The sequence below is a fragment of the Paenibacillus sp. FSL H8-0048 genome (assembly GCF_038002825.1).
Classification (GTDB): domain Bacteria; phylum Bacillota; class Bacilli; order Paenibacillales; family Paenibacillaceae; genus Paenibacillus_AQ.
Genome location: NZ_JBBODF010000001.1, coordinates 3,170,202 through 3,283,277, shown reverse-complemented (window position 1 = coordinate 3,283,277; position 113,076 = coordinate 3,170,202). Strand labels below are relative to the sequence as shown.

Here is a 113,076-nt window from a genome sequence, read left to right as displayed (position 1 = left end):
GATCCGGCGGGAAGCCGATTATAGCGGCGGGCAGGTGCGGACCGTGCTGCGCAGCAGGCTGAGCGGAGCTTATCTGGGATATCTGACCTTTGACGGACCGGAGCCGGCGAAGCAGCATTATCATATCTATTCTGCCGCACTTCAGTTCGTCCCGAAGGCAGAGCTTGAAGACCGGGGGCTGGGACGGTATACGAGACTCTGAAGCTTGGGTCTATTTATAGCTGCCTTGAGCATATGCTTAATCTATAGTCCTGTCCACAAAAGGGGTTGAAGATTTGGCGGGTGCACTTTTAGGCAGCTTTTTGTCTGCAATGGCAACAGTTCTGGGCGTTATTCCTATTCTGTTCGTAAGGAGGCTGTCCGAGCTGTGGAAGGATGTGCTGGTGGCCTTCACCGCCGGGATCATGGTCTCTGCAAGCACGTTCGGGCTGATGCCGCAGGCGATCAAGGAATCAGGTATTATCGCCCTGACGCTGGGGCTGATTACCGGCGTATTGCTGCTCGATCTGATCGAGAGCCATATTCCGCATATCGATGTGGAGAATAAGCCCGGCCTCAGTACACTGGATTCCAAAGCGCTGCTCGTGATGATTGCGCTGTTCATTCATAACATCCCCGAAGGGCTCAGCACAGGCTTCAGCTATGCCAGCGAGCAGACAAGCCTCGGCCCGATGGTGGCGATTGCGATCGGCGCGCAGAATATGCCGGAAGGGCTGATTCTGGCGATCTTCCTGATGAATGCCCGCGCCAGCCGGCGCAAGGCGTTAATTATAGCCGCATTGACCGGGCTGATGGAGATGGTGTCGGCCGTGATCGGTTATTTTACAGCCAGCTATGTACAGAATGTGGTTGGATACGGGCTGGCATTCGCTGCCGGAGCGATGCTCTTCATCGTGTATAAGGAGCTGATCCCGGAGAGCCACGGCCACGGATTTGAACGGCCCTCGACGTATTCGTTTATTTTCGGGCTGCTGGCGATGGTCTATATTACGCAGTTTTTTGGCTAGGCTGCTTCAGCGGCAGTGTCGTTTGCATCTGCCTGCCGCAGCCGCTATACTATAACGCAATCCCCGGTTCCTATGGAGAAGGAGTGATGACACGATGGTTAGACTGGAATGGGAAGCTGTATTATCCTTCGTAGTATTGATTGCTTCATACCTGTGCTTATACGCGGCTATTCAGAAGCGGACGAATTTCGCCCGCTACAGCATGACCGTTCTCCTGATAGCCAGCGGAGCGCCGCTTGCCGTGATGCTGATTCTGGAGAGCAGAAGGGAAGCGCTGGATGCCAATATCGGGCTGGGCATGGCGTTCCTGCTGACCTGGCTCATTACCGCAGTGGTATTTGTGGCTGCACTACTTACGTGGATAGTTAAGGCAAGGAAACGCGTTCGCAGGTAGACAATAAGAAGCTAAGCAAAAATAAGAAGCTGTCCAGAGACTGTAATGCCTACAGTTTCCGGACAGCTTCTTCTGTTAGGCGTAGGCTGCTCTATACGTGCAGGGTATACCGTCCTGCCTTGCTGGCATCCCGTACAGCTTCAAGCTCAAGTGCAGAGAGCGGCTGCGAGCGTGCAGCCGCCATATTCTGCCGCAGCTGCTCCAGGCTGCTGGCCCCCGGGATAATGGCCGCAACCGCCGGATCAGCCAGCGGATATTGCAGCGCCGTCTGTGTCAGCGTCCGCGTCAGGGTGGTCTGGCTCATCAGCTGCTCATGCAGCGCCGTGAGCTCGGCCTCCGTATAGTCCAGATACGCCCGCTGCGCCTTGCTGCGGCCATGATCGGTCAGAATGCCGCTCGCCAGCGGCCCCCGGGCAATCATACTGATGCCCGTGCGGCCCAGCAGCGGAAGAATGTTCTCCTCCGGGCGTCTGTCGAGAATGCTATATTGGCTCATCACGCTGACGATGCCGGAGCGCTGCACATATTCACGGATCACATTCGGCCGGATGGAGGAGATGCCATAATGGCGGATAACCCCTTCCCGCTTCAGCTCCTCGAAGGCTTCAACCGTCTCATCGATATCATCCTCCAGCGTTCCTCCGTGCAGCTGATACAGATCAATATAATCGGTCTGCAGCCTGTGCAGGCTCTCCTTCACAGCGGAGCGGATATAGGCCTTGGAGGCATCCCAGCTCCAGCCTTCCTTGCCGGGAATTCTGCGGTTGCCCACCTTGGTCGCCAGGATCACGTCAGCACGGCGGTGCCGGATGGCCTGACCGACAAGCTCCTCATTGCGGCCCTCATCATAGAGGTCGGCGGTGTCCAGGAAGTTAATTCCGCGGTCGAGCGCTTCGTGGATAATGGCGGTGGCCTGCGCTTCCTCTGTCCCCAGCGACATGCAGCCAAGCCCCATGGCACTTACATGTAAATCGGATTGCCCCAATCGGTTAGTCTTCATCGGATGTCCTTTCGTTACGCAGTGATGGGTATTAATGGTTATGAATAATTTCATTATAGCATTCAGGCATAGCGTAAGCACCCGGGCGGGAAGGCTTCAAGGTTCAACTGGTAGAGCAGCAGTCTTTAAACTGTTGTTGGGCAGGATGAGAACTGGAGTTTTAAAAGTGTGAAAGCGTTGGGAGGGAAGTGTATGCGGATAACCGAATACAATGTGCTTACGCGAAGGTGGCGGGCCTAATGTATGCGGAAAACCGAACATAATAGTTTTGGTTCGTCTTACTGATCCAATTCATATATTTCAATATGATGCTGTATCAGATTAAATAGGATGGATAAGCTTGTTAAACCCAATCCACCCCAAATCTAACGGACCGGAGAGATCTTATCCCCGCGAAAACGCCACTTTTTGCAGCGTAACGGACTCAGGCGACCTTATAGTCTCTCTATGAGTCGTTTCGGAGCTGAAGTGCAAAGGATAAGGTCTGTGGAGTCCATTACTCACCCAATTGGCGACTTTCTTCCCGGATAAGAGCCCCTGTGTCCGTTACGCGAAGCCAAACGCCCCTGAAGAACAACGCCCGCTTGGAAAAAAAGATGTAATTTGAAGGGGATTGCGTCTGCTCCACTATTTTAAAGCTGATAAGCTACTAGTTAGGGATATCCGCACAAAAAAGAATCCTGCACCACCGCGAGCGGGTGGGCAGGATTTCCGTCATGTCTGTGATCTGGTATCTGTATTCTATAATCTGTAATCTGTAATCTGTAATCTGGTATCAGTGATCTGCAGGCTCGGCAGGTGCAGTATCTGTCCCAGCCCCGGTTTATCCGCGCAGAATGCTCTCAATCTGCTCCAGCTCTTCCGCGCTTAGCTCAGGCGCATTCAGTGAAGCTACGGCATCCTCGATCTGGCTGGTCTTGCTTGCCCCGATCAGTGCAGAGGTCACCTTGCCGCCGCGCAGTACCCACGATAAGGCAAGCTGCGACATCTTCTGTCCGCGTGCCGCCGCGATTTCGTTCAGCTTGCCAACCTTGGCCAGCACCTCAGGCGTGAGCTCCTTCTCGGAGAGGAACACGCTGGGTCCGGCTGCGCGGGAATCGGCTGCGATGCCGTTCAGGTAGCGGTCGGTCAGAATCCCCTTTTGCAGCGGGGAGAAGGCGATGGTGCCGATGCCCTCTTCCTCCAGCACATCCTGCAGGCCGTCCTCGATCCAGCGCGACATCATCGAATAGTTCGGCTGATGGATCAGGCAAGGCGTGCCCAGGCGGCGGAGAATCTGCGCGGCTTCCCGCGCTTCCTCCGGCTTGTAGTTCGAGAGGCCGACATACAGCGCTTTGCCCTGACGAACCAGGAAATCGAGGGCGGACATGGTCTCTTCCAGCGGCGTATTCGGGTCTGGACGATGGTGGTAGTAGATGTCTACATAATCAAGTCCCATCCGCTTCAGGCTCTGATCCAGACTGGAGACCAGATACTTCCTGGAGCCCCATTCACCGTAAGGGCCGGGCCACATATAGTATCCGGCTTTGCTGGAGATGATCAGCTCATCGCGGTAAGGCGCGAGATCCGTCTTCAGCATCCGGCCGAAGCTCTCTTCCGCAGAGCCGGCAGGCGGGCCGTAGTTATTGGCAAGGTCGAAGTGGGTGATCCCTAAGTCAAAGGCCCGGCGGACCATCGCACGGCCGTTCTCATATACATCATTGCCGCCGAAATTATGCCACAGCCCGAGGGAGATGGCCGGGAGCAACAGTCCGCTGCGTCCGGTGCGGTTATATTTCATCGTGCCATAGCGTTCAGGATTGGCGATATACATATTGGATTCCTCCTAAGTGTAAGTTGTGCGGGACTTCATACCTCCCTAATTGTAGCGGATAAACGCTTTCAATCGTATGTCAGCAAGGATGATTTTTATAGCACAATGTCCGTATCTGCATGGCGGAGCCGGTATTCTTTGGGCGAGCAGCCCTTCACCTTCTTGAACATCCGGGAGAACAGCAAGGCATCCTGATACCCCACCGATTGCGAGATCTCCCCGATAGTGCAGCCAGTCTCCGTCAGCAGCTCGCAAGCCTTAGACATGCGGAATTGGAGCAGATATTGCTGCGGAGGCAAGCCGACCGTCCGCTTGAACAGCGCCGACATATATTTGCGGTCCAGCTTCAGGGAAGCGGACAGGCTCTCCATCGTCACATTCTCGGCGTAGTGGGCTTGAAGGTAATGCAGGCATTGCTCGACATAGACACTTCTGCTGCGCGGAGCCGGGCTGCCTGCAGCCGGAACCGTGCGCAGCAGCAGCGAGAAGAACTCATAGAGCATCACCTTCAGCGGCAGGTCCAGCAGCTCCCCGCTGCTCCCCGTCTCCGATAACCTGGCGGACAGCGAGGGCATCAGCACCTGGTCCATCGGGAACACCGGCTGCTCCGGGGTAAGCGAAGTCCGTGACAGCAGATAACTTGCCTCTTCCCCCGTAAAAGCAATCCAGGAATACAGCCACGGGTCAGCCTGATCTGCGGCATAATGCGTGACCACATGCGGATAAGTGAGGAAGGCCTGCCCTGCGTTCAATGTATGGGTGGCTTCACCGACGGTTACCTTGCCGGTTCCGGCGTGTATGAAGTGAATTTTGTACAGGCTTCGCACCCCGGGTCCGAACGAATGACCGGGTGCGCACTGCTCCTGGCCCCAGTAATGCAGATATAAGTCAGGATTGGCCCGGTGGGGGCGATGGGCGTTATATTTGAATACTGTCATGCTTGCAGCCTCATTTCCTAAAAGGATGTTGGCACTCCTATTGAACATATACCTCTAGTATACCTCAGAAGGAGGAGGGCCGGACAACCGCAAATAGTCCCAGCCCGGGAGGGAAGGGACCAGGAGTATGAGGCTGAAGGCGGGCAGGCTGGGGACGCTGGGACTCAGGCTTCCATTTTGAGCATAACCAGCTCTTCTACGGGCTGACCGTTCACTAAATGCTCCTCCACGATACGGGCCACATCCTCCGTCGTTACATTGTAATACCAGACCCCGTCCGGATACACGATGACAAAAGGTCCATTGCCGCATAGGCCGAGACAGCTGGTTTTGTTGATTTTGACCGTCTTGTTGATCCCTTGCTCCACCAGTTGCTCCTTGAATTCCTGCATGACATCCTCTACATCCTGGTTATTGCAGTGCTCACTGCAGCAGAAGAGCAGATGCTTCTTAAGTACCTTCAGACGCATATTCATCGCGGTTTCCCCCTGAATTCTATAAGAGTAGCTTACCTGTTATACGAGGAGTATAGTCTCTTTTGGCCGCGCTGTAAGGAGATTGGAGCATTGTTCCCAAAGGCTTAATAACTGCCATGAACCGGAGAATTCAGTGTAATCTAAGTTGACTTCAAATCACTGAATTTGTGGAAAATGTGTCCGGCGGGCAATTTCCTGTTTCATAAATTTTTTTGCGGAACCGGCTCAAGATCGAAAGTTACCAGTTTCGCGGAGAAGGGTTTGGTTAAGTAATTAACAACCTAAAACAGCTACCAGGAGGGAATCGTTATGAATAAGAAAATTGTAGGTGTGTTCCATACAGAGCATGAAGCTTCACGGGCCATTGAAGATTTGAAGGCGCAAGGCTTTCTGACAGAGGATATCTCAGTGATAGCGAGAAATAAACGTGATGTGGAAGCGATTAATGATGAGACCGGGACGAAGGTGCCGGAGGGGATGGCTTCCGGGGCGGCGACCGGCGGTATCCTCGGCGGTGTAACCGGACTGCTGGCAGGCATCGGCGCTCTGGCGATTCCGGGCATCGGGCCGATTATCGCAGCGGGGCCGATAGCAGCCACCCTGACCGGAGTAGCCGTAGGCGCAGGAACGGGCGGTCTGGTCGGCGGGCTGATCGGACTGGGCATCCCTGAGGATGAAGCTGCGAGCTATGACAACTATGTGGACGAAGGACGCATTTTGGTCATGGTGGATGCAGATATCTCCCGCGAACAGGACGTATACACTGTATTCCGCAACCATAATTCGGCGAATGCTGACCGCTATATGAGCGATACCGGCACTGCGGGGGCGGCTGCGGATGTGAATGCTCCACGGGACTCCGTAACAGACGCGGTGGATGCGGCGTTCAATGGCTCAGGTCTGGAAGGCAGACATGATACCGGGCTGGACACGATGAATTCAGCCACGGAGCATGATCTCCCGGAGCGCAGCGCAGTGGAGGATATGAAGCGGCCGGGAATGACAGGGGATCTGTATTCCGGCACGCGTAACGGCATCGACAAGATGCCGGATCATACAGCCGACCGCAGGCTCCAAGACCTGGAGGAACGGCAGGCACAGGAAGCAGCCAGACAAGAAGGTGCACGGCCTGGCAGCCTTGTTGATGAGAAGGCGAAGGTTGACAGCGAGTTGCTCAGAAACCAGGGGCGCATCCGTTAAGCGGCGAATGAACAGCGGATGACGCATAAGCATAAGATGATCACAGACAAGGGTTTCCCGAAGTCCCGCCGGACTTTAGGGAGGCCCTTGTTTTTGTGTGTCCAGTGGTCAAGGGAGAGTGTTTGATTTTTAGAGTAGTCTGCTATATTTTTCACAGGATGAAAGGAATGCCGCGAAAATGTATTTTGCTCCACCAGTTAGCAATTCATAGACAAGCTTTCTTTAACTGAAGATTTATGTAATAAGAAACTTTTATGAAAAAGCGATTGCTAAAAGGATTATGAATTCTTATTTTCTAAATATGTCGGTTAATAGTATTAATTGTCGAATATATACATAACGTTTAGGAGTTAACTACTATTTTCTAATATATGGATTAAATAACGTTTATTTATATCACATATATGGTAAGGTTTAGTGGGTGGCCATCCTAGATGAAAAAATTTTCAAAAAAACGCAGGGGAGAGTAAATTATGAAAAGACTAGTTTCGATCATGGTTGTTGCTATACTGATCTTCATACCTTTAAATGCCTTTGCAATGGAAAATAATCTGGAAAATAAAGAATTTAGAACTGTTGTTGATAGTATGTCTGCCGCTGAGACGGCGATCATGAGCATTAATGAACTGCCTGAAGTGACTATAAACTGGTTGCGTGAGCAGGGTGCAACTCTTGATCAGGACAGTGCAGTACAGTATGTACCTGCAACTCAAAATATTGAAACAATGCGTGGTGGAGAGATTCATGGTGAAGCCATTAGAATTTGGAATGAATTGGACAGTGGAGATATAAGTGTTACTACGGTATTGCCAATCTCAAAAGCAAATGCAATAAGTGCTATAGGTGAGGCGGGTAAACCAACTGGGACACCAGGGACAATCGGTTACGGATTAAGTTCCGTTAGTATATTTACTGCACATTATGATCAGTTTAACAATCTTACGTACATGCGCCCTCTACGTCAAGATGTTACAGCGTATGCTAACAGCGGATATAACATAGGTAATTTTAAAGCAACATGGGTTACTTTTGGAACACTCCTTACTTATCCTGGGTATACTGCTGCTCCTGAAGCAAACAATTTTCCTTTTCGACATGAAGTAACCACAAGTGTCAGTTCGCCCATACTGGGAACAAAATATACTGGATATAATGCATTAAGCAGCAATAGGGTTTATCTTGTAGGAGGAGGTATAGCTTGGGTATGCGGAGTATCATATGATATAAATGTAAATGGTACTAATCATCATTTTGAAGTTACTGGCATCTTGTAAACCAAGTTGGACATATAATATAAAATAACTTTCCTAGTGTTTGATTTCTAGGTAAGTGAAAGACAAGGAGGTGTATTCAATTGAGACGATCATACTTTTTGCTCATCTGTGGAATAGTGGTTCTTTCCTTATTGACGGCGGGCTGCAGCAAGGATACACCCCAATATAACGAGCTGTTCACACAGGTAGAGAAGCACCGGGCCGTATTCAAGCAGCCGCTTGAAGAAGGGCTTACTACTCTGGGAATGAAGGCTGCTGCTCAAGCGTACGATACAACCTTGGGTACACTGATGCTGGACGAGAAACTGACCGTCAATCAAAAAGAATTCATCCAGCAGATGACGGCAGATGTCACAAACGGTAAGATTACCGGTTACCGGATCGGGACGGTTTTTCCCAGATCGGACAGCGGGTATGAGGATGCGAGAGAGCTGGTACGTGCTTTCCTGAACCAATACAAACCAGGAGATGAGGCAGAGGCTGACAAAGTAGAGGAATCACTCCAGTCGATTGACGGGATGACCTTCCCATTGAAGCCGCTGACTGGAGCAGTAGAAGAATCCTGGACGCACGGCGAGGGTGATGACAAGTTGTTCATCACCTATAGAATGGCAAATAGCCTGGATAGCGATAAAGAATTGCCGCTGAATTTGTATTTCAGCTCAGAAGAGCAGCCATAGACGCCCATCGGCGCGAATCCTGTTAAGATAAAAGAACAGCCTGCATCCCTTTAAGTCAGGGTGCAGGCTGTTTGTGTTAGGGGGAAGCGCAGATAGTTACTCCTGAACCAGGGGTTCAACGCTTGCTTTTGGCAAAACGGGGATTACCGGTTTAGGCTTGGTGAACAGCTGCTTCAGAGCGCCAGCATTCACAAGGATGGTTCCGGATATAATTGTGAACACGCCAAGCAGCGTTACCCAGGTGACCGCTTCGTTATAGAACAGGAAGCCTACGCCGACGGCAATCGGCGGTGAGACATACAGCCAGGTGGACGGAAAGACCGGATTCGTCTTGGAAACGAGCCAGTAGAACAGGGTATGTCCAACCATGGAGCCGACAACGGTCAGGTAGAGCAGGGAACCGGCGGTCTCGAACGATAACAGGAAGGACGGGTGCAGCGGCTCAGTGAACAAGGAGACGATGAACAGCAGCGCCCCGCCGTACATCATCTGGGCTGCGTTAAGGGCCACGGGTGACTCGGAGGAGAAGGCGGTGATTACTTTTTTGGAATAGATCGCCCCCGCCGCGTAGCAGAGTTCCCCAATCAGCACCACCACACAGCCGATTAACCAGAGCGGAGTGACGTCATCCGCCAGACTGGGCAGCACCAGCAACAGGACTCCGGTGAACCCGATGATACAGCCGAGCAGGGAGTAGGCGGGAGCTTTTTGGCGCAGGAAGGCCGTCTGCATCAGCAGAATCATCATCGGTCCGGTAGCTGACAATACGGCAGCAAGCCCGGAGGATACATATTGTTCCGCCCAATAGAGCGCGGCGAAGGTACCGAAGGTCAGGGCTGCTCCCGTGAGCAGCATTTCCTTGCGCAGCAGCAGGGAGAAGCGGGCTTTTCCCTTCAGAACCATGAACAGGAACAGCACCGCACCCGCCACGAAAAAACGCAGTCCCGCAGAGAAGAAGGGCGGCGCTCCGGCGTCTACGCCGATTTTGATGGCCAGGAAGGTAGTGCCGAAGATCAGACAGACAAGTGAATAAGCTAACAGAATCATGGTTCAGTTCCCCTTTGCGGTGGCAGTGTGCCACCCTCTTACAAGATTTCAATTAATCATATCCTCATAGGCACAGAACAGATTGGAGATAGTAGAACAGTTGCGGAGGGGAATGCTGTACAATAGGACAAAGAGAAGTTAGCGGCGGAGCGTGCGATGATGTGCAGGAGCCGGCAGGCGTCAGCAGGAGCCGTGTTGAGTGAATATGGAGCGATGGAGCGGGGGGAGCCCCGGTATATGTTGCAGAAAGGCGGTAGTTTTTTGATGAAAAAAATAGCAGAAGCCGGGCAGAATAGTCCCTTATTCCGCCAAGTCTATGAGTTCATGCTGAACCGGATGGAGCGCGGGGAGTGGAGGGCTGATGATAAGCTGCCGTCGATCCGGCTGCTGGCGGAGGAGCTGGGAGTTCACCGGCTGACAGTGTTCAAGGCCTACCGGGCGCTTACCGAGAGCGGCAAGCTGTATGTCAAAGACAAATCCGGTTATTATGTGGCGCCGGGCAGCAGGTTTAACCCTCCGGCGGACGAAGGGACGGCAGTGCCCGGATATATGGTCAGGAGCCCGATGTCCGATATTCAGCGGCTGCCGGTCACGTACCGGTTCTCTCAGGCGTTGATTGATCCGGGGCTGCTGCCGAACCTGTTCCTGTCCGATTATGTCAAAAAAGTATTCGACCTCTACCCGAAGGTCATGGGCACCTACTCATCCGTGGAAGGGGATGAAGAGCTGCGTGTTACGCTGAGCAGCCATTTCGGGGAGCGGTATAAGCTCCAGCTGTCGGCCCGCGAGCTGCTGATTACCTCGGGCGCACAACAGGCCATCAATCTGATTGCCGGGATCATGCTCGGTCCGATGGATGCTGTGCTGGTGGAGCGGCCTACGTATAGTGTGGCGCTGGATATTTTCAAGCGGGCAGGGGCGCGGCTGATAGCCGTGGAGGTCTCACCGCAGGGCTATGATCTGGCGGCAGTGGAGGAGCTGATGCGCAAGGCTAAGCCGCGGATGTTCTACATCAACCCGACCCATCATAACCCGACGGGGTATACGGTTCCGGCGAAGCAGCGTAAGCTCCTGGTGGAGCTTGCGGAGCGCTACCGCTGCCTGATCGTGGAGGATGATCCGTTCCGTGATATGTACTTCGGGGAAGAGCCGCCCCCACCATTCTTCGCCTATGATACGGAGGGCTGGGTCATGTATATCAGCAGCTTCAGCAAATATGTGGCTCCCGGCCTGCGGATCTGTGCGGTGGCCTGCCGTTACCCGTTCATGGAACGGCTGATCGCGGCCAAGTCCTTGGCGGACAACGGGACGCCGCTGCTGAATCAGAAGATTTTCCTGCATTATTACACCTCGCCGCGCTTACAGCAGCATCTCGGCAAGCTGCGGATTGCCCTTCAAGTGCACAAGGAGATTATGGAGGAGGAGCTTGCGGCCACCGGCTGGGAATGGACTACTCCGCCGGGCGGACTCAATCTGTGGGTCAAGCTGCCGGACAGTATTCCGGTAACTAAACTGCTGGCCCGTTGCCTGGAGCAGTCCATCTCCTTCGTTCCCGGTGAGCTCTGCGATCCGCTGGGGGAGATGAAGTCCTGGCTGCGTCTTAGCTACTCATTCGCAAGTGAAGCCATGCTGCGCGAGGGAATGCAGCGGCTCACCGCCATTGCGCGGGAGATTGAGGCAGGGGAGTAGAGGGCGGGCGTGTGTAACCTTTCTCTGGAAGCTTCCGTCTGAGGGCTATGAGGAGCGTGATGATGATGGTAACGAGAAGGAAAATACGGAGCGCCTGGCTGATGGCTCTCTGTGCGCTAATTGTCTTCATGACACTGCTGACTGTGCGCCCGCAGGTTACCTATGCCTGTTCTTGTGTAGTGTCTCCGCCGCCGATGGAAGCAATGGAGAAGAGTGCCGCTGTTTTTGAGGGAACGGTAGTCTCCATTAAAGAGAAATTTAAACTGATGCAGTCCAGCGCTGATCCGGTACAGGTAACCTTTCAAGTGGGAGTCCGGTGGAAGGGTGAAGTAGGGGAACAAGTGACGGTAACTACCGCACAGGCGGAGGAAAGCTGCGGCTTCCAGTTCACCAAGGGAGAACGCTACATCGTGTATGCAGGCGGAGAGGAAGCGGCAGGTGAGGAAGGAACAGCTAAGCTTACAGTCAGCTTCTGCAGCCGGACCGCATTATCCTCTGTTGCCCAGGAGGATCTGAATGAGCTTGGCGCCGGCATGTCAGGGGTTTCGCCCACGGAGCCGCCCGGGATCGCTGATGATCCAGGGGCGGTCTCTGGTAACAATTCAACCTCAGCTAATAATTCAACATCTGAAAATAACGCAACAACTGAAAAAAATAAAACAAATGAAAATAATCCAACGGCTGTGCCTGAAACAAACTCTGCACCTTGGCTGCTATACGCCGGAGCGGGTGCCGGAATCATAGTCCTTGGAGGCGCTGTACTGATTCTCCTGCGACGTCAATCTAACTCGCGCAAATAATCTGGAGTGGATTAATAAGACGGACCTACCTACACTATTGTATTCGGTTTTTCATATACATTGGGCCCGTTTACCCTCGGAGCAGCAATTGTGTTCGGTATTTCGCATAGAATTGGTTTCAATGACTTCACTCTTTTAATCCATCCTCCTCATCGGGCTCCCGAATTCAGCGATACGCGTCAAATGAGTAAATGAGGGGCACTAGTGCCCCTGAATTCAGCGGGTATGCGCCAAATGAGCAAATGAGGAGCACTAGTGCTGTTAGTGTTAACCGTGGACACCCGTTAAGAGAATAGAGATAATGAGTTTAACGAGGAGGTGTCCGCATGAGTGGAACACGGAGAAGCTACAATGAAGAATACAAAAGACAGGCCGTAAAGTACATCCAGGAGCAGACGAAAACGGTGGCGGAATTGGCCCTGGAGCTGGATGTCCCCGCCAAAACGTTGCATAAATGGCTAGGTCAGTACCGGCAGTTTGAGAATGAGCCCATCATTACTCCAGACAAATACAGAGAGCTGGAACGTCAACTGAAGGAGCGGGAGCAAGAACTCGCAGACCTGACAGAGGAGATGGCCATCCTAAAAAAAGCCGTGCACATCTTCAGCAATCCAAAGAACTGAGATTTCGGTTTATTGAAGATCATCGCTCCGAGTTCCGCGTGGAGAAGATGTGCAGTGTCTTTCAGGTGTCCCGGAGCGGGTATTACAAATGGAGAACAGCGAAGCCCAGCCCTCAAGCCACTCGTAAAGCCTTGTTGCTAAAGCGGATTGCCTATCATTTTCACGACTCTAAGGGTCGCTATGGCAGCCCCAAAATCAAGGTTCTCCTAGTGCGTGAAGGGCACCAGGTCAGTGAACGCACGGTAGGCAAGTACATGAAAGAACTGGGGCTGCGCTCTTGTGTCGCAAAGAGATTTCGCGTATGCACCACCGACTCCAACCATCCGCTACCCATTGCCCCCAACTTGTTAAACCAGCAATTTCACACGGAAAAGCCGAACCAGACGTGGGTAGCGGATATCACCTACATTCCCTGCCGGGAAGGACGAATGTACTTGGCGAGCGTGCTGGACCTGTGTACCCGGGAGATTGTCGGCTGGCGGCTTAGCGACCGGATGACCACTGACCTCGTACAGGGCGCTCTGGACGCTGCCTACCAGGCCAAACGCCCCGGAAAGGGCTTGATTCACCATTCGGATCGAGGCTCCCAGTACGCCTCTGCAGACTACCGGGAACGCCTAAAGACGTACCAGATGACCGCAAGCATGAGCCGCAAAGGAAACTGTTATGATAACGCCTGTATCGAATCTTTTCACAGCCTCTTAAAAAAAGAGTTGGTGTACTGGAATCGATTTAAAACGAAGCAACAGGCGTATGATGCCATTTTCCAGTACATTGAATTTTTCTACAACCGTAAACGAATCCATGGGGCACTGGGGTACGTTTCTCCGGTTCAGTTTGCAGCCACATTTAAGCGAAAAACGTTGTAGGTTTTGTCTACTTTCTTGACAGGAGTCCACTAGTGCCCCTTAATTCCACGGATGCGGGCTAAACGAGCGAATGAGGAGCATTAGTGCACCTGAATTCAGCAGATGCGGGCTAAACGAGCAAATGAGGAGCATTAGTGCCCCCGAATTCCCCGGACACGCGCCAAATAAACAAAGGAGGGGCATTAATGCCCCTCCTTATTTCGTCTGCTCTATTCCATCAGAGCCGATAAAGCCGATGCTCCGTGAGCCAGCTGATCAGCTCTTCCATGCATTGCTCCGGTGTACGCTCCGCTGTGTGCAGCGTCAGCTCCGGGTCAGCCGGAGCTTCATAGGGATCGGAGATCCCGGTGAAGGCCGGGAGCTCACCGGAGCGGGCCTTGGCGTACAGCCCTTTGACATCCCGCGCTTCGCAGACGGGGAGCGGGCAGTCCACATAGACCTCGACGAAGCCCGGCAATTCCTGCCGGGCATAGCTGCGCATCCCGGCATAAGGGCTGATTACCGAGACCACGGTAATCACGCCATGCCGGTTCAGCATCCCGGCGAGGTACACCGCTCTGCGGATGTTCTCGAACCGGTCCTCGCGGCTGAAGCCGAGTCCCCGCCCCAGGCTGCGCCGCAGCTCATCGCCGTCCAGCCATTCCACCGCCTGGCCCTGCTCCCGGAGCCGGTCTGTGAGCAGCGCGGCAAGCGTAGACTTGCCCGCTCCCGACAGACCGGTAAGCCATATTGTTAACCCGGCAGAGGTCTTGTGTGCCTGTAACTTACCAGTAGTCATTACTCTGTCCTCCCTGCGCCGTAAGGAATCCGCTCCAGCAGGCCGGAGCCGTAAATCTGCTCCAGGCCCAGCTCGGGCATATGAATATAACCGATGTAACAGTCGCAGACCTTCATCCGGCAGCTCCGCCGGGCAGCCAGTCCTTCCAGCCCGTCACGGTAGAGGTTGCCGATCACCGCGCGGTCCTTGTAGCAGCGCTTCACTAGCCCCGGCCCTTGCACGTAGAATACGCTGCTGCCGGCATTACAGCTCGCGCCGAGGCTGTCGTAGTCCACCGCATTAATCTGGAAATGCGGGTCTATCCCGCTAAGGAAGCTTATGTCCTCTGCGGTATAATAATCCCGCTTGTCCTTGTAGGCGTTCACCCACAGATAGACGTCCTCCGGCAAGGCCGCACGGAGCGAGGCGATAGCCGGGAAGGCACTATGCACCCCCACACTGCCCACGCTAAAAGGAATCCCCTGGCGGTATACGCTCATACACTGCGCCAGGAACCGTTCCTCACTGACCTGACCCGGATGATAGGTTGCCCAGAAGGCTGCCTTGGCCGGATTCAGCTCAGCGGTGAAATCAAGCCGGGCGGACAGATTAGTCTGAATGGCGACCTTGTCCACATGCTCCATATGGGACAGCGTAATCAGCGCCTCCCGGTACCAGCGGTGCGTTAAGCCCTCGCCATATGGATTGAAAAAGATAGACAGGCGGTGGCCTGCGGCCCCCTGCTCCGCTACCCAGCGGACGAAGGTTTCAAGACCTGCGCGGTCTTTGGCGAGGGTGGCGGCGCTGTCTTTGGTTTTGCCGAAGGGGCAGTACGGGCAGTCATAGTTACAGGAGGAGAGGGAGCCCCGGTAGTAGAGGACGGCCTTCATGGCAGGACGAACTCTTTCATCTGCTCGCGGATCTCTCCGGAGATGAACCAGTCACCGATGGAGTCGGAGTACCCCAGCCCATCTGGAGTCAGCCGCAGAATGCCCTCATCCTCCGTGGCGAACCCGCTCTGTACCAACAGGCCAAGCTCAGGATGATCCTCCCATAGCGTAGTCCCGAACCGCTGGTTATAATCCGCAATCGTCAGGCCTTCGCTGTGCAGGATTGCTTTTAGAATGAACCGGCGTTTCTGCTCGTCCAGGCTCAGTACGATGCCATAATCGGCTGTATCATAACGCTCTGCAGCAACATAATCCGCGATGATGCTCTCCGTGGCCTTGCGGCTGACGCCGTAGCGGGAGGCATAATGCACATTCCGGGTATAGGACCGCGCGCCGCAGCCGAGGCCGACCATCCCTTCCTCCTGGCAGCTGTAGTCGAGAATATCCTTACCGGTCCCGGCATCCTCCTTGGCGAATCTGCGCATCGAATATTGGCGGTAGCCGCGCTCTGCCAGCACTGCACGTGCTGCTTCATAGCATTCATGACGGATATCCAGCTGGTTCACCAGGTCGCCCGGCTTCACAATCGTATGCTCACGGGTGTAGAGCGGATAGAGGAAGATTTCCTCCGGTTCATGCAATAGCGCCTGGTTCAGCGAATAGAGCCAGGAGTCCACCGTCTGCCCCGGGAGTCCGTAGATCAAGTCTAGATTGAGGATGGGAAAATCAAACTGTCCCAGCAGCTCCAGCGCACGGTACACCACCTCCGGGTCCTGCGGGCGGTAGATCGCAGCCGACTCGGCGGCCACGAAGCTCTGGATGCCCATGCTGACGCGGTCCACGGTATGCTCCTTCAGAATCGTCAGCTTCTCCTCCGTCAACGTCTCGGGGGAGGTCTCCACGGAGATGGAGGTGGTTCCCAGATCCACTCCCATAATATCCGTAGCAATCCTGAACAGCCGGTTCAGCTGGGCAGGAGCCAGAAGACTGGGCGTACCGCCGCCGATGGCGAAGCGTGCGTAAGGCTTGTGACGGGTGAAGGCTGCCCACTGCCGGGCTTGCCGTTCCAGCGCATCCACGTATTCGGCATGCACATTCGCTCTTTTATCAGGCAGCGTGAACAGATTGCAGAAGCCGCAGCGCGCGCCGCAGAACGGAATATGCATATATAAGAAAAAACTCTCCGCAGGCTCATCCCGCCACAGCTCCTCTAAGGGAAGGGGGGACGCGAACTCGCGGTAAGCGGTTTTGTGCGGATAGGAATAGAGATAATTGCGGTAAGGATGGGCCGTGATCTGCTCCGTCCATTGCTGAAGCTCCCCGGCGGAGAAGGGAGGGTGTCCGTCTTGGTTCAGGTGATGCAGAGATTGCCGGATGGACGTCATACGTTCTCCTTCCTTGTGCGGGATCGAAATTTCAGTTCATGCCTATAAAATAAATTCCCGGTACGGAACATTCCATACCGTATCATGCGCCAGCCGGTGGCCCTGATAGCCGTCCTCGCCGTACGCCGTACCGTGATCGGAAAAAGCCAGACAGAACACCGGATTGCCGCGCTTCCGGAACGCATCGAACAGACGCCCAAGCTCTCCGTCGGCATAACGCAGCGCTGCGCGCTGGCTGTCCACTGAATCCTTGCGCGCGCCCGGCAGGAACATATGGTTCGGGCCATGGATCGCCGAGACATTCATGAACAGGAACAGCCGCTGGTCCAGCGGGGTATTGCCGAGCAGCTTGAGCGCGTGATTCACCTGGTGCTCCGTCGAGCGCGGGTTCGTGACCCCGAAGGTCATCCGCCAGTAGCTCTGCTGGAAATAACCGGGGAGGACGCGGGCGAGGGGCACTTTTTTACTGAAAAAGATGACGCCCCCGATACACACCGTCTGATAACCCGCCGCTGCCAGCCCCGACACCATATCCGGCGTATCGAACAGCCAGGTATGGGGATGGGTCTTCATCCCGGTATTGCTGGAGTGGAACAGCCGCACATGCTCAGCCTTATTCGTGTCCGCCGGAGTGGGCAGGAATCCGCCGAAGAAGGCATGATGGGCCGCATACGTGAAGCTGCCGGGGGTATGCCGCTTCTCCCAGGGACCGCTGCCGCACAGATTGGGGCAATTGGCCTCCTCCAGCACAGCCGCATCGTAGCGCAGAGTATCGAGTGTAATCATTAAGATATCGTGGGTGCCGACAATGGCATTCATATCGGTCATGGGGCCGGATTCCTCCTAAGACAGCTGCTTCATTTCCCACTCGTAGGTGCTGCAGCCTTGGTATTCAACATCGTACAACAAGTCGCCAAAAGGATTCACATCCGCCGTATACGTCTGCCCGGTGCTTCCAACCAGCACATCGATGCCCGCGACGGAACAGTTCGGAAAAGCGGCCAGCGAAGCCTCCGCTATCCGGCGTACCTCCGCCTGCTGCGCCTCGCTCAGCCCGGCCTCCGCCGGAGTCATCCGCCGGCTGCGCAGATGCAGATTCGTAATGGGTGTGGTGCTGACCCTGGCGACAGCGTGGCAGGCTTCTCCGGCGACAACCAGCTGGCGGATGTCGAAGGAATGCCCGTCCCTGCCGGGCTTCGGAATCCACTGCTCGGCATAGGCGCCGTGGCGGTAGAGCCAGTTAATGATGCCGGCAAGGCGGGCAGAATCGGTATAACGCTGCAGCTTGCCGGAATTATAATACACCGGGGGCCGGGTAATATAGCTCTCGACCCCGATGGTGGTAACCGCCGACTCAGCTCCCGTGGCCGGGTTCAGCTGATAAGCAATCACGCCGGAAGCGGCGGAGCCGCTGGCCAGCTTGATGAACACGCGGTGCATCCGCTCCGACAGCATCAGCTCGCGCAGGGAGGCGTAGTCCACGGGGACTTGTCCGCCGCTGCCGCGGAGCGGCCGGGGAACAGACACGCCGGACTCAGCCAGAATCTGCTGGGTCCGGCGCTTGTCCGTCATGGCTGCGATCTCCGCCGGGTCGTTGGTCCAGCGGGAGGCGGGCAGGAGCTGCCCGGCCTCCTGCCGGAGCCGCGCCAGCAGGCGGCAGTAGCCGCGGAACCACTGGGCCGGGTGATGCAGCACGCCGGGCAGATCCTTCAGGGCGGAGGCCGCTTTGAAGCTTAGCGGCCGCAGGTCCGGCTGCTGCCCGAACGGGTGCAGCGAGTCGTCCGCGTCCGGCGCATCCGGTGCGCCCAGCGCGATAAGCGCCCGCTCCAGCGCGAAGCTGCCGCCGGGGGACTCCAGGCGCAGCAGCGGAGCGCACGCTGCGGGCCCCGGCGCAGCGGGCACGCTGAAGCTGCCGCCGGGAGAATCCGGCAGCAGGCGCTGGGCTTCCGCTGCGGGCCCCGGCGCGGAGTGCCCGGAGCTCCGGCGGCCCGGGGACTCCATCGCTAGCTGCTGTGGCCCCGCTGCGGAATCCAACACGGAATAGCCGCTGCTGTCCGGTGTAGCTGGCGGTACTGCCCCTGGCCATCCGTTCAGCGCTGGCGAACTCAGCCCCGGCGGTTCCGGCATTGTGCCCCGGAGCTGCCGGCTCAACTGTTCCGGCAGCCCGGCAGCCTGCTGCTGCACGGCCTGCTCCAGCAGATCAGCCAGCGGCTGGTTCTCCAGCAGCCCAGCATAGGGAATCAGCAGCGCCGGTGGCATCCCGAGGCGCGAGCGCGCCTGCTGGATACCGGCCGAGCGCCGGTCGCCGGGCTGGCAGAAGACAATCAGCGGTGCTGCGGGCTGCATTATTCTGTGATCGACGGATAACGCCAGTCATCATCGTCATCGGCTTGCTGCTGGTCGCTCACATCGACCGGCAGGCCGCTGTCCTTCAGACGCTGCATCATCTCGTCAGACAAGAAGTGATGGCTCAGATTGAGCAGCTTCAGTCCCTTGACCCGCTCGCTGGCGAGCAGTGCTTCTGCGCCGGTGTCGCTAAGCGTTCCCAGTGACATATCCAGGGTATGGAGCTGGTCCAGAATCGGCGCGTCCGCCAGGGCTGCGGCAATTTCGTCCTGGATCTCACTGTTTTTGAGTCCAAGATAGGTTAGCTTAGGGAATTTCCCAGGCTCGATCAGCGGCAGAAGGTCTTCCAGCCCGCCGTCGAAGCCGTAATTGTCCACCCCAAGATAGAGTTCGAGCTTCTGCAGGTTAGGCAGCGTGGAAGCGGCGATATCCGCCAGCACATCCTTGCCGAGTCCGCCTGTAATAATAATGAGTTCTTCGAGCTTGTCGTGCTGCAGCTGGCTAAGCCGCAGACTGGTACCGCCCTGGATCGTCAATGACTGAAGCTCCGGATAGGCAGGGAGCAGCGGGGAGAGGTCACTCTGGGTAATCCACGAAATTTCACATTCCTCGTAGCTCATATCTCCAATGAAAAGCTTACGCAATGCCGGGAAGCTTACGCTATGCTTCACCAGCGCCTGGACAACTTCCTCCGAGCTGTTCTCGTAGGCTTGTCCCCAGTCGCCAATCGTAAGACTGGTCAGGCCGGCGGCTTCAGGGCTTCCGCTTAAGCGTTCAATCTCCGTTACCATCCGCTTGCCTTCTTCATATCCATCATAATCAATACTGAGCTTCACTGCTGTCATGAACAATCCCTCCCGGAAAATAGTACCTTCCAAATCACCCTAACATGTAGGGTGAGGGGGAGTCAAATAGCAGCGGAACAAGTGTCCCTATTTGCCCGTTAACTCCTGTAACCACGGGGGGACTGGACCAAATGTAATCGAAAAACCGACCACATTCGGCGCTGCTTGGGTGCGTGGACCCAATGTAATCGAAAAACCGATCACATTGGGCCTGGCGGCGGCGAGTGGTCTCAATGTAATCGAAAAACCGATCACATTGGGCGCAGTGGTGGCATGTGGTCTCAATGCAGAATGTAATCGAAAAACCGATTACATTGGGCCTGGCGGCGGCGTGTGGTCCAAATGTAATCGAAAAACCGATCACATTGAGCTTGGCGGCGGCATATGGTCTCAATGTAATCGAAAAACCGATCACATTGGGCGTGGCGGCGGCGTGTGGTCCAAATGTAATCGAAAAACCGATCACATTGGGCGCAGTGGTGGCATGTGGTCTCAATGTAATCGAAAAACCGATCACATTGGGCGTGGCGGCGGCATATGGTCTCAATGTAATCGAAAAACCGATCACATTGGGCATGGCGGCGGGGGTTGCCGTGAAGGACGCCCCAGAGCGCATAAAAGCACTATCCGCCCGTCCGGGGGAATAGTGCTCTGCATGATTTACACCCAGCCGAACAACCGCGCCGCCGAAGCCACTGCGAAGGTCACGCCGATAGCGATAGCAAGTGGGATGACAGCGGAGAGCACGGCCCATTTCAGGCTTTTGGTCTCCTTGTAGATGTTCACGAGTGTGGTGCCGCAAGGATAGTGGAGCAAGGAGAACAGCATCATATTCAGCGCCGTCAGCCAGGTCCAGCCGTGGCTCAGGAAGATGTCCTTAATACTGCCGAGACCTTCGATATCGACCATGGCCCCGGAGGACATGTAGCCCATCAGCAGGATAGGCAGCACAATCTCGTTAGCGGGCAGGCCGAGGATGAAGGCCATAATAATGAAGCCGTCCATGCCGAGCAGCTGCGCGAACGGATCGAAGAACGCGGCCATATGATTCAGCACACTCTCCCCGCCGACAAACACATTGCCGAGAATCCATGTGATGATCCCTGCCGGAGCGGCCACGATGATGGCGCGGGTCAGCACATTCAGGGACTTTTCCTTGGAGGAGCGGACAATGGTCTTCCAGATCTGCGGGCGGCGGTAAGGCGGCAGCTCCAGGGTGTAGTGGGTAGGCACACCGCGCAGCGCGGTTTTGGACATGATCCATGATACGCTCAAGGTGACAACAATTCCGACCAGCACGATCCCCATCAGCACCAGCGCAGTGGAGAAGGTACGCAGTGCCCCGGTGGTTGCCGCCCCGACCATGAACATGGAGGAGAGCAGAATAAGTGTAGGCCAGCGGCCGTTGCACGGGACGAAGTTGTTGGTCAGAATGGCCAGCATCCGTTCGCGGGGCGATTCAATAATGCGGGTGGACAGAATAGCAGCAGCATTACAGCCGAAGCCCATCGACATCGTCAGGGCCTGCTTGCCATGCCCTCCGGATTTCTTGAACAAGCGGTCCATATTAAAAGCCACCCGGGGCAGATAGCCGAAATTCTCCAGCAGCGCGAACACCGGGAAGAAAATCATCATCGGCGGCAGCATGACGCTGATGACCCATGAGGTTCCGCGGTATAGTCCCAGCACAAGGACACCGTGCAGCCAGGCCGGGGCATGAACAGCCTCGAAGCCGGCAGTCAGATAGCCTTCGGTCCAGCTGAAGAGGGAGGCAATCCAGCCGGAAGGATAGTTGGCTCCGGCAATGGTAATCCAGAACACCAGACCAAGACCGGCGAGCATAATAGGAAAGCCCCAGATCTTCGAGGTGACGATATTATCCAGCTTGTAGGTGCTGCCCAGCTTCTTTTTGTCATGATAAGTAACGGCATCGCTGCAGATTCCGGCCGATACGCCGTAGATTCCGCTGACGATCTCGTCGCGGACCGACCCTTTGTCTGCCAGCTTCTTCGCCGTTGCGAGCAGGGAATCCAGCGGGTCCTGGCTGTTAATGGCACGCGGTGACTCCATGGCGGGCTACCTCCTTCGCTACAGATATACCCTTGCGTCCCATATGGGCTCTTAGGGAAGCCAGCAGGCTGTGGTCACCGTCCAGCAGGCGCAGGGCAATCCAGCGTGCCGGATATCTGGCACCGACCGTCTGCTCCACCATCGGAATCAGTTCGGCAATGCCTTGCTCGATCTCCTCATTGTAGGTGATCTTGAGCGGCTCTGCCCTGAACTCACCGGTAGCTACGCGTGCGATCTGATCCAGCAGCGCTTCAATACCGATCCCGTTGCGTGCCGAAATGGCTGTGACAGGCACACCGAGGCGCTCCGCAATCCGCTTCAAATTAATATCAATCCCCAGCCGCTTGGCTTCGTCGATCAGATTGATGCAGACCACGGCGCGTCCTGTAATCTCCAGCACCTGCAGGGCCAGATTGAGGTTGCGCTCCAGCGACGTGGCATCCAGAACCACCAGCGTTACATCCGGCTCTTCAAAAATAATATAGTCCCGGGCCGCCTCTTCATCGGCGGAATTGGAGTAGAGCGAATAGGTGCCGGGAAGGTCAACAGCCCGGTAGGTATGCTCCTTGTGAGTGAACCGCCCTTCGGCGGTGACTACGGTTTTGCCGGCCCAGTTGCCGGTGTGCTGGCGCATCCCGGTCAACAGGTTGAACAGCGTGCTTTTGCCTGTATTGGGGTTGCCCGCAAAAGCTACAGTATACTCGCTCATCCTTCTCCGCCTCCAATCAGTTCGCCATAAATGAGGGAACTCTCTTCCCGCCGCAGGGCAATGGTAGTATTGCTGATGCGGTAAGCCGTAGGATCTCCGAGCGGGCTGCGCCGCAGCACTTCTACGCGGTTCCCGGCGACAAATCCGAGATCAAGCAGTCTTCTCCGCAGCACACCCTGGACCTCGATGCCGCTGATCCGCAGCGTGCTGCCGTTCGTAGCTTCAGACAATGGAATTACGGCTCCAGCCATTAGCTCTCCCACTTTCGTATGAATTTCGTATGAATAATGAATGAATAGTTATAGTTATCCTTAAGTATGAAATATGCACTTGTATAGTATATTGTGCACGGCACAGAATATTGCATCCTGCCACAAGATTAGTATACGTAAATAAATTTGTCCTTGCAACAATAATGTTTCCCTAGGGAAAGAATTATCAGGCGCAGAATCAGAAGCTCCGGCCGGCAGCCGGAGCCATCTGCTTCAAGCCGAGCGCTGTAACCGGCCCCGCACCCAGATCGACAGGGCCAGCAGCAGCGGAATGGCAACCTGGAAGAGCGGGTCAAGCTTCAGGCTCGGCCCCAGACCGATGGCGATATGCTGGGTGTAATCCCGTTCGAGGAAGGAGGAACCGTAGATGACAGCCCCCACAGGGAAGACCCACCATTTGGCCGGTTTGCCGGTCAGCTCGGCAAGAGCTTTTACGGAACAGAAGTAGAAGAGCATCATCTTGATCAGCAGCCCCAGGAAGAGCTGGATAGTGACAAGAATATCAAGCCTTTCTACGAATTTGAGGTTGGACAGCACCCGGACGGTTTTGAGAAAAGGCAGCTGGCTGACTCCCGCGATCGACGGGCCGAGGACGGCCACATTCAGCGCATTCATGAAGATCAGGAACGCGCTGATGAGCAGGTAGGCGTTCACTGTGTATTTTACAGGCATACCTGGCTTCTCCCATAACGTCCACAGCATCAGAAACACAATCATCTGCCCGAAGGGAAACGAGACGATCTCCGGCAGCGCCGCTTGCAGCACCGGCATCAACCCGCCCTCCATCACCGGCGCCAGACGGCTGAAATCGATCACTCCCATGATGCCCAGCATCAGAACAAGCAGAAAATAGAAGAACAGCATGACCGGCAGCAGTACCTCAGGCAGCCTGAAGACGACCTCCGCCCCCTTCCAGATGGCATATAAGGCCAGCAACACGAACACCAGCATCGTAATGGCCATCGGGGTTCTCGGCAGCATGGTCATCGCCGTCAGCTCACCGAGATCGCGGACATTGCGCATGGACTGATAAGCGAAGTACAGGCTGTACACCGTGCCGATGAACGCCCCGGGAGCTGTGCCGAAATGAGCTTTGAGCATTCCAATCAGGTCCGTGCCCGGAGACCGTTGCTGAATCCACATCAGCACAAGGAGAAGGGCGAAGCCCGCCGCAGAGCCTGCACACATCGCCAGCCAGGAATCCTGCTTGGCGGTGCCCCCCAGCAGGAACAGCGGCGTGCTACCGATTTCAAACAGCATAATCATGAACGCAATCTGCAGGGAAGAGACCTGTTCTTTGACCTGTTTGCTGTTCACCATAAGGTTCTCAGCCTCCTAACCAATAGATGATGGCTCTGCCGACAGGCTGGAAGTACGCCGTATACAGGATGCCCAGTGACAGGTGAGGGGTATCGGTAATGCCGCATATATTAAGATAAGCCCCGTACCCTATAATGCAGCCAAGTAAGAGCCGACGCCGGCGGTGCCCTTCTCCGTGCAGCATTCTCCATCCCCACCCGTAGGCCAGCGCATAGAGTAGAAGAGTAATAGCTATTTTCATAGTTATGCTCCTTTACTTCTGCTGGACAGATTTGAACGATTTGTTGCTGAGTCCGGTCTGTTCCATCTCAATGGAGACCTGCGGGCGGAGCTCGATCGCCTGAAAGACGCTGTCCCAGCTCTTCTCCTGCTCAATCTGCTTCCAGCGCTTCGGATCGCTCCGGTGTATTCTTACGGCAAACCCGGTGACGTCAGCCTTCAGCCGCTTGACCTCTGTCCAGGCGTTATTCATCAGCTCCAGCACCCGCTGCTCCAGCGATTCCTCCATTTCACTGATTGCCTTGCGTTCATTCAGATCCATGACACTGCCAAGCTCTGTCAGAACACCGCTACCCTTAACGTTAACCTCCATCACATAATGATCCTTGGCCCAGACCGGCCTGACGGTAGTGGCTGAATTCTGCAGGACGAAGGAGGCATCCAGCTTGTCGCTTGTTGCCGGCCGGGAGGGGAAGGCGATGGTGGCAGAATCAACATTATCGGTTAGAAAAGAAAGCCCGAAGGCCTGCTTCTGGCTGAGCCAGCCAGCGAACGTATCTCCTTTAATAACGCCCAGCCTTCCCAGAGCCAGCCGCGAGGGCAGGTCGGTAACTGCGGTCTCACTGGTCTCATCCATCGTCTGGGAGCCAGTCAGCAGAATCTCCGGCAACACCGCGCTTTTGGACTCGGAGGACAGTGACATTGCCAGCTCATACAGTCGGGTTCCGGGATAGTAGGACAAGAGCCGGGATTCTTGTTCAATCATAAGCTGGATGCCTGCCCCTTGATTCTTGGTCATCTGCATCAGCTGATCCAGAATGACACCGGCCTCCCCCTCAGATATGAAGACATATACTGTTTCTCTGGCATCCTGCTTGCGCAGGAAGATATCAATTAGCTGATGAATCCCGTGGCGGGCGAGGCTCTCCCCGATCACGGCAATCCGGGAGTGGGAGAAGAACATCTCCCGCGTACTGGTCAGATTCGTCCGTTCGATGGCCTCCATGATCGTCCGGCCCTTGACGGTGAACGTGAGAAAGGGAGGCGAACTGGTGCTGCCCCCTCCGCTGCCGCCCATACCGCTGGCCCCTGAAGAGGGATTGATGACCTGATAGGTCGCCTTCCATTGATTGTTCTCCCAGTCATAGGCGGAGCCGGAGGTAATGCCCAGCTCGTTAAGCTCCCGGTCATCCCAGCAGCCGGAGAGCAGGAGGGAGAGAAGCGGGAGACAGAGAATCAGGCACAACAGGGTTCTTTGTTTGTTCATGTGTCCCATCCTTTCCGCCTGGATCTTGATTTCTGCACCTTGTTCAGCAAGACTGCGCCCAGCGGTATCAGAACGTTGAACAGGAAGAAGACCACGAACCGCCCTTCCTCGTTATAGACATTCAGCTTAGCGGAGCTTTCCCAGGAGAACAGGCACTCCAGAGCAATGATCAGACCCAGCGCGCCGATGAAGGGCCGGCTGCTGCTGACCCGGAATGTCTGCTTGAAGCATTCCACCGTCACGAACAGGAAGATGGCGAATTTGAGATAGATCGACAGCACCCAATACGAGATGAAGAGAATATCGAGCTTCTCTATGAACCGGCCGATCCGGAGGATGCTGATGGTAGCGAAGCCAGGGTAGCTGCTGAGCTTAATGAATTCCGGACCGAAGACCATCAGGGCTGTGATCAGGGAGAACATCATCAGTACCGCCACGAACAGCAAGCCTGTCCAGCCGATAATCTTGGCCCGCTGTGGGTATTGCAGGTAAGGGGCCAGGAACAGCAGCACCGCCACTTCAGACATCCATGCAGTCGGAGTCAGGCTCGCCAGGGTGATCTCAGCCAGATTATGATCGAACATAGGCAACAGATGATGCACATTCAGGTCGTTGTACAGCCCAAACAGATAAAGCGGTACGAAGAACAGATAGAGCAGAATGACCAGACTGTTCACCCTGGCGATCGCTTCAAGGCCCTGCCTAACCATATAGATGGTGATGAAGAGAATGAGTATGACCAGCACCGTGACCGGGGTGTTGATCAGGACGTTGTCTTTCAAGAAATTGACGAACTCCCGCAGAATGGTTGCGGTGGTGTCCAGGTAGAACTGGAGCATCAGCAGACCCAGGATGACTGCAACCACCGGGGAGCTTTTCTCCCCCACCCACTCCAGAAAAGGAGCGCCGTTGCTGTTCTGAATCACCGCCCCGACGATCCACGCAATGAGCAGTCCCGCCACAGTAGACATGATAATTGCCAACGGAGCGTCCTGCTCTGCATAGGTGCTGATAATGATAGGCAGCACGACAGTAGCTGTCGGTAGGATGGTATTGACCACAAGCATGGCAGCTTGGGTGGTGCCGATTTTTCCATTCATGCTGGACCCTCTCCCTGCGGCTTAGGCTGTGCCGGTGATGGATTAGCTGCATTTTCAACGGGCTGCGGCTTCTGGTTAGGGACTTGTCTGCGGGTCTCCTTGCCCAGATTGGTCTTCGGACGCATATTCATGTTCCATAGCGGAACACGGATGAAGATATCCTTCAGATAACGCGGAATCATCGGCGCTACGGGAGACAGATAAGGCACGCCGAAGGAGCGCAGGCCCGCCATGTGAATCAGCAGCACCATCAGGAAGGACATAATGCCGAACAGGCCGAGCGAGGCGGCGATGAACATCATCACGAAGCGGATCAGCCGGATAGAGTTGGCGATGGCGAGTGAGGGAATCACGAAGTTCGAGATGGCGGTAAAAGAAACCACAATGACCATCGCCGCCGAGACCAGCCCGGCCTGAACGGCAGCCTGCCCCAGCACCAGTGCACCGACGATGGAGATGGCCGGCCCGATGGTCCGCGGCATACGTACCCCTGCTTCACGAAGCACGTCGAAGGTCAGCTCCATCAGCAGCGCCTCTGCGAAGGCGGGGAGCGGAACGCCTTCCCGCTGGGCAGCCAGACTGATTAGCAGCGTGGTCGGCAGCATCTCCTGGTGAAAGGTAGTAACGGCAATATAAAGTGCAGGCAGCAGCATAGAGACGAAGAAGGCACCATAGCGGATCAGCCGCAGGAAGGAGGAAATATCATACCGCTGGTAGTAATCCTCGCTGGATTGAAAAAAGTTGAAGAAGGTGGACGGGGCCAGCAGCGCAAAGGGAGTGCCGTCAATGATAATCCCGACCTGGCCTTCCAGAATGCCTCCGGCCATAGCGTCAGGACGTTCGGTATTCTGAATGGTGGGAAAGGGTGTCAGACCGCCGTCCTGTATGAATTCTTCAATATAATTGCTCTCCAGAATGGCGTCGGTATTGATGGCGTTCAGCCGGCGGCGGATTTCGGTCAGCACCTGTTCACTGGCGAGGCCCTTCAGATAAACGAGGGCAATTCCGGTCCCGGTATGCTGGCCGATGGTATATTCCTCAATCCTCAGATCGGCGGTTTTCAGGCGGCGGCGCAGCATGGCGGTCCCGGTGCGCAGGCTCTCGGTGAAGCCTTCCTTGGGCCCGCGGATAACTCCCTGGGAGGTTGGCTCATTAATGCTTCTTTTCTCCCAGCCGGAGGTGTCGGCGGCCAGTGCGGCCTGAAGCCCCTCGAACAGTATCAGGGTATAGCCGTCAAAAAGCAGGGGCAGCAGCACCTCCAGGGTCCGCGCCTCCTTAACTCCTCCAATTGGCAGGATGTGCTCCTTTATCAGGTTGAAGGCAGCTTCTGTGGTAATGCTATCTCCGTTCAGGGTGCTGTTCTCCATCAAGGACTGGAGGACGGCCTGGTTGACGGTGTCGGCGTTGACCAGACCGTCAATAAAGATGAAGGCAAGGGTAAGCGGATGCTGGGCATCACTCTTATAATGGCGGATGACAATATCCGAGCTGCTGCCGACCCTGCGGTTCAATTCGTGCAAATTATCCTCAAGGGAGAGCTTCAGCGGAAGCGGTGCAGGTACGGAGGTTTCTACAGGATCTTGGGTAGTCTTGCGGCTCTTCTTCGGCTCTTGTGGCATCTTGGGGGCTCCCTTCTGCTGAAATCTGGATGTACTCCCTGTATTATCCCCATAGGCGTATTCCTTATTCTGCCTGATTGCAGACTGAACTGAGCGCGTATAGCAGCAACTGGAATCAAAAAAGAAACCGCCTCTTGGGAATGGCAGCTTCGCCGTATTCCATAAAGGCAGTTTCATATAATACAGTTTAATAAACACAACTTAAGATTTGAACTCTAAGCTGGGTACATTATTTAGTCTGAACGACCAAAGCGTTGCTGATCAGGCGTCCCGGAGTCGTCAGGTACTTGCCGTTGTAATATAGGCCGCTGGAGGCGCCGCCATCAAGGTTCATCGCCTGGTAGGCTCCGGCCTGCTTCATAATTTCCGCCAGCTGGGGAATTGTTGCCCCGCCGGAGGTCAGCAGAATCAGCTTATGATCGCGGGTAATGCCCAGCGCGCTGCGGGAACCTCCGCCGGTCAGGATTTTAGGGTCCCGGAAGCCTTCCCCCGCCACATTCAGCGCGACCTTTCCGTTAACCAGCAGCCGAGGTCCAGCTTGGAGTGCACCGAGAATGGAACCGGAATCGAAGCGTGCCTTAAATTCACTGCCCGGAATGAGCTCAGCAAGCATGTTGCGGTCGTAAGCGAAGACTGCCCGTTTGTCTCCAGAGCTGTTCTTCAGCATCTTGCCGCCGCTGATGATGTAGCCGTAAGGAGCCTTGAAGGCATCATTAGTGTATGCAGCGAAGAACGTGCCGTTGATGGCGGCGACAGCATTGCTTCGCTTGGCGATGCTGGCAAGAGCTTCAGTCTTGCCGACGGTATTCCCGGCCAGAACGGCATCCAGCTTCACCGATGGATGCAGCAGGGAGACTGTGACCGTCTGGACGCTGAAGGAGCGGCTGCCGACCTTGTAGGTATGATGTCCGCTGATTACAGCAGGCGAGCCGCTTTTGATCAGGCTGCCGTTCTGTACAGGCAGCGTGGCTGTCTCTGCAGTCCCAGCATCGGCTCTGCTTGTCAGCGTAAGCGATCCGGCCTCTGTATTCCACTGGAGCTGTATGCCAAGTGTCTGGCTTACCAGAGACAAGGGGACGTAGGTGGTCCCGTTCTCACTGAAAGACCGCACACTTACGGTAACGGGCTTGCCGTTGACGGAAGCCCCGGGCTTGCCTGGAGTGAAGGTAATGGAATTCTCACCGCGTGATATCTGGATCTGGCCGCCGGAAGCGGTAAGCACAGACTGGATACCGGCGAAGCCGTTCAGGAAGCGGAGCGGGATGAAGGAGTGATTCTCCTTGTCCACATACACGGCAAGCTTAGGCTGCGGTGCTGCAGCGGCACCGGATTGCATGGCTGGAAGAAGGATTGCCAGCAGACAGAAGGCGGTAAAGAGGGTGAACAGTTTTTTCATGATACACAAAATCTCCTTTGGATTGTAGCAGGTTCATCTGCAGGTTAGGATGATTCTGGAACAGACCCCAGAATGCAGCACTTGAGCTACCATCATATAATCGTCTCCCGTTACCGTCAATGGAGCATGCATGAATTTCATTACAATAAAGCGCCGTTCCTGCCGATAATAGACTTAGCGCTAATCCGTGCCAGGGGGATTCATTTACAGCGTCTCTTGCCGGAGTTGTTCAGAATTTGTTCAGTCTGTTCCTGTACAGTAGCGCTTGAAAGCGATAAATTCATAAATTCATTTGATAGGCTGAAGGAGGGCGTAAGACTAGTGGAAGAGGCCCGCAATTATATGCTGACGATTCTATCCATACTTATAGGAGTCCTGACCGTATATAGCACGCTCAGACTGACAAGGGATTTCTTCAGACAACCGCAAAGAACCCGGGCGGTCCGCTCGAGCCTTGTGGTACTGGTAATTAGTGCAGGGCTTGGTTGCATGCATCTGCTGGGCAGAAGAGCCTTAACCGGCTTCGATACAGAAGGCAGAAGCCTGCTTATTCCTTTGTTCCTGTACGTGCTGACACTTGCGGGTATTCTGTATCTGTTCCTGCGGTTGCGCATGATCCTTGGGGAGCGTGAGCAGCTCAAGGAATTGGCCTACCGCGATACGCTGACCGGCCTGCTGAATAAGAACGGAATGGATCATTTCTGGGATCATTGCAAAGTGAGCGAGCAGCTTGCGGTATTATATCTGGACCTGAACCGGTTCAAATCGATTAACGATACCCTCGGCCATCATACAGGGGATCTGTTATTGGAGGCCGTTGGAACCAGCCTGCAGCAATTCACCTGCAAGGGCAAGCGGCATATTTTCCGGGTGGGCGGAGATGAATTCGTCATTATCGCCAAACGCTACAGCCGCAAGGAGGCGGAACAGCTTGCCCTTAAGGTTCTGGAGCGCATCACCCGTACCTATAAGCTGGAGAGCCATGAATTATTTGTGTCCGCGAGTGTCGGCATCACGATAAGCCAGGGCCGGATCGATCCGAAGCGGCTGCTTCAGGAGGCGGATTCGGCTATGTACAATGCCAAGCAGCTGGGAAGCGGGCGTTATGCCGTATACAAGCAGGAGGGCCGTATTCCTTCCGTGAAGCTGGTCAGCAGCTCAAGAGCACAATGAGGTTTATGTTGGAGAAAAGGCACTTATTCAGCCGCAACGTAAGTCTTATAAGGAAGCAGTTGGTAAATGTACACTTAATCTGCCGAATCCGCCGGATTTAGAAGAAATCGGGCCGGTTAAGTGTTGTTTCTCCAACTGTTTTTAGTGTTAGCTCCTGTTACACCAAATTAGGTGTACAAATTCCACTTTGTTCACCCGCCGGACGGCGCCATCCTATGGACAGCGCAGCCGTGTTACATAAGTCAGACGCCTCTGGCAGCCAGAAGCCCGGCCAGCATATCCGGATGATCGGTAATGATTCCCGCCACCTCAGCATCGATTAATGCCTGCATCCGCTCGGGATCATTAACCGTCCACGGATGATAGACAATCCCTTTCTCCGCAGCGGCATTCACGAACTCCGGCAGTACTGAGGAATGATGGGCATGCAGCGCATCCGCCTGCAGGGTAGCCGCGTAATTCCAGGGACGGTACAGTCCCTCACCGTAGAGAATACCCGTACGGATCTCTGGTGCCAGTGATTTGCAGTAGGCCAGGGAATAGTGATTGAAGCTGGAGATTACCACCCGCTCACTCATGCCTTGCTCCCTTACAGCGGCGATTACCTTCTCTTCCATGCCGGGATAGAGGAAGGTCCCGTTCTTCAGCTCTATATTCAGAATCGTCTCCCGGCCCTGCAGCAGATCCAGCAGCTCGTCCAGTGTCGGAATCCGTTCTCCTGCGAACTCAGGGCTGAACCAGGAGCCTGCGTCCACCTCCAGCACCTCACGAAGCGTCTTATCCTTCACATAACCGCTGCCTGAAGTGGTGCGGTTAAGACTCTCATCATGGATCACTACTACTGCTCCGTCACTGGTCATTTGTACGTCGGTCTCAATGCCGGTTGCACCAAGCTCCAGACCCTTGCGGAAGGCCGCCATTGTGTTCTCCGGGGCGGCTGCGGATGCGCCGCGATGCGCGAAATTAATGATGTTCATGTCGAGTAGTTCCCTCCATCTCTATGATGTAATGCAGCCCGTAGTGTCCGGGCCCCTTATAGTATATTCCACATCACGTCAAGAAACCCTGTCCCCTGCTCTATAAAGGACGGGTTTCTTGAATTATATCGTGGTGCGTCTGGAAGCAATCGCTTAGAATAGACAACAACAATACTACCTACAGAAAGAAGCGATAGAATTGAAGTTTTGTCTGGAATGCGGAAAGCCTTTGGTCATGAAGGAATGCAATGGAGAAGGAGAGGTACCCTACTGTGAAGCCTGCGCCGTCTTCAGATTCCCTGTGTTCAGCACAGCGGTGAGTACAGCCGTACTGAACCGGGAGCTCGATAGAATCCTGCTCATCCAGCAGTATAAGCGTAAGGATTACATTCTGCTCGCCGGGTATGTGAATAAGGGTGAGAACGCCGAAGCGGCCCTGATCCGAGAAGTGAAGGAAGAAGCGGGGCTTGAGGTGGTTGCTTATGAATATATGCGCAGCCAGTATTTCGCCCCGTCTAATACATTAATGCTCAATTACATCAGCGTGGCTGACACGGAGGACCTGAGTGCCATGAGCGACGAACTGGACCACGCAGCCTGGTTCACCCTGGATGAAGCTGCGGACGCCATATTACCAGGCAGCCTCGCAGAGAGCTTCCTGCTTACCATTATTGATAAGCTGAGGCAGGGGCGGGCTCTGGAGGATTTCACAGCGGTTGTCCGGTAATTGCGAATTCTGAGGGTTAGGAATCCTTATGCAGAGACGATGTCGCGGATTCTCTCATGTACCTGCTGCGCCTCCAGGAAGGCTGCGGAATATTGCAGATCTGTTTTGCGGGCCGGCAGGCGTGGCGGGAGAAAAGGAATGGATACCACAGGCGTATCTGCGCTGCTGAAATAGATTCTGAGCGTCAGCTCGCGGATCTCTTCGGCAGGATTGCCGCCCTGGACAGGCTCTGTGAATTCATAGCCTGCGGCGGCACCTGCCCGTATTCTCGGTGCACTGGTGGTAATCCGGCTGGTCTTGCTGACCTTGCTGAGCGTCAGGGCATTCTCGACAATCTCTGCCCCAAGGATGGCATCGAATGTATACAGGGTGGCTGTCGCCGGCTCCGGCTTCCCCGGATGCAGCAGCCCGATGGCGAGTGCCTGGCCCTCTTCGTCCAGGGCAATCAGATGGGATTCGTCCGGAGTAATGAACCGTTGGGGGAATTTCAGGCTGAAGGCAGACAGGGCATGGGTAGCCCCGCTGTGGCCCGCTGCCTTGGGGCGGGAGAGTCTGTACTGAAGAACCGCAGCCAACAGCAGGAGAGACACGCCAAGCACAGCAAACAGATACACCAGGATCATGAGCACTGAACCGCCTCCTCACAAGGTTGTGCGGGCCGCCCGTCCTTCAATCAATACGGGCACAACCCGCTTGGTAAGCTTTGGCAAGTGAACTATTAATAGATATGCGGGAAGAGATCAGGTATGTATGACTTCAAGCGGGGTACTGCCGGAATTCACAGAGGTTCCTGACACTGCACTGATCCAGGCCGCGTACAGACGTCCAAGACCCACAAGCAGCAGCGGCAGAAGCAGCAGCAGTACAAATCCGGTTCCGCATAGCATCCACGAGCGTTCATCTGAGGTTGTGCCGGACAGGAAGAAGAAGACCTCCGGGTCCAGCATATTAAGATCATAGGAGAATACCGATGAACTGATTCGCTGAGCCACAGGTGACAGAAGAGCGCTGAAGGCCACCGCAGGCAGGACCAGCGCAAGTGTGAAGCCCAGAATCCCTGCGGGCAGCTGGAGGAGACTGTACAGGATTCCCCGGTACGATTCCCTGTCACGGAGCTGGTGTCCTAATGTCCGCAGCCCCTCCCAGCGGAAGGCGGGGGCAGGATCCGCTATAACAGCGGGCTTCCCGGTTCCCCGTCGGCTGTTGCTGCCGGACCAGGCTTCAACTGTTCTGTGTTCACTGGACATCATGCTGCGGCACCAGGCCAAGGTCAGGGCCAGCAGCGGCAGCCCCACCCATATAATAATCAGGGGCAGGCTTGCACACAGACCTGTAACAGCAATTATGAAGGCGATGATTCCTTTGGGCAGGGAGAGCATTAATATTTTCCACGCGTCTATACTTTGTCTTATCATTCAGGGCACTCCATTCCGGATTTCCAAATTTCAACTTCTTCAGTATAGAGGCTTCATCCCGAGAACACACTCTCCAAAAGGCGGGAAAAATACTGGTCGCAGGTCCAGTACTGACATAGTCAGGAATCTACCTGCTATTTACTATGTTTATCATTATACTAAGGTAAAGCGGCTTACAAGGATTACGACTAAGAAGGGGAGTGTAGCAATTTATGCTGTTAGAGGTTATAGCAACTACAGTAAGTGATGCGGTCACAGCGGAGCGTTATGGTGCTGACCGGATTGAACTGGTCACGGGCATCCGGGAGGGCGGATTAACGCCCAGTCTGGGCTTGATTGAAGCGGTCCGGGAGCAGGTCAGCATTCCGGTGAGAGTAATGGTGAGGCCGCATGCACGCTCCTTCGTGTATGATGCATCCGATGTGGAGACCATGCTGCGCGATATCCGCCATATAGCCCGGGTAGGCGGGCTGTCCGTGGTGATGGGAATGCTCCGGGAGGACCGGACGATAGACGAAGAGCTGCTGAGCCGGCTGCTGGAGCGGGCAGCAGGGATGGAGGTTACCTTCCATCGTGCGTTTGACGAGGTGCCGGACCAGCTTGAAGCTCTAGAGGTTCTGAAGCGGTATCCGCAGATTACCGATATCCTGACCTCCGGCGGGACTGCTGCTGCAGGTACGCCGGGCGGTATGGTGAGACTTGCTGTACTGGAACGGCTGTCTGCCGGTTCTTCGCTCTCCATCCTGGCAGGCAGCGGCTTGAATGCCGCAGACCTGAAGGATTTCGTTACACGAACTGGCGTGCGCCGGGTACATTTTGGTTCGGCAGTCCGGGAGGACGGTGACCCGCTGAAGCCGGTAGACCCGGAGCGGCTCGCAGCCATCCGTACGCTTCTCAAGCTCTAGAGCGGAAAAACAATCCTGAAGGTAAGGATAGAATTGAACACAGATGCTGCCATCTATATGGCGGCTACTTTTTTTGCAATTTTGTTAATAACATATTGATAATATCAAGAAGGTCTGCTATGATGTTGTTAATAACATATTAATAATAACAATTAATTAATAACTGAGTTCCCCTCTGCTCAAGAGATGACTCAGAATACAACCCCTAGGAGGTAATGACCATGTTCGGATTCCGGTTCGTGAAATTTCAGCCCAGTGATTATGTGCTTAAGGTGAAGAATGGCAAGGTAGTGCGTGAGGGGGTCGGGCTTTCTTTTCATTATTATGCGCCGACGACTTCGGTGGTGGTGGTGCCTGTGTCCTCGATAGATGTTCCATTCATGTTCGAGGAAATTACTGCGGACTATCAGACGGTAACCGTCCAGGGACAGCTGACCTACCGGATTGTCGATTACCGCAAGACCACCCAGATCCTCAACTACACCTATAATCTCAAAAAGAACACCTATCTCTCCGACGATCCGCACAAGCTGGCTCAGCGGGTAATTAATATCGCTAAGGTCCTGACCAAGAAGCAGCTCGGGCAGCTCCCGCTGAAGGAGGCGATCCAGTCGAGTGAACGGCTGGCCAAGATGATTACCCATGAAATCGGCCAGAGTGCGGAGATTGAGAAGCTGGGCATAGAGCTGATGGGCTTGTCCATTCTGGCGATTGTACCGAATAAGGAGACGCTGCGTGCCTTGGAAGCGCAGGCCAGGGAGGAGATGCTCCGTAACGCGGATAATGCGCTCTATGAGCGGCGTAACGCTTCGATTGAGCAGGAACGGCGGGTGAAGGAGAATGAGCTGAATACAGAGATCGCCGTTCAGACGAAGAAGCGGCAGATGCGTGAGGCGCTGCTTGATTCTGACCGTTCAGCGAAGCAGAAGCAGAATGAGATGAAGGAAGAGCAGCTGATTTTTGATACGGAGCTGGAGGAGAAGAAGCAGGCGCTGATTGAGCTGGCCATAGCGAATAAGAGAGCTGAAGCGGATGCCAAGGCTTACGAGCTGACGGCGGTAATGAATTCGCTGCAAAATGTATCGCCTAACGTTCTGCAGGCGCTGACGAATGTCGGCATGAACCCGGATAAGCTGATCGCCATCGCCTTCCAGGAGCTGGCGGAGAACGCCGGGAAGATCGGCCAGCTTAACATTACGCCGGATCTGCTGCAAGGAATCATGGCCGGTTCGGCAGCAGGCGGCGCCGGAGCAGAAAGAGGAGGTAACGGACGATGAGCACCCGGGGATCGGAGAACAAAATCATACTGGTCAAACGCAAGACCCGCCTGGAGGAGCTGGTGGTCCGCTACAATACGATCCAGCAGGCCCAGTTCTATATTGAACGGCTGGGCGCCGATTTCAGCGACTACTTAAGCGAGGATTTCCAATACCGCAAGGCGGTGGAGACCGCAGTGACCGAGCTCAGCGCCATCGGCCGGCTCCAGGTGCTGGAGCGGCAGCATGTGCCGAATTTCATCTTTGGGGCCGAGGATACCGTTGTGGTCCTGGGCCAGGACGGTCTGGTCGCCAATACACTGAAATACCTTCACGAGCAGCCGCTGATCGGAGTGAATCCTGATCCGCTGCGCTGGGATGGCGTGCTGCTGCCCTTCAGAGTCAAGGAAGTCCGGCAAGTGGTGACGGAGGTGCTGCGCGCCCAGCGCCAGGTCCGTGAGGTCACCCTTGCCAAGGTGGAGCTGAATGACGGCCAGAGCCTGTACGGGGTGAACGATCTGTTCATCGGCCGCCGGACCCATGTCTCGGCCCGGTATCAGCTGGAGCTGAACGGGCAGCTGGAGCAGCAGTCCTCCAGCGGCATCATTGTCTCGACGGGACTTGGCTCCACGGGCTGGCTCAAGAGTGTGCTTGCCGGAGCCGCAGGAATCGTCAGCCGTGCCGCTCAAATGCAGCATGCAGAGGCTGAATGGACAGCCCCGGTGTCTGCGGAGATTGCCGCAGTCAGCGCGGGCAGCGGGCTGGCCTGGAACCATCCCGAGCTGTACTTCACTGTGCGGGAGCCTTTTCCAAGCCGGACGACTTCAGCAGAGCTGGTATTCGGGAGAATCAGCAGCCGTCTGCCGCTCCGTATCACCTCACAGATGCCGGAGGACGGCGTGATCTTCAGCGATGGTGTGGAGAGCGATTATCTGGAGTTCAACTCCGGGGTGGAAGCGACGGTTGGGCTGGCGGAGAAGACCGGCAGGCTGGTAGTTTAAACGGTGCGCAGACCGACAGGGACTGCCCGGTATGCCAAAAGGGTTCTCTCAGCTTCCGCTGCTGCGGTCTGAGAGAACCCTTTTAAACGATAAACGAATGGTCTATGCTCCCACGCTACTTACTGGAAGCTTCTTCCCTGGTTCATTGGAGAGTTATAGGAGGAGCCTCCAGACATCGGTGTATGCATAGGTTGGTGGTTGATCCCTGCGTTGATCGGGCTGTGCAGTGAGTTCACCGGCTGGCTGCTTGAAGTGAAGGACGGGCTGAAAGATGAGTTATAACCTGTACCCATTCCGCTCATATTAGAGTTCTGATTCACAGAGTTGAAGCCCTGAATGCCTGTACCAAAGCTCTGGTGCTCCGGATTTATTCTATGAATATCATTGGTATTGAAGCCGGAAGTCTGCGGGTACTGCTCCATCGCTCTGACCGACTGCGAGATCTGCTGCAGCTGCTGCATCGCGGTCTGATGGCCCTGCAGCGCCTGCTGGATCATCTGAATGGCCTTGCTGTTATGCTGGCTGAGCTCCTGGAGCTTGGCGGCATCCTGCTGCTCCTGCTGAAGAAGCTGCTGGTAATTCTGCGTCCCCTGCTGGGTCTGTGCCATCAGCTGCTGAACGATTTGCTCGCATTCCCGGATCTGTGCAGATGAGTTGATATTCAAAATTGTTAGCCTCCTTGAAATGGGTGTTATAGTCATGCGGGCTTATTATCTCTGATAGGGCTGGCGAATATTCATGCTTCGGTGGGCAAGGAAGGCGCTCCCGCCAAGAACGGTTACAATATTGCAAACGTTGCGTCACTCCGGGCGGGACGAGTTGATAAGAATAGGTACAGGCTGCGCTGCAACTATTGCGGCAAATGAACGTCTATGTAGAAAAGACAATCCAGAATCATCCATAACCTGGAGGTGGGGCAACTATGAGTCAGCGTGAACAGGCAAGCCGGATTCAAACGTATTTTCCCAAAAGTATCGCATTAACACTGGTATTTGTAATGCTTTTGACTGCATGCTTCACAGGATCGGCCGCTGCGGCATCGTCTTCCTCAGATCTGATCATTGTGAACAAAAAAACGAACAAACTGGCGTATTACAGCGATGGCAAGCTGGTGAAGATTTTTCCGGTTGCTACCGGCAAAACGAAAAGCCTGACGCCTGAAGGCAGCTTCAAGATGGTGGTCAAAATCAAGAACAGACCCTATTACAAGGATAAGATTCCCGGAGGCGATCCGGCCAATCCGCTGGGGGACCGCTGGCTGGGGCTGGAAGTAAATGATACTTACGGCACGACCTATGCCATTCACGGCAACAACAATGAATCCTCTATCGGTAAATATGTCAGCGCCGGATGCATCCGCATGCACAATGACGATATTCACTGGCTGTATCCGAAGATTGCGAAGAACACCCGGGTCATCATTACAACCTCCGGGCTAGAAATGGCGGCCATTGCCGAGAAGAACGGCTACCGTCTGGGCTCTACGATGATTGCGGGAGCTTTTGTCAAGGGCGGGGAGAAGCTGCCGGTGAAGAATTCCTTCCTGCTGGAGGATTCGCGGGTGTACATTCCACTGAGTGAATCCGTGAAGCTGCTGGGCGGAAGCCTGATGCAGGAGGCGGGAACCGGAGCGCTTATCATCACAATCGGCAAGAATACAGCAGTTCACAAACCGCTCAGCACGAAGGCCAAAGTGAACGGTAAAACAGTGGATATGCTGGCCTCCAAAACTGTAGACGGCCGTCTGTACATTCCGCTGGGCAGCTTAACGCCGCTGTTCGGCCTGCCGTTCACCTGGAATGCTAAAGAGGGAGCAGTGAAGCTGTAAAGCAGCAGGATACCGCTGCGCCAGCCAGGGATTATCCAACCAAGATGCCGCGATACATTGCGGCTCCAGAAGCCAGCCCATCAACCATTGATCGGCTGGCTTCAAATGTTTAACCGGGTGGAGTAGAGTGACAGGATACATAGAGAATAGTAATATGAGAGAGATTTGTTATATTCTTGATCTTCCAGGGGAGGGACTGAAGATTAGAGTACGGATTATAGGCGGCTGCGGGAGCGGGAAGACATATATCGCCCGGAAATTAGCTCAAAGTTACGGAATTCCGTGCTATGAAACGGATAATTTTGTCTGGGACCGCAGGGACAATACCAAGAACTCTCCGGAGGTGCGGGATGCCAAGCTCGCGGAAGCTATGGGAACGGAGTCGTGGATTATAGAGGGCGTACATTACAAGTGGGGAACAGAAAGCTTCCGGCAAGCCGATCTGATTTTTCTGATTCAGCCTAAGGCTTATGTACAGGATGCCCGGGTCATCCGCAGGTTCATGAAGACCAGGCTGGGATTGGAGCAGGGAAATTATAAGCAGACATTCAAGTATCTCCGGATCATGCTGCTCGAATGGAACCGCGGTTTCAGGAGAGAGGGGATTCCTGCAATCCTGGCATTAACCGAGGAGTATCAGGCTAAGCGGATCATCGTGCAGCAGAATCTTGAGATTTTGCAGCATGTGGGCAGGGTTGTGGAGGAGAAGAGTGTGCCGGGGAACGAGTGATTAATTCGATTCTATGGGAGGGGTGAAAGTATGGAGCCGTGGATCGAGGAAGAACTTAATTTATACGAATTTGTAGGCTTTTGGAAAAGAGTGCTGATTAATATCATTGACTCCCTTATTCTTATCCTACCTACCTATTTACTGACCAGGATTTCAGTGCCGGCGGCAGAGTCGGCAGGGTCAGCTTTTCCGCTTTTTATACAGTTTGTACTGCTTATGGCGTTCAATATATTTATGGTTGTCCGATACGGCGGGACGCCGGGCAGGCTGCTTTTGGGGGCAAGAATCGTTGATGAGAATGGAAGGTATCCGGTGCTCAGGCAGGCTTTGATCAGGGATAGTTTTATTATTGTTAACAGCTTCCTGGCAGTGGTTGTGAGTCTGAATACCGAGGCGTTGTCCTCCATCCCAAGCAGTCTCGTGAACTGGAGTCCGCTTGCGGCGGATTTGAATGCTTTTGTTGGCTGGGTCGTGGTGTTGGATTGCCTATTCATCGTATTTACCCCACGCAAGCGGGCGCTGCATGATCTGATGGCCCGAACTTATGTGGTGAACAAAACAGCACTGGACCGTGATCAGACAGGGAGATTCATAACATAAGGCAATGCGTATAATACCTGGATCAGTAGATCTGCGCCTGCAACCTTTGTTACAGCCCCTGCGTCATAGGGTACAGTTTAGACAAAAGAGATGTTTCCCATAACGAAGGAGATGGCAGCTTGACTACATCAATTAGGACAATCACAAGTATTCTTATCGTTGGGGCGATGCTCAGCCTTACAGCCTGTAATTCCGGCAAAACGGAACCATCGTCTAACAATACGGCTGCGGCTACAGCAACTGTGCAGCCTGGGGATAACACTTCATCGGCAGCAGAAGGTGCGCAGGTAAGCGAATCTGGTACAGATGACGGCGCTGCTGCGAGCGCAGAGCCTGTAACTGCTGACTCAGAAGCCCCCGACGGAGCCGCATCAGAGTCTACGGTTACTGAGGTTGCAGGGGCTGAAGCAGATACCGTAGCTCCCGCCACCCCGGAAGAACGCAGCAAGCAGCTGAAGGAACTGCTGGAGCTTGCTAAGCAGGGCAAGGTGCCCGGCGTTGAATATGCTGCACACACCGGACTTATTGATGAGGTGGAAGCCGCGTGGGGAGAGCCGGACCTCAAGGAATCGGCAGGCAAAGGGATCTATTCCACTTATTCGGGCAAGCAGGTGGTCATCGGCTTCAATAAGGGCAGTAAGATTTTCGATGTGCGCTCCAGCGCCCCGGACCTGCGTAACCTGACACTGGAGCAGATTGAAGAAGTCCTCGGCAAGCCGGATGCTACTACAGTGAATGGAGAGCACAACATCTATATTTATCAGGCCAACAAGCAGTATCAGCTCAAATTCATCATCCCGGAATCCACAGGAACCGTAGATCATATCTCGGTGTTCTCGGAGCAGGACTCCATTAATAATATGGCAGGCTAGTTAGCCCAGAGCATCTTAGAGCAACAACACATCCTCTTGCAGCGGCAACTGCAGGGGGATTTTTCGGTTTACAGCCATGTAATCGGAAAACCGATTACAATGGGACCGAAGGCGGCGCGTAGGGCAAATGTAATCGGAAAACCGATCACAATGGGACCGAAGGCGGCGCGAAGGGCAAATGTAATCGGAAAACCGATTACAATGGGACCGAAGGCGGCGTGTAGGGCAAATGTAATCGGAAAACCGATTACAACGGGACCGAAGGCGGCGCGAAGGGCAAATGTAATCGGAAAACCGATTACAATGGGACCGAAGGCGGCGCGAAGGGCAAATGTAATCGGAAAACCGATTACAATGGGACCGAAGGCGGCGCGAAGGCCAAATGTAATCGAATAACCGCCGGCGCGTGAGCCAGGAAGCCTTCACCAGTCGGGAGTACTTAAATAAAGTCAACGCATGATGTATACTTTCTCTTATGAAAGAAATCAGAAGAAATGAGGCAAGGCCATGCATGTGGAGCTGATCGCAAGTGAATATAAGGTATCCGCCGGAGGATTAACGGTAGAGCTGCTGCCCAAGGAGTTCGCATTGCTGCAGTTTCTGTACCGCAACCGGGGGCGGACCTTCAGCCGCGAGCAGCTGCTGGATAAAGTGTGGCCAATGGAGTACCCGGTGGAGCGGACGGTGGACGATCACATCTACCGGCTGCGTAAGAAGCTGCGGCCATTAGGTGGTATCGACATTAAGACGATCCGCGGCTTCGGGTACAGTCTGACGATTCCCGGCAGCCTTGCGGGCGTAGCGGTGAATCCGGCAACGCATGACTCTGAGCTGCGGGATACCATGCGCGAGGTTTTCTCAAAATTCCATGTGTACGGCCAGGGCAAATCGATACTGACGCTGGCTCGCCAGCAGGACATCCTTGGTTTTGAGTTGGACCCGCATTATGCGATGGTGGTTCATTTCGTGCAGGGAGATCTGGAGTGGTTGATTCATACGGAAGAGATTCCGCTGAAGGACCGGCTCTTTTACCTCAATCTGTTCTACTTCTTCATTGGCAATCCCAAGGAGAAGGTGGAGTATGCTGAGCGTCTCATAGAGCGGAAGCTGCTGAATCCGACGGATCAGCTGGAGCTGGAGATTCTGACCATGCTGGACTTATACACCCTTGCCGGGCAGCCGGAGCTGGCGCTGGAACGCCTGAAACGCACCTATCAGGTTATCGCAGGACCCGGGTTCGAGAACTTCATACCTGTCACGATGATTACGGAGCTGTTCATCCATCTTACTGCGGGTGCAGGAGATGAAGAGCTGGAACGGCTGGATGAAGCGGTCAGCAAGATCCTGCGGGATAAGCCGTTTTTGCGCGAAATTGGCAGTTATAAGGTGGTAAAAGGACTTTGGGCGCTGCGCCGGGAACAATGGGCAGAAGGAGACAAGCTGATTCAGGAGGGACTGCAGGTGATGGAGATGTCCGGCTTCATTCCGCTGCGGCTCTACTCGGTCTACCGGATTCACCATTTCTGCCGCATGTTCCAGGCGGGGAGCACCTTGGACCGCAAATATGAGGAATTGTTCACTACAGGGCTTGAAGCCTACGGCTTGCCCCGGCTGGAGCAGACGCTTGAAGAGCTGCTGCTGGGGCTGCTGGAAGCCCTCTGATATTTCTCTGACAATCCTCCGTTATCTTAGGATCATAGATGGATCATCTAAGATTATAGGTAACCTGGAGGAATGTGAGATGGAGCAATCAACCAAGCAGGGAACAAGCCTGCTGCACAACAAAACGTACATGCGGGTCTACACCGCATTCGCCACCGCAAGCTTCGGCGACTGGTTCGACGCGCTGGCCATTCAGGTACTGGTCGGCTACCGCTGGCATGCCAGCCCGCTAATGCTGGCGCTCATACCGGTAGCGCTGGCATTGCCCAGCATTCTGCTCGGCTCGGTTGCCGGCGCAGCCGCCGACCGGATGAACAAGCTGAAGCTGATGCGTATCTGCGATCTGCTGACCGCGCTGGTGACCCTGCTGGTGCTGTTCGCGCCGGGCATGGTCTGGCTGCTGCCGCTGCTGGCGCTTCGATCCGCGCTGTCCACACTGAATATGCCGGCCCAGCAGTCCTTGACCCGCAGTCTTGTGAGAGAGGATCAGCTGCTGCAAGCCTCGTCTCTGAACGGACTGGTTAACCAGGGCTCCAAGATCGCCGGTCCCTTACTCGGAGGTTTGGCTCTCGCCTTTCTTACGCCGCAGTGGTGCATCATGCTTAATGCCTTGCTGCGCGGCTGCTCTTACCTGCTGTTGTTGTCTGTCAAGAATATCCGCACGGATGAAGCAGACAGCAGGCAGTCTGAAGCGAAGGAAGGCAAGCTCCCGCTTCTCACCATGTGGCGGGAAGGCTGGGGCTTCCTGCTGCGCAGCCGGCTGCTGCTGACTGCAATGCTATTTGGACTCGCCGGATCACTGGTGATTCAGGTGGTTGATTTTCAATTCACCAGTCTGTTCCGGATCTTCGCCCCGGAGCGCGAATCGCTGCTGGGCTGGATGGTGGCCGCCACGGGAGCAGGGGCCGTGTTGATCATTCTGATCCTGAACAAGCTGAAATCGGAAGGCAGGTATGGCTGGAAGCTGGGCCTTGGGTATGTGCTGATTGGCGGGTCGATTGCGGCGCTGGGTCTGCTTCAGCCGGGGGCGTCGATGCTGTGGGTGCTGGTATTCGGGTTTGTGCTGGGGACCGGAAACGGCATGTTTATGGTTACGTTCAATTATTGCCTGCAAAAAGAAACCCCGCCGCACATGACCGGCCGCATCTTCGGCATCCAAAATACCGTGCTCAGCGCGGTAATGATTGCAGCGCCTTTGCTGGGCGGTGTGCTGGTGCAGTATGCGGGCCCGGCCCGGATTTTTGTTAACATCGGCTTGCTGTTGTTGATTCTGGGGCTTGCGGGGGTGCTGCTTCAGCGCCAGCTCTGGCCGGCGGCAAGGGAGACAGCAGATAGCGCTGTCCAGGGGGCGGTGCAATAATAGAGGAACAGGAGGAGCGTATGACAACTTATATCTACATGGTGAGGCACGGGGATTCGCTTCGTACAGGAATGGATGAATGGACACGGGGCTTGTCGCCTAAGGGCGAAGAGGATGCCCTGCGGGTCACGGAATGCCTGAAGGATGAAGGGATAGATGTGATGTACAGCAGCCCGTATATCCGGGCGGTCAACACAATTGCGGATTTGGCGGATCAACTGGAGCAGGAAATCATTCTGATCGATGGTCTGAGGGAAAAGGTCTGGATGGAGGGCGAACAGCAGCTGCCGGATGATGAGCTATATCAAGTGCTACAGAAGATGTACACCGATCCGGATTACGCCCTGCCGGGCGGGGAATCGAACCGGGAATGCCAGACGCGGGCGGTGAAGGCGCTGAAGGATATCCTGCAGACCCATGCTGGGAAAAGAGTGGTCATCGGAACCCATGGCATGGTGATGTCCCTGATGATGAGCAATTTTGACCCGGAATATGGTCTGGACTTCCTGATGCAAACAACGAAGCCGGATATTTATGTTATGGAGTTCATAGAAGATGAAGTAGCGGTCCGGCGGATGGCTATTTAACCTATCGTGATCAGCTGTCTTCAAAGACCGGGGTTGAAGCAGACATTCGGAGATAGTTGTATTCTATACATTTAAAAACAGTCAAAGGGAAGGATTTCCTCTTCTAACTGTATTTTGTACAACTAAATTTGCCCGAATGGGCGAGATCCCGGATTATGAGGGATTTTAAATGTATGAAATACAATTAACCGGTTATTCAGCCGTAAATCAAACAATTTAGTTATACAGAATACACTTAAGCATTTCGCCTGCACCTTAATCAGGTCTGATGCTGTATTTAAGTAGAGCGGCTAGCCCTATAACCCATAAAATCGCACCGTATTCGCCGTCAGCTTCGCTCTGGCTTCGGCAACCGAATATCCATGCAGCGCCCCCCAGGCGGCAGCAACGTCATGGACCATAGCCGGATGGGTGGTGCGCCCGGCGAACGGTCCTTCAAACGGCCACGGGCCGTCTGTCTCTGCCATGACCAGCTCCGGCGGATAGCGGCGTGCTAGCTCCTGAATCTCCGGTTCATAGAGGATGTCGGGAGTGAAGGAAATGTAGTAACCCCGGCTAATCATCCGGTCAACGGTAGCAGCGGGACCCTTGAACCAGTGGAAATGGGCCTGCGTAAGGCCATGCTGCTCGAGCAGATCGCATACGGTCCACGCATCCTCATAGACAGCATGCAGCACGACTGGCTTGGCTAATTGGGCGGCGAGGCCCAGAAGTCTGCCCAGCAGCCCGAGATAGGGTTCCATATCCCAGTCTTCACCGCGTGCGGCAGCTTCGGCGCGGGAGTAGTAGGGAAGGCCGATTTCACCAATAGCGGCCATACGGTCCGCATGGCCGGTAACCCATTTCAGCAGCACGTTCAGTTCTTCCTCTGTAGGCAGCGCCTGCTCTGGATGGAAACCATACGCAGGCTTCACAAGGCCCGGATAGCTGTCTGCTAACTCCAGAGTTCGCTTGCTCGAAGCGAGATTCATCGAGACGGCGATCAGTGACTCGATGCCCTGCTCCGGCAGTCCCTCCAGCATGGAGGATAATACCTTGTCCTCATATTGGTCAAGATGAATATGGGCATCAATCATTGCAAGCCTCTCCTTCCGGCAGCGGATTATTTCTCCACAATGGCTTCACTCCGTTCATGCGGCTCAAAAGCAATAGACCCCAGCTCCATCCCCGTCTTGCCTGCCTTATACTCCAGCTTCAGGGTACCGACACTCTCGGTCATGCCGACCATTAAGCTGGTATCTGCGAGCAGTTTGTTATTCTCTACTGAGTAGTAGGTCACTGCGCCAATAGCCGCTTTGCTGCCGAAATACTTCAGGCCGTCCTCAGCTCGGTCCGGGAGTCTGAGCGTCACCTTAGAGGGAACAGGTCCTGTAAGCTCAAGCTTCAGCAGGACATCAGCCTTATCCAGCGAAATACTGGAGGAGACTACAGCGGAGGCCGCTTTGTCCGCAGCAGGCACCGATATTTCCTTCCACTGTTCAGGCTTAACCACATGAACCTCCTGTGCAACCAGCGAGGTACCGGTACCCAGAGTGAACACAACCGCAATCTCCGGTTTGCCGTCCGAATCTACATCGGCATAGAAGAGCTGAGGCGGGTGCGAATAGACCCTGGATACGGTCCAGTTGAAGCTTTGCTTTTTCCCGTTCACTTCAAGAATGAACCCTTTGTAGGTATTGCCGTCCTTGAGCGCAGCGTACAGCTTCACCTTGGAATTATTCTCTGCAACGGCAAGGGGAGCTGCGGGTACTCTGACGGTGATGCTAAGACTTCCCGGGGTAACAGTTACCCGGCTTCCTCCCGGATTCAGCTCTGTAACTGCTCCGGTAAGGGAGTCCAGTGTAGCTGCCGCAATATACACACGGCCTTCCTTCAATAACACAGGAGAGTCCAGTTCTTCTTGATATCCTCCGTCCGTTTGTGTATAAGTCACTTGCGTGGAAGCGCTACCGGGCGTAAGAATCGTCTTGTCCCAGCTCGTGAAAAGAGTAAGCTGCTTAAGGGTGTTGTTCCATTGTAACTGCATCGGGTAGAACTCCAGCAGCGTGCGGGCAGGTACGTATAATGTGCCGCCTGAGTGGAAGGGGGGAGCCCCGGGAAGAACGGCTTGTCCATCCACAACAAGGGATAGAGGAGCAGCAGAATGGGCAATATCTATGGATGAACCGGCCGCATGGCCTGCGAGGAGCAGGGCAATAGCGGCAGCGGTAATTAATTTTTTCATAAGATAACCTCCGGAGTCTGGAAATTCCAATCTCTTGTATTATAAATGAAAAACTCCGCCCGCGGGTCACGTTCTGTTAACAAAGATAAGACAAGCCTGTTACAGCCCAAAAACAAAAATAAAACGAACGAAAACTCGGAATCCCTCCAATAAATAGTGTAAGCCTGAAGGGGGAATAACGGATGAAGACAACTGATCCATACTCGCAGCTCATCGAGCTCACGCTAGCCGGCAGCCGTGAAGCATACGGTGAGTTATATGAGGCAACCATTCATGATGTCTATAAGACCGTGCGTTTCCTCGTTACCGGGCTTTCAGATGCAGAGGATGTTGTGCAGGAAATTTATATTGAACTGCACCGCTCTCTAAGTAGATTCGACAGGACGCAACCTTTTAGACCCTGGCTTATGGGGCTCACGATGCGGCAGGTTCATGCTTACAGGCGCAGAAACTGGAGACATCTGCGGATTATGAACAAAGCGGAGCTGACCAGTGAGACGATGGTACAGGATTTCTCCAGCGATGTCGTAGAGCGGATGACAAACCGGGTACTTACCGAAGGGGTTAGCCGTTTGCCGTATAAGCTGAAGCAAGTCATCATTCTACATTATCTGCATGAGTACTCACAGGAGGAGATATCGGTAATTCTTCAGATCCCGCTCGGGACAGTGAAATCACGGCTTCATGCCGCATTGCAGAAGCTAAGACGGAAGCATCAGGCGGATACGATCAGATTGGGGAAGGTGGAGGAGTTGTATGAGTCTCGAACATGATTTACGGTGCGCACTTCAGGAACAAGCCGGGAATGTACATGCTCCACCCAAACTGAAAGAGAAGATTCTGGACAGAATTCCAACAGGACAAGGAGGTAGACGTATGAAAAAATGGCTAATGGCGGCCATAGTAGCGGCGGCCTTAATTATTCCTACCGGAGCTTATGCCGGTTATAACTATCTGGCGGATACTCTGTATGGCTCACAGGATAGCTTGGCACAGATTGGAGGAACCCAGCAGCAATATGACCGGCTTGAGGCTAAGCTTCAGCAGTCAAGGTCCAGCTTAAGTGAGGAAGATTTCAAAGTCTTAACATCTGTGCTGCATGAGTTAGCCGTCTATAATCGGCAGATTGCAGATGAGCAGGGCGTGCTGCAATTCGATAAGCTGAGTGATACAGACTTGATACGCTATAAGAAGTTGGCTGCTGAAGTTGAGCCATTTAATGCCAAGCTCAATCAGGCTGGAGCCCCACTTACAGCAACAACTATGACGGATTCTGATTTCGCCGCTTTCAGTGACCGGTTGCTGGATAAGGCGGAACAGACTTTTAGCGGGGAGGAGCTGGCTAGAGTCCGGCAATTGATAGAGGAATGGAAGGGGTACAACGCGTCACTCACCGGACCGGACGGCGGGCAGTTGGAGAGTATACCGGATGATAGGATGGCAGAACAGGCAGCGTTACTTGACAAGCTGAACCCCTATTTGAAAAAGATGGGGTACATGTTTAAGCCTGCAACTCGCTAAAATTCAACCATAGCACCCTCTTTCTGAAATGGCGGGACCCTTTTAGAAAGGGGGTACTTGTTGTTCAGCAGAGGTGAGAAGCCTCAGGCTTCAAGCGCCTGAAGGGCAAGTGACACCAGGGCTCTGACGGAGTCTTCGTCCAAGGTTCCTCCGGTCAGCAGCAGCCGGTAAAAAATAGGGCCGTAGACGAGATCGATACAGCTCCCGATATCGAGTCCCTGCTTCAGCTCCCCCTGGGCAATCCCCCGTTCGAATAGCTTCCAGGCCTCCTGGCGGCGCGGGCCGAAGTATCTGTTCCGGTATGCCTCCGCCAGTCCGGCATCGGACTGCCCTTCACCGATGAGCTCCGTAATGACTTTACCTTCCCGGCTGGTGAGGAACTGCGCGAGCGTTCCTGCATGAATCAGAATGTCCTCTTTGGCGGAACCGGTATCGGGGATAGGAAGTCTGGCGTTAGCAGCGTACAGATATCCGTCCATTACTACCGCCGCTTTATTCGGCCACCATTTATAGATCGTTGCCTTACTGACCTGGGCCTGCTCCGCGATCTTCTCCACAGTAACTGCGCCGAAGCCGGTCTCCAGCAATAATTCATATGAAGCGTTTAGAATAGCGTTCTTGGCCTCGGTGTTGCGCGGACGGCCTCTTTTTTTCTCCACGATGATTCCTCCTGACAGTGCTGGTTCAACTATAATTGGAGTATACCATAAAACTGCCTATTTACAATACTGTACGTTTAGTATATTATTTGTCCATGACTAATTAGTGTACTTAGCGTTTAGTATTTAAAAATTGGAAGGTGGAGTTTCAAATGAAGACTGGAGTTCCGTTGCAACAACAAGCAGATTCCCCTGAAGCCGTCAAAGCTGTTCCCGGCTGGATCACATTTCTGCTGGCCGTATCCTGCGGACTGATTGTGGCAAATCTCTATTATACCCAGACGCTGGTGGGGCCCATCGGGCAGGCGATTCATCTGTCGGCCGGAGCGACAGGGCTAATCGTTACCCTGACGCAGATCGGTTACGTAGCCGGACTGCTGTTCATTGTCCCGCTCAGCGACATTATTGAGAACCGCCGGCTGACGGTGATGTCGCTGATTCTGGTTGTGGCCGCCCTGGCGCTGTCCGTCCTGGCAACGAATGCACCGCTGTTCCTGGCCGCCTCCTTGCTGATCGGGCTGGGCTCGGTAGCAGCGCAGGTCCTGGTGCCCTATGCCTCCTATCTGGCCACAGAGGAAGATCGCGGCCGCGTAGTAGGCAATGTAATGAGCGGACTGCTGCTGGGCATTATGTTCGCCCGCCCGATCGCCAGCTTTATGGCCGGACTCTGGGGCTGGAAATCCATCTTCATCGTCTCGGCTGTCGTAACGGCGCTGCTGACGCTGCTCCTGTCCCGTATTCTGCCCGCCCGGAAGCCCGCTCCCGGCTTGAGATACGGACAATTACTCCGCTCTCTGGGCACATTGCTCACACATACGCCGGTGCTGCGGCGCCGCGCTCTATACCAGGCCAGTCTGTTCGGCGCCTTCAGTCTGTTCTGGACGACCGTTCCCTTGCACCTGTCCAGCGAGTTTCATCTGTCCCAGCAAGGAATCGCCCTGTTTGCCCTGGCTGGTGTGGGCGGAGCTGTAGCCGCGCCGATTGCGGGCAGATTGGCTGACAAGGGCTGGACCCGGTTATTGACCGGTCTTGGCATTTCACTGGCCGCTCTCTCTTTTATCCTGGCTTACCTGCTGAGGGATAGCTCCAATCTTACACTAGGCCTGCTGGTGCTGACGGCGATTCTGCTCGATATGAGCGTGTCCGGTAATCTGGTGCTGGGGCAGCGGGCGATTTATTCACTGGGCAATGAGACCCGAGGGCGGCTGAACGGCTTGTTCATGGCGATTTTCTTCATTGGAGGTGCCGTGGGATCATCACTCGGGGGCTGGGCGTACGCTTACGGCGGCTGGAGTCTGACCACTCTAATCGGGCTGGCACTGCCAGGGCTGGCGCTGATCTACTTTTTGACCGGGAAGAAGGAGCAAGCTTGAGAAAAGGAGACATTGCGTTCAGCAATAATCCGCATAGCCAGTAATTCCTAAAAAAACTACAGTAGGCAGGGGAGCTTCGAGCCTCTGTCTTTTTTTGTGCCTGCATATGTAATGGATTCGATAGATAGAGCGTATTAGCTCATGTAAATTACAGAAATTAGTCGAGAAAGCCCACTCCTTTTGGGTGGGATTAATCGTCTTTGTTTAAGGAACATCCTTATGCTGTCAAAATTGAAAATCCTATAGAAATACCAAAACAACGGTATCATTAATTAACTATCATTTTGTTTTTTGCCCTAGATACAGACGTAAAGTGCTAGTCGATCAAGTAGAGATTCAGTTTAAGCAAATCGTTATGGAGATATGTGCCGAACAGGATTGGCAGTTACTCGCAATGGAAGTCATGCCTGATCATGTGCATATTTTTCTAAACGCACTGCCAACCGATTCTCCCGCAGAACTTATGGCGAAATTGAAAGGAATCACTTCCCGTCGCCTCCGTGAACAATTTAAGCACTTGAACCACTTGCCTTCCCTCTGGACTCGTGCCTACTTGGTCAGTACGGCAGGGAACGTTTCAAGCGAAACGATCAAACAATATGTTGAAGAACAAAAAAAGAGGGGGTGAAACCCTGCAAACCGTAACGATTCAAATCCGCATTTGTCCAACCCATCCGTCTGTATTGGTGGATATGGGTAATGAATATATCCGAACCGTCAACGAATTAACGGAGCAAGCCGAAAGGTCCGGAACGTTTCCGAAGCTAACTTCAAAAACCGTACATGCCAATCTACCCTCTGCCGTAAAGAATCAAGTGATTCGAGACGCCAAAAGCCTATTTCAGCGGTTTAAGAAAACGAAGAAGCGACCTCATCTCCAAAAGAGGGTGTATTACGTGAATAATCAAAATTATAAGATTTGGGGCAACCACATTTCTTTTCCAGTGATGCTGGAAGGAAAAGTACAACGTCTGGTGATCCCTGCGCTTCTTTCGGATCGGGAGCGGGACATGCTTTCGAATGGGAAGCTTGGACTTCTGCGAGTTGTTCAAAAATCAGCGAAATGGTTTGTTCAAATTTCAATCGACCGGCCGACCCAACCAGCCGATGGTCATGAAGTGATGGGGATTGATTTAGGCTTAAAAGTGCCCGCAGTTGTCTTTACCTCTAGCGGGAAGACCAAATTTTGCGGAAACGGACGTAAAAATAAGTTTGTTCGCCGTAAGTACAGTAGCTATCGCCGCAAATTAGGAAAGCTTAAAAAGTTATCCGCGATTCGTAAACAGAACGACAAGGAAAGTCGTTTTATGAAAGATCAAAATCACAAAATTAGCCGCCAGATCGTGAATATGGCGATTCAAGAAAGGGTATCTGTCATCAAGCTAGAGAAGCTGACGAATATCCGTAAGACGACAAGAACAAGTCGTAAAAACGCCAAGAATCTGCATCAATGGTCGTTCTATCAGTTGCAAATGTTCATCGGATATAAGGCGACACTCGCTGGAATCCAAGTGGTTGAAGTGAATCCAGCATTCACTTCGCAAACCTGTCCCTCTTGTGGAGAGCGGAACAAAGCAAAGGATCGAACGTATCAATGCGAATGCGGTTATACAGCACATCGGGATCGGGTCGGTGCGATTAACATCATGCGTCAACCTGTGGCAGATGGTAACAGTCTGCCAGCCTAGATAGCTATAGGCTCTGATCTAGGATGGGCGAATGAACTCGCCCTTAACTTAGCAGTAGGGCTAAGCGGAAACGGATGCGCCCGATAACTAGCTAAGAATCCCACCCTTGTAAGGGTGTGGAGGTTCAATTGGCCAAGTAAATTCAGCCTGGAAGGGAGGGCATAAGGAATGCAAGAGCGCGCATTGCTGCCTTTAATACATGATAGGGTTCCTGCCCATATAGAGATAGAGTTTACGTTTGCAGCGGTTTTTGAAGCCTATTATAAACGGATATTCAATTATATCGCCTACCGTGTGAGCTGCCGTTACACCGCCGAGGATCTGGCCAGCTAGGTGTTCGAGAAGACACTATCCAAGCTACCCGGTTATTCCCCGGAGAACGCACCGCTGGAAGTGTGGCTGTTCGCCATTGCCCGCAACGTAGTGAATGATTATTACCGGAGCCGCGCGCGGCAGCGCTTCTTCTCACTGGACAGTATCTTTACCCCCATGCCTAATACCTGCCTGAGGGCTTTGCCTTTGACCATGGGGAGTTCTATAAGGATGAGGAGGGCGTAAGCGGTCAGATTGTTGAGCTGCTCTTTGGCAGCAAGGATAAGAATAAGCGGATCTGGATGCAGCTGCGCCTGGCCAATGAGGAGAATGCCTTTTCAATGGCAACTGACGACAAGGTGGAGCAGGTGAAGCTTAAGGGGACGGATGCGGTTCTGGTCAGTGACAGAAGCCTGGACTGGGAAGCGAACGGCGTGATGTATAGCCTCAGCACCCGCGGTCTTGACCGGGCTGAGGTGCTGAAGATCGCAGAGTCGATTAACTGGTAAGCCGCTGAGGAGCGGATAAGGGAACAGGTACGAGGCGTAGACAGGCATAGGATGAATCAGAGCACCAGACTGCAATCCCGGAGCATGGCAGGGATTGCGGGCTGGTGCTTTTTTGCAAGTAGCGTTTCTACTATTCTTCATGCTTGTCATGCCCGTCTGCATATTGAGGCCAAGTCCTTCATAGACATGTACTAATCAATGCATTCAAAACAGGTTAAGGGGATGATGTCATGCGCCGGATAACATGGGTACTCGCGATCATTATGAGCGTGGCCTTAGTATTGGCGGGGTGCGGGAAGAAGGATGCCGCCTCTGTGGTCAAGGATCTGAATCAAGTGTCTGACAAGCTGGAGAGCAAGCAGGGAGCTTATCAGGGCTCAGGCACGATGACCTTGTACACCGGAGAGCAGCCGCAGGATTACAAGGTGGAGGTATGGTATAAGAATCCTTCGTATTACCGGATCAGCCTGTCGAACGTCCAGAAGGACGTGAAGCAGATTGTGCTGCGCAATGATGAGGGCGTATTCGTCCTGACCCCAAGCCTTGGCAAAAGCTTCCGCTTCCAGAGCGACTGGCCGGACAGCCAGGGTCAGGTGTATCTGTACCAGACGCTGCTGAAGGGAATTGTCAACGACAACAACCGGCAGTTCGTGGAGGACGGGGATAATTATGTGTTCGAGGTCGCTGCCAACTATCAGAGCAGTGCACTGGTCCGCCAGAAGATCTGGCTGAACAAAAAGACCTATGAGCCGAAGCAGGTGCAGGTATCGGATTCCGAAGCCAAGGTAGTGGTGAACGTGACCTTCGACAGCTTCAAGTTCGATCCGGAATTCACAGCAGATTCCTTCGATATGCAGAAGAATATGGCGGCCGGCAGCCCTTCCGAGAATACGATGGCGGAAGTGGATCAGGAAGGCAATCCGGTGGTCTCGGAAGATAGTGAACAGACCGGTGAGCCGGTTACGGCCGAGCTGGGCGACTTCGGGATCATTGAGCCGGCTTACATTCCGGCCGGTGTGAAGCTGAAGGACACCAATAAGATTGAAGGCAGCAAGGACCATGCGGTGCTGATCCGCTATGACGGCATCTACCAGTATACGATTATGGAAGCCCGTCCGCTGGACCGTGCGGTGTCGCTGGCTCCCGGAACACTGGTCGATCTGGGCTTCACGGCAGGCCTGCTTAGCGGGGATGAGCAGCATACGCTGACCTGGATGAGCGAGGGTGTAGAGTACCGGATTACAAGCGCAAATCTGCCAGTTACGGAAATGATGCAAATAGCCGCTTCTATGGAGGAACAATCGGGTAAATAAAAATCAGTGGGCGGATACTGCGCAAGGTGGGAATCATTCCTCTACCCGCGGTATCCGTTTTTTGCCTACACATTGCTCACATTGACAGCGGCCTTCACGAGCATTACCATTGGCAGTAAGACTTCTGATCTGTGCGAACAAGGCAGAGATGTTTTACTACAATGTAAGAAGGTGACCTGAAGTGAAGGCAAGCTATCGGCCGACAGCAGCCGAGATTAACCTGGATGATTTGCGTGCCAACTACGAAGCTTTTCGCGGCGTATTGCCGCAGGAGACCAAGTTCATGGGATGCGTCAAAGGAAATGCGTATGGACATGGAGCAGTGGAGGTGACGCGGGAGCTGGAGCGGCTTGGAGCAGATTACGTCAGTGTTGCTTTTCTGGATGAAGCATTGGAGTTGCGTCAGGCGGGAATACTACTTCCTATCCTGGTGCTGGGCTATACTTCACCGGAGGGCATTGCCGTAGCCTGGGAGAACAATATTACCGTTACACTGTTCACACCGGAGGTACTGGAAGCGGTTAGCACCCTTCCTGTAGAGAAGGAGCACCGGCTGAAGGTACACATCAAGATTGACAGCGGAATGGGAAGACTGGGCTTATTGCCGGAGGATGCGCCTGCATTCATCGCTGAGGTTCATGCGGTGGCACAGGCGGAGCTTGAAGGCATGTTTACCCATTTTGCCAGAGCAGACGAACGCAACAAAAGCTATACACTAATGCAGCACCGACGGTTCATGAGCGTGACGGAAGCGCTTCGGGACATGGACATTACCATCCCGATCATACATACGGGCAATAGCGCTACGGCCATTGATACACCTCTACTATCCATTAACATGGTGCGTGTAGGCATAAGCTTGTACGGATTCTACCCCTCGGCTGAGGTGAACCGCGAGCTGGTGGCCTTGCACCCGGTAATGACGCTGAAGACGCAGGCTGTATATGTCAAAACCCTGCCGCCTGACTCAGGCATCAGCTACGGCACCCGGTACTTCACGGTAGACGATGAGGTTATCGCTACGCTCCCCGTGGGGTACGCTGACGGATATTCCCGCATGCTAACAGGCAAAGCGGAGGTGCTAATACGCGGACGCCGCGTTCCTGTCGTCGGAACGATCTGCATGGACCAGTGTATGGTATCACTCAAATCTTTCGCTCTAGAAGCGGAACAAATCAAAGCAGGCGAAGAGGTTGTACTCATCGGCCGCCAGGGCACCGAGTCGATCACGGCAGATGAACTGGCGCTCCATTTAGGGACGATCCACTACGAAGTAATCTGTATGCTGGCTCACCGGGTACCGCGCGTGTATGTACGCCAAGGTACACTACCTAACCTCGTTAATCCCTTGCTGCAAGCCTAATACCCTGACCAGATACCTAGTACAGGAACTGTATATAAGGAACATACCGTGTAGAGCTTGTGACTTATAGTCTATACGAACCGCCATTTCTAGTTTATAATGGGATGCAGCATACTTGATATACTGGCGGCATATATTCCTTGTATAAAATTCCTTGTATATTGTAACACTGGAACACAAGGGCAGAAGGTTTGTGGGGGTGGAAGAGAAGGTGGCCAATTTGCAGAACACCAAAAGAATCATGATCAGCTTGCCCGATCATCTCTTGCAGGAAGTAGATGGGATCGTTCAACTGGAGAACTCTAACCGTAGTGAATTGATCAGGCAGGCCATGAAGCTGTACTTGAGCGATCGGAGAAAACGTACCATCCGCGAGTCCATGCAGCGGGGCTATATGGAAATGGCTAAGATTAATTTGACCATGGCATGCGAGGCATTTCTCGCAGAGGAAGATGCAGACAGTACTCTTGGCCGCTTAGTAAGCGGGGTGTAACTATTGATTGTTAAACGCGGCGACGTTTTTTTTGCCGACCTTTCACCGGTTGTGGGTTCTGAGCAAGGTGGAGTAAGGCCGGTACTGATCATTCAGAACGATATTGGCAATCGTTTCAGCCCGACTGTGATTGTGGCAGCTATCACTGCCCAGATCCAGAAGGCCAAGCTGCCGACGCATGTCGAGATTGATGCAGCTGCCCATGGCTTTGACCGGGATTCTGTGATTCTGCTGGAGCAGGTTCGTACCATTGACAAGCAACGCTTAACGGATAAAATCACCCACCTGGACGATGAGACCATGAAGCTGGTGGATGATTCGCTGCAAATCAGCCTGGGGCTGATTGATTTTTGAACCCCGGGGCGGGGAGACAATATCAATAATCGTAACAAAAGGCAGGCCGGATCAACTCCGGTGCTGCCTTTTTTGGCGTCAGTCCCATATATACTTATTGATATATCGGGGGGATAGATGAGTATGGATGATGGGGGTTGTGCGGGGACATAACTGCGTGCTATAATTGGACCGATCGGTCGGTCTAGAGGAGGGATAACCATTAAGGGACGTTCAGATGGAGAAGAAACGAAGAGCCGGATTCTGGAGCATGCCACCAGTTTATTTGCGCAAAAGGGCTATGGCGCTGTAAGCATGAACGAGGTCTGCACAGCCGCGAAGGTTAGCAAGGGCAGTCTGTATCACCATTTTCCGGGCAAGGATGAATTGTTCCTGTACGTGGTGGAGGTGGATACCCTGAAGTGGCTCAAGGAGTGGGAGGAGCTGCGGAGCGGGATTAGCGGAACGGAAGCCCGTCTATACGCGCTTGGGGATCATTATGCAAAAGATGTCCAGAATCCGCTAATTCATGCCCTGGAGGAATACGGAAGATCCCATACGCTGTCGGAGGAGATCCGTGAGCGCCTCTCGCATATTTTCGAATCGGTGACAGAGGCCTGCCGTGTACTGCTGCAAGAGGGGATGGATTCCGGTTATTTGATCCGTGGTGATCTGGAGAACTATGTAATCACGCTCAGCGCCATGCTGGAGGGAATCAGCCGGGTCCATGAGATCACAGGGCGGACCGATACCCCGGAGACGATCAGGGCATACTACCGTGCGGGAATTCAGATCCTGCTTCAGGGGATAGGGTCCGGGAAGATTGAGCAATGAATAGAGATAACTGATGAATTACAACTAGAGCATATAGCAAGGCTCTGGGATATACGGAGGGAAACACCATGTCATTACTGTTAAAGAACCGGGGAGCGATGCTGCTCCTGATGATGAATATCTTTTTGGCGTTCACGGGGATTGGACTAGTTGTCCCTATTATGCCTACCTATATGAACGAGCTGGGCATTGGCGGGAGTGTGGTGGGACTGCTGGTGGCAGCCTTCTCGCTGACGCAGCTGCTGGTCTCGCCCTTCGCCGGAAGACTGTCGGATAAGATGGGCCGCAAAAAAATCATCGTCGGCGGGCTGGCCGTATTCGCCTTCTCAGAGCTTCTGTTCGGTCTGGCCAACGCCTCCTGGGTGCTGTTCGTATCTAGAATGCTAGGCGGTATCGGTGCTGCGATGATTATGCCTGCGGTTATGGCTTATGTGGCCGACACCACCTCCCCGGAGGAACGGGCCAAGGGTATGGGCTTCATCAACGCAGCCATTACCACCGGCTTCATCATCGGGCCGGGAATCGGCGGCTATCTTGCGGAGCTTGGCATCCGTGTCCCCTTCTTCGTCGCTGCGGGAGCGGCTGCCATTGTTGCGGTTATTACCCTGCTGGTCCTGCCGGAATCGCGTTCAGCGGAGCTGCGGGAAGAAGCAAGAACGATGGAAGGTAATAATGATAGTCTAATCATGCAGCTCATGCGCTCGTATCGTGAGCCTTATTTCTTCGGATTAATTATTGTATTCGTGCTGTCCTTCGGACTGGCCAACTATGAGACGGTATTCGGACTGTTCGTGGATCACAAATTCGCGTTCACCCCTAAGGATATTGCGTTTGTCCTGACGTTCGGCTCCATTGCCGGGGCAGTGGTACAGATTACCGCATTCAGCTGGATTCTGAACAAATTCGGAGAGAGCCGGGTCATTTCCGCCTGTCTGATGATCGCGGGCCTGTCGATTCTTCTGACGCTGTTCGTGCATGGCTTTGTAGCGATTGTTTCGGTGACCTTTGTTGTTTTTCTGGCGATGGATATTCTTCGCCCGGCGGTCGGCACCCAGCTGTCCAAGATGGCAGATGATTCGCAGCAGGGCCTGGTGATGGGGATGAACTCCGCATATACGAGCCTTGGCAACATTGCCGGCCCGATTGTGGCGGGTGTCCTGTTCGATCTGGATATCAATTTCCCTTATGCGGTGGCTGCGCTCGTCTTGTTCATCAGCTTCATGCTGTCGGTAGGCTATGCGCGGCGGAGAAGAAGCAAGCAGGTTACTGCGGTGCGCTAGCACATCATCATATTTCATTTGAACAAATGTATGCGAAAAATCGGTTTCGTCTTACTGATCGGGTTCACGAATTTAAACCTGATGCTATACTTGCATGATGGCGGCTGTGCTGTCCCTGAGGGGAGGGTGCGGCCGCTGCTTCTTTTGTATGGGGCAAACTTTGGTCCTGCGGCAAACTGTGATAGTATTTCAGTAGAGAGCTATGAACTCAGACTGTGTATAGAAAGAGGGATATACTTGAGAGTTGATACGAATCAGGCGGCGAAGGCGGCGGAAGATGCCGCTGCCCGTCAGGAGCAGGAACTGATACTTTCAGCTATTGAGAAGGAGCTGAGCATCAGTCTGAAGCAGGTAAGAACTACGGTGGGGCTGCTTGATGAGGGCAACACCATTCCGTTCATCGCCAGATACCGCAAGGAAATGACCGGGGAGCTGGACGAGAACGTCCTCCGCGATGTTGAAGAACGGCTCGGATATCTGCGCAACCTCGGTGACCGCAAAAAGGATGTGATCCGCAGCATCGAGGAGCAGGGCAAGCTTACTCCTGAGCTGCAGGTGAGCATTATGAAGGCGGTGAAGCTGCAGGAAGTGGAGGATCTGTACCGTCCGTTCAAGCAGAAGCGCAAGACACGGGCCAGTGTCGCCAAGGAACGGGGACTGGAACCGCTGGCGGATTGGGTGATGGAGCAGAGACGCCAGGGGGTTCCGCTGGAAGAGGCTGCGAAGTATATCGATGCGGACCGGGGTGTGGAGAGCGCCGAGCTGGCGCTGCAAGGGGCGATGGATATCATTGCCGAGAATATTGCCGATGATCCGGCTATCCGTTCCTGGGTGCGCCAGTATACAGCGGGTCAGGGAATTCTGGTCTCCGAGGCCAAGGATGCCCAGCAGGAAAGTGTATACGAGAATTATTATGCGTACCGGGAGCCTGTGCACCGGATGCCGCCCCACCGTATTCTCGCGATCAACCGCGGGGAGCGGGAGAATATCCTCAAGGTCGGCATCGAGGTGGTGCCGGACAAGATTCATGCGTTCATTATCCGCAAGCTGGTGAAGGGGCCTTCTCCGGTCAAGGAGCTGCTGGAAGCGGTGACCGAGGATGCCTACAAGCGGCTGATCGTCCCTTCCGTTGAGCGTGAGGTACGCGGGGAGATGACCGAGAAGGGAGAGACGCAGGCGATCTCCATCTTCTCAGGCAATCTGCGCAGCCTGCTGCTGCAGCCGCCGGTGAAGGGACGCCATGTTCTGGGCGTCGACCCGGCCTACCGCACCGGCTGCAAGCTGGCCGTAGTGGACGATACCGGCAAGCTGCTGGAGGTAGCGGTCACGTATCCGACGCCGCCGAACAACAAGAAGCGCGAGGCGGCGGCCAAGTTCAAGGAGCTGATCGCCAAATACGGCATCCAGCTCATCGTTATTGGCAACGGCACCGGCTCGCGGGAGACGGAGCAGTTCACGGCCGAGGTGATTGCCGAGGTCGGCGACCCTGACCTGGCCTACCTGATCGTTAACGAGGCAGGGGCCAGTGTGTATTCGGCCTCCAAGCTGGCGCAGGAGGAGTTCCCGGATCTGGATGTGGCGGAGCGCAGCGCCGCCTCCATCGCCCGCCGCGTGCAGGACCCGCTCGCGGAGCTGGTCAAGATTGATCCGAAGGCCATCGGGGTCGGGCAGTACCAGCATGATGTGTCGCAGAAGCATCTGGAAGAGAGCCTGAGGGGCGTCGTGGAGTCGGCGGTTAACCATGTCGGCGTCGACGTGAATACCGCTTCGGCCTCGCTGCTCTCGTATGTGGCAGGAGTAAATACGACGATTGCCAAGAATATTGTGAAGTTCCGCGAGGAGAACGGCAAGTTCACTACGCGCAAGGCACTGCAGAAGGTGCCGCGCCTGGGCGCGAAATCCTACGAGCAGTGCATCGGGTTCCTGCGTATTCCCGGAGGGGACAATACGCTGGACCGCACGCCGATCCACCCGGAATCCTACGCGGTGGTCGATAAGTTGTTCCGCGAGCTGGGGCTGGATGTGAAGCAGCTCGGCAGCAAGGAGGTTGCAGAGCAGCTAAGCGCTCAGGATGCGGAGGAATTGGCGGTGAAGCTGGAAGTGGGCGTGCCTACGCTGCGCGATATCCTGGAGAGTCTTCAGCGTCCGGGCCGCGACCCGCGTGAGGAGCTGCCGCTACCTATCTTCCGCAAGGATGTGCTGAAGATGGAAGACCTGCTGCCCGGCATGGAGATGCAGGGCACGGTGCGCAACGTAATCGACTTCGGTGCCTTCGTCGATATCGGGATCAAGAACGACGGGCTGGTCCATATCTCCCAGCTTAGCGGCAGCTATGTGAAGCATCCGATGGACGTGGTCTCCGTCGGCGACAATGTCACCGTGTGGGTACTCGGCGTGGATGTGAAGAAGGGCCGCGTCAGCCTGACGATGCGCCAGCCGCGCGAGTCGGCGGACAGCGGGGAGTAGCAGTAGAGGACGTTACGGACTCAGTGGACCTTATTTGGCTGGAATCGGCGTTTTGCGGACCGCTGTGGACGCAGGAGCCGTTATAATACAGGGATCGGAGCCTGTAAGTAGGCCTGACAGCCTCATTAGCGTCTTCTGAGTCCGTTTTGACCGACAAAAGAGGCCTTTCAAAGCGGATAACGGCATCCTGGTCCGCCGCAAAGACCCAAGGATCAAAAACAAGCTGTGCTTTCCTTCATCAGGATGGCACAGTTTTTTGCGAAATGGCGCTTATGAATTTGAACTGGAGATTCAGCTAACCAGTATAAAACAACTATAGTTATTCAAGAACGGAAGTCCCCTGCCAGGCGGTGTTATGATGGACAGAAACAGAAGGCGGCGAATGGTAATTGAGCAACAGAGTGTTTCGGCAGTTTGAAGAGAGGGATATGGCGGCGCTGGGCGCGATGTACGAGCAGGTGTCGGCGCAGGAGGATGTGCTGTTCTGGTGGGTGGGGGATGCAGATAATTGGGAGAATGTCTTCTGCGCTTATGAAGGGGAGCAGATGGTGGCCAAGGGCCAGCTGCAGCTCATTAATGTGGTGCCTCCGGGGCGCGCGGCCGAGAGTAAACATAAGATTTTTGTGAATCTGAAGACCTTGCCGGGACGGGAAAAGGATCTGGAGCTGCGTGACAGTGTCTACGCCCTTCTGCTGGAACGGGCACGGGTGCTGGAGCGTACGCTGCCCCCCGAATATGGGACCCTTCTGTGCACAGGCAATTATGCGGCGGAGGAGAGCTGCCATGCTTATTTCGCAGAGCATCTCGGTTACTTGCCGGATAGCCGCTTGTATACACTTCAGCGCGATCTTCGTGAATCCGTCCATCCGGTGGAGCTGGAGGAAGGCTTCGAATTGACCCATGTGCCTTTGGACTCACCGGAGCAGCGGGCGGCTTATCTGGAGCTGGAGGCGGAGATCTGGCCGGAGACCCCGCTTGGAATGGAGCGTCTGCTGGAATATCAGCAGCATCCGCTCTGGACATCGATGGTTGTGCGGGATGCAGGCCGGGTGGCAGGCAGTCTGATGGTCTGGCAGGAAGAGGAGCTTGGCATCATTGAAGATATATTTGTCTGCAAGCCCTGGAGAAGAAGAGGCATTGCCAAGGCGCTGCTGAATCATGCATTAATGTATCTTCAGGAAAAGGGTCTGGAGCAGGCGCAGCTGGTCGCATTAACCACGAATGATTGCGCACTGACCCTGTACCATTCAGCCGGTTTCCAGACTGGGCGCCAGGAGATCAGATACTCTAAGGAGCTGGACTGACGAACGCTCCCTGATTCATAGTGACTATACAATCACATATCACAAAAAGCGCACCAGCCAAATATCCGGTGGTGCGCTCTTTGTGATGCATCTCGTTAAGTGGAGGCTGTTCATTTACTTTATGACTCTGGAAGCAGCTGAGGTTGCTGAGCCAGGTGCAGCTTGGGCTACTGCGGTGTAGCCTTCCGGCAGATATGTGACGGCGGTGCCTGACGAGATGACCTGGGGGTTCATGGAACCGGGCTTCGGTGAGGTTACCTTGAAGTAGATCACTGCGGTTTTGTCAGCGCCGAACTCAATCCGCTCAATGACCAGGCCATATCCCGGGTTCGGCAGATTGGATACGGTCACCGTAGCTTTGTTGACACCAGCGGCAGCTTTGTCCAGTGTAACAGAGGCATCGTATGTGCCGGCCGGAGACGAAATGTTCTCGTCCATCATAATCACTTCCTTCACGAATTTGGCGGCATCGTAGACCAGGACAGCAGCTTCTGCACGGGTAACCGGCTCGTTCGGACGGAAGGTGTTGTTCTTCTCCAGCGTGACCAGTCCGGTGTTGATCAGAATCTGCAGGCTGTTCATCTCTGGTGCGGATAGCTTGCCGCCATCCGTAATGTTGGCATACATCTCCGTATATGCGAAGTCCCCTTTGTTCTGAAGCGCCTGAAGCAGCAATTGTGCGAACTGGACCCGTGTCATTACAGCATTAGGGTCAATAGAGCGCTCCAGCGGCAAGCCGCTTTCTTTGGCCTTCAGGAATGCGGAAGCATACCAGGCGGTGTTTTTTACATTGTCAAAATAATCGCTGGCCTTCTTGCCGGAGGAGCGCTGCGGAGCAAGCTTCAGGCCGCTTACCATGAACTGCACGCCTTGCGCATACGTAAGGCTGGACTTCGGCGCGAACTTGTCGCTGGTCACTCCGTTAAGGATGCCCTCCTGATGAAGGGCATTGATTTTGGCTTCAGCCGCATGGCCCTTCAGATCCGAGAAAGCGGAAGCCGGTGCTCCGAAAGCTACGGTTGCCGCCAGAATGCTGCAGGCCAGCGAGATTTTGGCCGTGCGCATCCGGGTTAATGTATTCTTCATTATACCTCACCTCTTATCCTCTTAGATGGGATTCCGGAGCAAAAGGTTGCAGCCTGTCACTCCATAGCTGGAATTATTATTCTCTATCCCGCCAGCGGTGATTCTCCGTTGTCCAAAACAATTCATCATGTGTCAATTTTCATCTACCGAAAGTCGAATCTTCGCCTGAATTCAGCTACTATTGCAGTCAAAAAGGTCAATATACGATGATTAAAAGGTAATATACGGTGAGACAGGGTGAAGAAGAAAAATTATAATAATGATAACGCTTTCGCGGATGGTCCGAAGAAGGAATGCTTGTATTCTCTGACTATTGGGACCTAGCAGTTTCACGTTTCCCGGCTAACAGAGCCTCGCTCTTAAGCATAAATCATTTATGAATTCCTACTAAGGGGGTAAGTCAAATGAGAAAAAAGAGTATTCTAGCTCTGGTGCTGGCAGGCTGTCTTGCAGGGCTATCACTCACAGGCTGCAGCAGTAAGGAGAACAGCTCAGATGTTGGGAACGACAGCAGCAACACGCCGGAGGGGAAGACGAAGCTGAAGGCGATTATCGTGAAGCATTCACTGACCAAAGATGTCACGCAAATGAAATGGCTCGCTGAAATAGAGGAGAAGGCGAATGTCGAAATTGAATGGCAGCAAATCTCTGCGGACTGGGATCAGAAGAAAAGCGCCCTGTTTGCCAGCGGTGAAATTCCGGATCTGCTGTTCAATGCGACCTCTAACTCCGATTTTGTGCAATTCAACGGGTTGTTCGAGGATCTGGGCCCGCTGATTGAGAAGGACGCGCCTAATATTCAAAAGATGTTCAGTGAGCACCCGGAATTGAAAACGCTTGCTACACAGATTGACGGGAAGCTCTACGGCACTCCGCGTTATAAGGGCATCTGGCCCGGCTCCACTGCCTCGATGTTCATTAACAAAACCTGGCTCGACAATCTCGGCCTTCAGGTGCCTACGACCTGGGATGAGCTAGAGACGGTGCTGCTTGCCTTCCGCGATGGCGACCCGAATCAGAACGGGGACAAGACGGATGAGATTCCGATGGACTTCAACCCGCTCGGCTGGGATTTCACGCCGAAGCTGCTGCTGGGCAGCCTGGGGCTGCCGCTGTCCAACGGGGCAAGCGATGGCTATTTTACAGAAGGGGCGCAGGTTAAGAATTTCTATGTAGATGAACGGTTCAAGACACTCATGCAATTCCTGCAGAAGCTGTACAGCCAGAACCTGATCAGCAAGGAAGTGGTTACGCAGGATTACTCCAAATACCAGTCCGTTGCCCGCGGGAATGGAACTACGGCCAAGGTCGGATTCACCTGGGGCTGGGAGACTGGAGACCGCTTCGGCAATGAGCTGAAGGATCAATATGTGACCCTGCCGCAGCTGAAGCAGCATGCAGATTCAACGGATGAGCTGTACTGGAGCAATGACTACTACTACCAGAATTACGGCTCCAATGCGGTGTCGGTCAGTGCCCGCTCCAAGAACAAGGAAGCTGCAATGCGGTTCATTGATGGTTTTTATGAGCCGGTTGTCAGCTTGCAGGTTCTGTTCGGCGGGATGAATGACACAGATAAGGGAATCAAGGATAACGGAGATGGCACGTATGCGATTCTTCCTCCGGCGGATGCTTCTCTGGATCCGGGTTCGTGGAAATGGACGAATTCGTTCGCGGACAACGGTCCGATGTACATTGCTGATACGCTGAAGGACAAGGTGACGCTTGGCTCGGATATGCAGAATGTGCTGAAGGAGAAGGCTGTCTATGATGAGCTGCTGAACAAGGCGGACGAGAAGAGCAATGTCTATCCGCAGAACTTCATGAAATACAGCACGGAGGACACCAACACCCTGGCAATGAATCAGGCGAACGTCAATAATATCACGGATCAAAAGTGGGCCAACTGGCTGACCACCAAGGTTGACATTGAGAAGGAGTGGGCTGCCTATGTCGCCTCCGTCAATAGCTCCGGTCTTGAGCAGAACCTGCAAATCCGCCAAAAGGCGTATGACGAATACCTCTCGACCTTGAAATAGTGGACTTGAATGGAAGGGGCGCTCCTAAATGAAACCAGCACAGACCACGGTGCCGCATCAGACGCTGCGGGGGAACGGATGGCTGCGTAAGCATGCCGGGCATTATCAGCTATGGCTGATGGTGCTTCCTGCGGTCATTTATATCGCTATTTTCTGCTATGGTCCGATGTATGGCATCCAGCTTGCTTTTCGTGAATTTAATTTCAGCAAAGGACTGACGGGCGGGGAATGGGCCGGGCTCAAATATTTCGAGCAGTATTTCAACAGCCCGATGTTCTGGCCTACGCTGCGGAATACGTTTATCATTGCCTTTTTCTCCATCCTGCTGGGCTTTCCGATGCCGATCCTGCTGGCGCTGGTGGTCAACTCGATCCGCAGCAATAGACGCAAGCGTATCCTGCAGACTACGGTGTATATGCCATACTTCATTTCCACTGTTGTACTGGTCGCACTATTGCAGATTATGCTGTCTCCTACCACCGGTCTGATTGACGGCTTCCTGAAGGCGCTGCACCTGATCCCTGCGGATACGAATCTTATTGGTGATCCCGGCGCCTTCGTTCCGGTGTATGTCATCTCTGCCATCTGGCAGGCCTGCGGCTGGAACAGCATTATCTTCATCGCCGCCCTGTCCTCGGTGGATGCGCAGCAGTATGACGCCGCCCGGATTGACGGGGCTAACCGCTGGCAGACGGTATGGCATGTCGAGATTCCGGCGATCCTGCCGACCATTATTATTTTATTGATTATGAATATGGGCAGCATACTCAGTGTAGGCTTCGAGAAGACTTTTCTTATGCAAAATAGTCTCAACAAGCCCGTCTCGGAGGTCATCTCTACGTATGTCTTCAATGTGGGCGTGAAATCCAACCAGTTCAGCTTCGGTTCAGCGGTCGGACTATTCAATACCCTGATTAACTTCACGTTCCTGATGCTGGCGAATGCACTGGCCAAAAAAACTTCAAAAATCAGCCTGATGTAAGGAGGAAATGGGATGTCAAACAGTCAAGCCGCTCATTCGCAAAAGATCAGGCATTCGGGCGGTATCGCAGACAGGCTGTATACGCTGGTGGTTGCGGTTATAAGCATCGCAGCGTTCATTATGGTCGCGTACCCGCTGTATTTCATCATCATAGCTTCCGTCAGCAACTCTACCATGGTGAATCAGGGGCAGGTTATTCTATGGCCCAAGGACATTAACCTGTACGGCTATGAGCAGATATTCAAGGACACCCGGATCTGGCAGGGGTATAAAAATACGATGATCTACACGGTGCTGGGCACGCTGCTCAATCTGCTGGTCACGCTTCCGGCGGCATATGCTTTGTCTCAGCGGAAGTTCCGGGCACGCAGGTTCATTATGCCGCTGTTCGTGATCACGATGTATTTTGGCGGGGGCATGATTCCTACCTATCTGCTTATCCGTGACCTGAATCTGCTGAATACGCCTTGGGTAATGATTGTGAACGGCGCCATTAGTGTATACAATCTGATTATTACAAGGACCTTCTTCGAGACCGCTATACCGGAGGAGCTGCATGAAGCGGCTACCCTGGACGGCTGCTCTCACTTCCGCTACTTCATCTCGGTGGTGGTTCCGCTGTCCAAGGCGGTGATCTCCGTCATCACGCTCTATTATGTGGTGGGTCACTGGAACGACTTCTTCAACGCCCTGCTCTATATCAATACGGATAGCTTACAGCCGCTGCAGATCGTCCTGCGCAATATTCTGTTATCCAATCAGGCGTTCGCGGGCGGAGCCGGATCAGGTGCGGGTGCCGGTGCGGGCAGCTATGCCCAGCAGTTCGCGGATCAGATCAAATATGCGGTCATTATCGTATCGACGGTGCCGGTGCTGATTATCTATCCGTTTATCCAGAAGTACTTCGAGAAGGGTGTAATGATCGGAGCGGTGAAGGGCTGAGTGCAGAGCTGACGCTGCGTGCAGTATCCGGTGGGCCGGGAGGGAGGGAACCTCAGTGAGAAAAAGTCTTGAACTGCTCGATTCCATCGGCGAACCCGTATCCCAGGATATGAAGGAAAAGCTTATTCATGGCAGCAGACAATTCCGCATGAGTGTGCATGTAACCAAGGTATCTAAGGTAAATAATCTGGTGCTGTATTCCCACTGGCATGAGGAGCTGGAGCTGCTGTTCATGATTAAGGGCACGGCCAAGTTTCATGTAGGACAGGAGAAGCTGGTCGTCCAGAGCGGAGAGGCGGTCTTCATTCAGCCCAATATGCTGCATTCGGCGATCCGCGTGGATCAGGAGGAGATTATTTTCTGCGCGGTGCTGGTGCATTTCAATTTCCTCTCCAGCCTGGAGAGAGATAAGATTCAGCAGCAGTTCGTATCCCCGCTCTTCCTTGATAACCGGCGTTATCCGCTGCTGATCGGGCGGGAGCTGGAGGAGAAGCTGCGGCTTATTCCATTGCTGGAGGAGGTGCGGGATCTCTATCAGCAGGAATCGCACGGCTATGAGATGCTGATTAAGGCCAGGCTGTTCGAGGTGCTGTACCGGCTGGAGAAGTGTGCGGCTGAGCATCCGCGGGCAGGACTGCCCGGGCAGTCCCGGGGCGGCAACAGCTCGATGCTGGCCAAAAAAACGCTGGCCTACGTCCAGCAGAACTACAGCAAGCGGATCACGCTCTCGGATATGGCTCAGCAGGTCAATATGAGCCCGTCGTACTTTTGCCGGTTCATGAAGAAGCAGTTCGACCTGTCCCCGATGGACTTCCTGAACGAATACCGGATCTCGGAGGCGGTCAGCCTGCTGGAGACCACGGATAAGAAGATCATGGAGATCTCCGGCATGACCGGCTTCAGCAATGTGAACCGGTTCACGGAGATGTTCAAGAAAACCTACGGCTGCCGCCCGATGGATTACCGGAACCGGCTGCGGCAGAGTAAGTAGACATAAAGCAAGAAGAAGCTCTGCCTAAAAGCCATGAAAAGCCTGCTAGATCAACGTGGGCACTTGGGTGGACGCTCCGCGAACGGACCGTTGTTCCAATCGCTGTGCTCTCCAGATTTTTTTCATTCCCCTATACGGTGAAAATCCGGAGACCAAGGCGACCGCTGACGCTTTTACGCGGGTCGTTCCGTCCTCTCCGCTGTTTAAGCGGTATACGAAATACCCAACCCTAATAGACAGAAAGCAGCGATTCTCTAATAACGGAGAATCGCTGCTTTTGCAACGTTTAAAGTTTTAAGGAATTTATCTACCTTTAGATAAAGAGTAGATAAAGAAGCTTACTTCGCTGGAGCCGATGGCTCAAGCCAGCGCGAATCCATTACAGGCTCAGCTGTTGCAGTGTAGCCTGCGGGCAGGTACGTGGATACTGAGCCTTTGGTAATCACCTGTGGATACATTTTATCCGGGTCAGGCAGGGTTACCTTGAAGTAGATTACCGCTGTAGTGGCGCTGGTGAATTCGATACGCTCTACTGTCAGGCCGTAACCGGGATTAGGCAGATTGTCAACGGTGATAGTGGCTTTGTTGACGCCTTCCGCGGCTTTGTCCAGAACTACATCAGAGACATAATTGTTAGCCGGAACCGGCTCCGGCTCGGAAGGCTCATTGCCCGGATTGTTCGGCGTAATCACCCGGTCGGCGAATTCAGCGGCATCATGGATCATGACAGCGGCTTCAGCGCGGGTAATCGCATCGGACGGACGGAATTTTCCGTTATCCAGTGTGAGCACCTTCGTGTTCAGCAGCACCTGCAGGCTGTAATTCACCTCTGGAGTAAGCTTATCGCCATCCTCAATCATAAAGAACATCTTAGTTACCGGGAAATTGCCCTTGCTTTGTAAGGCTTGTGTCAATAGATGGGCGAATTCTGCACGGGTCATCGGTGCATTCGGGTTAATATCCTTTGCCAGCGTCAGGCCGCTCTGCTTCGCAAGGGCGAAGGAGGAGGCATACCAGGCATTATCTTTTACATTGTCAAAAAGCTGGCTGGCCTTAGTACTGCTGTCGGAACCGGCTTTCGGTGCAAGCGCCAATCCTTTTACAAGGAACTGTACGGCTTGTGCATTCGTCACTTTGGCATTGGGGGCAAACAGGTCATTCGTAATTCCGTTAATTACACCGGCGCTATGGAGTGAATTGATCTTGGTTTCGGCTGAATTTCCCTTGAGGTCCGAAAAGGCAAATGCGGACGCTCCGAAGGATAAACTGGCAGCCAGGATTCCGCACGCGATGCTCATTTTTTTTGCGTGCTTCGTTAGATTAGTTGGTTTCATTGTGCATCACCTCTATATACTCAGATGGTTCTTTACGGTGAAAAGTTGCAGTTGTCCGGAAAATTAATATAAAAATATCAGGACAACGGGATAAACCGGGTGGACCACAGGTATAGTTTATTTTGCGGATCGGTAAATCCTCTTTTATTCTGGTCCAGGGCTGCGATTCTCTTCATCTCTTCAGCGGACAGGGAGAAATCAAACAGCTCCAGATTCTGTTTCAACCTGGCAGGTGTAACCGACTTCGGAATCACAGCGATATCCCGCTGAAGGTTCCATCTCAGGATGACTTGCGCCGCTGTCTTACCATACCTCTCAGCCATTTCGGTGAGTACAGGGTGGGCAAGCATCTCCTGGCTACCATGTCCAAAAGGGCTCCACGCGACATGCTGGATACCGTGCCCCCTCATATAGTCATGAAGCGGCCCTTGCTGGAGCAGCGGGTTCGTCTGAATTTGATTCACTGCGGGGACAATCGTCCCCTGCTTCATGACCTTGTCCAGATGCTCCGGCTCAAAATTGGACACCCCGATCGCCCGGATCTTGCCCTCCTTGTATAAAGACTCCAGGACGTGCCAGCTTTCCAGATAGTGCTTGGCCGGCCAGTGGATCAGGTAGAGGTCAACATAATCCGTTTGGAGCTTCTGCAAGCTTTCTTCAAAAGCTTTACGGGTCTTTCGCCCCAGGTCCGTGCTCCATACTTTGGTTGTAATAAAGAGCTCGCTTCGGGGTACACCCGATTTCTGAATAGCCCTGGCTATCAGCTCCTCGTTGCGGTAAGCTGCGGCCGTGTCCAGATGCCGGTACCCGCTGCGGAGCGCCCATAGTAAAGCGTCTTCATTATTGTCTTTGATGTTGTACACACCGAGTCCCACCTTTGGCATCTGGACTCCGTTATTCAAAACGAAATGTTCCATTTCGTATCATCCTTTCTTTTTGAGCGTTCGGATAACCATCCCTCTTGGTCAACGATTATAGCATAAGAAGGCAACGAATTATCATTGGGAAAGAAAATCGAGACAGATGCACTAGAATCTATTTGGAAGCCTTTTTTACTGCATTCTATTGTACAAAATACACTTGCTACCGTTCCAGTGCTTACAGCATCCGAATAACGGTGTCGTGGCCCGTGTCCCAATTAAGTTACCAGCAATATGCTCAAGTGTATTCTGTACAACTAAATCGTCCAGTTTAGCGCCTAATTTCCATTTAGTTGTAAAACGTACACTTAAAATACCCTCTGCGCCGGAATTCCTCCGATATGTGCAGATTTAGTTGTACCAAATACAGTTAGAAGAGGAAATCCTTCTTAAACAGGGTTTTAAGTGTACCGAATACAACTATCCCAGAGTGTGCGCGTTGAGGAGGAGCGGCAGCGGCCGGAAGTCCACATCTTATCTGATAGAGTAAATCAAACGCACACACTGCCAAACTTTGAACTTGTTCATTTTTCGAATAAGAAACTATGATATTTTTCCTTTTTAATCCCATAAAATACTATATTATAGGAGATGTATTCTTGGGAAACCGAGCTTATTTGAGAAGAATGGGATTGGAGAGAAGTTCATGCGTGTTGCGCTGGTGTGTTGTGCAGATTCCACAGAGCCTTGTGAGGATTGCAGGTTTAAGAATGTTCATTCTTTTTTTTCACAGGTGTACGGTTGTAAGGTATTGCATTTCAAGGAGCTGGAGGCGCTTGTCGATATTGTGAAGGAAGGCCTCCGGCTCGATGGTGTAGTGATTAGCACCCCTGATTTCAACCCGGGCTTCATTCACACGATGCAGTACCTGCAGCAGATGCTAACGCTGAGAATATTCTTCATTGTAGAGGAGATCAGCACGCACGGTACCCCTGTTCCCTTTCCTTCCAATCATATGTATATCAGCAGCTTCGAGCGCTACGGCTTCCAGGAGGAATTATTCAGCCGGTTGCGCTGCTGGTTCGACGAAGGACTGGGCCTCCCCGCACACCACACCAGACAAATCAAGGATATCGCCCTTCATCTGCACTCCAAATCCCTGAAGGTCGGAGAATTCGTCATTGAGCTTACCTGTAAAGAGTTCGAACTCCTGGATCTGCTGCTGGAATGCCAAGGCCAGTACATCCCCACCGAGCAGATTCTGCACCAGCTGTGGGACAGGTATACATCCCCTGAGATTGTGAGGCAGTACGTATACAAGCTGAGGCACAAAATTGAGATCATCTCCGGACGAAGCGACATTATCCTGTTTCGCCGGGGGATCGGATATTCGGTGAATCAATTGATCTGACAGAGTCCTGTCAGGTCTTTTTTTGCCCGGAAAATACCTGCTGTACTCTACCGTCTCCCCTCAGAAATGTACAATAACTGTAAATTAACGCAAGCTTAACAGCCGGGTTATGTCCCCTTCCGGGCTTAGGCGTTACGATGTCATTAATACGAATGGGGAGGCAGATGAAGTGGCAACGATTCAGAACAGTATCTGGATTCACGCAGACCGGATCACCGTATTTGAGCGGACGAATGATATTGCGCACTGGACAGATTTATTCACGGAATACAAGGAGACGCGGGTGCTGGAGCAAGGGGACGCCTACATCCGGTTTGAGCTGACGACACATCCCGAGGGGAACCGGCCCTCGCGCACATGGGAATCGGAACGCTGGCTGGACCGGCCGAACTTCCGGATTACAGCCAGACGCCTTGCGCCGCTGCTGCCGTTCAAGCATATGAATTTGGAATGGCTCTATGAGGAGCAGGACGAAGGAACATACATGACCTGGATTCAGGAATTCGAGGTAGATCCGGCAAGCGGGTTGACCGGGGAGCAGGTGGAAGCACATCTGAACCGTACGACCAAGGAGCAGATGGCAGCGATCAAGCACAATATCGAGAAGCAAACGGTTCGGAGCTGAGGGCTTACATGGAGAAGGTGACGGGAAAAAGAGTTGTAATCACCGGCATGGGGCTGCTTACCCCGCTGGGGAATACGCTGGAGCAGTTCTGGAGGAACAGCCTGCAGGCCAAGGTGGGATATGACCGCTTGCAGGGCTATGAGCATATGGCGCTGAAAAGCCGCGTTACCGGCACAATACCGCAGTTTGAGCATTTGGGCCGGACAGCCGATGAAACGCAGCGGGCAGGCATGGGGCGGCCGGGGATTCTGGCGGTCAATGCTGCGATAAGGGCGGTTGCCGATGCGGGGCTTGTGTTCACGAAGGAGCTGCGGGAGCGTTCCGGGGTCTGCATCGCCAATGCGATTGCTGATACCCCGTTCTCGGAGCGGACCTTTCTGCGGATGACGGAGGGCGGGAAGGGGCCAATTGATCATGGACTCTGTCAGGAGGATTTGTACCGCAAGGGCATGTTCTCTTACATTGCCTTCGAAGTAGCGCATGAGTTCGGACTTCAGGGAGAGGCGCTGGTCATGTCTACGGGCTGCACGGGCGGCATTGATGCGGCCGGATATGGATATGAGTCGATTACAGCCGGGGAACATGACGTAATGATCTGCGGCGCAGCGGAAGCACCGATCAGCTCCATGACCATTTCCTCCTTCGATGCTATCGGTGCGTTGACCTCCAAGTTCAACGATGATCCGCAGCGGGCTTCGCGGCCTTTTGAGAAGAACCGCAGCGGCTTCGTGCTCAGTGAGGGCTGTGCTGTTGTGGTGCTGGAGGAGCTGGAGCATGCGCTCCGGCGGCAGGCGCCGATCTATGGCGAGGTGACCGGATTCGCAAGTACCAATAACGCTTTTCATATGACCGATCTGCCGCAGGACGGGGATGCGCTCAGTCTTACGATGAACGAGGCGCTGGGCTACGCGGGCCTTTCAGCGGAGGACATTCAATATATCAACGCGCATGGAAGCTCGACTCCGCAGAATGATGCTTTTGAGACCGCCGCTTATAAAAGGACGTTCGGAGAGCTCGCCTACTCCATCCCGATCAGCTCCACGAAATCGATGGTAGGCCATCCGCTCTCGGCCGCGAGTGCCATTGAGATTGTTCACTGCCTGCTGGCCTTGAACGAGGGCTATATCCCGCCAACCGCCAATCTGGACGAGCCGGACCCGGCCTGTGATTTGAATTATGTGCCGAAAGAGGCGATCCAGCGTGACTTGTACCATATTCTGACCAATGCCAGCGGATTCTCCGGCATTCACTCCGCCATGATCCTGGCAGCGAACGAATACAGTAATCAGGCGGGCAAGCTTCAGACTGAACAATGGATGTGCAGCCTATGAAGAATACAGTATTCGTAACCGGAGTAGGAATGGTGGGGCCGTGCGGGAATAGTGCCGGGGCCTTCTGGGAGGGACTCCTGAGCGGCCGCAATTATATGACTCCGCTCCAGCTTGAGCATACCACCGGAGCCGCCCCTCCCTTCGCGGGACAAGTCAGCGGGATGGAGCCGGAGCGGGTCATCTCCAAGCGTCTGCTCAAGAAATGCTCCCGCTTCTCTCTGATGTCGATCCTGGCTGCGAAGGATGCCATGGATGATGCGCACTGGGAGCTGAATCAGATGAGCCCCGAACGGATCGGTATCTTCGTCGGCAACAATTCCGGGGGCTGGGAGAGTGCCAGAAATGGCCTGCGTGTCCTGCACACCGAGGGGGCGCCCTTCATTGATCCGAACCTGGCGAGCAACTGGTTCCCGGCGGCGGCACAAGGGCATATGTCCCTCGCCTTCGGCATCAAAGGCTACAGCAAGACTGTGATCGCCGACCGGAGCAGCGGTCTGCTCGCCATTGCCTATGCAGCCAGAGCCATCCGCAGCGGGGTCATCGATGCGGCCATCGTGGGCGGAGCAGAGACGCCGCTTGATCCGTGGGCGTTGTCCTTCTATAACACGGAGGGGCTGCTGAATCTGAACGCGGATCGCCCGCAGACGGCATACCGGCCGTTCGTGGAGGGGCGCAGCGGGCTGGCCCTGGGCGAAGGAGCTGCGTTCCTCTGCCTGGAATCGGAGCGAAGCCTCCAGAAGCGCGAGGCATCCCGCCGGGTGCGGGCGAGCATCCAGGGCTTCGGCTTCACGAACGACGGCCAGGCTGCAGCCCCGCCTGAGGAGAGTGAAGCGCAGTGTGCCCGGGCAATCCGGCTGGCCATTAAGCATTCGGAGACGCAGCCGGAGAGAATCGGCTATCTGTCGCTGGATGGGGCGGCTTCCGCCCGCGAAGACGGAATTGAATGCTCGGCCATTCAGGAGGTATTCGGCAGCAGTGCAGAAGCCAAGTGGGCGGGCTGCCCCAAGACCGTCTTCGGCAACACGATTGGAGCGGCAGGGGCGTTCGATGTCGCACTGAGCGTACTGGCCATGAATCACGGAGAGCTGCCAGGTCTTCCGTATCTGACGGAATCGGTGCAGGACAATGGCTTGAACTTCGTTCCGGGAATCAGCCGCCGGACCGCTGTGGAGTCTTCGCTGATTCTGTCCAGAGGGAGGGGTGGTGTCTCATCGGCACTGGTTGTGAACAAGGAAGAGCTCTGAACCGTGAGCTGTAAATCGTGAATTGCAAAGCAAGAAGCGTAAGGCCCATTAACTCTAACGGGAGGGTATATCTAATGGTATTCGAGAAGGTAAAAGCAATCATTGAGGATATTGGCATTGAGGAAGAAATTACGGAATCATCGCGGCTCTATGACGATCTGGCTTTGGATTCTACAGAGCTGGCGCTGGTCTCTACAGCACTATCCAAGGCTTTCGGCATCTTCATTGAGAGCCGGGTGCTCAAGACTTATTCTGTAGCGCAAGTGATGGAAGCCGTTGCCTTGAAGGCATGATCAGAGGAATCGGCATGGATCTGGTCAGCATCAGCTTCGTGGAGCAGATGCTGGCCAAGTGCGGTGAACTCTTCATCCAGCAGTACTATTCATTGGAAGAAAGGGAACTGTTCGCCTGTAAAAAAAGACATGCGGAACAGTTCCTGGCCGGCAGATTCGCCGCTAAAGAAGCGCTGCTGAAGGCCATCGGCACCGGAATGAACTGTGAGCTGGACTGGAAGGAGCTGGAGTTCCTGAGCCTTCCCAGCGGCCAGCCCTATCTGGTCCGCAGCCGAAGACTGGAGTCTTATATACAGCAGCAGGAGAGCATCCACGTAAGCATTAGTCATCACGGTGATTATGCTGCTGCATTCATCATTATTGAGAGCAGTCAATGACTGTGAGGAGGACGAATCACATGAGCAACAACAAAATATTCACACTACTCGCCATCAATATTCTGCTTGTATTCTCTATTATGGTCAGCATCTTCCCGATCGCACCCCTGATCAGCAGTGATCTCGGCATGACCTCCGGTGAGATTGGAAGCATAGCGGGGATTGCCTCGCTGGTGATGACCTTTCTGTCAATTCCATCCGGCGTGTTCGCGGACCGCTACGGGCGGAAGAAGATTATTATCGCTTCCCTGGCCCTGTCGGCCGTGGCCGTATTCATGGTAGCTGCAGCCCACGGAGTTCTGCTGTTTACGGCGGGGTGGCTGCTGTTCGGCTTTGCCAGAGGCTTCGTGTCCACACCGATCTTCGCGGTGGTGATGGATGTGTGCAAGCCCGAGGAGCGGGGCCGGGCGATGGGCATTGTGTCCGGGGCGATTGGTGCCGGGTCGGTGCTGGGGTATGTGCTTAGCGGCCTGCTGAGCAATTATTTCGGCTGGCATACCTCCTTCGCGGTGCTGGCTTCCCTGCTGCTGCTGTCCACGCTGATTACCACAGTGCTGCTGAGGGAGACCGGGGTGAAGAATACAAGCAGAAGCATCGGGCAAGCCTTCAAAAGCTCCTTCAAATGGCTGGGCGTCCGTGAAATCCTGCTGGCGGGGATTGTCGGAACTCTGTGCTTCATGGTAGGTGTCTTCACCACCTTCCTGGTGCCGTTCGCGGCTAAGGAACAGGATATCTCCCTGGTGCTGCTCAGCTTGCTCTTCATTCCGTATGAAGCAGTAGCCTCGTTCGGAGCAGTTCTCGTTGGCTGGATCTCGGACAAGGTAGGCAGACATGCACCGCTGATCTGGGCCCAGTCGATCTGTGTGGGAGCGCTTGTGCTGCTGTATGCACTTGACTTCAACCCTTGGCTGCTAACCTTCGGGTATGCCTTGATCGGACTTACGGAAGGGCCGATTATTACTCTGGTCAACACGATTATTACGGATAAGGTCATCAAAATTAATCCGATGGAGATGGGCGCGGCCTTGGGAACCTTCCGGACCCTTCAGGGGGTCGGGATTGCGCTGGGGTCTACGCTTGGCGGATTCTTCTACAGCCGGATTGGAACGCACCCCAGCTATCTGGTGGCCGCCGGACTGATGGTGCTGACGCTGCTGATCTCACTAAGCCTTGGCAAGAAGGAAGAAGCCGGTGTCACCGAATATAAATCTGCGGGATAAGGGGTGCAGTATGAACCAGGTCTACACGAAAACAGTGGTCCATATGGAAGAGGTGCCGGTGGTTTATGCCAGAGGAGGACAGATGCGTGTGCTGGCGAGTCCGAATACTGTCGGGTCCACCCAACTGATCATGGGCCATGTCCTGCTCCAGCCGGGAGAAGAGATCAAGGAGCATCTTCATGATTACGGCGAAGAGAATGTCTATGTCGTCCGGGGCCGGGGAACGGCGTTCATCGAGGATATTCCGCACGCCATCCGGGAGAATAGCCTGTTCATTGCGCGGAAGGGTGAGCGGCACCGGGTGGTCAATGAGGGTCCGGGCGAGCTGGAGCTGGTCTTCGCCACGGCGCCGCTGGCCCCCAGGCCGGAGATCGGGCACAGAGAGGTCTAGCCTCCCGGCCTTGCAATACCAATTCTAAGCAAAGTGGTGAGAAGACAAACGTGAAGAGCGATCTTGTGATTGTTGATACCCATGCCCATTTCGCCGTCAAGGAGAATAAGAGCCTGGAGCTTAGTCTGGCCGGAGCCGGGACGGTCCCGGATTACAAGAAGCAGAAGGGCTTCGATGATTTGCAGTATTTGAAAAAGATGGTGGGGGCCACGCAGGAGGACTTCGTCGATGACAACAATCTGCTGGAGGATTACCTCGCCTGTATGGACGAGAATCAGATTGCCATGAGCTGGGTTCACCAGCTGAGCTTCGAGGATGTCTACGGCTATGAGGTGTTGTCCAATGAGAAAATCGCCGAGGCTGTCCGCGCCCACCCCGACAAGCTGCGCGGCTTCGCCAGCGTCAATCCCTATAAGGGGAAGGAAGCGCTGGCGGAGCTGGATTATGCCATTAAGACGCTGGGCATGCAGGGCTTCAAGCTGAACCCCAATGATTACGGGGGCTTTGTCCTGAATGACCGGGATTTGCTCTATCCGCTGTATGAGCGGTGCAGCGAGCTGGGCGTTCCGGTCAGCGTGCATACCGGGATTACGCCGGGCAGTATTTTTCGGATGAAGCATAACTACCCGATTCTGCTCGATGATGTGGCGGTGGATTTTCCCGACCTGACCTTGATTGTGGAGCATATGGGCCATCCCTGGAATGACCTGTGCTATTACATGGTCGGCCGGCACGACAATATGTATGTGACCATCACGGCGGTAGCCAATATCCTGATCCACAATAACCCGAAGGTATTCCGGATGGAGCTGGCCAAAATGATCTCGGTCTGCGGCAGCCACAAGATCCTCTGGGGCTCGGACTGGACAGTCACTCCGAACATTGCCGAGGTGCTGAATTACATGCAGAAGGTAGTGATCCCGCTGCCCATGAAGCTGATGATGGGGGTGAAGGAGATCAAGCGGGAGGATGTCCAGAACATCCTGGGGCGTAACGCACTCAGAATTATGAAGTAGGTGAGGACATGGCAGTTCAGTTCATTGATTTAAGCGTGCCTATGGAACAGAATCCGGGCGAGCTGGCCCCTTACGGGTTCGAGCAGACCGGCCATCAGGAGGGGGCAGACCGCTTCGCCCGTAAGTTTGACGGGAGCCGGAAGGACTTTCCGGGCGAAGAGTTCCTGAACATGGAGATGATCACCGCGTCCACGCATACCGGGACCCACTTCGATGCCCCCCTGCACTTCGGCTCCACGAGCGAGGGAGAACCGGCAGCGTCCATTGACGAGGTGCCGCTGGAGTGGTGTTTCGGTGACGGAGTGGTGCTGGATTTCACCCATATCCAGGCGGGCGGGTCTATTGAGCAGCAGGATATAGTACAGGAGCTTGAGCGGATCGGATATACGCTGAAGCCGCTGGATATTGTGCTGATCCGTACAGGTGCGGACCGGTACTGGGGAACCGCCCGGTATCTCACGGATTATCCGGGTATGAGCAGAGAGGCTACTGCATTCCTGACCGGACAAGGCATCAGGCTGATGGGCATCGACAGCTACGGGTTCGACCGTCCGTTCAAGCATATGATCAGCGATTATAAGCGGACCGGCGATAACGCCTATCTGTTCCCCGCTCACTTCTGGGGCAGAGAACAGACGTATTGCCACATGGAGCGCCTTACGAATCTGGAGCAGATTCCGGTGCCGTACGGGTTCAAGGTGGCTTGCTTTCCGGTCAAGATCAGATCAGCCGGTGCGGCCTGGGTACGGGCAGTGGCGATTATTGAGTAGGCTATTACAGGTCAAGTGAAACGAATCACATAATCCAAGAGGAGGAATTAGGGATGAATTATGAATTTGAGCTTAAGGTTACGGGCGTTAAAGGGCATTGCCGGGCAGGTCATAAGGAAGGGGATATTATGAAGGTCTCCCCGCTGAACGCAGGCAATCTGTGCGGAACAGCCTTTCATGCGGTCTTCCCGATGCTGCTGGCGCTGAACATGGATGCGAAGCTGCCGTGGGACCCGGAGGGCAACATTGTACATTCGGCCTGCCCGGATCTGCGTAACCAGATGACGATGGAAATCCGCCGGATTCCGGTGGAGCCGTCTGAGGATTCCCCTTATGCCGGACGGATGCTGCAATCCAAATGAAGGGAGGCTGCTCCAGATGAATAGAGCGAAGTCATACGTTGAAATGTTCAAGGAGAGAGATTCGATCTGCGTCTCGCATTATCCGGTGCCTGTCTCACAGCACACAGAGCCTGAGGTCCGGGCGTTTATGGAGCTGGATCAGGTGAATACCAAGGATACACCGGTAGCGCTGTATCTGCATATTCCCTTTTGCGATGCCACCTGCTCGTTCTGCCCGTTCAACCGTTATCTGAAGCGGCAGGATCAGGTGGACCGCTACCTGGCTGCTGTCCGGCAGGAGATGGACAGCTATGCAGCTACGCCGTTTGGCAGCAGCATTACGGTCTCGTCCATTAATCTCGGCGGCGGAACCCCCTCCTGCCTGTCCTCGGAAGAGCTGACCGGACTCCTGCAATATATGAAGCAGTCGTTCCGTGTGGAAGAGGATGCCATGATCTTCATCGAAGGCAACCCCCGGAACTTCACCGCCGGCAAGCTGGAGACGTTGGCCTTGCAGGGGCTGAACCGGATCAGTGTGGGCGTGCAGACCTTCCAGGAGGAGCTGGCCGAGGTGTTAGGGCTGTATCACAGTGTCGAGGATTCGTTCGAGTTAGTGAAGAATGCGCGTAACAACGGAATTGAGAATGTTGGCATTGACCTGATGTACAATCTGCCGGGCCAGACCCTGGATCAATGGCGGGCGGATATCCTTACCTCCATTGAGCAGGAGATTGACCATATCTGCGTGCTTTCCTTCTGTGTGGTGCCTCATACCCAGATCGCCTCGCGTATAGCGGAAGGGAAGATTCCGGGCATCGGGGATGTCTACCGGGAGATCGAGCTGTATACCATCGCTAAGGAGATGCTGCTGGAAGCCGGGTATGAGCAGTACAGCGTCATCGATTTCGCCAAGCCGGGCAAGACGGACCGGCATGCCACCCTGTACTTCTCAGAGCAGTCGCATATGATCGGGATCGGCGCGGCCGCTTTTGGCATCATCAACGGCTATATGTATATCAACAGCGGCAATCTGAATGAATATATGACCCGTGTGCAGGACGGGCTGCTGCCGGTCAATTGCGGGGAGAAGGCGGATGAGCGGGAGCTGGCGCACGGGGCCATGGCTAAGGGTCTGCGGATGCTGTCCGTTAACCGTGCCGGGTTCGTGAAGATGTTCGGGCAGGAGCCGGAGCAGCTGTTCCCGGAGACGATAGAGCGTTTGGTGCAGGACGGACTGCTAATTCAGGATGCGGAAGGGATTCGGCTGACTGAGGACGGCATTGTGTGGGGCAACAATGTGAGCAAGCAATTTTTCTCCGCAAAATATGCGGATTACGGGCTGCAGCACCGGATGAAGCTGGCTAAGGGACGCCCGGTGCAACCGGTACAACCAGTGCAATCGGTTCAATCATAAGGAGGGTATAGCTGATGAGTGAAATGTTGATGAGAGTAAATCCGCAGGTGGGGGCCGCTTTTGATAGCATGTGCAAGACGATTGAGGATACAGGGACGCTTGAGCCCAAAGTACGGGAATTGATCCGGCTGGCTTGTGTGGTCACGGACCGTTCTGCTTACGGTATCCGGCTGCATGCGCTGAAGGCTTATGAGCTGGGGGCGAGCACGGAGGAAGTGACGGAGACGGTGATGAATTGTCTGCCGGTGGCAGGCATTGAGGCGGTCTCCTCGGGCCTTGCTGCGGCATTGTCGGCCGTGGAAGCCAAGCGGGGTGTTCATCATGGCCGTTAAGACCACAACCCACGAATCCTTCTATAACGTATATCCCCACAGAGATCCTATCTGTGTGTCCCACTATCCCAACCCTGTGACCGAGGTTCTCCCGGCTGATATTTACGGAACGATGGGCCTGGGCGGCCAGCCGCCGGCGGATAATGTGGGTGCAGTCTATGTGCATGTTCCCTTCTGCGCCTCCGTCTGCATCTTCTGCCCCTTCAATAAGATGGCCTATCAGGAAAAGCAGGTGGAGCAGTACATGGAGGCCGTCAAGGCCGAAATCGGCATTTATGCCTCTTCTCCGTATGGTTCGCAGTCCACGATCAGCGCGGTGACGTTCGGGGGAGGGACGCCTTCCGCTCTGTCGGCTGAACGGATGGTGGAGATGCTGAAGAGCGTCCAGGCGAATTACCGGGTGACGCCGGATGCGCAGATTTCTTTTGAAGGCAGCCCGGCAACCTTGACACTTGCGAAAATGCAGGCTATCCGCGCCCAGGGGGCGAACCGGATCAGCATCGGCATCCAGACCTTCAATGACAAGATGGGGCATCATCTGCGGATGAGCCATGATTCCCGGCGGGCCTTCGAGGTGCTGGAGGAAGCGAAGGAAGCAGGCTTCGAGAATATCGGTATCGATCTGATGTATAACCTGCCTGAGCAGACCATGGAGGAGTGGCTGGAGGATGTCCGGACAGCAGTGCGGCTCGGCATCGACCATATCACTGTATTTTCTCTGTGTGTAGTACCCTTTACTGCTCTGTTCAAAATGATTAAGGAAGGCAAGATTCCGCCTACCGGCAGCGTTGAGCTGGAAGTGGATATGTATCTGGAAGCCAAGCGGCTGCTCCAGGAAGAGGGCTATGTCCAGTATAGCGTGTGGGATTTCGCCAAGCCGGGCTTCGAGGACCGGCATGTCCTCTTGTACTATACCCAGCAGAAGGATCTGTTCGCGCACGGTCCGGCGGCCTTCGGGTACGTCAACAAGCTGATGTATATCAACCAGGGGGATATCCAGGAGTACAGCGACCGGCTCCAGCAGCAGTTCCTGTCCGTCTTCATCGCCAGCCAGGCGGATGATCTGGAAGCGATGCACGGCATGATGGCCAAGGGCCTGCGGATGCTGTCAGTGAAGCGGAAGGATTTCGCGGGAATGTTCGGATATCAGCCGGAAGAGGTCTTCGGTCAGACGATCGATGAACTGGTAGCCAAAGGCCTGCTGGAAACGGATGAGCATGAGATCCGCCTGTCGGCGAGAGGTATTGTCTGGGGCAACAATGTCTGCAAGGAATTCTTCTCGGAAGCGAACCAGCAGACCTTCGAGAGCCGTGTGAAGCTGGCACGCGGACAAAAGCCGGCTGAGGCTGCCGGAGAGGAGCTGAAGGGATGAAGCTGTCTGTCGGCACGAACTTTGATGACCGGTTGCCCATCCTGCTGAAGGATTCGCATGTGGATGTCTTCTACGGCAAGCTGTCCTCTGATCTAGTGGGCGGCGGAAGACCGACCTTTGCACTGCCAACCATAGACCGGGCGAGGGTGGAGGAGCATGTGAAGCTCCTGCATGCTTACGGGTTCAAGTTCAATTATCTGCTGAATGCGACCTGTCTGGATAACCTGGAGACCACGAAGGATTTCCATTACCGCCTGCGCGAGCTGCTGGAATGGATCGGCACGCTGCAGCCGGAATATGTGACGGTATCGCTCCCAATGCTGATTGATATGGTGCGCACCGCGCTGCCCGATGTGAAGATCAGCCTGTCTACCTTCGCCAATGTGAACACGCTGAGACAAGCCCAGTATTTCGAGGAAAAAGGTGTCAGCGAGATTACCCTGCCCGAGAGCCGGAACCGTGACTTCGCCTTCCTGGAGAGCCTGCGCAAGAATACCCGCTGCGACTATCAGCTCATTGCGACCAATGACTGTATGCTGGATTGCCCGATGCGCCAGAATCATGCGAACTTTCAGAGCCACGCCTCGCAGTGTAACCATGTGACTGACGGCTTCGCGCTGGATTATTATATGCTGCGCTGTACGGAGCGGAAGCTCCAGCATCCGGAGGAGCTGCTGAAGTCGCAGTGGATTCGCCCGGAGGATATGTATATCTATGAAGAGCTGGGCTATCACAAGTTCAAGCTGACCGAGCGGATGAAGACCACGGAGAAGATTGCGGCAACTGCGCAGTCCTACTCCGAGCGGAAGTATGAGGGGAACCTGCTTAGCCTGCTCAATTCGCGGATGGCGGAGGCCGACTTTGAAATGCCGAACTTCTCCAAGAATATCAAGGAGGATTTCGCACCGTCCGACAAAATGAGACAGGTCTACCGCCTGCTGTTCAGCTTCCAGGCCAGCATTGACAACGAGAGTCTGGAAGGCTTCCTGGAGGGCTTCCGCTCGAAGCGCTGCGACCGGATGGACTGTGACAAATGCGGCTACTGTGCCGAATGGGCCAGCCGGACGGTATCCGTGGCGAAGCCCGGGGACGAGGCGCTGAAGGAATTCGAGCAGCTGTTCGCGGCGCTGGCTTCGGGAAGCTTCTTCGAATCGGCGGCCGGAGCGAAGGCGGTCTGGAGTGCGGAAGGGGAGAGTCTTCTGGAAGCGGTCATTGGGCGCAAGCCCGAGTTCATCCGCGATATGGCCGGGCCTGAGATCCGTAAGAAGTCCGAGGAGCTGGCAGCGGCGCGCGGAAGTGCCCAGGTCTTAAGGCAGGATGTGGCTAAAGCGAACGTACTGTGTACCCCGGCGGACTTCCGGATGTTCGCGCTTAGCGATCTGCGGGCACTGGGCTTCGATACGGCTGAGCTGGACTTAGAGGAGGCAGCCGGATGAAGAAGATCATCGGGCTGGCCGGGTCAATGAAGAAGCATCACAGCTCCAGCGAATATCTGCTCTCCGTTGCGCTTGAAGCCGCAGCGGAGCAGGGGGTGCAGACGGAGCTGCTGCGGCTGAATGATTACAACATTCTGCCCTGTGACGGCTGCGGCAATTGCATGAACGGCAAGCACTGCCACCTGCTGAAGGACCCGGAGGACCAGTTGACGGAGCTGTACGACAAGCTGAAGGAGGCGGACGGGTTCGTCTTCGCCTCACCTGTCTATGCGCTCTCGCTTCCGGCCGTCTGGAAGAACTGGATCGACCGCTGCGAGCCGTGCAGCGACGAGGATCTGGACTTCGAATACTACAATTATGACCGGGTAGCCGGAGTGAAGGGCAAAGCGTTCAAGGGCAAGGTAGCCGGACAGATTGTGGTTGCAGCGGGACCGGGGCATGAATGGGCGCTGGCCTCGCTGATGCCTTGCTTCACAGCGATCAAGCTGTCGATGATTGCCAGCGCGGGCATCAGCCTGATTGAATATGACGGGCAGCCGGGCATACGCAAGCGCTCCTGGAGCAAGCCGATTGAAGAAGCGGAGGAGGCGAAGATGATGGCCCGGGCGGTAGGAATGCGGGTGGCCTCCTCCTTGGGCTTCTCTTACTTTGACCTTCCTGCCGGACAGGCGGGGGTTGGGCAAGGGCAAGGAAGCGGAGGGCAGGATGCTATGGAGCGGAGCCAGGACCAGGTGGAGCAAAGTCTGGAATGCGGGGTGCAGGCAGAAGTCTGGTCTGCCTTTACTGTGCAGGACGTCCGGGATGGGGAGGTTACGCTCGGTGATCTCGCTTCGATTCAGCCAAGGATCTTCGTCATCGGCGATCAGCAGGCCAGCCTCCGCTGCGCGCCGCTGCTGGAACGGCTGGCGCAGCAGTTCGGCGGGAGCGCCGACTGTGCGTTAATTGCAAGAGTAGGGCAGCTGCCCCACTTCATCACGCATGAATTCGTGAAGGAGAAGACAAGCCAGACCGTTCCCGGCTTCGCGCTGTATTATGACTGGGAGGATAAGCTGGCCTCGCGCTGCACCCTGGCGCCCGGACAGCCGGCCATTCTGGTAGGCCGAAGCCCCGGAGAATGGCGGTTGTTCGCAGTGGATGAAGCAGACGGCCGGGACATAGACCGGGTCGTGGACTATCTGGAGGAAGCTGTCGTATGAGCAGCCCGGCCGGGAAGTTCAAGGGAGGAACCAAATTACATGTTGAAGACTAAAGGGATACCTTTACATTGCAGTATTCAGGGCAACGGGGAAGCCGTCCTGTGCCTGCACGGCAACCGGGACTCTTCGCTCGTCTTCCGGGATCTGGCCATGGCGCTTGCGCCTCATTATCAGGTGCTGTGCGCGGACTTGCGTGCACACGGCCAGTCGGAATACGACGGTCCGGCCTTCACCCTGGAGGACATGGCCGATGATATTCTCAGGCTGCTGGATGAGCAGGGGCTGAAGCAGGTCTCGATCATCGGGCATTCTCTGGGCAGTACGCTTGCGCTGCTGCTCTCCGCACGTGAGCCGGACCGGGTGAAGAAGCTGGTATTGATGGGGGCTGCCGCCACCTTCGCGGTTCCGTTCAAGCGGCCGGAGCACGGGGCAGAGATCACGCCGGAGGCTGTGCGGCAGACGAATGCGGCGGCGGTTCCGTATTTTTTCACCGAGGGGCATGAAGCGGTTCAGCAGCAGATTCTGGAGGGCTGGTCCCGGCTGCCTGCCGCGACCCACCGTCTGATGATTCAGATTAAGCATCCCGACCTGCGGCCGGTTCTTCAGGGCATCCGGCAGAGATCGCTGATTATTACCGGGGAAGCGGACCGGATTACGCCGCTGCACAAGGCGCTGGAGCTGAACCGGTATTTGCCGGATTCCCGGATGCATACGGTTCCAGGCGCCGGGCACTTTATGTTTCTTGAGGCGGGCGGGGATGTAGCTGCGGCCACGCTCACTTTTCTTAAGGGGGAGTGAGCATGGGCAGAGTGCTGCTGATCTCGGCGAATACGGAGAAGCGGCCGCCTGTATTCCCGCTGGGTCTTAGCTATATTCACGCCAGTCTTGTCGCTTCCGGCTGGGAGGCAGGCATGCTGGACATGACCCAACTGGAGTATACCCGGGAGGCTGTTACGAATTACCTTAATGCCTACGCGCCGGATTACATCGGGCTCTCGATCCGTAACCTGGACAATTGCTGCATGCAGTATCCCCGGAGCTTTGTGGATCAGGTCTGCTTGATGGTGGATTGGGTGCGGGAATGGAATAGCAGGGCCAGTATCATTCTGGGAGGAGCGGGCTTCTCGCTCCTGCCCAGGCAGTGGCTGCAGGAGACGGGAGCCGATTACGGCATTGTCGGTGACGGCTGTGACAGTATCGTGGAGCTGCTGGGCCAGCTGGAAGCGGGGCAGGTGCCGTCCGCAGTAAGCGGACTCATGTTCAGGACAAGGGCCGGAGAATGGAATTACTGGCCGCCGTATGCGCCTGAGCAGCTGGATCAGGAGTATTTCCCCAGCCGCAGCGGATTTCTGCACAGCTATGATGTGGAGCGGAGGGTCCGATACAATGTATTGACCAAAAGGGGCTGTGCGCTAAGCTGCACCTATTGTGCTTACCCGTCACTGGAGGGCCGGTCCGTCCGCCTGCGGTCACCGAAGAGGGTGGCCGATGAGATTGAGCAGATGGTGGTGCAGTATGACATCGGTTCTTTTGATTTCGTGGACAGTGTGTTCAACTATCCGCTGGAGCATGCCGAAGAGATCTGCCGGGAGCTGATCGGGCGGACGTTACCGTTAGCCTGGGGCTGCTTCCTGAATCCGCGCTTCTTCACGGAAGCATTCGCCGGTCTGCTTAAGCAGGCCGGGTGTACGGAGGTGGAGTTCGGCATTGATTCCGGCAGCGATATCTGCCTCAGATCGTTCAAGAAAAATTTCCGGCAGGGCGAGATCCGCAAGGTGGTCCAGCTCTGCCGCAGCCAGGAGCTGGACTTCAGCTTCTGCCTCCTGATCGGGGGACCGGAGGAGACACCGGAGACGCTGCGCGAGACACTGGATCTGATGGAGGAGCTTGCGGTGCAGCGCATCTTCGGCTTGTTCGGCATCCGTATTCTGCCGTCCACCGATATGTACAGCTATGTGGGTTCGCCGGAGCCGGATGAGCTGCTGCATCCGAAGTTCTTCATGTCCCCGCAGCTGAGTCTGGAGCAGGCGAACCGCATCTGTGCTCCGTACCGGGAGCGTAACCCGGACTGGATGTTCATTTGAAGGAAGACAGGGTGGAGTGAAGCATGAGAATACTGGTAGTGTCTACGAATACCCTGCTCCGACCGATGCCAGTTCTTCCTGTCGGCGCGGGGATGGTCTACTCAGCCCTCACGGCTGCCGGATTTAGCACCCGTTTTCTGGATCTGGCCTTCGTAGCTGAACCGCTGGAGGCGCTTCGCGAGGAGCTGCGGGTCACCGGAGCGGATCTGATCTGCCTCTCGGTGCGCAACATCGATAATCAGGTGATTCAGCAGCCGGAGAGCTATCTCTCTTTCTTACAGGAAGTCATGCAGGTATGCCGTACTTGCAGTTCAGCCAAGGTACTGCTTGGCGGGGCTGCAATGCTGGTGATGCCCGGCGAGCTGGTGAAGGAGCTGGGGGCGGACTACGGAATCAAGGGGAGTGGAGGCGAAGCGGAAGCAGTGCGGCTGGCCCGTGAGATGGAACAGGGGCAGGCCCCGGAGACAGGTACGGTACGTAATGCAGATCCCGCCTATCATCCGGTGTACAGCCGTGTTCCGCCGAAGTCGCTGTTCGCTCCACAGTATTTTATCCCGAACCCCCGCATCAAAAAAGCCTCGATGGGCTATCAGGCCTCCAGAGGGTGCAGCCGGCACTGCATTTATTGCTCGGAGGGCTACATGAATGCCGGCGCCTGCCGGATTCCTGCGGAGCAGTTCAGCGAAGATATGAAGATCCTGGAGAATGACTATCAGGTGCGTAGTATCACTTTTGTAGACGGGGTGTTCAATCATGAGGTGGAGGAGACGGTGGAGTTCTGCAACCTGATCGGCCGCACCAGCCCCTCGCTGGAATGGAGCTGCGCCCTGACTCCGGCCCGTATTACCGGGGAGCTGATCCGCTCGCTGAAGGAGAACGGCTGCCGCTTCGTGGATATCGGTGCCGACTCGGGTTCCCGGCAGATGCTGCGGCGCATGGGCAAGCAATTCACTCCTGAGCAACTGGTTGAGCTGGGACGCCTGCTGGAAGAGTATCAGCTCCCCTACTCCGTATCGCTGCTGTTCGGCGGTCCTGGGGAGAATGAAGAGACGGTGCAGGAGACGGTGCAGGTGGTCAATCAGCTGAATCCTGTCTATATTCTGGCCAGCCAAGGCATCCGTGTCTACCCTCATACGTCGCTGTATCATGTTGCGCTGCAGGAGCAGGTGATCCGGGCAGAGGATAACTTGCTTTTTCCGGCCTATTACCAGTCCAAGGATTACAGTGCTGATCTGCTCACCGATGCTCTGTCCGCATCACGCCACATCTATAAGGATATGCTTATGAATTCAATTGGAGGAAGGACTTGATCGAATGAACAAGCCTGTATACCCGTTCCGGGAGATCGGGATAGGGCATTATCCCATGGGAAACACTCCGGTGTCGCCAGAGGACAGCGCACGGCTGCCGTCTCTCATGAACTTGAATCAAGCCGCGGCAAGCTCCAAGCTGGTCTATGTACATATTCCCTTCTGCGATTCCATCTGCCCGTTCTGCCCGTACCCCAAGGCGTTCAACGAGCAGGGTGCCCGCAAGGATTATCTGGCTGCGCTGTTCCGCGAGCTGGAGATGTACGGGATGACGCCGCAGATCCGCAATTGCTCGGTAGAAGCGCTCTATATCGGCGGCGGGACGCCGAGTGTGCTGGACGAGGAAGAGATCACCGCACTCTTCGAGCAGCTACAAGCCACATTGCCTATGCACCATATCGAAGAAATCACGTTCGAGGGCAATCCCGCCTCGTTCACCGCTGCCAAGCTGAAGCTGCTTCAGGCGCTCGGCGTGAACCGGATCAGTCTCGGGGTGCAGACGTTCAACGATGAGCTGGGCAGACGCCTCGGACTGCTTCAGACCGGTGAGGATTCCCTGCGGGCAATTCAGAATTCCAGAGAGGCGGGCATCGCGAACGTCAGCCTGGATCTGATGTACAATCTGCCGGGCCAGACGATGGAGGAATGGCTTGCGGATCTGGCGAAGGTAGTGGAGCTGGACATCGGCCATGTCACACTATTTCCGCTGAAGATCATTCCCGGCTTCGGTCTGGCTAAGCGCATTGCCAGCGGCGAGCTTCCGGCCTGCGGCGGACTTGAGCTGGAACAGCAGATGTATGTGGAGGCTTGCTGTTACCTGGAATCGCAGGGCTACTCGGTGGAATCGACGTATGATTTCGTCCGGCCGGGAGGCCACCATGTGTATAGCCGCAAGCATTTCGACGATTATCTGGACCTGCTCTCTGTGGGGCTGGGGGCATTCGGCGATGTGGGCGGATATGCCTACCAGAATGTGAAGTTACTCCCTGAATATGTGAAAAAGATTACATCCGGCGACCTCCCCATTGCTTTAGGCTACGAAGTGAAGGCAGAGGATCTGCCCAACCAGTTCCTGGCCATGGGCCTGCGCCGTACAGCGATTGACCGCCAGCAGTTCCGCCGCAAATTCGGCGTTTACCCGGAGGAGCACTTCCCGGAGCTGTTCGACAAATTCGTGAAGGAAGGGCTGGTCGAAATCCGCGAGGACACGATTGCGCTCACGCGTTTTCATGGGCTGTTCTGGGGCAACAATGTATGTAAGGAGTTCTGCGAGGAGCAGATCAAGCTGGCTTTTCCAAAATGATGGAGGGTACTGAAATGAACAGTAAAGTGAGTAAAAATGTCTTCTACGGCGATCTTCAGGAGGCCGGGAAGTTCGGTGAGCTGGAGCAGCGTCTCATGGGCGAGTCGAACCTGCCGGGACCCCGGGCGAATCTGGGCGCAGCTTCCACCTTCGCGGATGCTTTCGCGTCGGATTGGGTGGCCAGCGAAGCCTGGGAGCTGCTTATGGAGTGGACGGGTAAGACGGAAGCAGAAGCGCCTACGGATGATCCCCGCGAGTTCCTGCCGTTCTGCGCGCTCCAGGCGATGGGCAGCTACTACCGCTATGCGGAGCCTGCCCGTCAGGAGATTATTCTGGAGCGCTGCCGGGCGGCGATGAATGATGCCCGCTGGCGGATGCGCGAGGCGGCAGCGATGGCGCTGCAGCGCATCGGGGAGCAGGACTTCGGGGTGCTCCGCGCACTGTTCGACGGCATGAAGGGCACAGCCAACGCACTGGAGCAGCGCGCCTTCGTCGCTGCCCTGGCCCACCCGCCGATGCTGAAGGAGCAGGCGAACGTGCTGTATGCGCTGGAACTGTCCGAGGAGATCCTGGACGCCATTGCCGCCGGACAGACCCGCTACGGTGCGGAAGAGTTCCGCGTGCTGTCCAAGGGTCTGGAATATGCGCTCAGCGTCTTCGTCGAGCGTGCGCCCGAAGCCGGCTTCAAGATGCTGGCCAAATTTGCCATCAATGACGACAAACGCATGCAAAAGATCGTAAAGTCCAACCTCGGCAAAGCCCGCCTGGCCAAGAAATTCAGCCAGGACGTGGAGCGTATTCAGGTGTTGATGAATGCTTGATGGGGGCGAGCGCGGCTGACAGCCCGTGCTTGAATGGACGGGCACGGCTGCTTGGCGGTGAGCTTGGAGGGGCGGCTACTCGCTGCTGCGTCTGGGGGGAGTGAGGCTGCCTACCAGGGCTTGGAGTAATAGGCCAGGCTGGCTAGTTGGCGGTGTGTCTGCGGAGAGAGCAAGTCTGCTTGCCGTCCGACTGGGGAGCAGGGCAAGAACACTTGCTGTCCTGCCTTGGGGAGAGTAATCTGCTTTCCAGTGCGGCAGGGCGGGAGTCAGACTGCTCGCTATTGCGCCTGTGGTTTGCTGAGCAGTCTATCGACTTTCGCGCCTGGAAGCCTGCGAACCCGCCTCGCCATCCCATGCTGCCTCTCCATGCTCCTTCGCGGACCAGGATTCCGTTATTTTCAAACAAACCTTGTTTTTTACTGTTTGGCGGACTGTGGTGCGCTTATTGTCTCTCTGCGAGGCATTTTCAGGTGGAACAACCATCAATAACGGCCCTGGAGTCCGCGAATGTTGGAAAAGTTGGATTTTTCGCGAAATAAGGGCCTCTGAGTCCAATTGTTAGAGTGCGAGAGAACACCACGCTGAGGTCTTAGTCAAGTAAAGGAAACAGAGATAGCCGGCCTGCATACTAAAGTATGCGATCCGGCTTATTTGCAGTGTGTTGAAAGACCCCGGCTGATACCGTGTGGAGACAATATTTCGCACTTGGAAGCCCGCGAACCCATCTGGTCACCCAAGTCTGCCCCTCCATGCTCCTTCGCGGACCAGGATTCCGTTATTTTCAAACAAACCTTGTTTTTTACTGCTTGGCGGACTGTAGTGCGCTTATTGTCTCTCTGCGAGGCGTTTTCAGGTGGAATATCCATCAATAACGGCCCTGGAGTCCGCGAATGCTGGAAAAGTTGGGTTTTTCGCGAAATAAGGGCCTCTGAGTCCACTTGGTACTGGGAGAGAGCACCACGCTGAGGTCTTAGTCAAGTAAAAGTAACATAGATAGCCGGCCTGCATACTGAGTATGCGGTCTGGCTTATTTGGAGTGTGTTTAAATACCCGGCGGATAACGTGTTGAGACAATATTTCGCACTTGGAAGCCCGCGAACCCATCTGGTCACCCAAGTCTGCCCCTCCATGCTCCTTCGCGGACCAGGATTCCGTTATTTTCAAACAAACCTTGTTTTTTACTGCTTGGCGGACTGTGGTGCGCTTATTGTCTCTCTGCGAGGCGTTTTCAGGTGGTATAACCATCAATAACGGCCCTGGAGTCCGCGAATGCTGGAAAAGTTGGGCTTTTCGCGAAACAAGGGCCTCTGAGTCCACTTGGTACTGGGAGAGAGCACCACACTGAGGTCTTAGTCAAGTAAAAGTAACATAGATAGCCGGCCTGCATCCTGAGTATGCGGTCTGGCTTATTTGGAGTGTGTTTAAATACCCCGGTCGATACCATGTTGAGACAATATTTCGCACTTGGAAGCCCGCGAACCCATCTGGTCACCCAAGTCTGCCCCTCCATACTCCTTCGCGGACCTGAGGGCCGTTATTTTTAAACAAACCTTGTTTTTTGTGGCTAGGCGGACTGTGGTGCGCTTATTGTCTCTCTGCGAGGCGTTTTCAGGTGGAACAACCATCAATAACGGTCCTGGAGTCCGCGAATGCTGGAAAAATTGGGTTTTTCGCGAAATAAGGGCCTCTAAGTCCACTTGGTACTGGGAGAGAGCACCACGCTGAGGTCTTAGTCAAGTAAAAGTAACATAGATAGCCGGCCTGCATACTGAGTATGCGGTCTGGCTTATTTGGAGTGTGTTTAAATACCCCGGCGGATAACGTGTTGAGACAATATTTCGCACTTGGAAGCCCGCGAACCCATCTGGCCACCCAAGTCTGCCCCTCCATGCTCCTTCGCGGACCAGGATTCCGTTATTTTCAAACAAACCTTGTTTTTTACTGCTTGGCGGACTGTGGTGCGCTTATTGTCTCTCTGCGAGGCGTTTTCAGGTGGTATAACCATCAATAACGGCCCTGGAGTTCGCGAATGCTGGAAAAGTTGGGTTTTTCGCGAAATAAGGGCCTCTGAGTCCACTTGGTACTGGGAGAGAGCACCACGCTGAGGTCTTAGTCAAGTAAAAGTAACATAGATAGCCGGCCTGCATACTGAGTATGCGGTCTGGCTTATTTGGAGTGTGTTTAAATACCCCGGCGGATAACGTGTTGAGACAATTTAGGATTATGCAGAATATGGCCGAAGAGGTACAATAGAAACAAAGAGCCGGTGCGAATGCCAAGCTTCCATGAAATCCCCGGGGGTTTCGCACCTCAGAATTTGTCGAAACTCTCAGCAATCGAGGGAATACTTGAAAGGTCAAGCGTGGACAGATATCTTTTCGAGAATGGAACAAAGGAAGTTATAGTGTATGTATACGGAAACAGCATAGGTTATGCTGTTTCCGCTGTCGCACTCCGTGTGAGTGCGTGGATTGAAATTTTGAAACAGAAGCAGTATTTATGTGTGCTGCTATGGTCGCACTCCGTGTGAGTGCGTGGATTGAAATTAGGAGTCCAAGATGGTTCGTTGAATTTTGTAAAAGTCGCACTCCGTGTGAGTGCGTGGATTGAAATGATTGAATTCAATGGTAATTGATATCCCTTAACAGTGTCGCACTCCGTGTGAGTGCGTGGATTGAAATCTACGGGTGAATCAGATAGTTATATCTGTGAAAGTCGCACTCCGTGTGAGTGCGTGGATTGAAATTTGATGGATGTTTTAGAGTTGGCGCAGGGAATCGGTCGCACTCCGTGTGAGTGCGTGGATTGAAATCGGATGATCCAGACAATCCCGGAAGGAATGGGGCAGTCGCACTCCGTGTGAGTGCGTGGATTGAAATAATCGGCACACATACGATGCGGAAGACCTTCGGGTCGCACTCCGTGTGAGTGCGTGGATTGAAATCCGCAGCTTGGACATTTCCTCTGCTTGCTGCTGGGCGTCGCACTCTGTGTGAGTGCGTGGATTGAAATATGTATGTGACCAGTCCGGGGTTTTGGCTGCTGGTCGCACTCCATGTGAGTGCGTGGATTGAAATTTGAGCTGCATCATGAACAGCCATATTGTTTGCGTCGCACTCTATGTGAGTGCGTGGATTGAAATTTAGCTCCTTTACTATTAACGTGAACTTCTAGCGGTCGCACTCTGTGTGAGTGCGTAGATTGAAATTTATAAACAAAGTATATAGAGTGGAGGTTAAAGCATTCGTACTCCGTGTGAGTGCGTAATTGAAATGCACCAAAAAGGCCGACCGCTATGCGACCGACCAAAGGGATCTTAAATCCTTCCTATCTTGATACGCCTGCTTTGTATTGCTCAGAATTTTCCAGCGCCGCAGTAAGCCGCGGCAAAGCTATCCCCAACTTTTTCGCTTCCCGCACAACTTCAAGGATCGCAAAGCCTGCTTTACCATTGTTGTATTCCATGAAAAGCCGTGCTAAGCTACCCTTTGCAAAAACCAGCTTGTTAAACAGCGTGCCGAGCAGTGCCGGCGGGATCTTAGTCAACAGCAGAGAAGTCATATCAGCGTTTCCGCCTCTGGCTTTTATTACGGGGATAATTTCCCTCATATTCCTGCCAACATTTGCGAAGGAGTCGCTATCATTCATGAGTGCCGCAAAACTTCCCAGTCTCAACACCTCGGTTTCCATTGCTGCGTTCATCGCGAAGTGATTCCAGAGCCAGTTCTGCATATCCTTGATCCACTTAATTTTAAAATGGGCACTTTCAAATAGCTCTTTGACCTTGTTGTTAATAGGTTCAGTGCCTACCCGTGGCTGTTCCAGAAACAGCATTTTTAAAAAGCCGCCTCTAAGCCTGTTGTCCTCAATGCCGCCGCCGCCTCCGGGGAACCCAAAGACCACATTGTTCATAGACAGGGGTGAGATCGATGATTTCAAATCCTGCCAAAGGTTATTGAAGATTAGAACAGGTGTGTTTCCTGCATGAGTCGATAAAAGTTGTGCTGCTGCCGGAAGCTGCTCCGTGTTGACACTCACAATAATGAGATCATAATTTGGTCGAATCTCCTCATGCAGTTTGACGTTCCAGCTTTCTTTTATGAGCTGCTTCCCCTTTCGTGCGTCCCACATTTCAAGCTCAATGCTGCTGCCGAAGGTTTCTTTTCTCCCTTGTCTAACGTAGAACTCCACTGTATGTCCTGCCTGTTCAAAAGCCCAAGCATATTGGGCCGATATGACACCTCTGCCGAAAAATAAAATTCTCATATTAGCCTCCTGAGCCTATATATTAATCCTTGTTGATTATCCAACAACGTGTTGTATAATTTATTGTATAGATCCGCTATACAGCCATCAACCATCAGATTTTTAAGATCTGTTGTGTAATCGATGTACAGAAACCGGAGGCCAATAATGAAAAAGCAACCTGAACTTACGGATAAAACAAGGCAAACCTTTATCAATGTATTCTGCGATTTATATAGCCAGAAACCCATTGAAAAAATAACCATCCAAGAGATCGCGAAACGATCAGGATATAACCGCAGTACCTTTTATCAATACTTTACGGATATCTATGAATTGTTGGACTACGTGGAAGCGCGTGTCTTTACATCCATTAAAGAGGAAATGGCAACCAGAGAGTTCTCCACTCATTCTTTCCAAGACGCACTGCAATGCCTGGAAAATACAGAGGAAATTTCAGTACTGAAAGCCCTCTTGGGCGACTATGGTTCTGTTCATTTTATCGAACGTCTGAAGAGAGAAATTTCCTTGGAGAAATTGATTGTCGACCTTCCGGCAAATGAAGCTTTAGCACCGTATATCATTGAGTTTTACATATCCACACTAATGTCGATGTTTCGCCTTTGGATACGCAATGACAAAGATCTGTCGTCTGAAGAATTGGTCAAGCTGGTAGATACTCTATTTACAAATGGGATCGGGACTACGGTGATTCCTTAATGTGTTAAGATACAACACTTCGGAACAACTGGAGGAATATAAGCGGCTACTGGCTGCTTCAAACATCGAATTTCCTATCAATCAGTTCAATCAACTGTATGCAATCGCCTCACGATACTTAGGACTTAGATATATGAGTTGGAATCTAGGCGCTTGGGCCAGTGATTCGCGGGCTAAAGATGATTTAAGGAAATACTTAGACATGGTGACGGGAGCTTGAAGCTTCGAGCAGGTCATTACATCTCCATTATCTGGAGCCAAGGAGGAGAACTAACAAATGATTCAGTCCATTGTACATATTGCTCTGGTCGTAAACGATTATGATGAAGCCATTGAATTTTATACAAAAAAGTTGAATTTCACAGTAGTAGAAGATACGTATCAGCCGGAGCAGGATAAACGGTGGGTGGTGATTTCGCCCCCTGGATCAGTGGGGACAACGATCTTGCTTGCCAAGGCGTCCAAACCTGAACAAGAGCAATTTGTCGGTAACCAAACGGGTGGGCGGGTATTTCTGTTCCTGAACACGGATGACTTTTGGAGAGATTATAAGGACATGGTCTCCAAGGGCATTGAATTTGTTAGAGAGCCTCAAGATCAATCGTACGGAAAAGTAGCGGTCTTTAAAGATTTATACGGGAATTTATGGGACCTGCTGGAGTTGAATGAGGATCATCCGATTGCTAAACGTGTAAGGTGATATCTCATGAATTTAAAACGAATGATTATAGGAATGGCATACCTTGCTATAATTCTTCCAAATCTGATGAGTTAGGAGATTGGAAATGACTGAACAAACAGTGGCTAGTAGAATAGCAACATTAGGAATCGTTATCCCCCATGCAAGCGAACCTGCAGCTAAGTACGCAAATTACGTAAAAGTAAACGGGTTATTGTTCGTTTCAGGCAAGGGGCCTGCTGGTACGCCCAAGGGCAAGTTAGGTCAGGAGTATACAACCGCAGAAGGTTATCAGTTTGCACGACAAACGGGGATTGAAATTTTGGCTGTACTACAAACAGCTTTAGATACACTGGATAAAGTGAAACGCGTGGTTAAAATTCAGGGCTTTGTTAATGCGGTCGCCAGTTTTGAAGAGCATCATAAAGTGCTTAATGGTTGTTCTGATCTGATGCTGGATGTTTTCGGAGAAAAAGGTATCCATGCCCGTTCAGTCTTTGGAGCTGTTTCGGTTAGAGACAATCTTCCCATTATCATTGATTCAATATTTGAGGTTGAGGAGTAAAGTACATTGTACATGGAAATTAAGATAAGAGAAATTATAGCAAACGATTATACTGAAGTTGTTTTCTTATGGAACAATGTACTTGGCGTTCATACTGTTACGGATGAGAACTTTCGCGTTAAGATGGAACAGATGAGAATGGCAGGCAATTACAAAACGTTTGTAGCGTTACTTGAGAACCATGTTGTTGGTTTTATATCTAGCGTTCATGCATTAGCTGTAGGGTCTGCGAATGATTATCTGCATATAACCGGACTTGCTGTACATAATGATTTTCAGCGACATAAGGTAGGCACTAAATTGTTAAGATACACTGAAAATTATGCGAAAGATTGCGGAATATCCAGCATAATTCTATGCACAGGGATGAAGCGAACCGGGGCTCATGCTTTCTATGAACAAAACGGCTATGACAAAGATTCATACTGCTTTGATAAGTTTATTAAACTTGACTAAAAAATAATAGTGGGCAGTCTATGACTTTGGTTTTTAGTGAGGACTGATAGCATGGTTAACGGGAAAATCTTAGGAATCGCATACAATGTAATTCCGGTTAAAAATATAAAAAAATCTGCAGAGTGGTTTGTCCATCACTTCGGCTTCAACATTAGAAACGATAGAGGAAACTACCTAAGCTTATTCCGGGATAACCGTCCAATCATTGATCTAATCGCATCTGATAATGACACAAGAGCAGTTTTTGAGGTGAATGGACGGCCTCGGTGGGTTGTAACATTTTTTACAGATGATATTGACTCGTTGCATATGAGGCTAACATCTGAGGGAGTCACGGCTAGACCCGTTAGCAATGAAGGTGTTTACGCAAGTTTTTTGTTTTTGAGGATCTGGGTTAGTTGCAATACAGCGGACCCCGGTTTTATTTAAATCTCTTCCCCAACTCGATGAACCCGCAGCAGGTTAGTGGTTCCGGCAAAGCCTACAGGGACACCGGCGGTGATGAGCACCAAGTCGCCATTACGTACGTATCCGGCAGACCTCGCCAGTTCAACGGCAGCTTCTACGGCTGCATCAGTGCTGGAAGCAGATTCGTCGCGGAGCAGCGGAATTACACCCCATGTCAAGGAAAGGGCATGCAGCACGTTCTTCTTTGTGGATACGGCGATGACAGGTGCAGTGGGCTTGTGCTTGGCGATCATCCGGGCGGTAAAGCCGCTTTCGGTCAGGGCGAGAATAGCTTTGGCGGAGAGTGTGAGGGCAGTGCGGACAACAGATTCGCCGATGGCACCTGTTACGTTGACGGCAGGCTCATTACCCTTGCAGTTACAGCGGCCATAGCTCCCCAGGACGGACTCAGCGCGGGCTGCGATGCGGGCCATGGTCTCGACGGACTCCAGCGGGTATTTACCTGCGGCAGATTCACCAGACAGCATGACAGAATCGGTGCCATCAAAAATAGCGTTGGCGACGTCACTTGCTTCTGCACGGGTCGGACGCGGGTGCATCTGCATGGACTCCAGCATGTGGGTGGCGGTGATAACCGGTTTTCCGGCCAGGTTACACTTCTTGATCATGTCTTTTTGAACCAGTGGCACCTCCTCCACCGGCAAGTCCACGCCCAGATCTCCGCGCGCAACCATTAGTCCGTCGGCTACACTCAGGATGGCGTCCAAGTTCTCCAAACCCTCGTCATTTTCGATTTTTGCGATGACTTGAATATGGCTGGCCTTGTGTTTGCTGAGAATATGTTTAATTTCGAGAATGTCTGCAGCTTTGCGGACAAAGGATTGAGCAATGATGTCGATGTTCTGCTCAACGCCGAACTTGATGTGCAGGATGTCCTTCTCAGAAACGCCTGGAAGGCTGGTTTTGATGCCGGGAACGTTGACGCCCTTGCGTGGCTTCAGCTTGCCACCGTTCTTGACGAGGCAGGTGATCTCGGTACCTTCAGCCTTTACGACTTCCAAACGGATCAGACCGTCATCGATCAGGATGCTGCTGCCGGGCTTTACGTCTTGGGGTAACTGCTTATAGGTGACTTGGATACGGTCCTTCGTGCCGAGCACATCCTCTGTGGTCAGAACCACGGTTTCTCCTGGTACCAATTCAAAGTAGTCCGAGGCCATTTTGCCGATACGAATCTCCGGACCTTTGATGTCGAGCAGGACGGCCACATATTGGTTTAGCTCCTTGGCTGCTTCCCGGATGTGGCGGATGCGTTCAGCGTGCTCCTCTAACTCACCGTGAGCTAAGTTCAGGCGGGCGACATTCATACCGGCTTGGATCAGCTTACGGAGCATTTCGGGGCTTTCGCTGGAGGGACCGATGGTACAGACGATTTTAGTTTTACTCATGAAATTTTCTCCTTCATCGATAAATTATTTACCCTTGTGAAAATTTTCCCTTATCCTTACAATAAAGCATAATGATTCATCAGAAAAATATATATAATTTCGTTCTTCATCAATTTTGATGTAGGAGGCAGGTTATCTTATGAATCTTCATGCCCTTAAAATTTTTCACACCATCTCTGAAAAAGGCGGAGTCACCCGCGCTGCGGAGGAATTACGGATCAGTCAGCCTGCGGTTACGGCCCAGGTCCGCAATCTGGAGAAGGAATTAGGCATTCAGCTGTTAGCCCCCAAGGGGCGTGGTATCTTAGTGACCGATGCGGGGCAGATGCTGGCCAGCCATGCCAAAAGATTGTTTGCATTGGAGCGTGAGCTGGATGAGGCAGTCCGTGAGTACAAGGCCGGGTTCAGCGGAATCCTGCGTATTGTCGCCACCTAAGGCAGTTCAACCCGGGAGCGTCTCTTCTCGTTATGCAGGGCTTTGAACGTGAGTCCTCCCAAGGTGGGTCTACAATTTAATGGGGTGAACGAGATGGTGCGGGCCGTCATCGCGGGCTACGGAGCCATCTTCATCTCCTCCCTGGCGGTAAGGGACAATGTAGAGCGCGGAGAAGTGGAGCGCGTGATGGTTAACGGTACTTCGCTGTTAAATCCGATTGCCGTCTGTACCCGAAAGCATGAGGCATTGTCGCCAGCGGCGGCAGCATTTCTCTCACTGGTCCGGGAGCAGTCGAAAGGAGGGGCAAGGAATTAACTTTTCTGGTGGGCAAACCACACAATTGTCATTGGTCGATACAGTGTTGAGAGGTTTAGGATTGTGTAGAATTTAGGCGAAGAAGTAAAATAGAAACAAGAAGTGTTGCGAATACCAAGCTCCCATGAAATCCCCGGGTCCTTCGTACCTCAGAATTTGTCGAATCCTTAAGAAATCAAGAGATACCTTGAAAAGTCAAAGGTAGACTTATACCTTCTTAAGAAATAAATTGGGAAGTGGATAGTGAATTGATACGGAGAAAGCATGAGTCATGCTATTTTCCGCTGTCGCACTCCGTGTAGAGTGCGTGGATTGAAATACTCTGGCGACTCTCTGTGCGCTTGTATCCGGCCCGTCGCACTCCGTTGGAGTGCGTGGATTGGAATAACAATGGAATGTGATGATTCGGATCGTCATGGCTGGCAACATTGCTATTTTTCTCTTAAAGTAGTCGCTGCTTCTCTACTACCTGTAGGAGCTCATCCGTTGTATGGAAAGCGATATTGCGGTGTATGAATGACAGAAATAATCTTACTCTCACCAGCGCCATGCTGACGGCAGAAGCCAAATTAAACTGCTTTAACGAGGCAAATCATACATATGGAGGTAACGAAGCATGAGTACTCACTATTATTTCAGTTGGTTTAATGGTATTTTGCCAGAGGGGCTGGTGCAATGGTTGCAGGAGGATATTCAGGACAGACAATCGCTTGTGATGATCAGCGCTGAGCCGTCTAATTATGAAGATGAGGAGATTAACCTTGAGGATATAACGGAATGGACATGGCTCCATCGGGCTAATCTTATGTTTGATGAGTATCATTTCATCGATTACCGCATGCCGAAGGAAGAGGCCCGGCAAAGGATTCAGAACGCATCGGTCATTTTTTTATGCGGGGGAGATCCTGTTCAGCAGCACGATTTTTTGGCGGAATATGAATTAACGAATGGGATTAAAAACAGCAATGCCGTTATCTTGGGAGCCAGCGCCGGTTCGTTGAACATGTCTGCCAAATGGGTAACCTCGAATAACGCCGCTCATTCAGTGGAAATAGATTCGATCTATGATGGGTTGGGCTTTGATCCGTTTGCCTATGAATCACACTCGCAACGCGACTATGCCTCGTTCGTCCAAGGCTACCTGTTCCCCTTATCGGAGGAGATGGATGTATATGCGGCAGAGCAGGAGAGCGCGATGCGTGTAAAAGACAGCAAAATCGAAATCATGGGTCCGGTATATTTAATATCCCGCTCGAAGATTCAGAGAATAAGCGTATGACCACAGATTAGCATCCGATTGCGTTTAATGCATTGGTTCTTCCTATGAATATGATTTTCAGGTAACCAAGATTGGCGGGGAGACCATTGATTTATCAGTATACCAGCGATTGAGGCATTGCTCTAATAATCACACTCTGGGCTTCTGTGCATATAATTGATGATGTGATTATTTGCATTTCTGGGGGTTTAGCTCATGTATAGGATTTATCCGTATTGGTGTAGATCACAATTCGTACCCGTTTGGGCCACTACAACACAAGAAGCACTAGAATTAATGAGGAATGCGGTACAAGGTGAACGAAATGATGAACTTTTTTATGATCAACTCATCAAACTGGCTCCGAACCAAGAACAAGTTGACGTGATTACCTCTATCCGGAATGATGAAAGAGGACATAATCAAATGTTTCGGCAAATGTATAGGGAACTAACAGGACATGAAGTAACAGGAGTTAGCAACGAAGCACTGGAGAATGTTAATTCTTATATTGCCGGGTTGCAACAAGCCTTCCAAGGTGAATTATCTGCCGTTGAGAAATATCGAAAGATATGGTTCGGTCTTCCGTACGGCATTTACAAGGATACTCTGTATGGCATTATTCTGGATGAGCAAAAACATGCGGCTAAATATAACAATCTGCTGATACAAAACTTGGCTGCAAATGAGTCCTGAATCTGTCCTGATCCCTCCCACGCATAGGCCTCTTCTCTCACAAGGAGCGGGGGGCCTCTTCGTTATTTTAGTAATGAAACCTACCATTGGCATAATTCGTATTAATGGAAAAATATTCTGTTGAGGATGGTTATTATGATTCAAGAAAACACAATTTGTAAAGCTTGTGGAGGTACTACTTTTGTAAAAGGTGAAGTGAATGCAGTGGATGCTAGAGTGATGCCGATTGGTAAAACATTTTCTTTTGGCTCTCCGGTTATATATACATTTTGTAAAAAGTGCGGAGAAGTAGCCTCCATTAGAGTTAAAAATCCGGATAAATTTTGAATCCCCTTTCTGTTAAGCCCTATCTTCGAACTGCGTAACAATCATTAAGACTCTTGTTGAAAAAACTTCACTAACCTAACGGGCAGGATAGTTCGAAATCAATGTTGAACTATTGAATAAAAGCAGTGCATGAATAAGAGGTGTGACTATGAGGTTTGAACTTATTGATTTAAACGGTGTACCCGTAATTTCTCTACCCGCAGGTTATGATTTGTTAGAAGCATTCATTGGGACAAATCTTCAAGATAAAGATGCAAATGGTTATTGGCTAATTGACTCAATAAACGAAGTATTAAATGGGAAGGTAGAAAATTCAACTCTCGGCGATGTGAAATACTTTATAATCCAGTTAAATAATAAATCTGTGAAGATTATCGACCCATATTCTGATAATGGAGCCTATTGCGAGTTGCCAACAATATCATTTAAAAACATCATTATTAATTGGCTCAAAGAGAAGGATAATTATTACATTGATTAATTAACTGGACACGTTAGTCCAACAACACAGCGGCAGTCTATGATTTTATTTTCTCGTTCATATCTGCCGCCATTTAAAAAGCTGCTTCTCCCAACTGCTGCGCCGTATGCGTCTACTGTTCACTGGCCGCATCTCGTGCAGAGTACATAAATGAAGTTCCCTGTTCCATAAGTTAACTTAAGCTGTAAACTGGAAGCAGCTTTTTGAAGGAGTGGATTTAATGCAAGTTATCAAATCTATAACAGAGTGCCCAGAACGTCATATTGAGTTTGCTGAATATGTTAAAGAAAAGTGGCCCAATGTAAAGAAGATGGTCCTCCCCAAAATTGACGAAAGTTTATCAACTGAAGCTGGGTTGCCATATACATTCCTACATTTATGAGCACGACACCATAAAGTAATTTATCATAACATGGTTTGTTCCTATCAAACAGAGTGCGCTATATACCTAAGGAGAATACTACATTGATACTACTCAGATCCAAAAGAATCAAAATCATCGCTTTTTCTACCATTCTGATACTCGCTCTCGCCGCACTGTTCTTGTATTTGAGCTATGCGAAGCAAACTAATGCTGTATTAATCAAATACTCTAGAATGAACCAAATTGCTCCTAATGTATACGTTGAACCTGAAATCAATGAGAGTGAACAAGCAGAACTAATCGATTATGTTCAAATATCTACTGCGAAAATCAATGCACTTTTTGGTCAAAAAGAATCGGCCCCTGTTGTAATCTATGCTAAATCAAAAAAGGCTTTGGATCATTATGCCGATTCAGATATTGGACAAACTTATTATTATCCATGGAATAACTACATTGTTATCGGCTCAAGGGGTTATAACGAGAATGTGATTGCTCATGAATTCACACATGCTGAATTAAGAAAGAGGCTCAAAAACAGCAGCAAAGTGCCAGTATGGTTTGATGAGGGGCTGGCTGCTATGGTCGATGGCCGATTTACAGATAATGAAAAGACTTGGAACACCCAAACGAAAGACGGCAAAGAATCAATTAATTTCGACCTATTGGACAACCACACTGCATTCCAGCCTAATGCTCAAAGTCGTATGAATTATGAACTGGCGTGTTATGAGGTTTCGAGGTGGTATGGAATTGTAGGCACTCCTGGTCTGTTAAAGCTGTTGGATTCTCTGAATGGAGGTGAAGAATTTATTAAGGTGTATAAAGGGATCGAAAGCAAGATGAGTGATGAAGCTAAGGGCTAATGAAGTTCCAGTTAAGATATTTACAAGAAGGCCAGGCTATAAAATTCACAGGCAATTAAGGAGGAATACACGTTGACAAGTCAACTTAAAGATAGTGCCCAGCAGGTTCAAAACAAACTATTGGAGCTGGGATATACAAATCAAGTTGTAGAACTGCCTGACAGTACACGAACTGCACAGGAAGCTGCCGATGCGATAGGCTGCGAGGTTGCACATATAGCGAAGTCCATTATCTTTCGGCTCAACAATGAAGATAAACCCTTATTGGTTATAGCAAGCGGAGTCAACCGGATTAACGAAAAACAAATTACCAGCCATCTGAATGACAAATTGGGAAAAGCTGACGCTGATTTTGTACGTGAACACACAGGATTTGTGATTGGAGGCGTACCGCCTTTAGGACATAAAGAGTCGATCCTCACGTTTATTGATGAAGACTTGTTACAATACAGAGAGATATGGGCTGCTGCCGGACATCCAAGAGCGGTGTTTCAATTAACACCTGTAGAATTAATTCAAATGACAAACGGACGAGTCATCTGTGTAAAATAAATTCATGTTTACCTTTCTGTTAGCTTGCTAATGGGGATGTTAGTTTACAATGACTTCTTTCCTTCAAGGGGGATTGTCCTACGGTGAAGACTCATTATAGAAGTGGGATTTGGCCTTATTCCTGAGATGCATAATAAGGGGTTAGCCACTGAGTCGGTAGGAGCTATTATAGAATGGGCATTATCATCAAAAAAAGTCCAAAAAATTGTGGCCGAGTGCCTTATCGATAATATTCCGTCTATCAGAGTTCTGGAGAAGTTGAATTTTACACGAACCGGAGTAGAGAACGGAATGATTAACTGGGAAAGACTTATCAGTACTGAAACTTAGAATAGGAGATCAGCATGGAAAAGACAGTAAAAACTATTCTTCTAGCCATGATCCCAAGTATACTAGCCATATTTTTATTAATCGAATATTTTCCTTATACGGGTCTTGGAAGAATATTGAGTATTCCTATAACACTGTTTTTTAATCTTGTTATTTTATTGATTTTTGTATTCATCACTCGAAAGATAAAGTCAAAAGTATATAAAAGCTTTTATTGGATTACAGTAATTTTAATAACCGTGCTGGTAGCAATTATTATGCACCCGCAAGAATCCTCACCTAACGTTTTAATTCAAATAAGAGAACTGATTATTACCCCATAAATTCAAATATGTAAAAACAATTCACCCCCATTAAATCTTCATTCGGTTCCGGGCCGCTGAATTATTGCACATCTTCTGAGTTGAACTCCTTGAGCTTGATTAATTTCTTTTTGCCCTGATTGCCTTTGGTCGTGGTGGTTTGTCCTTGTTCGTCTGTTTTCCGCTTAATAAATTGCCCGGTCAAATAATTAATATCATCCTCATCCGCCTGCTCCATGGTTACAGCACCTGTGAAATAGGTTCCGCTCGTGGAGCCAATCAGATACCAATCTTGATCTTGATACCGGAACCGGTATTTGTTATACCATCGCCAGTTGCTTCCCCCGTAATCGCTGACTAGCACAGCCCCCCGATCAATTATGATGTTTTCAAAAGGATCGCCCCACACACCGCCCTCATCCGCTTGCAAAATAACATGATCGGCGATGATGGACAGGGTATACGTGTTATTGTTGCCGCCAAAGGCGATAAGCAGGGAGCGCGGAGATGCTTCGTCCTTACCTGTATTCTTCTCTATGACTGCCGCAACATCTGCGATTCCATCTTTATTCAGATCTCCTTCAGCAATTGCTCTCCCCCCCTGGAAAGGCTCAAGAATGTGCCACCCCGCTGGAATCAATGCTTGCATGCTCTCTTCCTTAGATGCTGGCGTGTGGGAAGGAGTCGGAGTAAGAGCTGGAACTGGTGCAAGGGATGGAGTTGGTGTAGTCGTTGGGATTGAGGTAAGCGTCGTTACTGCTTGGGATTCTACAATCTGCTGGTTAGAGGTATCATTGCATCCCGTTAGCAAAGTCAAAAGTGCAATAGCACCAATGGAAGTGATTATAAATGTCTTCATTGCGTCTGCTTCCCTTCCTCTTCAGTTATACAGGTTAATGGTGACCTTTACCGATATATCCAGTATAGCGAATGGCCTGGTACATATGAAACGCCGCATACGCAACAAAAAAACTACAGTATTGAGAGATTTATAGTTAGGCAGGATAATGGAGATGGATTAAAATAGAAAAGAGAGCCGGTGCGAATGCCAAGCTCCCATGAAATCCCCGGGGGTTTCGCACCTCAGAATTTGTCGAAACTCTATAAATATAGGAGTGTTCTTGAAAAGTCAAGAGTATTAACATACTTCTTCGGAAATAGAGTTAGGGGATTAGTAGTGAATTAATGAGGGAAAAGCGTAGGTTACGCTGTTTTCCGCTGTCGCACTCCACGTGAGTGCGTGGATTGAAATCCCGCATCAATAATAGAGTCATGGACCACTCCAGGTCGCACTCCACGTGAGTGCGTGGATTGAAATCACAACTACTAATCAAGAGGAGAGATAAGAGATGGTCGCACTCCACGTGAGTGCGTGGATTGAAATCACAACTACTAATCAAGAGGAGAGATAAGAGATGGTCGCACTCCACGTGAGTGCGTGGATTGAAATGATGATTAATTAAATCATATAACAATGTAATTAAGGTCGCACTCCACGTGAGTGCGTGGATTGAAATATCGTCAAAAAGAGCAGCGAAACATTGTGGTCCGGTCGCGCTCTATACGAGTGCGTGGATTGAAATGCCGGGTAGGTGGGGAAGGCTACCGGAGAAATTTCGTCGCATTTTATATGAGTGCGTGAATTGAAATAGTCCGTGAGGTGTACGTGGGTTGCTTGTTGCAGGTCGCACTCTATATGGGAGCGTGGATTGAAATCGGATGAAGCCTGGCTTCGCGATCGGCACTATCACAGGTATGGTCTGGCCCCTCCTTATGTACGAGCATGGATTGAAATCACACAAAGAACAATCGCCCTCATACCAACACCTGCCCACAAACTCCCAACCCACACGTCCTTTGGCCCCCGATACTTCACCAATCCTACTAAGCCTCTCCCCACCCCCCGTACATATCCCACAAGTGAGTATCCGACCCGCACTCTGGCATGTTAGAATAGGAGCAATGTGTACATCCTATGTGTGAATTTAATCGGGGGGCAACAGGTGAGAGCGTTGAGATTAAGAGATTTCATGGGCCCTTCGGAGACTTCGGCGCACCGGCAGGCGAAGTGGGTCAAGCGGTTTCTGTATACGTATTGGCTGGTGATTGCTCTGCATTTCCTGGCCCAGCTGGGGTCTTTTGTATGTTTGCCGTATCCCATGGGGGCGCATGAGTTCTACTATGATGTGCTGCTGTATCCGACGCTGCTGATGAGTGCGGTGGTCGCGTTGACGCAACTGGTGGATGTTGCGGCACCGAAGTATTCCTTCGTGCTGCTGTTTGTGGCGGGGACGATTATTGCGATGATGATTATTCACCTGAATATGGACATCCGGATTATCGGGGCGTTGATGCTGCTGCCGATTATGGCGTCGGCAATCTTTTTCCGGCTGGATCTGACCTTGTTTACGTCTGCCCTCCAGGCAGCTGCGTTCTTCATTCTGTACCGCTGGGATTACTGGTTCAAGTATTATCTGACGGATTTTGACCTGATTGCGATCCCGCTCTTCCTGTTGGTCGGCACGCTGGTTGCGGGGATTATCATCATTAACGGGCGTGAGCTGGCAAGCGATCTGGAGGCTACTCTGACGGCGAAGCAGGACCTGATGATTGAGAATGCGGTGATCCGCAAGCTATCTACCACTGATGCACTGACAGGACTGTATAACCATATTTCTTTTCACGAATTCTATGAAAAAGCGCTGGAATACGGCAGCCAGGGTGCCCCGTTCCATCTTGCGCTGGTGGATATCGATAATTTCAAGCAAATTAACGATAAGTATGGACACCGTACCGGAGATATGGTGCTGGCGCGGGTCGCCCAGATCATTAAGGACCACATCTCGCCCGCAGATATTGCAGCCCGCTATGGCGGGGAGGAGTTCGCGATCCTGCTGTTTGAGAAAAGCTTCGAGGAAGCTTATGCGCTGATTGAACAAGTCCGCCAGGAGCTGTCGCATACGTCCCATGAGGAGATGGAGCAGCGGGCGGTTACTGTCAGCATCGGGCTGCAAAGCTATGCCGAAGGCATATCCAAAGAGAAGCTGTTCGAGGAAGTGGATCATCTGCTCTATACCGCCAAGCATTCCGGCAAAAACAAGACCCTGACCCCGCTGATGGAGCGCAGCGCCGTGTAGGCTGGGCCCCTAAGTCTGTTAACGTTCCGATCTGCCGCAGCCTCTACGCCCGCCTGCTCACAGCCTAGCCGCTTCACCCGACACCTGGCTGACCCCGCTGACCCAGCGGAACGCCGTATAGTCAAATTGGTCTCACCTGGTAACCTGCTTACGCTGTCGATGATTCATCCGCCGTCTCCGGTAACACGCTTACTCCTTCGTAGGCTCACCCTCCGCTGCCTTTTTGCGTGCCCGGAACCGCCTTACCTTCATCAGATTCCCGCACAGCTTGTCGTCGCAGTAACGCTTGGAGCGGTTGCGGGTATCGTCGTAATAGACCCAGAGACAGTCGGGATTCCCGCAAATACGGAAGCGAGAGGGCTCCTTCTCCAGCAGCGCGGCTGCAAAAGAGGCAGCGATCTCCGCCATAATCTGCCCCCAGTCCGCACGCTGCGGCTGGAGGGAGATCCCGGCTTCATCTGCTGCCGTCCAGACCACCTGCCGTACAACGGGCCCGTCGCTCATGTACGTATTTAACTGCACAAGCAGCGCTGTAGACGGAGACTCTCCCGCGACCAGACGCTGCAGCTCGTCCCATAACAAGCCGCGTAGGCCTTTCAGTTGCTCCAGCTCCTCCGGCCGGGGAGGGGACGCCGCCGGCAGCTTATGCTCCTCCAGCCATTTTGCCAGCCATTTGGGATCTTCCAGCCGGTCCTGGTCTGTGCTACGATCACTAGTCCGCCAATTCCGCCAATAGCTGTTCATGAAATCTACCCATAGCAAGCTTCATCTGTCCCTTCGCATGATCTTTCCCTTGATTGTAACAGTTAAAATCGGGTTATGCTAGTTACTTGATACGCTCCGCCGATTATGTTACATTGCTTGTGTAACTGTTATTCGGTTTATTTAGTCGTTACCAAAGCTTGTGTACCTATAATTACAGGAGGGATACAAATGGAAAACAAAATTAGCGATGTGCTGGTCGAGAACTGGGATTATGTGATGGATGTAGAGGATTGGCAGCCGCCGCTGAGTGCGGCGCTTGAAGGCGTGAACAGTGAGCAGGCGCTCTGGAAGCCGGAGGGAGCTGCGGGCAATTCGATCTGGGAGAACGTCAACCATCTCACGTATTATAAGGAGCGTCTGCTGCGTAAGCTTAAGGGGATGGAGAAATTGCCTGATCTGGAGAGCAATGACGCTACATTCACTGTAACAGGAAGCGGGGAAGAGGACTGGAAGCAGGCAGTAGACAAGCTGAAGTCCATTCATGCCTCGCTGCGCGAGATTATTGTAGCTCTGGAGGAAGGCGCTTATGAATGGGGCGGCTCCGGGCATGCGCCGGGCGAAGAGGTTATGAGTCTGATTCTGCATGATGCCTATCATACGGGACAGATTGTGCTGGTCCGCAAGCTGCAAGGCTCCTGGCCTGGCACCCGCCGTTTCGATTAAGCGCAGCAGCCATATTTTACAAGTGATCTGTTCGTAGGCGGCTCTGTTTCAGCTCCAAATCCCGGGGTTAATGGAAGACATGCAGCTATCAACGGAGAGGAGAGATTGAGGATGGAGCCGAATTACAAGGACAGAAGTGTTGAGGTTGAACGGACAGAGGTGCACCGCAAATCGGATTCCAGTCTTGTCGCATCCACGTTCATTAAATATGCAGCTTACATTATTATCACCTTCGGAGTTCTGTTTTTCCTGGTGAAATACGTATTCCCGATGTTCAAATAAGCCAGCTGCCTAGTGCAGACTTGGACGGATTCACGCCAAAAAGCCACGACCCCCTCAAGGGACGCGGCTTTTTGTTATTTTGTTACATAACGGCTATACGTTCTTCTGGATCATCTCGTGGGAATCAGCGGTATTCCGGTAAAAGAACCAGCATTCATTCAGCAGTCTAATCTGACGGCAGTCCTTCTTGAGATAGGCCTTCATGAGCTGTTGGCGAAGCCATTGTGGCAAGGGTACCCCTCCTCTGCATGCTTCCTGTGTATAGATAGCATATGGGGGAATACGCCCAAAGGTGCACGGTTAGTTTCAGGTAGCCAAGCCGAATTTCACAAGGCCGCCCGGAACCGGCATTACTGCACCCGTTCTTCTTCCTCTTCATACCATTGTTCAAGCTGGGCCTGGAGCGCCCGGATTTCGGTCAGCAGTGAGATCAGCGGGTAATGCTCCTCCTTAATGGAGGCAAAGGCCTGCTCCAGCCTGTTAATATACGCCAGCCCCGACTCCAGATGATGCTCTTCGCGCAGCAGCTCCAGCGCCTCACATTCGGCCACCGCCCGCGGCAGTCCGGGTACATTCTCGGCTGTCAGCTTGTCGATTTCTTTGTTCAGGCGAAGATTGAGGGCGCTTAGCTGGTAAGCATATTCCTCCGGCATCTCCACGAATAGCAGCTCCTGATCCTGCTGCATAATTACATAACGCATTCTCGGCATCTTTCATTCTCCCTCCGGACTTGTCTTCCTTCTTGACAGTGTAGCCCATGGGCAAGTTACAATTCAAGTAGAGATCTAATTTCCTTGAGGAGAGGACCGTGAAGGAACGCTATGACCAGTATGAGCAACGAAGAGCTGCAGCTGTGGATCGAGCAGGTGTCGCTGAGCAGCTTCGGCGTGCCTTTCCGGCATACGGCGAGCTTTAACAGCAGACTTACAACAACCGGCGGACGATATTTTACAAAGAGCCATAATATAGAGATTAACCCCCAGCAGCTGGCCATGTACGGGCGGGAGGAGACGGAGAAGATCATCAAGCATGAGCTCTGCCACTACCACCTGCATCTGGCGAAGCGGGGGTACATGCACCGGGATGCCGATTTCAAAACACTGCTGGCCCGCGTCGGCGGCAGCCGGTATTGTCAGACCCTGCCGGGAGCCAAGGCCCGCAAGCCGCAGCCTTACCGGTATAAGCTGGTATGTATTGCCTGTGCCACCGAGTATCTGCGTAAGCGCCGGGCCGATCCCGGGCGGTACCGCTGCGGTAAATGCTCCGGCAAGCTGAAGCTGATTGCGCTTGAAGCGGGCGCGGGTCCGGCCACTTAATTTTTGATAACCAGACCTAGTAGTCCGGCAAAAGAAGCCGCCTGCTCCGCAGAGATGATGCAGCCCTCCAGATCCTGAAGATCCACCAGCAGGCCGGTGAACCCGCAGTCGCTCAGGTCAACGCCCTTCAGCTTGCAGCCAGCGAGCGTAGCCTGCTCCAGATTGCATTCCGAGAGATACAGGCCATTCAGGGTGGACTGGTAATAATCCGCGCTGACCAGCGAGCTGCGCTCGAAGGAAGCCCCTTTGAAGTTGGCGAAACGGAAGACCGCGAATTCCCCGATACATTCGGTGATGGATACATTTTGAAATCGTGCTCTGGTGAAGTCTGTTCCGATCATGCGGCAATCCCTGAACTCGGTCCGGTGTATGAAGGCGTCGCTGAAATCTACATTGGACAGGTCGCAATGATCGAAGACCACATCGGTAAGCTCCATGCGCTGCAGCGAGGATTCCGTGATGGTGACGTTTTTGAAAATAGTCTTGTCAAAGGCTACCCGGGTAGCCTCCTGATATTCAATGAGCGCTCCTTCAATGAGGCAGCGGCTGAATTCGTCTTTGGAAGCAAGGGTGTGAATGTCCTGCGGTGTAAGCAGCCCGGGATCTGGAATTCTGGGTGGTTCTATCTTGTTACTCATGTCAGCCTCCTTGGCAGTTCCTATCCTTATTTGTCCTTATTTGATCTGGCCCATGTCCAGGCTGAGCCGGTAATTGCCGTACTTCAGCAGTTCATCCAGAAAAGCGGTCAGCGCCTCCTGATCCACCGTGCGCACCCGCATCCAGTAACATCCTTCCCCGCTGATGCGGTAGAGCTCAATGACACTCTCATGGGCCTTCGCAAATGCCTGGAATGGCTGATGAGCATTATTGCTGCTAAGAAAAACGGCTATAAAGGCGTGAATGCTCTGGCCGATCCGCAGCGGGTTCCACCGGATGGTATAGCCTTCAATGATGCCAAGCTCCCGCATTCTGCGGATACGTGCGCCTACAGCCTGGCCGGTCAGATGAACCATCGCCCCGATATCCTTATGGCTTAAGGTGGAGTCTCCGATAAGGAGCTGGAGGATACGGTAATCGGTATTGTCGATGAGGTAAGAGGTCATTTCCTTGAATTCCTTTCCGGCTGAAAGCAGAACCTAAGAAACACTTTCGCGGCACAATGTCTTCTGTTCCT

At 53.2% G+C, this 113,076-nt stretch carries 119 protein-coding genes, 2 pseudogenes and 2 CRISPR repeat arrays (1 of these 123 cut by a window edge); of the genes and pseudogenes, 83 read left to right on the top strand and 38 right to left on the bottom strand.

Going from position 1 to position 113,076, the window contains the following annotated elements:
- The 3 genes from msrA to NSU18_RS14005 form a co-directional block, all read left to right on the top strand.
- On the top strand, positions 1 to 202 hold the 3' portion of the coding sequence (gene msrA, locus NSU18_RS14015) for a peptide-methionine (S)-S-oxide reductase MsrA (RefSeq protein ID WP_341019036.1). Its footprint begins 755 nt before the window's first position; only the last 202 of its 957 coding nucleotides appear in the window; the start codon falls outside the window, past its left edge; its stop codon occupies positions 200 to 202.
- Positions 203 to 275: 73 nt separating this feature from the next.
- A complete protein-coding gene (locus NSU18_RS14010; protein WP_341149312.1) occupies positions 276 to 1,007 on the top strand; it encodes a ZIP family metal transporter in 732 nt (243 codons plus the stop codon).
- 94 nt (positions 1,008 to 1,101) lie between these two features.
- Entirely contained in the window at positions 1,102 to 1,401 is a 300-nt protein-coding gene (locus tag NSU18_RS14005; RefSeq protein ID WP_341149311.1) for a hypothetical protein, read from the top strand.
- 91 nt (positions 1,402 to 1,492) lie between these two features.
- Here NSU18_RS14005 and NSU18_RS14000 read toward each other — a convergent pair whose 3' ends face one another.
- The 4 genes from NSU18_RS14000 to NSU18_RS13985 form a co-directional block, all read right to left on the bottom strand.
- Positions 1,493 to 2,401, bottom strand: coding sequence for an aldo/keto reductase (locus NSU18_RS14000; RefSeq protein ID WP_341149310.1), 909 nt, complete (start codon positions 2,399 to 2,401; stop codon positions 1,493 to 1,495).
- Positions 2,402 to 3,224: 823 nt separating this feature from the next.
- The gene (locus tag NSU18_RS13995; protein ID WP_341149309.1) at positions 3,225 to 4,214 is read right to left on the bottom strand and encodes an aldo/keto reductase; all 990 of its coding nucleotides are present in this window, start codon (positions 4,212 to 4,214) and stop codon (positions 3,225 to 3,227) included.
- 95 nt (positions 4,215 to 4,309) lie between these two features.
- Positions 4,310 to 5,152 carry an AraC family transcriptional regulator gene (locus NSU18_RS13990; protein WP_341019041.1) on the bottom strand — a complete coding sequence of 281 codons (843 nt, stop codon included), beginning with the start codon at positions 5,150 to 5,152 and terminating at the stop codon, positions 4,310 to 4,312.
- A gap of 164 nt (positions 5,153 to 5,316) precedes the next feature.
- Positions 5,317 to 5,628: a (2Fe-2S) ferredoxin domain-containing protein gene (locus NSU18_RS13985; RefSeq protein WP_051493345.1), complete on the bottom strand. Its 312-nt coding sequence runs from the start codon at positions 5,626 to 5,628 to the stop codon at positions 5,317 to 5,319.
- 309 nt (positions 5,629 to 5,937) lie between these two features.
- Between NSU18_RS13985 and NSU18_RS13980 the strand changes: the two are divergent.
- From NSU18_RS13980 to NSU18_RS13970, 3 genes and pseudogenes are all read left to right on the top strand, one after another.
- Positions 5,938 to 6,432, top strand: a pseudogene (locus NSU18_RS13980) (general stress protein); the annotation flags it as partial.
- Positions 6,433 to 7,301: 869 nt separating this feature from the next.
- A complete protein-coding gene (locus NSU18_RS13975; RefSeq protein WP_340756469.1) occupies positions 7,302 to 8,102 on the top strand; it encodes a hypothetical protein in 801 nt (266 codons plus the stop codon).
- 80 nt (positions 8,103 to 8,182) lie between these two features.
- A complete protein-coding gene (locus NSU18_RS13970; RefSeq protein WP_341149308.1) occupies positions 8,183 to 8,782 on the top strand; it encodes a hypothetical protein in 600 nt (199 codons plus the stop codon).
- 96 nt (positions 8,783 to 8,878) lie between these two features.
- Here the strand turns inward: NSU18_RS13970 and NSU18_RS13965 are convergent, their stop codons facing one another.
- Positions 8,879 to 9,829, bottom strand: coding sequence for a DMT family transporter (locus tag NSU18_RS13965; RefSeq protein ID WP_341019045.1), 951 nt, complete (start codon positions 9,827 to 9,829; stop codon positions 8,879 to 8,881).
- A 264-nt stretch (positions 9,830 to 10,093) separates the two neighbouring features.
- Between NSU18_RS13965 and NSU18_RS13960 the strand changes: the two genes are divergently transcribed.
- From NSU18_RS13960 to NSU18_RS13945, 4 genes are all read left to right on the top strand, one after another.
- Complete coding sequence (locus NSU18_RS13960; RefSeq protein ID WP_341019046.1) at positions 10,094 to 11,518, top strand: aminotransferase-like domain-containing protein; 1,425 nt, start codon at positions 10,094 to 10,096, stop codon at positions 11,516 to 11,518.
- 65 nt (positions 11,519 to 11,583) lie between these two features.
- Positions 11,584 to 12,318, top strand: a complete 735-nt coding sequence (locus tag NSU18_RS13955) for a hypothetical protein (protein ID WP_341149307.1) — start codon at positions 11,584 to 11,586, stop codon at positions 12,316 to 12,318.
- 326 nt (positions 12,319 to 12,644) lie between these two features.
- Positions 12,645 to 12,941, top strand: a complete 297-nt coding sequence (locus NSU18_RS13950; protein ID WP_341016938.1) for a transposase — start codon at positions 12,645 to 12,647, stop codon at positions 12,939 to 12,941.
- The gene (locus NSU18_RS13945) at positions 12,827 to 13,810 is read left to right on the top strand and encodes an IS3 family transposase (RefSeq protein WP_341018601.1); all 984 of its coding nucleotides are present in this window, start codon (positions 12,827 to 12,829) and stop codon (positions 13,808 to 13,810) included. Before NSU18_RS13950 ends, NSU18_RS13945 begins: the two co-directional genes overlap by 115 nt.
- Before the next feature lie 217 nt (positions 13,811 to 14,027).
- On the opposite strand, the gene cysC is transcribed toward NSU18_RS13945, so the two are convergent.
- Genes cysC through NSU18_RS13915 form a run of 6 tightly spaced genes read right to left on the bottom strand, consistent with a single transcriptional unit; the run spans position 14,028 to position 20,033 of the window.
- Positions 14,028 to 14,588, bottom strand: a complete 561-nt coding sequence (gene cysC / locus NSU18_RS13940; RefSeq protein WP_341149306.1) for an adenylyl-sulfate kinase — start codon at positions 14,586 to 14,588, stop codon at positions 14,028 to 14,030.
- On the bottom strand, positions 14,588 to 15,457 hold the full coding sequence (locus tag NSU18_RS13935; RefSeq protein WP_341149305.1) for an STM4011 family radical SAM protein: 870 nt from the start codon (positions 15,455 to 15,457) through the stop codon (positions 14,588 to 14,590). The genes cysC and NSU18_RS13935 overlap by 1 nt, the downstream gene beginning before the upstream one ends.
- Positions 15,454 to 16,842 (bottom strand): STM4012 family radical SAM protein, encoded by a 1,389-nt coding sequence (locus tag NSU18_RS13930; RefSeq protein WP_341149304.1) that lies wholly within the window; start codon positions 16,840 to 16,842, stop codon positions 15,454 to 15,456. The genes NSU18_RS13935 and NSU18_RS13930 overlap by 4 nt, the downstream gene beginning before the upstream one ends.
- Before the next feature lie 42 nt (positions 16,843 to 16,884).
- Complete coding sequence (locus NSU18_RS13925) at positions 16,885 to 17,670, bottom strand: STM4013/SEN3800 family hydrolase (RefSeq protein ID WP_341149303.1); 786 nt, start codon at positions 17,668 to 17,670, stop codon at positions 16,885 to 16,887.
- Positions 17,671 to 17,685: 15 nt separating this feature from the next.
- Positions 17,686 to 19,188: an STM4014 family protein gene (locus NSU18_RS13920; RefSeq protein WP_341149302.1), complete on the bottom strand. Its 1,503-nt coding sequence runs from the start codon at positions 19,186 to 19,188 to the stop codon at positions 17,686 to 17,688.
- A complete protein-coding gene (locus NSU18_RS13915) occupies positions 19,188 to 20,033 on the bottom strand; it encodes an STM4015 family protein (protein WP_341019055.1) in 846 nt (281 codons plus the stop codon). Before NSU18_RS13915 ends, NSU18_RS13920 begins: the two co-directional genes overlap by 1 nt.
- A gap of 284 nt (positions 20,034 to 20,317) precedes the next feature.
- Here NSU18_RS13915 and NSU18_RS13910 point away from each other — a divergent pair, with 284 nt between their 5' ends.
- Positions 20,318 to 20,680, top strand: a complete 363-nt coding sequence (locus NSU18_RS13910) for a hypothetical protein (RefSeq protein WP_341149301.1) — start codon at positions 20,318 to 20,320, stop codon at positions 20,678 to 20,680.
- Positions 20,681 to 20,693: 13 nt separating this feature from the next.
- Here NSU18_RS13910 and NSU18_RS13905 read toward each other — a convergent pair whose 3' ends face one another.
- From NSU18_RS13905 to NSU18_RS13865, 9 genes are all read right to left on the bottom strand, one after another.
- Entirely contained in the window at positions 20,694 to 22,103 is a 1,410-nt protein-coding gene (locus NSU18_RS13905; RefSeq protein WP_341149300.1) for a nucleoside recognition domain-containing protein, read from the bottom strand.
- Entirely contained in the window at positions 22,081 to 22,812 is a 732-nt protein-coding gene (locus NSU18_RS13900) for a FeoB small GTPase domain-containing protein (RefSeq protein ID WP_341019058.1), read from the bottom strand. Before NSU18_RS13900 ends, NSU18_RS13905 begins: the two co-directional genes overlap by 23 nt.
- Complete coding sequence (locus tag NSU18_RS13895; RefSeq protein ID WP_036723378.1) at positions 22,809 to 23,063, bottom strand: FeoA family protein; 255 nt, start codon at positions 23,061 to 23,063, stop codon at positions 22,809 to 22,811. The genes NSU18_RS13900 and NSU18_RS13895 overlap by 4 nt, the downstream gene beginning before the upstream one ends.
- A gap of 234 nt (positions 23,064 to 23,297) precedes the next feature.
- Positions 23,298 to 24,404, bottom strand: a complete 1,107-nt coding sequence (locus NSU18_RS13890) for a GerAB/ArcD/ProY family transporter (RefSeq protein WP_341149299.1) — start codon at positions 24,402 to 24,404, stop codon at positions 23,298 to 23,300.
- Between the two features lie 7 nt (positions 24,405 to 24,411).
- Complete coding sequence (locus NSU18_RS13885; protein ID WP_341149298.1) at positions 24,412 to 24,645, bottom strand: hypothetical protein; 234 nt, start codon at positions 24,643 to 24,645, stop codon at positions 24,412 to 24,414.
- A 12-nt stretch (positions 24,646 to 24,657) separates the two neighbouring features.
- A complete protein-coding gene (locus NSU18_RS13880; protein WP_341019061.1) occupies positions 24,658 to 25,890 on the bottom strand; it encodes a Ger(x)C family spore germination protein in 1,233 nt (410 codons plus the stop codon).
- On the bottom strand, positions 25,887 to 26,990 hold the full coding sequence (locus NSU18_RS13875; RefSeq protein WP_341019062.1) for a GerAB/ArcD/ProY family transporter: 1,104 nt from the start codon (positions 26,988 to 26,990) through the stop codon (positions 25,887 to 25,889). Before NSU18_RS13875 ends, NSU18_RS13880 begins: the two co-directional genes overlap by 4 nt.
- Entirely contained in the window at positions 26,987 to 28,609 is a 1,623-nt protein-coding gene (locus NSU18_RS13870; RefSeq protein ID WP_341149297.1) for a spore germination protein, read from the bottom strand. The genes NSU18_RS13875 and NSU18_RS13870 overlap by 4 nt, the downstream gene beginning before the upstream one ends.
- A 229-nt stretch (positions 28,610 to 28,838) precedes the next feature.
- Positions 28,839 to 30,005, bottom strand: a complete 1,167-nt coding sequence (locus NSU18_RS13865) for a phosphodiester glycosidase family protein (protein ID WP_341019064.1) — start codon at positions 30,003 to 30,005, stop codon at positions 28,839 to 28,841.
- A gap of 321 nt (positions 30,006 to 30,326) precedes the next feature.
- Between NSU18_RS13865 and NSU18_RS13860 the strand changes: the two genes are divergently transcribed.
- A complete protein-coding gene (locus NSU18_RS13860; protein ID WP_341019066.1) occupies positions 30,327 to 31,178 on the top strand; it encodes a GGDEF domain-containing protein in 852 nt (283 codons plus the stop codon).
- Between the two features lie 242 nt (positions 31,179 to 31,420).
- On the opposite strand, the gene NSU18_RS13855 is transcribed toward NSU18_RS13860, so the two are convergent.
- A complete protein-coding gene (locus NSU18_RS13855) occupies positions 31,421 to 32,155 on the bottom strand; it encodes a glycerophosphodiester phosphodiesterase (protein WP_341019068.1) in 735 nt (244 codons plus the stop codon).
- A 235-nt stretch (positions 32,156 to 32,390) separates the two neighbouring features.
- Here NSU18_RS13855 and NSU18_RS13850 point away from each other — a divergent pair, with 235 nt between their 5' ends.
- Positions 32,391 to 32,882 carry an NAD(+) diphosphatase gene (locus NSU18_RS13850; RefSeq protein ID WP_341149296.1) on the top strand — a complete coding sequence of 164 codons (492 nt, stop codon included), beginning with the start codon at positions 32,391 to 32,393 and terminating at the stop codon, positions 32,880 to 32,882.
- A gap of 26 nt (positions 32,883 to 32,908) precedes the next feature.
- Here the strand turns inward: NSU18_RS13850 and NSU18_RS13845 are convergent, their stop codons facing one another.
- Positions 32,909 to 33,511 (bottom strand): hypothetical protein, encoded by a 603-nt coding sequence (locus NSU18_RS13845; protein ID WP_341149295.1) that lies wholly within the window; start codon positions 33,509 to 33,511, stop codon positions 32,909 to 32,911.
- 111 nt (positions 33,512 to 33,622) lie between these two features.
- Positions 33,623 to 34,297, bottom strand: coding sequence for a sensor domain-containing protein (locus tag NSU18_RS13840; protein ID WP_341019072.1), 675 nt, complete (start codon positions 34,295 to 34,297; stop codon positions 33,623 to 33,625).
- A gap of 212 nt (positions 34,298 to 34,509) precedes the next feature.
- On the opposite strand from NSU18_RS13840, the gene NSU18_RS13835 reads away from it, so the two are divergent.
- The 3 genes from NSU18_RS13835 (at position 34,510) to NSU18_RS13825 (ending at position 37,459) form a co-directional block, all read left to right on the top strand.
- The gene (locus tag NSU18_RS13835; RefSeq protein WP_341149294.1) at positions 34,510 to 35,202 is read left to right on the top strand and encodes a copper homeostasis protein CutC; all 693 of its coding nucleotides are present in this window, start codon (positions 34,510 to 34,512) and stop codon (positions 35,200 to 35,202) included.
- Positions 35,203 to 35,423: 221 nt separating this feature from the next.
- Entirely contained in the window at positions 35,424 to 36,479 is a 1,056-nt protein-coding gene (locus tag NSU18_RS13830; RefSeq protein ID WP_341019075.1) for an SPFH domain-containing protein, read from the top strand.
- On the top strand, positions 36,476 to 37,459 hold the full coding sequence (locus NSU18_RS13825) for a sugar kinase (RefSeq protein WP_341149293.1): 984 nt from the start codon (positions 36,476 to 36,478) through the stop codon (positions 37,457 to 37,459). Before NSU18_RS13830 ends, NSU18_RS13825 begins: the two co-directional genes overlap by 4 nt.
- A 119-nt stretch (positions 37,460 to 37,578) precedes the next feature.
- On the opposite strand, the gene NSU18_RS13820 is transcribed toward NSU18_RS13825, so the two are convergent.
- On the bottom strand, positions 37,579 to 38,124 hold the full coding sequence (locus NSU18_RS13820; RefSeq protein WP_341149292.1) for a hypothetical protein: 546 nt from the start codon (positions 38,122 to 38,124) through the stop codon (positions 37,579 to 37,581).
- 257 nt (positions 38,125 to 38,381) lie between these two features.
- Between NSU18_RS13820 and NSU18_RS13815 the strand changes: the two genes are divergently transcribed.
- From NSU18_RS13815 to NSU18_RS13785, 7 genes are all read left to right on the top strand, one after another.
- Complete coding sequence (locus NSU18_RS13815; protein WP_341149291.1) at positions 38,382 to 39,287, top strand: L,D-transpeptidase family protein; 906 nt, start codon at positions 38,382 to 38,384, stop codon at positions 39,285 to 39,287.
- 154 nt (positions 39,288 to 39,441) lie between these two features.
- The gene (locus tag NSU18_RS13810; RefSeq protein ID WP_341019080.1) at positions 39,442 to 40,017 is read left to right on the top strand and encodes a hypothetical protein; all 576 of its coding nucleotides are present in this window, start codon (positions 39,442 to 39,444) and stop codon (positions 40,015 to 40,017) included.
- Between the two features lie 30 nt (positions 40,018 to 40,047).
- On the top strand, positions 40,048 to 40,617 hold the full coding sequence (locus tag NSU18_RS13805) for an RDD family protein (RefSeq protein ID WP_341019081.1): 570 nt from the start codon (positions 40,048 to 40,050) through the stop codon (positions 40,615 to 40,617).
- 119 nt (positions 40,618 to 40,736) lie between these two features.
- Positions 40,737 to 41,489 (top strand): YjgB family protein, encoded by a 753-nt coding sequence (locus NSU18_RS13800; protein ID WP_341149290.1) that lies wholly within the window; start codon positions 40,737 to 40,739, stop codon positions 41,487 to 41,489.
- 507 nt (positions 41,490 to 41,996) lie between these two features.
- The gene (locus tag NSU18_RS13795) at positions 41,997 to 43,151 is read left to right on the top strand and encodes a winged helix-turn-helix domain-containing protein (RefSeq protein ID WP_341149289.1); all 1,155 of its coding nucleotides are present in this window, start codon (positions 41,997 to 41,999) and stop codon (positions 43,149 to 43,151) included.
- Between the two features lie 79 nt (positions 43,152 to 43,230).
- On the top strand, positions 43,231 to 44,511 hold the full coding sequence (locus tag NSU18_RS13790) for an MFS transporter (RefSeq protein ID WP_341019088.1): 1,281 nt from the start codon (positions 43,231 to 43,233) through the stop codon (positions 44,509 to 44,511).
- 20 nt (positions 44,512 to 44,531) lie between these two features.
- Positions 44,532 to 45,098 carry a histidine phosphatase family protein gene (locus NSU18_RS13785; protein ID WP_341149288.1) on the top strand — a complete coding sequence of 189 codons (567 nt, stop codon included), beginning with the start codon at positions 44,532 to 44,534 and terminating at the stop codon, positions 45,096 to 45,098.
- Positions 45,099 to 45,394: 296 nt separating this feature from the next.
- Here NSU18_RS13785 and NSU18_RS13780 read toward each other — a convergent pair whose 3' ends face one another.
- Both NSU18_RS13780 and NSU18_RS13775 read right to left on the bottom strand, forming a co-directional pair.
- On the bottom strand, positions 45,395 to 46,174 hold the full coding sequence (locus tag NSU18_RS13780; RefSeq protein ID WP_341149287.1) for a TatD family hydrolase: 780 nt from the start codon (positions 46,172 to 46,174) through the stop codon (positions 45,395 to 45,397).
- Positions 46,175 to 46,200: 26 nt separating this feature from the next.
- Positions 46,201 to 47,322, bottom strand: coding sequence for a stalk domain-containing protein (locus NSU18_RS13775; RefSeq protein WP_341149286.1), 1,122 nt, complete (start codon positions 47,320 to 47,322; stop codon positions 46,201 to 46,203).
- A 182-nt stretch (positions 47,323 to 47,504) separates the two neighbouring features.
- Between NSU18_RS13775 and NSU18_RS13770 the strand changes: the two genes are divergently transcribed.
- Positions 47,505 to 48,095 (top strand): sigma-70 family RNA polymerase sigma factor, encoded by a 591-nt coding sequence (locus tag NSU18_RS13770; RefSeq protein WP_341149285.1) that lies wholly within the window; start codon positions 47,505 to 47,507, stop codon positions 48,093 to 48,095.
- Positions 48,096 to 48,198: 103 nt separating this feature from the next.
- The gene (locus NSU18_RS13765; protein ID WP_341149284.1) at positions 48,199 to 48,843 is read left to right on the top strand and encodes a DUF3600 domain-containing protein; all 645 of its coding nucleotides are present in this window, start codon (positions 48,199 to 48,201) and stop codon (positions 48,841 to 48,843) included.
- An 83-nt stretch (positions 48,844 to 48,926) separates the two neighbouring features.
- On the opposite strand, the gene NSU18_RS13760 is transcribed toward NSU18_RS13765, so the two are convergent.
- Positions 48,927 to 49,502 (bottom strand): TetR/AcrR family transcriptional regulator, encoded by a 576-nt coding sequence (locus tag NSU18_RS13760; protein WP_341149283.1) that lies wholly within the window; start codon positions 49,500 to 49,502, stop codon positions 48,927 to 48,929.
- A 152-nt stretch (positions 49,503 to 49,654) separates the two neighbouring features.
- On the opposite strand from NSU18_RS13760, the gene NSU18_RS13755 reads away from it, so the two are divergent.
- From NSU18_RS13755 to NSU18_RS13690, 14 genes are all read left to right on the top strand, one after another.
- Positions 49,655 to 50,875: an MFS transporter gene (locus NSU18_RS13755; RefSeq protein ID WP_341149282.1), complete on the top strand. Its 1,221-nt coding sequence runs from the start codon at positions 49,655 to 49,657 to the stop codon at positions 50,873 to 50,875.
- Positions 50,876 to 51,146: 271 nt separating this feature from the next.
- The gene (gene tnpA, locus NSU18_RS13750; protein WP_341023096.1) at positions 51,147 to 51,503 is read left to right on the top strand and encodes an IS200/IS605 family transposase; all 357 of its coding nucleotides are present in this window, start codon (positions 51,147 to 51,149) and stop codon (positions 51,501 to 51,503) included.
- Between the two features lie 4 nt (positions 51,504 to 51,507).
- The gene (locus tag NSU18_RS13745; RefSeq protein WP_445321859.1) at positions 51,508 to 52,563 is read left to right on the top strand and encodes an RNA-guided endonuclease InsQ/TnpB family protein; all 1,056 of its coding nucleotides are present in this window, start codon (positions 51,508 to 51,510) and stop codon (positions 52,561 to 52,563) included.
- Between the two features lie 168 nt (positions 52,564 to 52,731).
- The gene (locus NSU18_RS13740; RefSeq protein ID WP_341019098.1) at positions 52,732 to 52,896 is read left to right on the top strand and encodes a hypothetical protein; all 165 of its coding nucleotides are present in this window, start codon (positions 52,732 to 52,734) and stop codon (positions 52,894 to 52,896) included.
- Entirely contained in the window at positions 52,897 to 53,121 is a 225-nt protein-coding gene (locus NSU18_RS13735) for a hypothetical protein (protein WP_341019099.1), read from the top strand.
- Positions 53,064 to 53,384, top strand: a complete 321-nt coding sequence (locus tag NSU18_RS13730) for a DUF4367 domain-containing protein (RefSeq protein WP_341023098.1) — start codon at positions 53,064 to 53,066, stop codon at positions 53,382 to 53,384. Before NSU18_RS13735 ends, NSU18_RS13730 begins: the two co-directional genes overlap by 58 nt.
- Positions 53,385 to 53,614: 230 nt before the next feature.
- On the top strand, positions 53,615 to 54,697 hold the full coding sequence (locus tag NSU18_RS13725) for a LolA family protein (protein ID WP_341019101.1): 1,083 nt from the start codon (positions 53,615 to 53,617) through the stop codon (positions 54,695 to 54,697).
- Between the two features lie 181 nt (positions 54,698 to 54,878).
- Positions 54,879 to 56,060, top strand: coding sequence for an alanine racemase (gene alr, locus NSU18_RS13720; protein ID WP_341149281.1), 1,182 nt, complete (start codon positions 54,879 to 54,881; stop codon positions 56,058 to 56,060).
- Between the two features lie 211 nt (positions 56,061 to 56,271).
- Positions 56,272 to 56,553 (top strand): CopG family ribbon-helix-helix protein, encoded by a 282-nt coding sequence (locus NSU18_RS13715; protein ID WP_036697455.1) that lies wholly within the window; start codon positions 56,272 to 56,274, stop codon positions 56,551 to 56,553.
- 3 nt (positions 56,554 to 56,556) lie between these two features.
- Entirely contained in the window at positions 56,557 to 56,907 is a 351-nt protein-coding gene (locus NSU18_RS13710) for a type II toxin-antitoxin system PemK/MazF family toxin (protein WP_036697332.1), read from the top strand.
- Between the two features lie 153 nt (positions 56,908 to 57,060).
- A complete protein-coding gene (locus NSU18_RS13705) occupies positions 57,061 to 57,720 on the top strand; it encodes a TetR/AcrR family transcriptional regulator (protein WP_341151041.1) in 660 nt (219 codons plus the stop codon).
- Positions 57,721 to 57,788: 68 nt separating this feature from the next.
- Positions 57,789 to 59,000, top strand: coding sequence for an MFS transporter (locus NSU18_RS13700; protein ID WP_341149280.1), 1,212 nt, complete (start codon positions 57,789 to 57,791; stop codon positions 58,998 to 59,000).
- 237 nt (positions 59,001 to 59,237) lie between these two features.
- On the top strand, positions 59,238 to 61,466 hold the full coding sequence (locus NSU18_RS13695; RefSeq protein WP_341149279.1) for a Tex family protein: 2,229 nt from the start codon (positions 59,238 to 59,240) through the stop codon (positions 61,464 to 61,466).
- A gap of 389 nt (positions 61,467 to 61,855) precedes the next feature.
- Positions 61,856 to 62,770 carry a GNAT family N-acetyltransferase gene (locus NSU18_RS13690; RefSeq protein WP_341149278.1) on the top strand — a complete coding sequence of 305 codons (915 nt, stop codon included), beginning with the start codon at positions 61,856 to 61,858 and terminating at the stop codon, positions 62,768 to 62,770.
- 114 nt (positions 62,771 to 62,884) lie between these two features.
- Here the strand turns inward: NSU18_RS13690 and NSU18_RS13685 are convergent, their stop codons facing one another.
- Positions 62,885 to 63,856, bottom strand: coding sequence for an S-layer homology domain-containing protein (locus NSU18_RS13685; RefSeq protein ID WP_341149277.1), 972 nt, complete (start codon positions 63,854 to 63,856; stop codon positions 62,885 to 62,887).
- Positions 63,857 to 64,260: 404 nt separating this feature from the next.
- Between NSU18_RS13685 and NSU18_RS13680 the strand changes: the two genes are divergently transcribed.
- Genes NSU18_RS13680 through NSU18_RS13665 form a run of 4 tightly spaced genes read left to right on the top strand, consistent with a single transcriptional unit; the run spans position 64,261 to position 68,810 of the window.
- Positions 64,261 to 65,895 carry an ABC transporter substrate-binding protein gene (locus tag NSU18_RS13680; protein ID WP_341149276.1) on the top strand — a complete coding sequence of 545 codons (1,635 nt, stop codon included), beginning with the start codon at positions 64,261 to 64,263 and terminating at the stop codon, positions 65,893 to 65,895.
- Between the two features lie 28 nt (positions 65,896 to 65,923).
- Positions 65,924 to 66,877 carry an ABC transporter permease gene (locus NSU18_RS13675; protein WP_445321803.1) on the top strand — a complete coding sequence of 318 codons (954 nt, stop codon included), beginning with the start codon at positions 65,924 to 65,926 and terminating at the stop codon, positions 66,875 to 66,877.
- Positions 66,878 to 66,889: 12 nt separating this feature from the next.
- Positions 66,890 to 67,819: a carbohydrate ABC transporter permease gene (locus NSU18_RS13670; protein ID WP_341019113.1), complete on the top strand. Its 930-nt coding sequence runs from the start codon at positions 66,890 to 66,892 to the stop codon at positions 67,817 to 67,819.
- Between the two features lie 55 nt (positions 67,820 to 67,874).
- On the top strand, positions 67,875 to 68,810 hold the full coding sequence (locus NSU18_RS13665; protein WP_341019114.1) for an AraC family transcriptional regulator: 936 nt from the start codon (positions 67,875 to 67,877) through the stop codon (positions 68,808 to 68,810).
- A 338-nt stretch (positions 68,811 to 69,148) separates the two neighbouring features.
- Here the strand turns inward: NSU18_RS13665 and NSU18_RS13660 are convergent, their stop codons facing one another.
- Positions 69,149 to 70,144 carry an S-layer homology domain-containing protein gene (locus tag NSU18_RS13660; protein ID WP_341149275.1) on the bottom strand — a complete coding sequence of 332 codons (996 nt, stop codon included), beginning with the start codon at positions 70,142 to 70,144 and terminating at the stop codon, positions 69,149 to 69,151.
- 77 nt (positions 70,145 to 70,221) lie between these two features.
- Positions 70,222 to 71,061 (bottom strand): aldo/keto reductase, encoded by an 840-nt coding sequence (locus NSU18_RS13655; protein ID WP_341149274.1) that lies wholly within the window; start codon positions 71,059 to 71,061, stop codon positions 70,222 to 70,224.
- Positions 71,062 to 71,797: 736 nt separating this feature from the next.
- Here NSU18_RS13655 and NSU18_RS13650 point away from each other — a divergent pair.
- From NSU18_RS13650 to NSU18_RS13550, 21 genes are all read left to right on the top strand, one after another.
- Positions 71,798 to 72,415, top strand: a complete 618-nt coding sequence (locus tag NSU18_RS13650; RefSeq protein ID WP_341019118.1) for a winged helix-turn-helix domain-containing protein — start codon at positions 71,798 to 71,800, stop codon at positions 72,413 to 72,415.
- A 169-nt stretch (positions 72,416 to 72,584) separates the two neighbouring features.
- Positions 72,585 to 73,040 carry an SRPBCC family protein gene (locus NSU18_RS13645; protein ID WP_340991328.1) on the top strand — a complete coding sequence of 152 codons (456 nt, stop codon included), beginning with the start codon at positions 72,585 to 72,587 and terminating at the stop codon, positions 73,038 to 73,040.
- 8 nt (positions 73,041 to 73,048) lie between these two features.
- A complete protein-coding gene (locus NSU18_RS13640) occupies positions 73,049 to 74,371 on the top strand; it encodes a beta-ketoacyl-[acyl-carrier-protein] synthase family protein (RefSeq protein WP_341149273.1) in 1,323 nt (440 codons plus the stop codon).
- A complete protein-coding gene (locus NSU18_RS13635) occupies positions 74,368 to 75,615 on the top strand; it encodes a beta-ketoacyl-[acyl-carrier-protein] synthase family protein (protein WP_341149272.1) in 1,248 nt (415 codons plus the stop codon). Before NSU18_RS13640 ends, NSU18_RS13635 begins: the two co-directional genes overlap by 4 nt.
- Before the next feature lie 74 nt (positions 75,616 to 75,689).
- Positions 75,690 to 75,908, top strand: a complete 219-nt coding sequence (locus tag NSU18_RS13630) for a phosphopantetheine-binding protein (RefSeq protein WP_341149271.1) — start codon at positions 75,690 to 75,692, stop codon at positions 75,906 to 75,908.
- Entirely contained in the window at positions 75,905 to 76,285 is a 381-nt protein-coding gene (gene acpS, locus NSU18_RS13625; RefSeq protein WP_341019127.1) for a holo-ACP synthase, read from the top strand. Before NSU18_RS13630 ends, acpS begins: the two co-directional genes overlap by 4 nt.
- 20 nt (positions 76,286 to 76,305) lie before the next feature.
- Entirely contained in the window at positions 76,306 to 77,505 is a 1,200-nt protein-coding gene (locus NSU18_RS13620; protein WP_341149270.1) for an MFS transporter, read from the top strand.
- A complete protein-coding gene (locus tag NSU18_RS13615; RefSeq protein ID WP_341019130.1) occupies positions 77,477 to 77,896 on the top strand; it encodes a cupin domain-containing protein in 420 nt (139 codons plus the stop codon). Before NSU18_RS13620 ends, NSU18_RS13615 begins: the two co-directional genes overlap by 29 nt.
- A 50-nt stretch (positions 77,897 to 77,946) precedes the next feature.
- The gene (locus tag NSU18_RS13610; protein ID WP_341149269.1) at positions 77,947 to 78,912 is read left to right on the top strand and encodes an amidohydrolase family protein; all 966 of its coding nucleotides are present in this window, start codon (positions 77,947 to 77,949) and stop codon (positions 78,910 to 78,912) included.
- Positions 78,913 to 78,920: 8 nt separating this feature from the next.
- The gene (locus tag NSU18_RS13605) at positions 78,921 to 79,682 is read left to right on the top strand and encodes a cyclase family protein (RefSeq protein ID WP_341149268.1); all 762 of its coding nucleotides are present in this window, start codon (positions 78,921 to 78,923) and stop codon (positions 79,680 to 79,682) included.
- A 53-nt stretch (positions 79,683 to 79,735) separates the two neighbouring features.
- Positions 79,736 to 80,044 carry a TIGR04076 family protein gene (locus NSU18_RS13600; RefSeq protein ID WP_036697299.1) on the top strand — a complete coding sequence of 103 codons (309 nt, stop codon included), beginning with the start codon at positions 79,736 to 79,738 and terminating at the stop codon, positions 80,042 to 80,044.
- A gap of 16 nt (positions 80,045 to 80,060) precedes the next feature.
- Entirely contained in the window at positions 80,061 to 81,437 is a 1,377-nt protein-coding gene (gene hemW / locus NSU18_RS13595; RefSeq protein ID WP_341149267.1) for a radical SAM family heme chaperone HemW, read from the top strand.
- Positions 81,438 to 81,451: 14 nt separating this feature from the next.
- A complete protein-coding gene (locus NSU18_RS13590) occupies positions 81,452 to 81,769 on the top strand; it encodes a carboxymuconolactone decarboxylase family protein (protein ID WP_341149266.1) in 318 nt (105 codons plus the stop codon).
- Positions 81,759 to 83,141: a radical SAM family heme chaperone HemW gene (gene hemW / locus NSU18_RS13585; protein ID WP_341149265.1), complete on the top strand. Its 1,383-nt coding sequence runs from the start codon at positions 81,759 to 81,761 to the stop codon at positions 83,139 to 83,141. The genes NSU18_RS13590 and hemW (NSU18_RS13585) overlap by 11 nt, the downstream gene beginning before the upstream one ends.
- Positions 83,138 to 84,577: a U32 family peptidase gene (locus tag NSU18_RS13580; RefSeq protein ID WP_341149264.1), complete on the top strand. Its 1,440-nt coding sequence runs from the start codon at positions 83,138 to 83,140 to the stop codon at positions 84,575 to 84,577. Before hemW (NSU18_RS13585) ends, NSU18_RS13580 begins: the two co-directional genes overlap by 4 nt.
- The gene (locus NSU18_RS13575; RefSeq protein ID WP_341149263.1) at positions 84,574 to 85,773 is read left to right on the top strand and encodes a flavodoxin family protein; all 1,200 of its coding nucleotides are present in this window, start codon (positions 84,574 to 84,576) and stop codon (positions 85,771 to 85,773) included. The genes NSU18_RS13580 and NSU18_RS13575 overlap by 4 nt, the downstream gene beginning before the upstream one ends.
- A 39-nt stretch (positions 85,774 to 85,812) precedes the next feature.
- Positions 85,813 to 86,571 (top strand): alpha/beta fold hydrolase, encoded by a 759-nt coding sequence (locus tag NSU18_RS13570; RefSeq protein ID WP_341019140.1) that lies wholly within the window; start codon positions 85,813 to 85,815, stop codon positions 86,569 to 86,571.
- Positions 86,572 to 86,573: 2 nt separating this feature from the next.
- Positions 86,574 to 87,857: a B12-binding domain-containing radical SAM protein gene (locus tag NSU18_RS13565; protein ID WP_341149262.1), complete on the top strand. Its 1,284-nt coding sequence runs from the start codon at positions 86,574 to 86,576 to the stop codon at positions 87,855 to 87,857.
- Positions 87,858 to 87,880: 23 nt separating this feature from the next.
- Positions 87,881 to 89,167: a B12-binding domain-containing radical SAM protein gene (locus tag NSU18_RS13560; protein ID WP_341149261.1), complete on the top strand. Its 1,287-nt coding sequence runs from the start codon at positions 87,881 to 87,883 to the stop codon at positions 89,165 to 89,167.
- Positions 89,168 to 89,171: 4 nt separating this feature from the next.
- The gene (hemW, locus tag NSU18_RS13555; RefSeq protein WP_341149260.1) at positions 89,172 to 90,470 is read left to right on the top strand and encodes a radical SAM family heme chaperone HemW; all 1,299 of its coding nucleotides are present in this window, start codon (positions 89,172 to 89,174) and stop codon (positions 90,468 to 90,470) included.
- A gap of 14 nt (positions 90,471 to 90,484) precedes the next feature.
- Positions 90,485 to 91,291, top strand: coding sequence for a hypothetical protein (locus tag NSU18_RS13550; RefSeq protein WP_341149259.1), 807 nt, complete (start codon positions 90,485 to 90,487; stop codon positions 91,289 to 91,291).
- Positions 91,292 to 93,737: 2,446 nt separating this feature from the next.
- Positions 93,738 to 94,499: a CRISPR direct-repeat array (repeat unit 32 nt; unit sequence GTCGCACTCCGTGTGAGTGCGTGGATTGAAAT).
- 119 nt (positions 94,500 to 94,618) lie between these two features.
- Here NSU18_RS13550 and NSU18_RS13545 read toward each other — a convergent pair.
- Complete coding sequence (locus tag NSU18_RS13545; protein ID WP_341149258.1) at positions 94,619 to 95,557, bottom strand: ketopantoate reductase family protein; 939 nt, start codon at positions 95,555 to 95,557, stop codon at positions 94,619 to 94,621.
- A 147-nt stretch (positions 95,558 to 95,704) separates the two neighbouring features.
- On the opposite strand from NSU18_RS13545, the gene NSU18_RS13540 reads away from it, so the two are divergent.
- From NSU18_RS13540 to NSU18_RS13520, 5 genes are all read left to right on the top strand, one after another.
- Positions 95,705 to 96,256 carry a TetR/AcrR family transcriptional regulator gene (locus NSU18_RS13540; protein WP_341149257.1) on the top strand — a complete coding sequence of 184 codons (552 nt, stop codon included), beginning with the start codon at positions 95,705 to 95,707 and terminating at the stop codon, positions 96,254 to 96,256.
- 277 nt (positions 96,257 to 96,533) lie between these two features.
- Entirely contained in the window at positions 96,534 to 96,956 is a 423-nt protein-coding gene (locus NSU18_RS13535) for a VOC family protein (RefSeq protein ID WP_341149256.1), read from the top strand.
- Positions 96,957 to 97,041: 85 nt separating this feature from the next.
- Entirely contained in the window at positions 97,042 to 97,500 is a 459-nt protein-coding gene (locus tag NSU18_RS13530; RefSeq protein WP_341019150.1) for a RidA family protein, read from the top strand.
- Between the two features lie 12 nt (positions 97,501 to 97,512).
- Positions 97,513 to 97,956 (top strand): GNAT family N-acetyltransferase, encoded by a 444-nt coding sequence (locus NSU18_RS13525; RefSeq protein ID WP_341019151.1) that lies wholly within the window; start codon positions 97,513 to 97,515, stop codon positions 97,954 to 97,956.
- A gap of 51 nt (positions 97,957 to 98,007) precedes the next feature.
- Complete coding sequence (locus NSU18_RS13520; RefSeq protein WP_341149255.1) at positions 98,008 to 98,385, top strand: VOC family protein; 378 nt, start codon at positions 98,008 to 98,010, stop codon at positions 98,383 to 98,385.
- On the opposite strand, the gene pyk is transcribed toward NSU18_RS13520, so the two are convergent.
- Positions 98,382 to 99,812, bottom strand: coding sequence for a pyruvate kinase (gene pyk, locus NSU18_RS13515; RefSeq protein WP_341149254.1), 1,431 nt, complete (start codon positions 99,810 to 99,812; stop codon positions 98,382 to 98,384). The two genes, NSU18_RS13520 and pyk, sit on opposite strands and share 4 nt — an antisense overlap.
- Before the next feature lie 139 nt (positions 99,813 to 99,951).
- On the opposite strand from pyk, the gene NSU18_RS32400 reads away from it, so the two are divergent.
- The 10 genes and pseudogenes from NSU18_RS32400 (at position 99,952) to NSU18_RS13475 (ending at position 105,760) form a co-directional block, all read left to right on the top strand.
- Positions 99,952 to 100,248 (top strand): LysR family transcriptional regulator, encoded by a 297-nt coding sequence (locus tag NSU18_RS32400; protein WP_445321802.1) that lies wholly within the window; start codon positions 99,952 to 99,954, stop codon positions 100,246 to 100,248.
- A 12-nt stretch (positions 100,249 to 100,260) separates the two neighbouring features.
- A pseudogene (locus tag NSU18_RS32395) lies at positions 100,261 to 100,563 on the top strand (LysR substrate-binding domain-containing protein); the annotation flags it as partial.
- Between the two features lie 616 nt (positions 100,564 to 101,179).
- A complete protein-coding gene (locus NSU18_RS13505; protein WP_341149253.1) occupies positions 101,180 to 101,842 on the top strand; it encodes a Type 1 glutamine amidotransferase-like domain-containing protein in 663 nt (220 codons plus the stop codon).
- A gap of 276 nt (positions 101,843 to 102,118) precedes the next feature.
- Complete coding sequence (locus NSU18_RS13500) at positions 102,119 to 102,517, top strand: ferritin-like domain-containing protein (RefSeq protein ID WP_341149252.1); 399 nt, start codon at positions 102,119 to 102,121, stop codon at positions 102,515 to 102,517.
- 135 nt (positions 102,518 to 102,652) lie between these two features.
- On the top strand, positions 102,653 to 102,844 hold the full coding sequence (locus NSU18_RS13495; RefSeq protein ID WP_341019162.1) for a hypothetical protein: 192 nt from the start codon (positions 102,653 to 102,655) through the stop codon (positions 102,842 to 102,844).
- Between the two features lie 148 nt (positions 102,845 to 102,992).
- Positions 102,993 to 103,325, top strand: coding sequence for a hypothetical protein (locus tag NSU18_RS13490; protein ID WP_341019164.1), 333 nt, complete (start codon positions 102,993 to 102,995; stop codon positions 103,323 to 103,325).
- A gap of 597 nt (positions 103,326 to 103,922) precedes the next feature.
- Positions 103,923 to 104,555 carry a hypothetical protein gene (locus tag NSU18_RS13485; RefSeq protein ID WP_341149251.1) on the top strand — a complete coding sequence of 211 codons (633 nt, stop codon included), beginning with the start codon at positions 103,923 to 103,925 and terminating at the stop codon, positions 104,553 to 104,555.
- A gap of 72 nt (positions 104,556 to 104,627) precedes the next feature.
- Complete coding sequence (locus NSU18_RS13480; RefSeq protein ID WP_341149250.1) at positions 104,628 to 105,107, top strand: YbaK/EbsC family protein; 480 nt, start codon at positions 104,628 to 104,630, stop codon at positions 105,105 to 105,107.
- Positions 105,108 to 105,209: 102 nt separating this feature from the next.
- Positions 105,210 to 105,437 (top strand): GNAT family N-acetyltransferase, encoded by a 228-nt coding sequence (locus tag NSU18_RS32390; RefSeq protein WP_445321801.1) that lies wholly within the window; start codon positions 105,210 to 105,212, stop codon positions 105,435 to 105,437.
- Between the two features lie 14 nt (positions 105,438 to 105,451).
- Positions 105,452 to 105,760, top strand: a complete 309-nt coding sequence (locus tag NSU18_RS13475; protein WP_341149249.1) for a hypothetical protein — start codon at positions 105,452 to 105,454, stop codon at positions 105,758 to 105,760.
- A 61-nt stretch (positions 105,761 to 105,821) separates the two neighbouring features.
- On the opposite strand, the gene NSU18_RS13470 is transcribed toward NSU18_RS13475, so the two are convergent.
- Positions 105,822 to 106,598 (bottom strand): hypothetical protein, encoded by a 777-nt coding sequence (locus NSU18_RS13470; RefSeq protein WP_341149248.1) that lies wholly within the window; start codon positions 106,596 to 106,598, stop codon positions 105,822 to 105,824.
- 360 nt (positions 106,599 to 106,958) lie between these two features.
- A CRISPR array of direct repeats spans positions 106,959 to 107,322; the repeat unit is 33 nt; unit sequence GGTCGCACTCCACGTGAGTGCGTGGATTGAAAT.
- A gap of 429 nt (positions 107,323 to 107,751) precedes the next feature.
- On the opposite strand from NSU18_RS13470, the gene NSU18_RS13465 reads away from it, so the two are divergent.
- Positions 107,752 to 108,876, top strand: a complete 1,125-nt coding sequence (locus tag NSU18_RS13465) for a GGDEF domain-containing protein (protein WP_341149247.1) — start codon at positions 107,752 to 107,754, stop codon at positions 108,874 to 108,876.
- A 189-nt stretch (positions 108,877 to 109,065) separates the two neighbouring features.
- Here NSU18_RS13465 and NSU18_RS13460 read toward each other — a convergent pair whose 3' ends face one another.
- A complete protein-coding gene (locus NSU18_RS13460; protein ID WP_341019179.1) occupies positions 109,066 to 109,638 on the bottom strand; it encodes a CGNR zinc finger domain-containing protein in 573 nt (190 codons plus the stop codon).
- A 171-nt stretch (positions 109,639 to 109,809) separates the two neighbouring features.
- On the opposite strand from NSU18_RS13460, the gene NSU18_RS13455 reads away from it, so the two are divergent.
- Together NSU18_RS13455 and NSU18_RS13450 are read left to right on the top strand one after the other, a co-directional pair.
- Positions 109,810 to 110,304, top strand: coding sequence for a DinB family protein (locus NSU18_RS13455; RefSeq protein WP_340756301.1), 495 nt, complete (start codon positions 109,810 to 109,812; stop codon positions 110,302 to 110,304).
- Between the two features lie 111 nt (positions 110,305 to 110,415).
- Entirely contained in the window at positions 110,416 to 110,586 is a 171-nt protein-coding gene (locus NSU18_RS13450) for a hypothetical protein (protein WP_200869223.1), read from the top strand.
- Between the two features lie 93 nt (positions 110,587 to 110,679).
- Here NSU18_RS13450 and cmpA read toward each other — a convergent pair whose 3' ends face one another.
- Positions 110,680 to 110,817, bottom strand: a complete 138-nt coding sequence (gene cmpA / locus NSU18_RS13445; protein ID WP_143804182.1) for a cortex morphogenetic protein CmpA — start codon at positions 110,815 to 110,817, stop codon at positions 110,680 to 110,682.
- Between the two features lie 119 nt (positions 110,818 to 110,936).
- Entirely contained in the window at positions 110,937 to 111,296 is a 360-nt protein-coding gene (locus NSU18_RS13440; protein WP_036697237.1) for a hypothetical protein, read from the bottom strand.
- A gap of 120 nt (positions 111,297 to 111,416) precedes the next feature.
- Here NSU18_RS13440 and NSU18_RS13435 point away from each other — a divergent pair, with 120 nt between their 5' ends.
- Positions 111,417 to 111,902 (top strand): SprT family protein, encoded by a 486-nt coding sequence (locus tag NSU18_RS13435; RefSeq protein ID WP_341023104.1) that lies wholly within the window; start codon positions 111,417 to 111,419, stop codon positions 111,900 to 111,902.
- Here the strand turns inward: NSU18_RS13435 and NSU18_RS13430 are convergent.
- Together NSU18_RS13430 and NSU18_RS13425 are read right to left on the bottom strand one after the other, a co-directional pair.
- Positions 111,899 to 112,540, bottom strand: coding sequence for a pentapeptide repeat-containing protein (locus tag NSU18_RS13430; RefSeq protein ID WP_341019182.1), 642 nt, complete (start codon positions 112,538 to 112,540; stop codon positions 111,899 to 111,901). The genes NSU18_RS13435 and NSU18_RS13430 overlap by 4 nt on opposite strands.
- Before the next feature lie 36 nt (positions 112,541 to 112,576).
- Positions 112,577 to 113,005 (bottom strand): Lrp/AsnC family transcriptional regulator, encoded by a 429-nt coding sequence (locus tag NSU18_RS13425; RefSeq protein WP_341019184.1) that lies wholly within the window; start codon positions 113,003 to 113,005, stop codon positions 112,577 to 112,579.
- Between the last annotated feature and the right edge of the window lie 71 nt (positions 113,006 to 113,076).

Coding starts and splice junctions, on each gene's coding strand:
- NSU18_RS13795 (WP_341149289.1), top strand. CDS start 41,997: ATGCATGTGGAGCTGATCGCAAGTGAATATAAGGTATCCGCCGGAGGA.
- NSU18_RS13885 (WP_341149298.1), bottom strand. CDS start 24,645: ATGAAAATAGCTATTACTCTTCTACTCTATGCGCTGGCCTACGGGTGG.
- NSU18_RS13540 (WP_341149257.1), top strand. CDS start 95,705: ATGAAAAAGCAACCTGAACTTACGGATAAAACAAGGCAAACCTTTATC.
- NSU18_RS13765 (WP_341149284.1), top strand. CDS start 48,199: ATGAAAAAATGGCTAATGGCGGCCATAGTAGCGGCGGCCTTAATTATT.
- NSU18_RS13525 (WP_341019151.1), top strand. CDS start 97,513: ATGGAAATTAAGATAAGAGAAATTATAGCAAACGATTATACTGAAGTT.
- hemW (WP_341149265.1), top strand. CDS start 81,759: ATGGCCGTTAAGACCACAACCCACGAATCCTTCTATAACGTATATCCC.
- cysC (WP_341149306.1), bottom strand. CDS start 14,588: ATGACTACTGGTAAGTTACAGGCACACAAGACCTCTGCCGGGTTAACA.
- NSU18_RS32400 (WP_445321802.1), top strand. CDS start 99,952: ATGAATCTTCATGCCCTTAAAATTTTTCACACCATCTCTGAAAAAGGC.
- NSU18_RS13850 (WP_341149296.1), top strand. CDS start 32,391: ATGAAGGAATGCAATGGAGAAGGAGAGGTACCCTACTGTGAAGCCTGC.
- NSU18_RS13830 (WP_341019075.1), top strand. CDS start 35,424: ATGTTCGGATTCCGGTTCGTGAAATTTCAGCCCAGTGATTATGTGCTT.
- NSU18_RS13790 (WP_341019088.1), top strand. CDS start 43,231: ATGGAGCAATCAACCAAGCAGGGAACAAGCCTGCTGCACAACAAAACG.
- NSU18_RS13575 (WP_341149263.1), top strand. CDS start 84,574: ATGAAGAAGATCATCGGGCTGGCCGGGTCAATGAAGAAGCATCACAGC.
- NSU18_RS13880 (WP_341019061.1), bottom strand. CDS start 25,890: ATGAACAAACAAAGAACCCTGTTGTGCCTGATTCTCTGTCTCCCGCTT.
- NSU18_RS13915 (WP_341019055.1), bottom strand. CDS start 20,033: ATGACAGCAGTGAAGCTCAGTATTGATTATGATGGATATGAAGAAGGC.
- NSU18_RS13725 (WP_341019101.1), top strand. CDS start 53,615: ATGCGCCGGATAACATGGGTACTCGCGATCATTATGAGCGTGGCCTTA.
- NSU18_RS13450 (WP_200869223.1), top strand. CDS start 110,416: ATGGAGCCGAATTACAAGGACAGAAGTGTTGAGGTTGAACGGACAGAG.
- acpS (WP_341019127.1), top strand. CDS start 75,905: ATGATCAGAGGAATCGGCATGGATCTGGTCAGCATCAGCTTCGTGGAG.
- NSU18_RS13640 (WP_341149273.1), top strand. CDS start 73,049: ATGGAGAAGGTGACGGGAAAAAGAGTTGTAATCACCGGCATGGGGCTG.
- NSU18_RS13965 (WP_341019045.1), bottom strand. CDS start 9,829: ATGATTCTGTTAGCTTATTCACTTGTCTGTCTGATCTTCGGCACTACC.
- NSU18_RS13565 (WP_341149262.1), top strand. CDS start 86,574: ATGGGCAGAGTGCTGCTGATCTCGGCGAATACGGAGAAGCGGCCGCCT.
- NSU18_RS13530 (WP_341019150.1), top strand. CDS start 97,042: ATGACTGAACAAACAGTGGCTAGTAGAATAGCAACATTAGGAATCGTT.
- NSU18_RS13590 (WP_341149266.1), top strand. CDS start 81,452: ATGAGTGAAATGTTGATGAGAGTAAATCCGCAGGTGGGGGCCGCTTTT.
- NSU18_RS13865 (WP_341019064.1), bottom strand. CDS start 30,005: ATGAAAAAACTGTTCACCCTCTTTACCGCCTTCTGTCTGCTGGCAATC.
- NSU18_RS14000 (WP_341149310.1), bottom strand. CDS start 2,401: ATGAAGACTAACCGATTGGGGCAATCCGATTTACATGTAAGTGCCATG.
- NSU18_RS13520 (WP_341149255.1), top strand. CDS start 98,008: ATGGTTAACGGGAAAATCTTAGGAATCGCATACAATGTAATTCCGGTT.
- NSU18_RS13560 (WP_341149261.1), top strand. CDS start 87,881: ATGAGAATACTGGTAGTGTCTACGAATACCCTGCTCCGACCGATGCCA.
- NSU18_RS13805 (WP_341019081.1), top strand. CDS start 40,048: ATGGAGCCGTGGATCGAGGAAGAACTTAATTTATACGAATTTGTAGGC.
- NSU18_RS13550 (WP_341149259.1), top strand. CDS start 90,485: ATGAACAGTAAAGTGAGTAAAAATGTCTTCTACGGCGATCTTCAGGAG.
- NSU18_RS13955 (WP_341149307.1), top strand. CDS start 11,584: ATGGTAACGAGAAGGAAAATACGGAGCGCCTGGCTGATGGCTCTCTGT.
- NSU18_RS13875 (WP_341019062.1), bottom strand. CDS start 26,990: ATGAATGGAAAAATCGGCACCACCCAAGCTGCCATGCTTGTGGTCAAT.
- hemW (WP_341149267.1), top strand. CDS start 80,061: ATGAATAGAGCGAAGTCATACGTTGAAATGTTCAAGGAGAGAGATTCG.
- NSU18_RS13840 (WP_341019072.1), bottom strand. CDS start 34,297: ATGATAAGACAAAGTATAGACGCGTGGAAAATATTAATGCTCTCCCTG.
- NSU18_RS13670 (WP_341019113.1), top strand. CDS start 66,890: ATGTCAAACAGTCAAGCCGCTCATTCGCAAAAGATCAGGCATTCGGGC.
- NSU18_RS13500 (WP_341149252.1), top strand. CDS start 102,119: ATGAGGAATGCGGTACAAGGTGAACGAAATGATGAACTTTTTTATGAT.
- NSU18_RS13985 (WP_051493345.1), bottom strand. CDS start 5,628: ATGAATATGCGTCTGAAGGTACTTAAGAAGCATCTGCTCTTCTGCTGC.
- NSU18_RS13655 (WP_341149274.1), bottom strand. CDS start 71,061: ATGGAACATTTCGTTTTGAATAACGGAGTCCAGATGCCAAAGGTGGGA.
- NSU18_RS13455 (WP_340756301.1), top strand. CDS start 109,810: ATGGAAAACAAAATTAGCGATGTGCTGGTCGAGAACTGGGATTATGTG.
- hemW (WP_341149260.1), top strand. CDS start 89,172: ATGAACAAGCCTGTATACCCGTTCCGGGAGATCGGGATAGGGCATTAT.
- NSU18_RS13485 (WP_341149251.1), top strand. CDS start 103,923: ATGAACCAAATTGCTCCTAATGTATACGTTGAACCTGAAATCAATGAG.
- NSU18_RS13930 (WP_341149304.1), bottom strand. CDS start 16,842: ATGACGTCCATCCGGCAATCTCTGCATCACCTGAACCAAGACGGACAC.
- NSU18_RS13990 (WP_341019041.1), bottom strand. CDS start 5,152: ATGACAGTATTCAAATATAACGCCCATCGCCCCCACCGGGCCAATCCT.
- NSU18_RS13950 (WP_341016938.1), top strand. CDS start 12,645: ATGAGTGGAACACGGAGAAGCTACAATGAAGAATACAAAAGACAGGCC.
- NSU18_RS13895 (WP_036723378.1), bottom strand. CDS start 23,063: ATGGCTGGAGCCGTAATTCCATTGTCTGAAGCTACGAACGGCAGCACG.
- NSU18_RS13660 (WP_341149275.1), bottom strand. CDS start 70,144: ATGAAACCAACTAATCTAACGAAGCACGCAAAAAAAATGAGCATCGCG.
- NSU18_RS13495 (WP_341019162.1), top strand. CDS start 102,653: ATGATTCAAGAAAACACAATTTGTAAAGCTTGTGGAGGTACTACTTTT.
- NSU18_RS13855 (WP_341019068.1), bottom strand. CDS start 32,155: ATGAACATCATTAATTTCGCGCATCGCGGCGCATCCGCAGCCGCCCCG.
- NSU18_RS13935 (WP_341149305.1), bottom strand. CDS start 15,457: ATGAAGGCCGTCCTCTACTACCGGGGCTCCCTCTCCTCCTGTAACTAT.
- NSU18_RS13440 (WP_036697237.1), bottom strand. CDS start 111,296: ATGCCGAGAATGCGTTATGTAATTATGCAGCAGGATCAGGAGCTGCTA.
- NSU18_RS13430 (WP_341019182.1), bottom strand. CDS start 112,540: ATGAGTAACAAGATAGAACCACCCAGAATTCCAGATCCCGGGCTGCTT.
- NSU18_RS13910 (WP_341149301.1), top strand. CDS start 20,318: ATGCAGAATGTAATCGAAAAACCGATTACATTGGGCCTGGCGGCGGCG.
- NSU18_RS13780 (WP_341149287.1), bottom strand. CDS start 46,174: ATGATTGATGCCCATATTCATCTTGACCAATATGAGGACAAGGTATTA.
- NSU18_RS13675 (WP_445321803.1), top strand. CDS start 65,924: ATGAAACCAGCACAGACCACGGTGCCGCATCAGACGCTGCGGGGGAAC.
- NSU18_RS13920 (WP_341149302.1), bottom strand. CDS start 19,188: ATGCAGCCCGCAGCACCGCTGATTGTCTTCTGCCAGCCCGGCGACCGG.
- NSU18_RS13700 (WP_341149280.1), top strand. CDS start 57,789: ATGTCATTACTGTTAAAGAACCGGGGAGCGATGCTGCTCCTGATGATG.
- NSU18_RS13905 (WP_341149300.1), bottom strand. CDS start 22,103: ATGGAGTCACCGCGTGCCATTAACAGCCAGGACCCGCTGGATTCCCTG.
- NSU18_RS13425 (WP_341019184.1), bottom strand. CDS start 113,005: ATGACCTCTTACCTCATCGACAATACCGATTACCGTATCCTCCAGCTC.
- NSU18_RS13435 (WP_341023104.1), top strand. CDS start 111,417: ATGAGCAACGAAGAGCTGCAGCTGTGGATCGAGCAGGTGTCGCTGAGC.
- NSU18_RS13960 (WP_341019046.1), top strand. CDS start 10,094: ATGAAAAAAATAGCAGAAGCCGGGCAGAATAGTCCCTTATTCCGCCAA.
- NSU18_RS13770 (WP_341149285.1), top strand. CDS start 47,505: ATGAAGACAACTGATCCATACTCGCAGCTCATCGAGCTCACGCTAGCC.
- NSU18_RS13490 (WP_341019164.1), top strand. CDS start 102,993: ATGAGGTTTGAACTTATTGATTTAAACGGTGTACCCGTAATTTCTCTA.
- NSU18_RS13740 (WP_341019098.1), top strand. CDS start 52,732: ATGCAAGAGCGCGCATTGCTGCCTTTAATACATGATAGGGTTCCTGCC.
- NSU18_RS13975 (WP_340756469.1), top strand. CDS start 7,302: ATGAAAAGACTAGTTTCGATCATGGTTGTTGCTATACTGATCTTCATA.
- NSU18_RS13925 (WP_341149303.1), bottom strand. CDS start 17,670: ATGACCGATATGAATGCCATTGTCGGCACCCACGATATCTTAATGATT.
- NSU18_RS13605 (WP_341149268.1), top strand. CDS start 78,921: ATGGCAGTTCAGTTCATTGATTTAAGCGTGCCTATGGAACAGAATCCG.
- NSU18_RS13775 (WP_341149286.1), bottom strand. CDS start 47,322: ATGAAAAAATTAATTACCGCTGCCGCTATTGCCCTGCTCCTCGCAGGC.
- NSU18_RS13630 (WP_341149271.1), top strand. CDS start 75,690: ATGGTATTCGAGAAGGTAAAAGCAATCATTGAGGATATTGGCATTGAG.
- NSU18_RS13900 (WP_341019058.1), bottom strand. CDS start 22,812: ATGAGCGAGTATACTGTAGCTTTTGCGGGCAACCCCAATACAGGCAAA.
- NSU18_RS13535 (WP_341149256.1), top strand. CDS start 96,534: ATGATTCAGTCCATTGTACATATTGCTCTGGTCGTAAACGATTATGAT.
- NSU18_RS13620 (WP_341149270.1), top strand. CDS start 76,306: ATGAGCAACAACAAAATATTCACACTACTCGCCATCAATATTCTGCTT.
- NSU18_RS13505 (WP_341149253.1), top strand. CDS start 101,180: ATGAGTACTCACTATTATTTCAGTTGGTTTAATGGTATTTTGCCAGAG.
- NSU18_RS13475 (WP_341149249.1), top strand. CDS start 105,452: ATGGAAAAGACAGTAAAAACTATTCTTCTAGCCATGATCCCAAGTATA.
- NSU18_RS13580 (WP_341149264.1), top strand. CDS start 83,138: ATGAAGCTGTCTGTCGGCACGAACTTTGATGACCGGTTGCCCATCCTG.
- NSU18_RS13870 (WP_341149297.1), bottom strand. CDS start 28,609: ATGCCACAAGAGCCGAAGAAGAGCCGCAAGACTACCCAAGATCCTGTA.
- NSU18_RS13570 (WP_341019140.1), top strand. CDS start 85,813: ATGTTGAAGACTAAAGGGATACCTTTACATTGCAGTATTCAGGGCAAC.
- NSU18_RS13470 (WP_341149248.1), bottom strand. CDS start 106,598: ATGAAGACATTTATAATCACTTCCATTGGTGCTATTGCACTTTTGACT.
- NSU18_RS13825 (WP_341149293.1), top strand. CDS start 36,476: ATGAGCACCCGGGGATCGGAGAACAAAATCATACTGGTCAAACGCAAG.
- NSU18_RS13680 (WP_341149276.1), top strand. CDS start 64,261: ATGAGAAAAAAGAGTATTCTAGCTCTGGTGCTGGCAGGCTGTCTTGCA.
- pyk (WP_341149254.1), bottom strand. CDS start 99,812: ATGAGTAAAACTAAAATCGTCTGTACCATCGGTCCCTCCAGCGAAAGC.
- NSU18_RS13835 (WP_341149294.1), top strand. CDS start 34,510: ATGCTGTTAGAGGTTATAGCAACTACAGTAAGTGATGCGGTCACAGCG.
- NSU18_RS13815 (WP_341149291.1), top strand. CDS start 38,382: ATGAGTCAGCGTGAACAGGCAAGCCGGATTCAAACGTATTTTCCCAAA.
- NSU18_RS13995 (WP_341149309.1), bottom strand. CDS start 4,214: ATGTATATCGCCAATCCTGAACGCTATGGCACGATGAAATATAACCGC.
- NSU18_RS13600 (WP_036697299.1), top strand. CDS start 79,736: ATGAATTATGAATTTGAGCTTAAGGTTACGGGCGTTAAAGGGCATTGC.
- NSU18_RS13545 (WP_341149258.1), bottom strand. CDS start 95,557: ATGAGAATTTTATTTTTCGGCAGAGGTGTCATATCGGCCCAATATGCT.
- NSU18_RS13635 (WP_341149272.1), top strand. CDS start 74,368: ATGAAGAATACAGTATTCGTAACCGGAGTAGGAATGGTGGGGCCGTGC.
- NSU18_RS13785 (WP_341149288.1), top strand. CDS start 44,532: ATGACAACTTATATCTACATGGTGAGGCACGGGGATTCGCTTCGTACA.
- NSU18_RS13755 (WP_341149282.1), top strand. CDS start 49,655: ATGAAGACTGGAGTTCCGTTGCAACAACAAGCAGATTCCCCTGAAGCC.
- NSU18_RS14005 (WP_341149311.1), top strand. CDS start 1,102: ATGGTTAGACTGGAATGGGAAGCTGTATTATCCTTCGTAGTATTGATT.
- NSU18_RS13685 (WP_341149277.1), bottom strand. CDS start 63,856: ATGAAGAATACATTAACCCGGATGCGCACGGCCAAAATCTCGCTGGCC.
- NSU18_RS13890 (WP_341149299.1), bottom strand. CDS start 24,404: ATGGTGAACAGCAAACAGGTCAAAGAACAGGTCTCTTCCCTGCAGATT.
- NSU18_RS13810 (WP_341019080.1), top strand. CDS start 39,442: ATGAGAGAGATTTGTTATATTCTTGATCTTCCAGGGGAGGGACTGAAG.